General features: G+C 48.3%; 94 protein-coding genes and 2 other RNA genes (2 of these 96 running past the window's edge). 41 read left to right on the top strand and 55 right to left on the bottom strand.

What is annotated here, in order from left to right; all coding sequences use genetic code 11:
• A protein-coding gene (gene ilvA, locus JOY44_RS16040; protein ID WP_171574646.1) for a threonine ammonia-lyase, biosynthetic crosses the window boundary here: on the bottom strand, window positions 1–1298 show its 5' portion. It extends 211 nt beyond the left edge of the window; 1298 of the gene's 1509 nt are visible here — the first part of the coding sequence; its start codon is at window positions 1296–1298; the stop codon falls past the left edge of the window.
• Between the two features lie 73 nt (window positions 1299–1371).
• Here ilvA and JOY44_RS16035 point away from each other — a divergent pair, with 73 nt between their 5' ends.
• Window positions 1372–1590 carry a hypothetical protein gene (locus JOY44_RS16035; protein WP_245404928.1) on the top strand — a complete coding sequence of 73 codons (219 nt, stop codon included), beginning with the start codon at window positions 1372–1374 and terminating at the stop codon, window positions 1588–1590.
• A gap of 40 nt (window positions 1591–1630) precedes the next feature.
• On the opposite strand, the gene JOY44_RS16030 is transcribed toward JOY44_RS16035, so the two are convergent.
• The 5 genes from JOY44_RS16030 to JOY44_RS16010 all read right to left on the bottom strand — a co-directional run bounded on the left by JOY44_RS16030 (window position 1631) and on the right by JOY44_RS16010 (window position 4929).
• The gene (locus tag JOY44_RS16030; RefSeq protein WP_171574645.1) at window positions 1631–2539 is read right to left on the bottom strand and encodes an RluA family pseudouridine synthase; all 909 of its coding nucleotides are present in this window, start codon (window positions 2537–2539) and stop codon (window positions 1631–1633) included.
• A 127-nt stretch (window positions 2540–2666) separates the two neighbouring features.
• Window positions 2667–3275: a DUF6658 family protein gene (locus JOY44_RS16025; protein ID WP_171574644.1), complete on the bottom strand. Its 609-nt coding sequence runs from the start codon at window positions 3273–3275 to the stop codon at window positions 2667–2669.
• Window positions 3276–3439: 164 nt separating this feature from the next.
• A complete protein-coding gene (locus tag JOY44_RS16020; protein ID WP_171574643.1) occupies window positions 3440–3814 on the bottom strand; it encodes a hypothetical protein in 375 nt (124 codons plus the stop codon).
• A gap of 61 nt (window positions 3815–3875) precedes the next feature.
• The gene (locus JOY44_RS16015; protein WP_171574642.1) at window positions 3876–4142 is read right to left on the bottom strand and encodes a hypothetical protein; all 267 of its coding nucleotides are present in this window, start codon (window positions 4140–4142) and stop codon (window positions 3876–3878) included.
• Between the two features lie 346 nt (window positions 4143–4488).
• Window positions 4489–4929 (bottom strand): response regulator, encoded by a 441-nt coding sequence (locus tag JOY44_RS16010; protein ID WP_245404927.1) that lies wholly within the window; start codon window positions 4927–4929, stop codon window positions 4489–4491.
• Between the two features lie 326 nt (window positions 4930–5255).
• Here JOY44_RS16010 and JOY44_RS16005 point away from each other — a divergent pair, with 326 nt between their 5' ends.
• The 5 genes from JOY44_RS16005 to JOY44_RS15985 all read left to right on the top strand — a co-directional run bounded on the left by JOY44_RS16005 (window position 5256) and on the right by JOY44_RS15985 (window position 13464).
• Window positions 5256–5975 carry a response regulator gene (locus JOY44_RS16005; RefSeq protein WP_171574641.1) on the top strand — a complete coding sequence of 240 codons (720 nt, stop codon included), beginning with the start codon at window positions 5256–5258 and terminating at the stop codon, window positions 5973–5975.
• Window positions 5976–6037: 62 nt separating this feature from the next.
• Window positions 6038–7300: a dicarboxylate/amino acid:cation symporter gene (locus JOY44_RS16000; RefSeq protein ID WP_197985486.1), complete on the top strand. Its 1263-nt coding sequence runs from the start codon at window positions 6038–6040 to the stop codon at window positions 7298–7300.
• A 194-nt stretch (window positions 7301–7494) separates the two neighbouring features.
• Window positions 7495–8547 (top strand): L-histidine N(alpha)-methyltransferase, encoded by a 1053-nt coding sequence (egtD, locus tag JOY44_RS15995; RefSeq protein ID WP_197985485.1) that lies wholly within the window; start codon window positions 7495–7497, stop codon window positions 8545–8547.
• A 193-nt stretch (window positions 8548–8740) separates the two neighbouring features.
• Window positions 8741–10087, top strand: a complete 1347-nt coding sequence (locus JOY44_RS15990; RefSeq protein ID WP_171574640.1) for an efflux RND transporter periplasmic adaptor subunit — start codon at window positions 8741–8743, stop codon at window positions 10085–10087.
• 62 nt (window positions 10088–10149) lie between these two features.
• Window positions 10150–13464, top strand: coding sequence for an efflux RND transporter permease subunit (locus JOY44_RS15985; protein ID WP_171574639.1), 3315 nt, complete (start codon window positions 10150–10152; stop codon window positions 13462–13464).
• Here JOY44_RS15985 and JOY44_RS15980 read toward each other — a convergent pair.
• From JOY44_RS15980 to JOY44_RS15955, 6 genes are all read right to left on the bottom strand, one after another.
• A complete protein-coding gene (locus JOY44_RS15980; RefSeq protein WP_171576036.1) occupies window positions 13461–14072 on the bottom strand; it encodes a DUF4126 domain-containing protein in 612 nt (203 codons plus the stop codon). The genes JOY44_RS15985 and JOY44_RS15980 overlap by 4 nt on opposite strands.
• 75 nt (window positions 14073–14147) lie before the next feature.
• Complete coding sequence (msrB, locus tag JOY44_RS15975) at window positions 14148–14663, bottom strand: peptide-methionine (R)-S-oxide reductase MsrB (protein WP_171574638.1); 516 nt, start codon at window positions 14661–14663, stop codon at window positions 14148–14150.
• Between the two features lie 338 nt (window positions 14664–15001).
• Window positions 15002–16822, bottom strand: coding sequence for a hypothetical protein (locus JOY44_RS15970; protein ID WP_171574637.1), 1821 nt, complete (start codon window positions 16820–16822; stop codon window positions 15002–15004).
• A 161-nt stretch (window positions 16823–16983) separates the two neighbouring features.
• The gene (locus JOY44_RS15965) at window positions 16984–18696 is read right to left on the bottom strand and encodes an iron uptake porin (RefSeq protein ID WP_171574636.1); all 1713 of its coding nucleotides are present in this window, start codon (window positions 18694–18696) and stop codon (window positions 16984–16986) included.
• 138 nt (window positions 18697–18834) lie between these two features.
• A complete protein-coding gene (locus JOY44_RS15960; protein ID WP_171574635.1) occupies window positions 18835–21636 on the bottom strand; it encodes an FkbM family methyltransferase in 2802 nt (933 codons plus the stop codon).
• Between the two features lie 157 nt (window positions 21637–21793).
• Window positions 21794–22594: a TetR/AcrR family transcriptional regulator gene (locus tag JOY44_RS15955; RefSeq protein WP_197985484.1), complete on the bottom strand. Its 801-nt coding sequence runs from the start codon at window positions 22592–22594 to the stop codon at window positions 21794–21796.
• Window positions 22595–22646: 52 nt separating this feature from the next.
• Here JOY44_RS15955 and JOY44_RS15950 point away from each other — a divergent pair, with 52 nt between their 5' ends.
• Complete coding sequence (locus JOY44_RS15950) at window positions 22647–23636, top strand: Rieske 2Fe-2S domain-containing protein (protein WP_171574633.1); 990 nt, start codon at window positions 22647–22649, stop codon at window positions 23634–23636.
• A gap of 123 nt (window positions 23637–23759) precedes the next feature.
• A protein-coding gene (locus JOY44_RS15945) for an IS1 family transposase (RefSeq protein WP_171574632.1) occupies window positions 23760–24589 on the top strand; the annotation gives its coding sequence in 2 pieces (ribosomal slippage) (window positions 23760–24101 and window positions 24104–24589; 828 coding nt in all).
• Between the two features lie 62 nt (window positions 24590–24651).
• Here JOY44_RS15945 and JOY44_RS15940 read toward each other — a convergent pair.
• Entirely contained in the window at window positions 24652–25389 is a 738-nt protein-coding gene (locus JOY44_RS15940; protein ID WP_171574631.1) for an HpsJ family protein, read from the bottom strand.
• A gap of 496 nt (window positions 25390–25885) precedes the next feature.
• Between JOY44_RS15940 and JOY44_RS15935 the strand changes: the two genes are divergently transcribed.
• From JOY44_RS15935 to JOY44_RS15905, 7 genes are all read left to right on the top strand, one after another.
• Window positions 25886–27310, top strand: a complete 1425-nt coding sequence (locus JOY44_RS15935) for a PP2C family protein-serine/threonine phosphatase (protein ID WP_171574630.1) — start codon at window positions 25886–25888, stop codon at window positions 27308–27310.
• Window positions 27311–27470: 160 nt separating this feature from the next.
• Window positions 27471–27722 (top strand): hypothetical protein, encoded by a 252-nt coding sequence (locus tag JOY44_RS15930; RefSeq protein WP_171574629.1) that lies wholly within the window; start codon window positions 27471–27473, stop codon window positions 27720–27722.
• A 69-nt stretch (window positions 27723–27791) separates the two neighbouring features.
• Window positions 27792–29225: an argininosuccinate lyase gene (gene argH / locus JOY44_RS15925; protein ID WP_242541792.1), complete on the top strand. Its 1434-nt coding sequence runs from the start codon at window positions 27792–27794 to the stop codon at window positions 29223–29225.
• A 77-nt stretch (window positions 29226–29302) separates the two neighbouring features.
• Window positions 29303–29968, top strand: a complete 666-nt coding sequence (locus tag JOY44_RS15920) for a TVP38/TMEM64 family protein (protein WP_171574628.1) — start codon at window positions 29303–29305, stop codon at window positions 29966–29968.
• Entirely contained in the window at window positions 29949–31493 is a 1545-nt protein-coding gene (locus JOY44_RS15915) for a mercuric reductase (protein WP_171574627.1), read from the top strand. Before JOY44_RS15920 ends, JOY44_RS15915 begins: the two co-directional genes overlap by 20 nt.
• Window positions 31494–31840: 347 nt before the next feature.
• A complete protein-coding gene (locus JOY44_RS15910; protein ID WP_171574626.1) occupies window positions 31841–32443 on the top strand; it encodes a DUF1517 domain-containing protein in 603 nt (200 codons plus the stop codon).
• A 153-nt stretch (window positions 32444–32596) separates the two neighbouring features.
• Window positions 32597–33403: a hypothetical protein gene (locus JOY44_RS15905; RefSeq protein WP_242541791.1), complete on the top strand. Its 807-nt coding sequence runs from the start codon at window positions 32597–32599 to the stop codon at window positions 33401–33403.
• 45 nt (window positions 33404–33448) lie between these two features.
• On the opposite strand, the gene JOY44_RS15900 is transcribed toward JOY44_RS15905, so the two are convergent.
• The 5 genes from JOY44_RS15900 to JOY44_RS15880 all read right to left on the bottom strand — a co-directional run bounded on the left by JOY44_RS15900 (window position 33449) and on the right by JOY44_RS15880 (window position 38511).
• Entirely contained in the window at window positions 33449–33805 is a 357-nt protein-coding gene (locus JOY44_RS15900; RefSeq protein ID WP_203032035.1) for a CU044_2847 family protein, read from the bottom strand.
• A gap of 164 nt (window positions 33806–33969) precedes the next feature.
• Complete coding sequence (locus tag JOY44_RS15895) at window positions 33970–35073, bottom strand: hypothetical protein (protein WP_171574624.1); 1104 nt, start codon at window positions 35071–35073, stop codon at window positions 33970–33972.
• Window positions 35070–36491: a DUF2079 domain-containing protein gene (locus tag JOY44_RS15890; RefSeq protein WP_171574623.1), complete on the bottom strand. Its 1422-nt coding sequence runs from the start codon at window positions 36489–36491 to the stop codon at window positions 35070–35072. The genes JOY44_RS15895 and JOY44_RS15890 overlap by 4 nt, the downstream gene beginning before the upstream one ends.
• A gap of 23 nt (window positions 36492–36514) precedes the next feature.
• Window positions 36515–37939 (bottom strand): DUF2079 domain-containing protein, encoded by a 1425-nt coding sequence (locus JOY44_RS15885; RefSeq protein WP_197985482.1) that lies wholly within the window; start codon window positions 37937–37939, stop codon window positions 36515–36517.
• Entirely contained in the window at window positions 37936–38511 is a 576-nt protein-coding gene (locus JOY44_RS15880) for a DUF2854 domain-containing protein (RefSeq protein WP_171574622.1), read from the bottom strand. The genes JOY44_RS15885 and JOY44_RS15880 overlap by 4 nt, the downstream gene beginning before the upstream one ends.
• Window positions 38512–38616: 105 nt before the next feature.
• Between JOY44_RS15880 and JOY44_RS15875 the strand changes: the two genes are divergently transcribed.
• The 4 genes from JOY44_RS15875 to JOY44_RS15860 all read left to right on the top strand — a co-directional run bounded on the left by JOY44_RS15875 (window position 38617) and on the right by JOY44_RS15860 (window position 46385).
• On the top strand, window positions 38617–38880 hold the full coding sequence (locus JOY44_RS15875) for a hypothetical protein (protein ID WP_171574621.1): 264 nt from the start codon (window positions 38617–38619) through the stop codon (window positions 38878–38880).
• A 153-nt stretch (window positions 38881–39033) separates the two neighbouring features.
• A complete protein-coding gene (locus JOY44_RS15870; RefSeq protein WP_171574620.1) occupies window positions 39034–39222 on the top strand; it encodes a hypothetical protein in 189 nt (62 codons plus the stop codon).
• Between the two features lie 259 nt (window positions 39223–39481).
• On the top strand, window positions 39482–43582 hold the full coding sequence (locus JOY44_RS15865) for a caspase family protein (protein ID WP_171574619.1): 4101 nt from the start codon (window positions 39482–39484) through the stop codon (window positions 43580–43582).
• A gap of 82 nt (window positions 43583–43664) precedes the next feature.
• The gene (locus JOY44_RS15860) at window positions 43665–46385 is read left to right on the top strand and encodes a C1 family peptidase (protein ID WP_171574618.1); all 2721 of its coding nucleotides are present in this window, start codon (window positions 43665–43667) and stop codon (window positions 46383–46385) included.
• 211 nt (window positions 46386–46596) lie between these two features.
• Here JOY44_RS15860 and JOY44_RS15855 read toward each other — a convergent pair whose 3' ends face one another.
• The 3 genes from JOY44_RS15855 to trpS form a co-directional block, all read right to left on the bottom strand.
• On the bottom strand, window positions 46597–47148 hold the full coding sequence (locus tag JOY44_RS15855) for a Dps family protein (protein WP_171574617.1): 552 nt from the start codon (window positions 47146–47148) through the stop codon (window positions 46597–46599).
• A gap of 493 nt (window positions 47149–47641) precedes the next feature.
• Window positions 47642–48547, bottom strand: a complete 906-nt coding sequence (locus tag JOY44_RS15850; RefSeq protein ID WP_171574616.1) for a methylenetetrahydrofolate reductase — start codon at window positions 48545–48547, stop codon at window positions 47642–47644.
• A 154-nt stretch (window positions 48548–48701) separates the two neighbouring features.
• Window positions 48702–49709, bottom strand: coding sequence for a tryptophan--tRNA ligase (trpS, locus tag JOY44_RS15845; protein WP_171574615.1), 1008 nt, complete (start codon window positions 49707–49709; stop codon window positions 48702–48704).
• Window positions 49710–49828: 119 nt separating this feature from the next.
• On the opposite strand from trpS, the gene JOY44_RS15840 reads away from it, so the two are divergent.
• Window positions 49829–49993 carry a hypothetical protein gene (locus JOY44_RS15840; protein ID WP_171574614.1) on the top strand — a complete coding sequence of 55 codons (165 nt, stop codon included), beginning with the start codon at window positions 49829–49831 and terminating at the stop codon, window positions 49991–49993.
• Window positions 49994–49997: 4 nt separating this feature from the next.
• On the opposite strand, the gene JOY44_RS15835 is transcribed toward JOY44_RS15840, so the two are convergent.
• Window positions 49998–50579 (bottom strand): hypothetical protein, encoded by a 582-nt coding sequence (locus JOY44_RS15835; protein ID WP_171574613.1) that lies wholly within the window; start codon window positions 50577–50579, stop codon window positions 49998–50000.
• A 491-nt stretch (window positions 50580–51070) separates the two neighbouring features.
• On the opposite strand from JOY44_RS15835, the gene ppk1 reads away from it, so the two are divergent.
• Window positions 51071–53233 carry a polyphosphate kinase 1 gene (ppk1, locus tag JOY44_RS15830; protein WP_171574612.1) on the top strand — a complete coding sequence of 721 codons (2163 nt, stop codon included), beginning with the start codon at window positions 51071–51073 and terminating at the stop codon, window positions 53231–53233.
• Window positions 53234–53346: 113 nt separating this feature from the next.
• Here ppk1 and JOY44_RS15825 read toward each other — a convergent pair whose 3' ends face one another.
• Window positions 53347–54435 carry a S66 peptidase family protein gene (locus tag JOY44_RS15825; protein ID WP_171574611.1) on the bottom strand — a complete coding sequence of 363 codons (1089 nt, stop codon included), beginning with the start codon at window positions 54433–54435 and terminating at the stop codon, window positions 53347–53349.
• A gap of 10 nt (window positions 54436–54445) precedes the next feature.
• Between JOY44_RS15825 and JOY44_RS15820 the strand changes: the two genes are divergently transcribed.
• Both JOY44_RS15820 and JOY44_RS15815 read left to right on the top strand, forming a co-directional pair.
• Window positions 54446–55060: a DUF1003 domain-containing protein gene (locus JOY44_RS15820; RefSeq protein WP_197985481.1), complete on the top strand. Its 615-nt coding sequence runs from the start codon at window positions 54446–54448 to the stop codon at window positions 55058–55060.
• 148 nt (window positions 55061–55208) lie between these two features.
• Window positions 55209–56687 (top strand): alpha-amylase, encoded by a 1479-nt coding sequence (locus JOY44_RS15815; RefSeq protein ID WP_171574609.1) that lies wholly within the window; start codon window positions 55209–55211, stop codon window positions 56685–56687.
• A gap of 79 nt (window positions 56688–56766) precedes the next feature.
• Here JOY44_RS15815 and JOY44_RS15810 read toward each other — a convergent pair whose 3' ends face one another.
• Complete coding sequence (locus tag JOY44_RS15810; RefSeq protein WP_171574608.1) at window positions 56767–57357, bottom strand: flavodoxin family protein; 591 nt, start codon at window positions 57355–57357, stop codon at window positions 56767–56769.
• A 111-nt stretch (window positions 57358–57468) separates the two neighbouring features.
• Here JOY44_RS15810 and JOY44_RS15805 point away from each other — a divergent pair, with 111 nt between their 5' ends.
• A complete protein-coding gene (locus tag JOY44_RS15805; RefSeq protein WP_171574607.1) occupies window positions 57469–57831 on the top strand; it encodes a winged helix-turn-helix transcriptional regulator in 363 nt (120 codons plus the stop codon).
• A 93-nt stretch (window positions 57832–57924) separates the two neighbouring features.
• Here JOY44_RS15805 and JOY44_RS15800 read toward each other — a convergent pair whose 3' ends face one another.
• From JOY44_RS15800 to JOY44_RS15760, 9 genes are all read right to left on the bottom strand, one after another.
• Window positions 57925–58680, bottom strand: coding sequence for an SDR family NAD(P)-dependent oxidoreductase (locus tag JOY44_RS15800; protein WP_171576033.1), 756 nt, complete (start codon window positions 58678–58680; stop codon window positions 57925–57927).
• Between the two features lie 103 nt (window positions 58681–58783).
• Entirely contained in the window at window positions 58784–59476 is a 693-nt protein-coding gene (locus JOY44_RS15795) for an HpsJ family protein (protein ID WP_171574606.1), read from the bottom strand.
• Window positions 59477–59538: 62 nt separating this feature from the next.
• A complete protein-coding gene (locus JOY44_RS15790; protein ID WP_171574605.1) occupies window positions 59539–60216 on the bottom strand; it encodes a cyanoexosortase A system-associated protein in 678 nt (225 codons plus the stop codon).
• Window positions 60209–61069 carry a cyanoexosortase A gene (gene crtA / locus JOY44_RS15785; RefSeq protein WP_171574604.1) on the bottom strand — a complete coding sequence of 287 codons (861 nt, stop codon included), beginning with the start codon at window positions 61067–61069 and terminating at the stop codon, window positions 60209–60211. Before crtA ends, JOY44_RS15790 begins: the two co-directional genes overlap by 8 nt.
• Window positions 61070–61395: 326 nt before the next feature.
• Window positions 61396–61908, bottom strand: a complete 513-nt coding sequence (ilvN, locus tag JOY44_RS15780; protein ID WP_171574603.1) for an acetolactate synthase small subunit — start codon at window positions 61906–61908, stop codon at window positions 61396–61398.
• Between the two features lie 142 nt (window positions 61909–62050).
• On the bottom strand, window positions 62051–62728 hold the full coding sequence (locus tag JOY44_RS15775; RefSeq protein WP_171574602.1) for a GNAT family N-acetyltransferase: 678 nt from the start codon (window positions 62726–62728) through the stop codon (window positions 62051–62053).
• A 43-nt stretch (window positions 62729–62771) separates the two neighbouring features.
• Window positions 62772–62957 (bottom strand): 30S ribosomal protein S21, encoded by a 186-nt coding sequence (gene rpsU / locus JOY44_RS15770; RefSeq protein WP_171574601.1) that lies wholly within the window; start codon window positions 62955–62957, stop codon window positions 62772–62774.
• 111 nt (window positions 62958–63068) lie between these two features.
• Complete coding sequence (locus JOY44_RS15765; RefSeq protein WP_171574600.1) at window positions 63069–63368, bottom strand: RNA recognition motif domain-containing protein; 300 nt, start codon at window positions 63366–63368, stop codon at window positions 63069–63071.
• Between the two features lie 156 nt (window positions 63369–63524).
• Window positions 63525–64883: an FAD-binding oxidoreductase gene (locus tag JOY44_RS15760; RefSeq protein WP_171574599.1), complete on the bottom strand. Its 1359-nt coding sequence runs from the start codon at window positions 64881–64883 to the stop codon at window positions 63525–63527.
• A 354-nt stretch (window positions 64884–65237) separates the two neighbouring features.
• Here JOY44_RS15760 and JOY44_RS15755 point away from each other — a divergent pair, with 354 nt between their 5' ends.
• Window positions 65238–66563 carry an Nramp family divalent metal transporter gene (locus JOY44_RS15755; protein ID WP_171574598.1) on the top strand — a complete coding sequence of 442 codons (1326 nt, stop codon included), beginning with the start codon at window positions 65238–65240 and terminating at the stop codon, window positions 66561–66563.
• Between the two features lie 68 nt (window positions 66564–66631).
• Here JOY44_RS15755 and fumC read toward each other — a convergent pair whose 3' ends face one another.
• The 3 genes from fumC to JOY44_RS15740 form a co-directional block, all read right to left on the bottom strand.
• Window positions 66632–68050, bottom strand: coding sequence for a class II fumarate hydratase (gene fumC, locus JOY44_RS15750; RefSeq protein WP_171574597.1), 1419 nt, complete (start codon window positions 68048–68050; stop codon window positions 66632–66634).
• A 31-nt stretch (window positions 68051–68081) separates the two neighbouring features.
• Window positions 68082–68597 carry a DUF456 domain-containing protein gene (locus tag JOY44_RS15745; protein ID WP_171574596.1) on the bottom strand — a complete coding sequence of 172 codons (516 nt, stop codon included), beginning with the start codon at window positions 68595–68597 and terminating at the stop codon, window positions 68082–68084.
• Between the two features lie 89 nt (window positions 68598–68686).
• Entirely contained in the window at window positions 68687–69340 is a 654-nt protein-coding gene (locus tag JOY44_RS15740) for a cofactor assembly of complex C subunit B (protein ID WP_171574595.1), read from the bottom strand.
• A gap of 114 nt (window positions 69341–69454) precedes the next feature.
• On the opposite strand from JOY44_RS15740, the gene JOY44_RS15735 reads away from it, so the two are divergent.
• Complete coding sequence (locus tag JOY44_RS15735) at window positions 69455–70765, top strand: D-alanyl-D-alanine carboxypeptidase (protein WP_171576032.1); 1311 nt, start codon at window positions 69455–69457, stop codon at window positions 70763–70765.
• A gap of 9 nt (window positions 70766–70774) precedes the next feature.
• Here JOY44_RS15735 and JOY44_RS15730 read toward each other — a convergent pair whose 3' ends face one another.
• The 3 genes from JOY44_RS15730 to JOY44_RS15720 form a co-directional block, all read right to left on the bottom strand.
• Window positions 70775–73681: a CHAT domain-containing protein gene (locus JOY44_RS15730; protein ID WP_171574594.1), complete on the bottom strand. Its 2907-nt coding sequence runs from the start codon at window positions 73679–73681 to the stop codon at window positions 70775–70777.
• Window positions 73682–73750: 69 nt separating this feature from the next.
• Entirely contained in the window at window positions 73751–75484 is a 1734-nt protein-coding gene (locus JOY44_RS15725; RefSeq protein ID WP_171574593.1) for a ShlB/FhaC/HecB family hemolysin secretion/activation protein, read from the bottom strand.
• A gap of 26 nt (window positions 75485–75510) precedes the next feature.
• Window positions 75511–78156 (bottom strand): filamentous hemagglutinin N-terminal domain-containing protein, encoded by a 2646-nt coding sequence (locus JOY44_RS15720; protein WP_171574592.1) that lies wholly within the window; start codon window positions 78154–78156, stop codon window positions 75511–75513.
• Between the two features lie 192 nt (window positions 78157–78348).
• Between JOY44_RS15720 and JOY44_RS15715 the strand changes: the two genes are divergently transcribed.
• Both JOY44_RS15715 and ssrS read left to right on the top strand, forming a co-directional pair.
• A complete protein-coding gene (locus JOY44_RS15715; RefSeq protein ID WP_171574591.1) occupies window positions 78349–79416 on the top strand; it encodes an LOG family protein in 1068 nt (355 codons plus the stop codon).
• A gap of 133 nt (window positions 79417–79549) precedes the next feature.
• Window positions 79550–79755: non-coding RNA, 6S RNA (gene ssrS / locus JOY44_RS15710), on the top strand.
• A 96-nt stretch (window positions 79756–79851) separates the two neighbouring features.
• On the opposite strand, the gene rnpB is transcribed toward ssrS, so the two are convergent.
• The 5 genes from rnpB to ntcA form a co-directional block, all read right to left on the bottom strand.
• Window positions 79852–80272, bottom strand: an RNA gene (rnpB, locus tag JOY44_RS15705) — RNase P RNA component class A.
• 53 nt (window positions 80273–80325) lie between these two features.
• On the bottom strand, window positions 80326–81039 hold the full coding sequence (locus JOY44_RS15700; RefSeq protein ID WP_171574590.1) for a hypothetical protein: 714 nt from the start codon (window positions 81037–81039) through the stop codon (window positions 80326–80328).
• The gene (gene corA / locus JOY44_RS15695; protein WP_171574589.1) at window positions 81036–82247 is read right to left on the bottom strand and encodes a magnesium/cobalt transporter CorA; all 1212 of its coding nucleotides are present in this window, start codon (window positions 82245–82247) and stop codon (window positions 81036–81038) included. The genes JOY44_RS15700 and corA overlap by 4 nt, the downstream gene beginning before the upstream one ends.
• An 80-nt stretch (window positions 82248–82327) precedes the next feature.
• On the bottom strand, window positions 82328–83695 hold the full coding sequence (locus JOY44_RS15690; protein WP_171574588.1) for a DUF3084 domain-containing protein: 1368 nt from the start codon (window positions 83693–83695) through the stop codon (window positions 82328–82330).
• 155 nt (window positions 83696–83850) lie between these two features.
• Window positions 83851–84522, bottom strand: a complete 672-nt coding sequence (ntcA, locus tag JOY44_RS15685; RefSeq protein ID WP_171574587.1) for a global nitrogen regulator NtcA — start codon at window positions 84520–84522, stop codon at window positions 83851–83853.
• A gap of 377 nt (window positions 84523–84899) precedes the next feature.
• On the opposite strand from ntcA, the gene fabI reads away from it, so the two are divergent.
• The gene (gene fabI, locus JOY44_RS15680) at window positions 84900–85679 is read left to right on the top strand and encodes an enoyl-ACP reductase FabI (protein WP_171574586.1); all 780 of its coding nucleotides are present in this window, start codon (window positions 84900–84902) and stop codon (window positions 85677–85679) included.
• Window positions 85680–85839: 160 nt separating this feature from the next.
• A complete protein-coding gene (pcrA, locus tag JOY44_RS15675; protein ID WP_171574585.1) occupies window positions 85840–88191 on the top strand; it encodes a DNA helicase PcrA in 2352 nt (783 codons plus the stop codon).
• A 3-nt stretch (window positions 88192–88194) separates the two neighbouring features.
• Here pcrA and JOY44_RS15670 read toward each other — a convergent pair whose 3' ends face one another.
• Window positions 88195–89052 carry a CPBP family intramembrane glutamic endopeptidase gene (locus tag JOY44_RS15670; protein ID WP_171574584.1) on the bottom strand — a complete coding sequence of 286 codons (858 nt, stop codon included), beginning with the start codon at window positions 89050–89052 and terminating at the stop codon, window positions 88195–88197.
• Between the two features lie 13 nt (window positions 89053–89065).
• The gene (gene clpS, locus JOY44_RS15665) at window positions 89066–89347 is read right to left on the bottom strand and encodes an ATP-dependent Clp protease adapter ClpS (RefSeq protein WP_171574583.1); all 282 of its coding nucleotides are present in this window, start codon (window positions 89345–89347) and stop codon (window positions 89066–89068) included.
• Window positions 89348–89668: 321 nt separating this feature from the next.
• Here clpS and JOY44_RS15660 point away from each other — a divergent pair, with 321 nt between their 5' ends.
• The 7 genes from JOY44_RS15660 (at window position 89669) to JOY44_RS15630 (ending at window position 96823) form a co-directional block, all read left to right on the top strand.
• The gene (locus JOY44_RS15660; RefSeq protein ID WP_197985477.1) at window positions 89669–89872 is read left to right on the top strand and encodes a DUF751 family protein; all 204 of its coding nucleotides are present in this window, start codon (window positions 89669–89671) and stop codon (window positions 89870–89872) included.
• 52 nt (window positions 89873–89924) lie between these two features.
• Window positions 89925–90440: a 30S ribosome-binding factor RbfA gene (gene rbfA / locus JOY44_RS15655; RefSeq protein ID WP_171574582.1), complete on the top strand. Its 516-nt coding sequence runs from the start codon at window positions 89925–89927 to the stop codon at window positions 90438–90440.
• Between the two features lie 54 nt (window positions 90441–90494).
• The gene (locus JOY44_RS15650; protein ID WP_171574581.1) at window positions 90495–92132 is read left to right on the top strand and encodes a glycoside hydrolase family 3 protein; all 1638 of its coding nucleotides are present in this window, start codon (window positions 90495–90497) and stop codon (window positions 92130–92132) included.
• A gap of 85 nt (window positions 92133–92217) precedes the next feature.
• Entirely contained in the window at window positions 92218–93306 is a 1089-nt protein-coding gene (gene aroC / locus JOY44_RS15645) for a chorismate synthase (protein WP_171574580.1), read from the top strand.
• A gap of 205 nt (window positions 93307–93511) precedes the next feature.
• A complete protein-coding gene (locus JOY44_RS15640) occupies window positions 93512–94543 on the top strand; it encodes an ABC transporter substrate-binding protein (RefSeq protein WP_171574579.1) in 1032 nt (343 codons plus the stop codon).
• Window positions 94540–96288: a sensor histidine kinase gene (locus JOY44_RS15635; RefSeq protein ID WP_197985476.1), complete on the top strand. Its 1749-nt coding sequence runs from the start codon at window positions 94540–94542 to the stop codon at window positions 96286–96288. Before JOY44_RS15640 ends, JOY44_RS15635 begins: the two co-directional genes overlap by 4 nt.
• A gap of 82 nt (window positions 96289–96370) precedes the next feature.
• Window positions 96371–96823, top strand: a complete 453-nt coding sequence (locus tag JOY44_RS15630) for an SH3 domain-containing protein (protein ID WP_171574578.1) — start codon at window positions 96371–96373, stop codon at window positions 96821–96823.
• A 113-nt stretch (window positions 96824–96936) separates the two neighbouring features.
• Here JOY44_RS15630 and trxA read toward each other — a convergent pair whose 3' ends face one another.
• The 3 genes from trxA to ftsH form a co-directional block, all read right to left on the bottom strand.
• Window positions 96937–97260, bottom strand: a complete 324-nt coding sequence (gene trxA / locus JOY44_RS15625; protein ID WP_171574577.1) for a thioredoxin — start codon at window positions 97258–97260, stop codon at window positions 96937–96939.
• A gap of 313 nt (window positions 97261–97573) precedes the next feature.
• A complete protein-coding gene (locus tag JOY44_RS15620; protein WP_171574576.1) occupies window positions 97574–98737 on the bottom strand; it encodes a GuaB3 family IMP dehydrogenase-related protein in 1164 nt (387 codons plus the stop codon).
• Window positions 98738–98886: 149 nt separating this feature from the next.
• Window positions 98887–100794: an ATP-dependent zinc metalloprotease FtsH gene (gene ftsH, locus JOY44_RS15615; protein ID WP_171574575.1), complete on the bottom strand. Its 1908-nt coding sequence runs from the start codon at window positions 100792–100794 to the stop codon at window positions 98887–98889.
• A 259-nt stretch (window positions 100795–101053) separates the two neighbouring features.
• Between ftsH and dnaK the strand changes: the two genes are divergently transcribed.
• Together dnaK and JOY44_RS15605 are read left to right on the top strand one after the other, a co-directional pair.
• Complete coding sequence (dnaK, locus tag JOY44_RS15610) at window positions 101054–102943, top strand: molecular chaperone DnaK (RefSeq protein ID WP_171574574.1); 1890 nt, start codon at window positions 101054–101056, stop codon at window positions 102941–102943.
• Between the two features lie 307 nt (window positions 102944–103250).
• Window positions 103251–104618 (top strand): gluconeogenesis factor YvcK family protein, encoded by a 1368-nt coding sequence (locus tag JOY44_RS15605; protein ID WP_171574573.1) that lies wholly within the window; start codon window positions 103251–103253, stop codon window positions 104616–104618.
• 40 nt (window positions 104619–104658) lie between these two features.
• Here JOY44_RS15605 and JOY44_RS15600 read toward each other — a convergent pair whose 3' ends face one another.
• Entirely contained in the window at window positions 104659–105270 is a 612-nt protein-coding gene (locus JOY44_RS15600) for a hypothetical protein (RefSeq protein WP_171574572.1), read from the bottom strand.
• 248 nt (window positions 105271–105518) lie between these two features.
• On the opposite strand from JOY44_RS15600, the gene tsaE reads away from it, so the two are divergent.
• Window positions 105519–106001: a tRNA (adenosine(37)-N6)-threonylcarbamoyltransferase complex ATPase subunit type 1 TsaE gene (tsaE, locus tag JOY44_RS15595; protein ID WP_171574571.1), complete on the top strand. Its 483-nt coding sequence runs from the start codon at window positions 105519–105521 to the stop codon at window positions 105999–106001.
• A gap of 106 nt (window positions 106002–106107) precedes the next feature.
• Here tsaE and JOY44_RS15590 read toward each other — a convergent pair whose 3' ends face one another.
• On the bottom strand, window positions 106108–107445 hold the full coding sequence (locus JOY44_RS15590; RefSeq protein WP_171574570.1) for a dihydroorotase: 1338 nt from the start codon (window positions 107443–107445) through the stop codon (window positions 106108–106110).
• 53 nt (window positions 107446–107498) lie between these two features.
• Here JOY44_RS15590 and lepB point away from each other — a divergent pair, with 53 nt between their 5' ends.
• Complete coding sequence (gene lepB, locus JOY44_RS15585; protein ID WP_171574569.1) at window positions 107499–108101, top strand: signal peptidase I; 603 nt, start codon at window positions 107499–107501, stop codon at window positions 108099–108101.
• Here the strand turns inward: lepB and JOY44_RS15580 are convergent.
• From JOY44_RS15580 to rpoB, 4 genes are all read right to left on the bottom strand, one after another.
• Entirely contained in the window at window positions 108098–108511 is a 414-nt protein-coding gene (locus JOY44_RS15580; protein WP_171574568.1) for a (2Fe-2S) ferredoxin domain-containing protein, read from the bottom strand. The genes lepB and JOY44_RS15580 overlap by 4 nt on opposite strands.
• A gap of 123 nt (window positions 108512–108634) precedes the next feature.
• On the bottom strand, window positions 108635–112681 hold the full coding sequence (locus JOY44_RS15575; RefSeq protein WP_197985475.1) for a DNA-directed RNA polymerase subunit beta': 4047 nt from the start codon (window positions 112679–112681) through the stop codon (window positions 108635–108637).
• A gap of 64 nt (window positions 112682–112745) precedes the next feature.
• Complete coding sequence (locus JOY44_RS32410) at window positions 112746–114620, bottom strand: DNA-directed RNA polymerase subunit gamma (RefSeq protein WP_171574567.1); 1875 nt, start codon at window positions 114618–114620, stop codon at window positions 112746–112748.
• A 95-nt stretch (window positions 114621–114715) separates the two neighbouring features.
• On the bottom strand, window positions 114716–115343 hold the final stretch of the coding sequence (gene rpoB, locus JOY44_RS15565; protein WP_171574566.1) for a DNA-directed RNA polymerase subunit beta. Its footprint extends 2666 nt past the window's final position; the window shows 628 of its 3294 coding nt (coding positions 2667–3294); its start codon lies beyond the right edge, outside the window — the gene reads right to left on this strand; it ends in the stop codon at window positions 114716–114718.

Below are 115343 nucleotides of genomic sequence, written 5' to 3'. Positions count from 1 at the left end.
CCAGGGCGTTCGGGAAACTCAAATCGATAGAGCAATTCGTTGTGGGCAAGCAGAGAATGTCCGCCGACCATGTGCCGTAGATGCAGTTTGGTGAGTTCATCATCGGTGAGGTCAATAGTTTTGAAGCCACAGCTTTCAAATTTGATCACCATGGCGGCAGCATCAGCACGGTTTTGAATTTTCACGCCCACGAAGATATGTGCTTCTTGCTGATCCGCAATCCGATAGCTAAATTCGGTCAGGTTGCGATCGCCCAAACATTGGCAAAACTGACGCAGACTACCCGGTGCTTCGGGAATGTTAACGGCAAACACCGCCTCTCGACGTTCACCAAATTCTGCCCGTTCTGCTACAAATCGGAGGCGATCGAAGTTCATGTTGGCACCGCAGGCAATGGCAATCAAAGTTTGTCCGCTGATTTGTTCACGCTCGACGTAGGTTTTAGCAGCGGCGATCGCTAGCGCCCCGGCAGGCTCCAAAATCGATCTCGTGTCCTCAAACACATCTTTAATCGCCGCGCAGGTGGCATCCGTATCCACCAGCATCACCTCATCCACATACTGCTGGCATAAACGAAAGGTTTCCGCTCCCACCTCTCGCACTGCGACCCCATCCGCAAACAATCCCACTTGAGACAGGCGCACTCTGTGTCCCGCTTTTAACGATTGAGACATGGCATCCGCATCCACTGGCTCCACACCGATGATTTTGATCTCAGGGCGAATCCGTTTCACGTAAGCAGCGATGCCAGAGATTAACCCACCGCCACCGATCGCCACAAAAATCGCATGAATTGGCTGCTGACACTGGCGCAAAATCTCCATGCCGATCGTGCCTTGCCCAGCAATCACATCCGGGTCATCAAATGGGTGAATAAAGGTCAGCCCCTTCTCTGCCTCTAGTTGCCGTGCATGAGCGTAAGCATCATCGTAGGTATTGCCATGCAGCACCACCTCGCCTCCCCTAGCCCTGACTGCATCAATCTTTACCTGAGGCGTGGTCACTGGCATCACAATCAGCGCTGTCGTACCCAACTGCCGTGCTCCCAACGCCACTCCCTGAGCATGGTTTCCGGCTGAGGCGGCAATTACGCCTTTCGCCAGCACCTCTGGCGGCAACTTCACCATTTTGTTATACGCACCGCGCAGCTTGAATGAAAAGACAGACTGCATATCTTCCCGCTTTAACAACAGTCGATTGTTCAGCCGTCTAGAAAGATTAGGTGCATAATCCAATGCAGTTTCCTGGGCGACATCATAGACACGCGCCGTCAAAATTTGTTGCAGGTAGTCGCACATGGTAATAGTTGAAATGCTGGATGGAAGACAATTTTACGCCACCACTCGCGAGATTCTTTGAAGCTGTGGAAATTTGCCACTCAAACCGGTTAAAAAACTAGATACGATGAGGGCTAAGGGTGAAATTATTGCTTTTGAGATCGCAAATCGCGGTAGTCGTCGGATCGACCAGTCTCAAGTGCTGCCAGGTCTAGCGGTCGCGCTGCTAGAAGAAGCCCTGCACCGCAGTCGGCAAACGAATCATGGCAAAGTCAGCGCTTGGCTACTGTCTCAGCTTCAATCAGCGATGTAGCAGCAAGCATAGCCGAAACGCACCAAATTTTTAATCAGCTTTAATCCAGCTCTGCTGGGGCGGGACAAGTGATGTGGATACAATCCTTAGTTTTAGGATGAATGAAGCGGAGGTGATAAGCATGGAGATGATAGCCACAATCACCGGGCACAGGAAATTGTTCATCCCCATTAATGGACTTTAATAGGGGAATGCCGCCCACAACATAGAGCGGGTCACCTAGTAAAGGAAAGCCAGCAGTAGCGAGATGAATCCGAATTTGGTGAGGTCGCCCCGTCAAAATAGTGACTTCTAGCAGAGTACTGTTGGACTGGCGTTTGAGGACTTGAACTTGACTGTGGGCAGACAAGCCATCCGGTGCGGCCCCATAGATATAGCCCAAAACAGGATGGGGGATTTTTCCAATTGGTTGAGTAATCGTGAACTGATCCGGCATCTCGCCCACTCCAACCAAAGCACGATATACCTTATGAATCTGCCGCTTTCGCAGTTGCTGGCTGAGATGAGCTTTTGCCAAAGGCGATCGCGCCAACAGCATCAATCCCGATGTGCCGCGCCCAAGTCGATGAATTGGCGCAGGCGTATCGTGCGGATATTGCTGGTGTAACTGACCCAGCAGCGTGTGTTCTAAAAAGCCTCCCCCCGGCAGCACAGGCAACCCAGAAGGCTTCGCTATCACCAACAAATCCTCATCTTCATACAGCACTGCAAACTCCAGCGGCACTTCTGGCTCTTCCCACGGTGGACGATGGTAGGCTAACCATTGCTCCGGCTGCAATACGGTCTCTGCCATGCTGGGCTGTTCATCCAGCAGCACTTGCCCCTGTGCAATTCTTTGGTGCCACTCATCCCGGCTAGAGTGACGATAGCGTTGGGTGTAATAGTCTAATACTGTCAATCCAGCATCCGAGCGTTTGATCTGCTCTCGATAAATCCAGCCGTGGTTCATAACTGATGTTTAGACTAAACACGAAAAAAGCGATCTCAAATGTACAAGAGATCGCTCAGTAGATAGTTATTAATGTTTTAAATGCATTACGCCCAAAGTTATGAGACGCGATCGCAAGCCTACCAAACTACATGTTTTTGTTAGGCAAGTCTTTTGAGCCACCCATGATTAGATCTTTGCCTGCACCCTTAGCATTTTGCTTTGCTTGATCAACGACTTTAGGAGCCGCATCGCTTGCCCGGTCTACGTTCTGCTTGATATTGTCAATACCCCGCTCAGTTCCCTTAGCAAAATCTTTTTGTAACTTTTCTGCACTTTTCTGCACTTTTTCAGCCGTTTCCTGTGCCTTGTCTCCTAAAGGATTTTTCTGACGCAGATTATCCACCGCGTCTTGAGGAGAATCGACCCGATTCTTTAGGTTGTTCTGAGCACGTTGGACGTACTTTTTATTTTGCATCTGATTTTTATCAGAATCATACTTAGCATCATCGTTATACTGGTTCATGCCTCCAGCAGGACGCTGTACTGCATCGTACATTTCTTTCTGCATTCCGCCTTGACCCGCATAAGGATTCGGATTGCTAACAGATTTAGTTGCATCAGCGACTTTAGAACTACAAGCAGTGTTAAATACTACCAAAAAGCCAGCTAGCAGTACGATCGCAACTTGCTTCAGTTGAAGTTTCTTTAAGTTAGAAACAATATTTTCTATTAGGTTAGAAATTAAGTTTTTCATACCTCGCTCCATTTAAGTTGTTTAGTGTAACTGAATAGTAGCGGGTTATTAAATTGATTCTCATCCAACCAAAGAGCTAATCTTGTGACCAAAAAGAATCTACATCTCTGCCTTTAGAAGGATCGTTTGAAACCTATAGTCTGCGTCGTATAGCACTACAATTTCTATAATCCTACTAATTCTCGCGTTTCCAGCCCAATCAGCTTTTGTGCGATCGCAAGTCTCGTTTCCAACTTTGCCACACTAAACTCGTTTCGTAAATGCTCCAAGCGTGCCACAGCATGAGATTTTTCAGTGTTAAGCCGATTTATTGCATCGCAGGCAGGGCGATATTCATGATTAGCTTGCAAGATTTCAAACCTGCGCGCTCGTCGCTGATTATCATTCTTTAAATTAGCTTCAAAAGCAGAAATTTTGTCTGCGTTTCCTTCTAATCGAGTAAGGTGTAATCGCATCTCTGCAAGCTGATGCTCCACCTCATTTACTGCTTGAGACGCTTGAGCGATCGCGCTGGGATATTGGCTCAAATTAAGCTTCATCGAAACCTCCAATACAACTCACAGTTCACAACTCAAAACTAACCGTCTAATATTCACCCACCTAGGCAACCAGTTCTGCCAATTGCGGCATCATCCGACTTGGGACTTCCGCCACAGAAGCTAACGGCTTAGGTGCGATCGCCGCTTCTTCTAACACCTTGACTTCAATATTGATTGCAACTAAATAAGAGCCAGCACGTTCGCCCACTGCTCGTGCCACTAAATCTGCCAAAGCAGGATGCTCAGCCGTAATCGGATCTCGAAGAGTGCATCGATCCCATTCGTACTTCGCAGCCGGATCCAAGTTAAGAATGTAGTGCTTAGTCATAAGTAATTGAGTTTTTAGTTCTTATGTACTATTCTAATAGATTAAAAACAGACCTGCAATAATCTTGATCGTGAAATACAGATTGTGATACGTGAAGTACTAAAAGGGTTAGTCAGACACGGTTTGGTGACATCTTAGAAACCTTTGCGGCAGCGATCGCGTAAGATCGTTCACCATGCGACGGTTTTTAATTTGCAACCCTTTGCTTAAACTGACGGTTTCAGTTGCTTGAATGACTTATACCGTCATCTTTCACTTTTTCAAGCAATCTCAACCGGAGCAGTCGCTCAGTTGTATGGTTCGTAAATGTCGAGATCGCACCTAGCAACTCGCCAGTAGCACTTCATCAGGGCATTTCACAGAGCATCCAATATTGGTTTAGGGTTGCCATCAGTTCGGTAAAAGCGTTGAAGGTTACAGGTTTAACCAAATATCCAGCAATGTTAAAGTGATAGGCTTCCGCGCGGTCTTGATCGCGGTTAGAGGTGGTGAGAACAACGACCGGCGTTTTTTTCAGGACTGGATCTGCCCGGAGCGCGTTTAAAAATTCAATGCCGCCCATTTTAGGCATATTCAGATCTAAAAGAATTAATCTGCGATATGCAGGAATAGCGTCACATTGATTAGAGCTACGACGCAACATGGCAAGTGCTTCAATACCATTGGTTGCAATATACAAGGGATTTGAGATGTTGCTCTTCTTAAATGCCCGCCTAACGTTCATCACATCTACTTCGTCATCCTCTACGAGGAGGACATTAATTAACCGCGATTCCTGCATCGACATCGCGCTTCCTATATTGATTGAGTATCACTTGTGCTGCCTCAAAGATTATTTAAGCCTTTCTTAAAAGTTAAGGCACTGAGTTGCCATTTCACATGCAGCGAGGGTGTGATCTTCAGTGGATAAATGCGTATCTAAATGGTGATATTAATGACCCCACCCAATTTTTTCATATCATAGGCGGAGATTATTTGACTAGACTGTTGACCTTTAGAGAGAGGCTCTATGTCTATTGGTGGATGTGATTTGCAGTCAAAGCCTTTATCTAAATAATAGGGATAAACATAACTAATGTTTAAACCTTTGGTCACTCGGTAAGGAATGAGACAATGAGCGAACTTAATGTTGTACTAATCGAAGATCACGATCTAACACGGATTGGATTGCGGACGGCATTAAAGCAGCAAGAAGGGATTTGCATTGTGGGCGAGGCTCCGAATGCTTCTCAAGGTTTGAGAGTGTTGGAAAGTACTCAACCCGATGTGGCGATCGTCGATATCGGGTTACCCGATATGGATGGGATTGAGTTGACGCAAAAGTTTCGGCAATTTCAAGCTACAACGAACAATGACAAAACGAAGATTTTGATTTTGACAATGCACGACAGCGAAGATGCCGTGCTAGCTGCATTCGCGGCGGGTGCCGATTCTTACTGTATGAAGGATGTAAGCATTGACAAGCTGGTAGAAGCGCTACGGGCGACTCATTCGGGCTGTTCGTGGATTGACCCTGCGATCGCAAATGTAGTCTTGCACCAGGTCCGTCAAACTCCATCGAATGGTCATGGCAATCGTCAAGCTAAAACCGTTGCAATTGGCGCAGTTGATCCAGAAATGGAGCAGGTTTTAGAAAGCTATCCGCTGACGGAACGCGAGTTAGAAATTTTGGAACTGATTGTCTCAGGTTGCAGCAATGCAGCGATCGCAGACAAGCTGTACATTACGGTAGGCACGGTTAAAACCCACGTCCGCAATATTTTGAGCAAGCTTTGCGCTGAAGATCGAACGCAGGCAGCCGTTCGAGCACTGAGATCGGGCTTAGTGGCATAAGCGGCAGATAGAAGTAATCAAGTCTGAGATAATAACCTCGCAAAGGACTATCTGCGAGGCGAATGCAAACAACCACCGATCCGCGATCGCCCGACAATCGCTCAATCAGTTTATCTACGCTGATCTTAATGGCGCTGGGTCTGGGTATTTTGTTTGGAATTGGGCTAAACCAGTTCATACCTGCCAGCGTACCTGCGATTGATCGCTATGTTTTAGACCCGATTGGGCGGATATTTCTGCGATTAATTCAGTTTGTCGTTATTCCCATTGTTTTTTCTTCCCTAATTTTGGGGTTGACCCGCATTCAAGACGCGAGTCAGGTGGGACGATATACCCTCAAACTGATGACGAGCTATGCCGTCACCAGCGCGATCGCGGTTGCATTGGGCATGGTAACTTGCAGCATCTTGCAACCTGGCGCTGGAATCACAGGATTATCTTTACCAGTCGCCACGATTCATGAACAAAGCCCATCCCTGCTCGATTGGCTAATTAGTTTAGTGCCCATCAATCCCATAGAAGCGCTCAGCACGGGAAATTTACTGCAAACCATTTTTTCGGCAGCGTTGATCGGCGTAGGCATTCAGCTTGCAGGAGAGAAAGCAACTAGCTTTTTGGCGGTGGTAGAGAGCATTTACGCCATCAGTGAAAAGATTTTATCGATTATTCTGTACACAGCGCCCATTGGCGTTTTTGCGTTGATCAGTTCGATTATCGCGACTCAAGGATTGGCAGTCATTGCCAAGCTATTGATTTACATTTTGGGCTTGCTGTTCACAACATTGCTCATGGCTGGGATATACGTTCTAACATTGGCACTTCTCAAAGCAAAACCCATTCATCTTTTGCAAAGCCTGTTTCCGGCGCTCTCGCTTGCCTTTGGCACCGCCAGTTCTAATGCCGCCCTTCCCATTGCCCTACAAAATGCTCAGGACAGTTACGGATTGCGCCCTGATATTGCCAGTTTTGCCATTCCCCTTGGCACGGCATTAAAGCGAGACGGCGCAGCCATTTTACAGAGTTTCAATGCTTTATTCATTGCGCAGATTTATCACATTCCGATCACTTCAGAGATGCTGTTGGCGATCGCCCTGAGCGCGTTTCTGGTCTCCTTTAGTACTCCGGGTGTACCCGGTGCTGCCATCATCACCATGACTACCGTATTAGCGGCAGCAGGTTTGCCCGTGGAAGGAGTCGCGATCGTCGCTGGAGTTGATCGCCTGACCGATGGCTTCAAAACTGTGATTAATGTGATTGGTAATGTCGCCAACGCGGTGATATTGAGCCATTGGGAAACGCAAAAAGAGGCGAGTGGCGAATCATGAAGGGCGAGGGGGTAAGTCCTTGGGACTGGCTTCGCCAACGCGTAGCGTCTTCACAGGAAGTACAGCAAATGCAAAACTCCTCCCTCTTTTCTCATCCTTTGCTCAGTTGCCTTTCATGCAGTGGTAGCCGTTAATGGCAAAATGGCGAGCAGTGGCATCGCCATTTTTGTTCTGCTGACTGTTGTGGAGGTTACATGTCAAGTTTTAAAACGGGTGGTGATATGTCGTTTCAATCGGTTGCTGAGAAGAGTCCTCCTGAGTGGTCAAGTCGATTGAAGATTGACTATTTGGCAGATTCCAACATTCCTACTGTCGAGGACAGTGGCGCGGATGTTGTGCAAGGATTGAGCCGATCGCCTAAAACACTACCGCCAAAATATTTTTATGATGATCGCGGCTCCCAACTGTTTGAGCAAATTTGTGACCTACCAGAGTATTACCTGACTCGCACAGAAACAGCGATTTTGCAGCAGTATGCAGGCGCGATCGCCCAGCAGACCGGAGCCTGTGAACTGGTGGAATTGGGCAGCGGCAGTTCCACTAAAACCCGATTGTTACTAGAAGCGTATCAAGCGCAAAACTATCCACTCTGCTATCGTCCGATTGATGTTAGCGCAGGAATTTTGGAAAGCAGCGCTCAAAGCCTATTGCAAACCTATTCGCAACTCAAAATTCATGCCTTAGTGGGCACCTATGACCAGGCACTTCAAACCTTATCAGGCGCTTATTTGCCCCAACGGATGGTTTGCTTTCTGGGCAGCAGTTTAGGCAATCTTAGCCCGGAAGAGTGCGATCGCTTTTTTGAGCAGGTAAGACTGGCGCTGCGATCGGGCGGTTACTTTCTGCTCGGCGTTGATTTACACAAATCCACCGCTCAATTGGAGGCAGCCTATGATGATAGCCAAGGCGTTACTGCCGCCTTTAATCTCAACCTACTGCATCACCTCAACCGGCGTTTCGACGGCAATTTTGATGTGTCTCAGTTTGAACATTTCGCTTTCTACAACACCGAGTTGCACCAAATTGAAATGCACCTCCGCAGCCTCAAATCACAAACGATTCATCTGCGAACCCTAAATCTGACGATTGAAATGGCAGCTGGGGAAACCATCCGCAGCGAGATTTCACGCAAGTTTGATCTGGCAACACTTCAACCACAGCTTCACTCGAAAGGCTTACGCCCTTTCAAAATTTGGATGGATGCTAACGCATGGTTTGGGCTGCTGCTCTGCCGCTGTGAGGCATAATCTCTCATTCGGACGAGCTGACAAGGCTTAATATAACGATACAATCCAAATGCTCTTTCCCCTTTTAGCATTCTTTGAAAAGTGCATTGAACCACTTTATGCAGATGAGAGTCTAAAAGGTGAGAGGAGTCTATTCACCAAAATTTAAACCACTCACAGTAAGCTCCTACTTTAGGTTAGAAGGATTTCTGTCATGCCAAAATTTATGGAGCCTATTAATCCAGCAAGCGTTTTGCGATGGAGTGTTTTAGTAGGAGCTTTAACAGTGATCACAGGCTGTGGCATGTTGCCTAAGTCTGAAGCGGAAGCCCAGACTGGACAAAGGCAGGCGGAGAATGGTCCAGCATCGGTGGATGTGGCGATCGCCCGTACCATGCCCCTGCAACAAACTGTGGAATATACCGGCACTACACAGCCCTATCGCCAAGTTTCCTTGCGATCGCAGGTCGAAGGAACAGTGCTGGATCTGGCGGTAGATGTGGGCGATCGAGTCACGCAAGGGCAAACCGTGGGTCAGTTGAATGATGCAGTGCTGGCTGCTGCGGTGGTTGAAGCCGAAGCCGAAGTGGCAGCACGTCAGGCAGATGTGGCTGAGGCAAATGCCGAGGTTAGCACCGCTCAAACCCAAGTTGAAGAACAACGCCTGCGGCTACAACAAACCCGCTCGGATCTGGCACGGCTTGAACTGTTGTTTCGTGAGGGAGCGATCGCCGCACAAGCCGTAGAAACAGCTCGAACGACTGCTGGCACGGCTCAACAAGCGCTGCGATCAACTCAAGCCCAAGTGCGAACTCGTCAGCAAGCGGTTACGGCAATTCAGCGCCGCATTATTGCCCAACAGGCGATTGTGGCGCAAGAGAAAGAGCGACAGTCTCAGACTCAGTTAATTTCACCCGTCACCGGTTCAGTCTTGGAGCGCGTCACAGAACCCGGCAATCTGGCACAACCGGGCAGCGAAATCCTCAAGTTAGGCGATTTTAGTCAGGTTAAAGTGGTGGTTCAAGTATCCGAGCGGGAACTTGGGACTCTTCGCACTGGACAACCCGTTCAAGTCCGTCTTGATGCTTTCCCCAAGAGGGAGATCGTCGGACGCATTGCCCGAATCTCTCCTGCTGCTGACCCCTCCTCCCGCCTAATTCCCATTGAAGTCATCATTCCTAACTCGGATGAAAGCATTGGCAGCGGTTTATTGGCGCGGGTGGACTTTACTCAACGGGCGATCGCCCGTGTCGTCGTGCCTGAAACTGCCCTACAAACTGATAAAGATCGGAGATCGCGCGCCCAATCCTCCGGTGGTGCCCAATCATCTGAGCGTCCGCCTCAAACTAGAGGCAACATCTTCACAATCGCCAAGGGTGAAAAACCTACTGTCTCCGCCCGTTCAGTTACTTTAGGTAAACGCCTAGATGGACAAGTGGAGATCGTCTCCGGCTTAGGAGTCGGTGATCGCTTTGTTTCCCGCAGCAGCAAAGCCCTCAAAGATGGTGATCTTGTAAAACTCAGTAGTATCTCCGAAGGACAGAGAGGGAATAGGGAATAGAACTTTAAAGACTCAAGCTCAAAACTCAAAACTTTTTGCCCCTTCGCCATTCGTAATAAGCCATGAACCCTTCCCCACCGACTGGTTTCAGTATTAGCCGCATTGCAATCCTGCGACACATTGGTACGTTGATGCTGACCCTGGCAGTTATTGTCATGGGCGTTTTCTTTATCACTACGCTCCAAGTTGATTTGTTGCCCTCCATCACCTATCCCCGGATTGGGGTGCGGTTAAATGCTCCAGGCACTTCCCCAGAGGTGGCAGTAGATGAAATTACCAGACCGCTGGAGGAAGCTCTTTCAGCCACCGAAGGCGTGGTACAAGTCTATTCTCAAACTCGCGAAGGACAGGTGAATTTAGATTTATATTTTCAACCGGGTGGCAATATTGACCAGGCATTGAATGATGCAACGGCAGCCTTTAACCGATCGCGCGGACAGTTACCAGAGACGATTGAAGATCCACGCCTGTTTAAAGTTGATCCCTCTCAGCTTCCGGTATACGAACTCGCGCTCACCTCTCCATCCATGGCCCTAGTTGATTTGCGGGTGTTTGCAGATCAAGAGCTATCCCGTGAGTTGGGTGTGATTCCGGGGGTGGCAGTGGTGGATGTGTCTGGGGGCGTTGAAGAAGAAGTACGGGTGATGGTGGATCTCGATCGCCTACAAGCTGTGGGCGTGGGGCTAAACGATGTATTAACCGAGTTGGGCGATCGCAACCAAGATATTTCTGGCGGACGGATTTTGGGCAGCAACTCAGAGCCACTCACGCGGGCGATTGGACGGTTTAAAAGTGCCGCAGAGTTGCGAGATATCTCATTTGAAGTGGGCGGACAGCCTGGAAATGTTGCTCAAGGCTCTGCCCAATCGGGAGCATCGACTACTCCGGCTCCTACCCAACGAGTTTATCTGCGAGATTTCGCGACCGTGATTGACGGTACCAATCAACAGCGGATTTTCGTGGCATTGAATGGGCAACCCGCCGTCAAAATGAGTGTGCAAAAACAACCCGATGCCAACACCATATCCGTGGTTGAAGCAGTCAAACAGCGCATTAAAGAATTGCAGCAGGCAGGCACTATCCCAGCCGACATGACACTGTTGCCCACCCTGGACGAATCGGTATTCATTCAAAATGCCATTTCTAATGTAGTTAGCTCTGGGCTGATTGGCACGGGACTTGCTGCGATCGCGGTTCTCCTGTTTCTAGGGTCCTTCCGTCAAGCCCTGATCATCGTCCTCTCAATTCCCCTAGCAACCCTTGCCGCCATTATTTTGATGGGAATGTTCAAACTGTCACTCAACGTCTTTAGTTTAGGCGGTTTAGCGTTGGGCGTTGGGATTGTCGTAGATAACTCGATCGTCATGCTAGAAAGCATTGCCGAAGGGGTTGGCATGACTCCTGGCAAAGATGCCACTAGCCAACTCAGCCGATCCCAACTGATGACCCAATCCATGCACAGCAGCCAAGAAGTCGAGTCGGCTTTAGTGGCTTCCACGGCTACTAACCTGGTTGCAGTCTTGCCCTTCTTGCTGATTGGCGGCTTTATCGCCCTGCTGTTTAATGAACTGATTCTCACCATTACCTTTTCGGTTGCCGCCTCAATTCTAATTGCTGTCACCGTCGTACCCATGCTAGCCTCGCGATTGTTAGGTATTCGGGCATCTAGTGGACTCAGCAAGTTTTGGCTACTGTATCAGTTCAATCGCCGCTTTGTTGATGCTACTCAAGGATATGGCACTCTCCTAGGATGGACCCTGGCAAAACGCTGGCTGGTAGTCGGGTTAACTGTAGGGATTTTAGGCGGTGGCAGTTGGTTTCTCGCAGGGCAAATCCCCCAAGAAATTTTGCCTCGAATTAATACCGGGCAAGCAAACCTTAACGCCCAATTTCCACCCGGTACACCTCTAGAAACTAGCCGTAAGGTCATGGCATCAGTGGATGAGATTTTGGCAGCACAGCCAGAAACTGAGTATGTGTTCTCCACGATTGGTGGCAGCTTGTTTGGTAGTAATACCAGCGAAAACTCTTTGCGAAGTTCCAGCACAATTACCCTCAAACCGGGTACTGTGGTGGATGATTATGTTGCTAAGGTAACAAAAGAGTTTCGCAAACTTAATTTGGTGGATATTCGGTTGCGGGTCAATCCGGGGCAGGTACGCGGCTTGATTTTGAATAACTCGCCGGTGCGGGGAGCCGATGTGGATGTGGTGCTGCAAAGCGAAAATGAAGAGGCACTAACCCAAGCAGGACGACAAGTGCTGCAAGCGTTGGAACAGGAAGCAACCCTGATCACGGTGCGCCCAGATGCCGACGATCGCCAGCCAGAGATTCAAATTCGCCCTGATCGCGAACGTCTAGCAGACTTAAACCTCAACATTCAAGATATTGGCAGAACCTTAGAAACCGCGATTCAAGGCAGCGTACCCACCCAAATTCAACGGGGTAATCGCTTGGTAGATGTGCGGGTTGAGCTAGACAATGCTCTGATTCAGCAGCCCTCCCAGCTAACTCAACTGCCCATTTTTACGGAAAATAACCGTCAAATTCGCTTGGGCGATGTGGCAACGATTGAAACCGGACGCGCACCGGGCGAAATCCGCCGAATTAATCAGCGGCAAGTCTTTTTGATTGCAGGGAGCTTGAATCAGGGTGCTAGTTTGAGTGCAGCAATTCAACAGGTGCAAACAATTCTGAGCCAACAAGAACTGCCTGAAGGGGTTGGGGTGTTGCCCAGTGCGGCGGCACAAAGCAATCAACAGCTTCAAGCAACATTGCCTATTTTGGGTGGCTTAGCGGCATTTTTGGTATTTGTCGTGATGGCGGTGCAATACAATTCCCTGGTTGACCCGTTGGTAATTATGTTTACCATTCCTTTAGCGTTGGCAGGCGGTATTTTCGGATTGTTCATTACCAAGACCGCGATCGGCGCAACGGTAATTGTGGGAGCGGTGCTGCTGGTGGGGATCGTGGTTAACAACGCCATCATCATGGTGGAACTGGCAAACCAAATTCGCGAGCGCGAAGGCTGTACTCGTCGTGCCGCCATTCTCAAAGCTGCGCCTCAACGTCTGCGCCCGGTGCTGATGACCACCATCACCACTGTTTTGGGTATGTTTCCTCTGGCGCTGGGATTGGGTCAAGGGGGAGAGTTTCTTCAGCCGCTTGGCATTGTGGTCTTTTCTGGCTTGTCTTTGGCAACCCTGTTGACCCTGTTCCTAATTCCCTGCTTCTATGTGATTCTGCACGATCTTTTCGATCAGAATTTCCTGAAGGGACGCGGTAAGAAGACGCGATTGCACGATGACTTTCAACCTGCAACGCCCCAGAAACCTGCGATGCCCCAAGAACCAGTGGTAAGCAAAATAATAGATTAAGCAATTGGAGTGTTGGATTCTGGTAACCGCGATCGCAACTTCAGCAAAAACTGACCCACTTTGTACAGTGCAAAACTAAGAAGTGCAATTACCAAGCCCCCTGCGACTAGGGGCAAAGTGATAGCAAGCAGAGTTAGGGCGATCGCGGCGATCAATTCGATTGTTGACAGGATGGGATTTGTCAGTCCGCCTGTCATTGCGGTAGAGGTGCCCCGCAAAAGATTCATTAATCCTTTGGTTAACGCTGCCGTACCCCCACCTGCAATGATCGCCAAAGTCCACTGCAAAACTGGGCTCAAATCGGAGGACGTATGTCCCACAATGAATGTCCCTAACACGATTGCCAAGGGAGTCGCAATAAAATCTAGGGCGTGATCAAACCAGGGAATGAAGTATCCACCAATTTCTAACGCGCAGGCAAGGGCTAACACAATTAATGCGGGAGAGCTTTCCAGCCAATCAAAGTTGGTTGGCAGGTCAATATGCCCCACCACAGCAGCAAAGCTCAGTACCAAAAATGGCACAAATACTCGAAATCCCACAGCTGCACTAAGGCTGATTCCTAGCAGCAATTCAATGAAGGTATCAAAGCTAATGATGTGATCCAAATGCCCCTCCGGCTCAAACCTATCCACTCTTTCAATATAGCGATCTGGTTGATGACATCGGCGACAAATGCTTCTCTAGACTGAGGTTGGGCTAAAATTCAAGGCGACACCATTCATACAATAGCGATCGCCCGTTGGAGCAGGACCATCATCAAACACATGCCCCAAATGTCCACCGCAACGCCGACAATGAACTTCAACTCGCGTCATCAAAAATGAGGTGTCCGTAGTGGTGGCAGTTGCTCCGGCGATCGGGGCATAAAAACTGGGCCATCCCGTACCACTGTCGAACTTTGTATCTGATTTAAACAGCGGCAAATCACAACCAGCACAGGCAAACACGCCCTGTCGATACTCCTTATCAAGAGGACTAGTGCCTGCCGGCTCGGTGCCATGCTTCCGCAAAACGTAAAATTGCTCTGGGGTTAAAATCTTGCGCCATTCTGTTTCAGTTTTAGTGATTTCAAACTTACCCTTTGAGGCTGTAGAGTTTGCTGATGCAGTCGTCTGTGATGTGCCAAATAGAGAGCGTGACAGCCAAGTTGCACCCAGAAAAGCGGCACCCACCCATAAGAAATTTCGTTTTTTCATAAATTCTGTTTATCTTTTGATTTCGTGAGCAATGATGAACTATTCACAATAGAGATACGCAATAACCAAGCCAATTGGTTTTAAGTTTTTGGGTTTATCATATAGCCACAAAGCTACAAGAGCTTTTGGAACAGAGTTCGTCTAGCACCAGTGTTGATCACTTACTCGACTAGCTAACACTCCATTCGCAGGGCAGCCAATTCGCAAAGCAGCAATCTACTTTCTCAATCGCGGTTTGTCCTATTTCGTAGATTGAGCATTTATCATAAGGCTCTGAATGAAAAAAAGGGCAGCTACAGGCTGCCCTCTAATCTCTTTGGTCAATTTTTCTGAGAGTTTTAAGGTGCGGTCGTGGTACCTGAGCTAGGGGTTGTAACTGCTGGCTCAACCGCTGGCGTTGGCGTTGTAGTGCTTGGAGTTGCCGCAGGCTGTGGAGTTGCCGCAGGCTGTGGAGCTGCTTGATCTGTCGGTGCCACCTCAGGAGAGGACGATTGCACCGTATCCGCAGGAATTTCCCGCAGTCCAGTCATGCCTGGAAAAACACGGCTGGGTAGTCCTACCACTTGATACGCAGCAACAACCTTGCCTTTTTTCTTCAGCTTGCGCCCCTGAACTTCAGTGCGATCGACCAAAAGAATGCGATCGCCCCTCCGCTCTACGACTACCTCAGTTGTTCCTTTTTGCTGATGGACATAGTAAGTCGTATTGCGACCATAGTTCCGATCATCATCATCGTCATCGTCGTCATCATCCCCAGAGTTACCACTACGCTCTACACGCTGACCTCTGCGGTTATCATCATCATCATCATCGTCATCGTCATCGTCGTCCCTCTCGCCGCTGGTTACAGTCAGCAAATTCCGATAGCCAGGGAAGATAGTAATAGAGGAATTATTAAAGACCGTTGTCGTAAAAATAGCCGTGCTGGTGCTACTGGTGCTACTGGTAGTACTGGTGTTACTGGTAGTAGAAGTTGTGCTTCCGGTTGTGGAAGGCGTAATGACCGCAGTCCCAGCCGTTGTCGAGACTCCGACTACTGGGATAACCACAAAACGACTGAAGTTAACATTGTCGCGGCGATCGCTCACTGTAAAAAACGTATCACCCCCACTTTTCCCCTCAAAGCTGCGGCTTCCTTGCTCAAATTTAAACTCCGTATCGCGCCGTGAAGTGCCGGAATAGGTAATCGAGTTGCCACCTGTAAAAGCGACGAAGCCGGGTCCTTCCCCCTTAATTTGATAATTCACTTGACCCGTCAGCGTATTCAAATTCAAGCTATCTTTCTGGACATTAAACGGTCCCGTTAAGGAGATATCTAATGTTCCAGATCCCTCAATCTTAAACTGGGAATTTGAGTTGCCAGTACTCTCAATTTTGAACTCAGTCACATTTCCAGCAAAATCCAAGACTCTGCGCCCCGTTGCCGGATCAATTCCATAAGCTGCCTCATCCACCTGGGCATTCTTACCCTCAAAGTCAAACTTAATCCGTCGCCCTAAAAACACAGGCACTAAGGTTACTTCCGTCGCCGCAGGACGCAACTGCAAATCAGAGGGTAGCCCAATGAAATCGCCCGTCAAGCTAGCTGCAAATGAACCGACTTCCAACAATCCAGCCTTAGAAGTGTAAGCACTACTGGAGGTATTTGATAGCTGAACGTTGACTCCAGGAATGAACACAAGCGGTGCGGTTCCTGTTTGAGTAGGGCTAATCAAAGAACCCGTTCCAAAAGAATTGGGCGCAAAAGCGGTCAGCGTAAAGTTGAGCGCTGTTGGAATATTTTGAAAGAAGACTGGGTTGCCCACTCCAGAAAAGGCAACCCCTGATAATGCCCCTTCTAGGCGACCTTGATCGCCACTATCAGGACGACTATTGCCGTTGGTATCGGTAAAGCGGCTAGCGTTAGGCAGAAAACGTGAAGTTGTTGTAGTGCCGTTTGGGGTAACAATTCGCAGAGTTTGGATCACCGTATCAAATAGCACAGGGGAACCTGTGCGACTTAGGGTGTTTGCATTGCCAGCATTCAGTTGGGTAAAAAAGGCAGCGTCTCCGCTGACTTGTCCACCGGTAATTGGAATATCAGCATGGGCAGAAGCGGCAACGGCAAGGCTGCCAGCCACCATACTTATACAGGTAGCGAATCGAGTAAATTGAATCATCACGTCAAATTTCCTCTTATATCAGTTGGCGAATGAATAGTGAATCGTGGCAATTAAGCGCACACCCATAGGGACAAAAACTTACCAGAGCAGATAGTACAGGTATTTAAGAGTACCCGTAGATTGTTTAGAACTATCTGCTCTGGAAAAAGTTCCCCAATCTAGAATGAAAACGTGGTTCGTAAAACCCCTACGGTAATCGTGTCGTTGTTGGGATTGTTGTTGGGGTTGAAAATGACCAGCACGCCCGGTGTCACACTGATATTGTCATTCACCCGATAACGATAAAATGCTTCTAAATGAGTGGTTCTTCCGGGTTGATCGCCCGGTCCTGCGGCAAACACATTTCCTCGATTCACAAAGTCCGGCACGTTTCTGCCAATTGGCAAATCGCTGCTGGTAATGGCGGGTGGTTGCCCCACGTAGATGCCGCCCAAGTTACCCGGAGCTAACAGATCGGGGAAATTGAGAAATGCCATCCAGTTAAAGGTTTCTACATTTCTAGAGAAACCCTTTAACTCAGAGTTGGTGTACCCAACCCAACCGCCCAGCGTAAACCAGGGTGCCACTCGCCATGAAGCAGTTGCTCCAAGCGCGTTGGTTTGAATGGGAGCGCGTGTAAATGGGTTGAGCGCAGTCGGCAATGCGACCTGATCATCTCCAGTGCCAGTGCCCAAAAAGCCAGAGGGTGAGTAGGAATTGGCATAGTGAAGGGCGATGTCGATGGTGTCAGTTGGGGCGATCGTGAACTGAGCACCCACCGTTGAGCCACCATTTTGCCCACCAAACAAGCCACCATTCGCTGGGTCACTAGGTCGGTTTGCAAAGTAAACCCCTTGCAACGAAAAGCGGCTGCCAATTTGCCAGTCAAAGCCAGCACCTGCGTTGTCACCATTTCCACCACTAGAGCCAAGATTCAAAATAGGATTGCGTTGAGCTAAGAAGGAAATTGGTCCCTGTCCAGCGCTTTCAATGCGGTTCCCACCACGAAACACGTTAATCATGTTCACGCCCTTTGCCCCTGCAATGATGGCAAAGTTGTTGCCAATCAGTTGCCGGAAGGTCAAGTCGCTGAGTTGAACCGCGCTTGCCGAATCTCCCTCATAGCCTAAGAGCGTATTATTGGTCAGAAGTTGGGAAAAACTTCTGCCGCTGCCTGCTTGCAAACCTGTAAACAGCAAACTGCGTTCACTAAAAGCTGTGTAGAGGCTGAGTTGCACATTGCTGATGACATTGATTTGGTCAGAATTATCGTTAAATTGAAATCCTGCCAGTTCAATATCTGGGCTATTTTTTCCCTGAACTCCAAAAATCACTTGCCCCGATAGCTTGGTCGTCGTTGAAAACTGCTGTTTCTCTAGGGTTGCGGTTCGCACTTCTAGAGATTCAGTTCGACCTCGCAGGGCTGCTAGCTCTACAGAAAAGTCTTCCATCATTTTCTTGAGCTTTTCCAGATCTTCCTTCGTTGCAAGGTTCGCTGTTCCAGCCGCGATCAGTTCCTGGATCTTATCGAGACAGGCATTTAAACCCGCCGCAAATTCATAGCGACTCAAGGCACGATTGCCCCGAAAGGTTTTGTCGGGGTAGCCGACGATGCATCCATAACGCTCTACCAAAGATTGCAATGCTTGAAATGCCCAATCGGTGGGCTTGACATCGGTAAGCTGGGATACCGATGTAACCTGATCCAATCCAGTCTCATCGGCTTCTAAGTCATTGGTTGACTCCAAGTTAGATAAGTCGATATCGAGATTGCTGCTTTGGTTGCTCTGAGGTTTACCGATCTGAGCATGGGCGGCACCAGTCATTAAAAACCCCAATACGGCAGATGCCAGCACTGGGGTTACTGTTTTTTTAACAAAAGATTTCTTCATCGGTTTCACTCCTTGTCCACGGCTTTCATAGTTCATGCACCTGAACATACATCTATCCAATCACATCATGGATCTTGCAGGAAAATCTTGAAATAATCTTGACCTATGTGCCAGTTGGTTAGAGAAAAATATTGCAAATCAGACTGGCTCTAGCCCGTTGACTGTGATGTTTTGAGAGCGATGGAAACCCAACATGTTAGCTTGCGCTTTATTGTCGAAAACGTTGCGTGAATTTTGGATGAAGTTATTAGGGTTATAAAGGAGAGGGCGATGCCAGTATAGGTCGTAGCCAAGCGTTCTGAGATAATGAGTAACGGCAACATCTATCAATCCCACTAAATACAGCGCTGGTTGACAGCACTGGAGGGTTTGAGTCGCTCCTTTTAAGACGGGCAGGGTCATGCCTGCTACATCCAATTTCAGTAAGCGGCATTGGGTAATGCCAAAGCTGTCGAGGGTAGCAATTTGCACCTGTTCTTTGGGGGCGCTATTGGTTACAAGAACGGTTTGGGAGGAGGGCTGTTTGGAAATCGCGGTTAGGGGTAAAGAGCCAGCGGTTTCTCCCAAAGCGATTGGGTGGCTGTAGGTGTTGGTAATACTATTGAGCGCCAAGTTTGCACACAGCATTTGAAACGGCATCCGTTCAGGCTCGATCGCAATCACCTTTCCTTGCAAGCCAACTGTTTTGGCAAAAAAGATGGTGTGCGCTCCAATGTCTGTGCCCACTTCTACGACAGTATTGCCAAGGTGCACCAACGATTGAAACAAGTTCACGGCTCCTTCATTCCATTCGCCGTATAAATCGAGCGATCGCCCTACGCCTAAGTCACTGACGTTAAACAACATCATGCCGTGGCGACATTGCTTAATGCGGTTGAAGCCAGTGAGGGAGAGGATGGGAGAAGATGGAGTTCGGGGTTCAGGGTTTGGGGTAACTCCTACCCTGTGGGAAGCAGAAGCTAGGGAGACGCTATGCGAACGGGGTTCGGGATGCGGGGTTTGAGGAAGGACGATTGGGGCAGGGGGCGTGGATGATTGCTGGAGTGGAGACGGTTGGGTCAGTTCTTGATCAAGTGCAGCAGCAACGCGTGTAAATAGCTCGTCCCAAGTGGCAGGTTGGTTTTGGCGGAACAGGCGCATGGTGGGATACCAGGGGTTGTCGTCGCGATCGGTGAGCCAGCGCCAGTCGGCAATGTGGGGCAGCAGTGTCCAGGTGGGCTTGCCCAAGGCTCCGGCGAGGTGGGCGACGGCAGTATCCACGGTGATAACTAGATCGAGCTGGGCGATCGCGGCAGCAGTATCGGCAAAATCGGTGAGTTGGTCTTGTAAATCTTGCAGGCGAGGGGTGTGCAACAGGGCGAGATCGGTCGGTGGCTGTTCTTTTTGCAGACTATAGAGCGCAATTCCGGGCACTTTGAGCAGGGAAATGAAATGACTGAGGGAGCAGGAACGCTTGCTAGAAGTGGAATTGCTGGGGTTGGTTGCCCAAACGATGCCGATTTTCAGGCGGGTATCAGGCGGCACTTCTAGCCGAATTACGGACTGGTCAGACGGTGAGAGGTAAGGCACAGTGGCAGGAATGGTGTCGGTGGTGGTGCCCAAAATGTAGGGCAGTTCCAGCAACGGCGCGTGGGTGTGAATGTCGATGTTGTCTTTGTCGCGATCGACGCAGCGGCTAACACCGGGAACGGTGGCTACTAATCGCAACAGTGGTTTTTGGCAGGCGATGATCACTTCGCCACCACGGGCTGCCACCATCGGCGCATAGCGAGCAAACTGGATGGTATCTCCAAACCCTTGTTCTGCCGTCAGCAAAATCACTTTGCCGTTCAGGTTTTCTCCCGTCCAAAGCGCCTGGGTATAGCGAAGATCGGGACACTGTTTAGTTTTCCAGCGCCAGTGATACTCCTCAAAACCACGTCGAAATTCACCAATTTGCAGCAAAATAATGCCCATGTTCAAGTGAGCATCGGCAAAGTCGGGACGCAAGCGCACAGCATCTTCAAAGCAGGCGATTGCGTCTACAAATCGCGCCAGGTCTACCAGCACACAGCCGTAGGTGTTGCGGGCATCGGCGTTGGTAGGCTGGAGGCGAATGGATTCCTCGCAGTAGGCAATCGCCTCGTTAAATCGACCCAGTTCCCGCATGGCGTTGCCCAAGTTGATATAGGCATTGGCGTAACTGGGATTGAAAGCGATCGCCTGCTGAAAGTGGATCGCTGCATCTTCCAATTTGCCCTGTTGCTTCAGCGCAATGCCTAAATTGTCGTGGGCATTAACATAGCCGGGATAAATAGCGATCGCCTGTTGATAATGCTCAATCGCCTCATCCAGCTTATTTTGTTGATACAGCGCCACCGCCAAACTGTTGTGAGCGCTGGCATGGTTCGGCTCTAGCTGCACCGCTTGGCGATAACAGGCGATCGCCTCTTCTGGCTTGGCTTGGCGATGAAGCGTCATGCCTAAATTGTGGTGAGCATTGGCATAATCAGGCTGCAACACGATCGCCTGTTGATAGAGCACAATGGCTTCCTGATCTTGTTTCTGTTCGTATAGGGCGATCGCCAAATTGTAGTGAGCCTTGGCATTGTTAGGAATAAGCGCTAAAGCCTGCCGATGATGAGCGATCGCCTCTTCAACCCTGTCCAGCTTCAGCAGCACCGATCCCAAGTTGCCATGCGTTTCGGCTGAATTGGGCTGAAGCGTTAGCACTTGCTCGTAGCAATTGATGCTGTCCTGCGATCTCCCTGCTTGATCCGCTAGCAATGCCAACCAAAACAGCGCTTCCACCTGACGCGGATCTTGCTGAATTATTTGGCGATAAACTGCCTCTGCTTCCACCAGATTCCCTGACTGATAGTGCTGCTGCGCCTCTGACAGTTGCACTTCGAGTGCCGTAGAGTTCACTTGGGGAATCTCGTTCGATGCCGTTGATGCCATCACTCATCCAAACTAATAACCATGCTTGAATTTTAGAGTTGAAATCATCACAACGCTAAAAGCCATTTTGATTAAAGCGGATTATGGCGTAGCTTTCCTTCTGGCGATCGCTTTTCCCTCTCAGCAGTGCGTATTCTGCACATTAACCTAGCTTGCCTTATAAATTGAGCGCTCGCCTGGATTCCACAAACTGTTTCCCACAAGCCTTGCAGCGATAGCACTGTTTTCCCCGACGATACCCATTTTTCGATAACTGCTCTGATTGACAATGGGGGCATTTCATTACTTTCATTACATCGTCCGATAGATTATCCCCCACATATGGCTTTAAATATGACACTAGCAACTCTTCAATTTGTTGAGTCAATTGTTGACGCTCTTCCAAGTTAGACGTGCGAAGCGCCGCCAGCGTGACAGCATTGCTACTATGAACACAAACTTCTGCTAGCAATCGACAGTGCGCTTGCTCTAAAGCAGAGTTTCGTTGTATCAAGATATTCGCCAGAAAGTTGATGGCTTCTTGGGTCATACTTTCGTCGATCGCCTGAAAAATCTCGCGTGCTGTGTAAAACTGCACAAATACTACCCGCGATACGGGTTGCTCAAACAGCTTGGCTACACCAGTAGCAAGCGCATGGATCATCTGACGCAGCGGCAACTTGATAATTTCCGGGATGTTTACCTGTGCCCACATGAGTTTGACCCGCTCCACATGGCGTAACTCCATCGCCTTAAAAATCGCGGCTTTATCCGGAAAAAACTGATACAACGATCCGATCGCCGTTCCCGCTTTTGCGGCAATCAAATGAGTGGTTGCTGTTGCATAACCCACCTCGTCAAATACGGCAGCAGCAGCATCCAGAATTTTTTCGACTCTTTCTTTGCCGCGCTGCTGTTTCGGTTGACGGCGCAACGTATTCGACGACTGGAGGCTTGACGAACGTGAATATTCTGTCATATTGTCGTAACACGACGGATTTTTCACAATTCTATATCGAGCGGAGAACACCATGCAGTCTATGCTTCCCGGTGCGCCTTGGTTGTTGGCGCACAAGTCTATGCTGACCGTAAACCAACCCAAAAAAATTTCTCTCTATGCAACTGACTATGTCATGTGGAAAGACGCGACTGGAGCAGTTCATGCGCTACCCAATGCTTGTCCCCATATGGGAGCCATGCTGTCGGAGGGATGGTGTGAACAAAATAATGGCACAAGCGCGATCGTCTGTCCGTTTCATGCCTTGCAGTTTGATGCCGCAGGCTGCACCGTTTTACCCGGATCAAATAAAAAAACCTTGCCCCAATTGCAACCTTTAGATCTGATCATTCAAGGAGATTTCATTTGGTCTTATGGAGGCCATGAACCGAAAATTCCGATTCCTACGGTGCTGAATGAGATCGCAAATAGCTATTACTTTGTGGGGCATATCGGCGATCGCAGCATTGAGACAGATTTGCTGACCATGCTGCTAAATATGCACGATTACAATCATCAAAACGGTACCCATCGGGACTTATTTCGGATCACAAAAGTAGACTTTCATCAGTTCATCGACGAAGGACACCACTCCCATGCATTTTATGACATGCCCACCGCTCCCTACACCTTGGCAGAGAAGCTCAGGAAGCCAGATTTAATGTTGCTGCCCAGCACGATCAAAGCACATCTAGAAAACCATTTTCCGTCCCTAGTAATTTTTCACGGAGAAATGCCCCTAGGTAAGGCGGCACAATGTCATATCTTTGTGCCAGAAGCTGAAAATCGCACCCGAACTTACATCTTGCTCTTTGGTCAGGCTAAGCATCCGGTCTTTAAGCTATTGGGCGGAACTTATCTCAAGTTTGGTCAGGTCGTTGTGGATCAAGACGCAGATATTTTGGGCAAGCTTTACCCGAATACTCCCCAGAAAATCAAGCTTAATAATGAAGTAGGAATGGATTGGGTAAAGCGAAATTTTGACAGTTTTCCTGATGTGATAGCACCGAATCTTTCCAAATAGAGAGGTCAGGTCATAATCATTCAACATAACTGTGTGAAGTACTCGATACGACACCTATTTGATTGTGCGTTAAAGGATTGTGGGCTTGGTAAAGTAGGATCAATTCTTTCCCCTCAAGAAGCTATGGAATGCCGACTTTGTGGTCATCCTAAGTGTCATAAGCATGGCAAGCTGCCCAATGGACACCAACGCTATTTCTGCCCTCACTGCCAGCAAACCTTCTGTGAGAGCTTTGACACGCTGTACTACTGGCGACGAGTGAGTCCGGAACAAGTTCAGCAGGTGCTACAAGCTCATAGTGAGGGCAGCAGCTTACGAGGGATTAGCCGAATTACAGGCTTGGCATACAACACCGTGGTCAGTATTGTTCGGGCATCGAGTGCCAAGGCTCAGCTAATTCATAACGACCAGGTCAAGCAAGTGGCAACCGCAGAGGGGAGTGCGGATGAGATGTGGTCTTTCGTGCAAAAAAACAGAAGCAATGTCTTTCCAATGAATTAGAAGTGGGAGACTGCTGGATAGGTCTGAGTTTAGCGGACTCCAGTGGACTGATTTTAGCGGCACGAGTGGGCAAGCATACAGACGAACTTATTGAGGAATTGGTAATTAGTACACAGGGAAAAACGGCTTGCAAACAGTGGAACAGTGATGACTGGGGAGGCTATGAACGAGTCCTTCCGCCTGAAATTCTGCACTATGTTGGCAAAGACAAAACGCAGCGCTTAGAGCGAACCAACGGCATCGTCCGACAACAAACTGCTCGATGGCACCGCAGGCAAAACAAGTTCGGCAAGCTGTGGGAGCAAACGAAAGTGACAACACGCTTAGTAGTCAGCTATTTCAATTGGATTTGGCGGCATAGTCGATTCAAAACAACTGCGGCTCAACGAGCAAAACTGGCTGAGCAGCCTTGGACCTGGCAGGATGTCGTTACCTACCCCACAATCCTTTAGTGCACTACCACCTATTTTAGTTAAATGAAAACTTTGCATCAGTACCCTTATTTAGTTCACGTCTATAGCATTTGCCGTAGACCACTCCAACCAATAATGATGTAGCCGATCGCCAATAGCAGACTGTTCAGCCCAGTTCTCAGCCCTGAGCGTAGCGCATTACCCTGAGTTTGACTTTCCAACTCTTGTTTGCGCGTTTTAATTTTGCTCAGTTCTTCAGTTTTCTTGGGAGCAATTTCTGCGTCAAATGCTTTGGGATCAGACTTCAGCCGCTTCAGTTGGGTCTGCTGCTGTTTTGCTTGAGCTAACTGAGGATCTTGTAGCTGCCCACTACTAATAAGCTGATCAATTTGGGCTAGCTGAGAATCTAATTGACCTCTAAATTGCTGTATTTGAGCATCAATTTGGCTTTCTGCCTTAGTGGCTTCTTGACCAATCTGCTTCATTTGAGCATCCACTGCGTCACGCGTGCCAACAACATTCCAAGGCACTATCAGTAAAAAGAATAGCCCTAGCAAGCTGGATAAAACGAGAGCGGTTAGTCTGAGCCAAGGTGCAGTCCGGGTTGCATCGCTGCTGTTAGCCTCTAGCCAAAAACCAGTAAACAGCAGCGCTAACCCGATTAGGGGGAAAACTCCGCGATCAACGACTTGAGTTGTAAAGGTGATGACCCACTGGCTATCTTGGAACTTTGCGGTTGAAAGCAGCACAAGATAGTCAATTAGGCTGGTTAAAAGGAGTAAGGCTCCAATTAGTTTAAGAATTAGTGGAGTCCAAGGGGAAGAATTAGTGGCTTTCATAGCTCAGTATCTTGTGTCGGGGTCGTGTAGTAGAGACAAATGGCGATTCCCATAGAGATCCCATGGAAAACTTCGCCAACTTTTTACGAATTGCAGGCTTTGTTGATCAGCAAAAATCTTAGACCGAGCCATAGCTTCCCCATACTAAACCAGATGGGTAAATTGGCATAAATCCTCGTGATTCAGGGGAGCAATGAATAAATGACATGCTCTGGTATGATCTTGTCCCAAATCCAGCATTCATCTTGTAAAGTTGATAGAACTAAATACGAATGGCGATCGTGTCTTCTCCAAAATCCCTGAAAACATATCTAAAAATCACCCACTCATTTTTGATAAACCGGGTTATGCTTACCTGACTTTGACTCCTCAGAGTTTTTGCGAGTGTTGCTAAACCGACCAATCTTTAAGAAATGAATAGAGATTGTTTTAGTTATCCTCCAGAACGATTGCTTGTCCTTCTAAGTTGGCTATCCTTTCGCCAAATGTTGCCCTGATGACCGCTGTGCCTCTTCCTCGACAACCCTCTCAGCCACCCGACTTCACTGGTAGCAATATGCCTCCAGAGGTGACACCTGTGTTTGCGTTAAAAGAGTTAGTAGCACGTCTTAATCGAGAGCAGCATAAAATTCAAGATTTGCTGAGTTCTTTAGGATTTGCGCTACGTAGCTTTAACAATCTCAATCAGTTTTTAGAGCTAATTCCACTGATGGCGAGTCGGGTTACCGATTGTGATGGGGGAGCGCTGTTGCTGTTTAAATCTAATGGACAGGTCCGCTTAGAACGGCTGCACTGCCAAGACAGTCGCTGGAGCAAAGATTTGCGGAAAGCGTTGGAAACCGCCACACGACAGTCACCTGCGTTTGCCCATCGCGGTGATGGAGCGATCGCACCTACACCGCAGGCGATTGCCGATTTGGATCGTCAGGTTAGTTACTACTTAGGAGCAAATGTTCAGCTTTTTGGCACAGCCATTCTAGTTAAGAATGCAGAGCGGGGTCGTTTGTATGTGTTCAGTCGCGATCCCCAATACACGTGGACGGAAACGCGCCAAAAGCTGGTGCGGTTGGTGGCGGATCAAACAGCGGTTGCCATTGAAAACGACGAACTATCGGTTGAGCTTCGCAAAAAAGAACGGCTTGATCGTGAACTAGAAATTGGTGCAGAAATTCAACTGCGACTACTGCCTCGCCACTGTCCCAAAATTTTAGGAGTAGAGCTGGCGGCTCGATGTCTGACGGCTAGCCGAGTTGGCGGCGACTTCTACGACTTCATTCCGGCAAGCTACGACCAAATTCGCTCTAAGCGAGATGGCGGTAGCGAAACCGCAAAATGGAGTGTAGCGATCGGCGACGTTATGGGTAAAGGCGTTCCGGCTGGACTGATTATGACCATGACTCGCGGCATGTTGCGGGCTGAAGTGCTAAATGGTCACTCGCCTGCCCGAATTTTACAACACCTCAACCGGGTCATGTATGCCGATTTAGAGAACTCCAATCGATTCGTCACTCTATTTTATTCGGAGTACGATCCGCAAACGCGAATCTTGTCCTATAGCAATGCCGCCCACAATCCGCCGTTGCTGTGGCACGCTGCGACCAGAACGATCAAACGCTTGGATACTTTGGGAATGCTGATCGGGCTAGATGCTGATACGCACTATCAAGATGCCCAAATTCAGCTCCAGGAAGGCGACACACTGATTTATTACACCGATGGCTTTACAGATGCTGCCAATCAGGGGGGAGAGCGCTTTGATGAAGAAAATCTGACGAAAGCGTTTCAATCAGCATGTGAACGGTGTCAGTCTCCTCAAGAGATTCTGGACCATTTATTTGATAAAGTTCAAGATTTTATTGGGTCTGGCAGTCGCAATGAAGACGATATGACATTGATTGTGATGCGAGTGCAGCCCTTTTGACGATTAGATTTTTTGGTTGGGCGATCGCTAGCCTTGAAATAATAGTTGAGCACAGAAAAACTCTTTGTCAGGGTATTGCGTTTAGATGATTCAATGTTCTAGTACTCTTGCTGTAAGATTATCCTCTTGAGACTGCAAGACTTAGACAGGAGCAAAGAATATGGTGATGCATATGATTCACGATACTGGATCGCTGTTGATTAGCAGCGCTCATTGGGTCGATTCACTTCCGCTGATTTCCTGGCATTTGCCTTCAGATTTTCCAGTTCTAGCTCAGAATCTTAAACCCACTGATTTAAGCAAAGATATTGGCGTTTGGTGGAATAACTTTGTAAAGACAGGACAACTGGCTGCGTTTATCGCGGGGATTGTTTTTGGATACATGGTTAAAACATTTACCAGTTTTGGTTAATCTGTGAACTTTAGATCTTCAGTTGATCAGGTTCAATAGATGAATCACTGAATCTGGATAGTTTTTGCTTTGAATAACCCTGTGCAACACTCTGCTTCTACATCGGCTGATTCTAATCAATCTGGAACTTGGAGCCAACGATTTGAGTCGGCGCTGCATCCCGCGATCGCCCGATTTAATGCCAGCATCGGCTTCGATATTCAACTGATTGAATACGATCTGACCGGTTCCCAAGCCCATGCCAAAATGCTGGCGCATACGGGCATTATCTCGGTGGATGAGGGCGAACAACTAGTCGCTGGACTGGAGCAAATTCGTCAGGAATATCGGACAGGTCAATTTACTCCCGGCATTGAAGCCGAAGACGTGCATTTTGCCGTGGAGCGTCGCCTGACTGAGTTGGTGGGCGATGTGGGCAAGAAGCTCCACACTGCGCGATCGCGCAATGATCAGGTCGGCACTGACACCCGCCTTTATTTGAGATCGCAGATCCAACTAATTCGTGAGAGACTCCGCGAGTTCCAAGCCGTGCTGCTGACCCTAGCAGAGCAAAATGTTGAAACCTTGATCCCTGGCTACACCCATTTGCAGCGCGCGCAGCCGCTCAGTCTTGCCCATCATTTGCTGGCGTACTTTGAAATGGCGCAGCGTGATTGGCAGCGTTTGGGTGAAATTTATCAGCGGGTGAATGTATCGCCTTTAGGATCAGGCGCACTGGCAGGTACAACGTTTCCGATCGATCGCCACTACACCGCTGAGTTGCTCAATTTTGGTGGCGTGTATGCCAACAGCCTGGATGGAGTCAGCGATCGCGACTTTGCGATCGAGTTCCTCTGTGCTTCCAGCATCATCATGGTGCATCTCAGCCGTTTATCTGAAGAAGTGATTTTGTGGGCATCGGAAGAGTTTCGCTTTATCACGCTCAAAGATAGCTGCTCCACGGGTTCCAGCATCATGCCCCAAAAGAAAAACCCGGATGTTCCGGAACTGGTGCGTGGCAAGACCGGGCGTGTTTTTGGGCATTTGCAAGGGCTGCTAGTGCTGATGAAAGGCTTGCCGCTGGCATACAACAAAGATTTGCAGGAAGACAAAGAAGCGCTATTTGATGCGGTGCTGACTGTGCAGTCTTGTCTAGAAGCGATGACAATTTTGCTAAGAGAAGGGATGGAGTTTCGCCGCGATCGCTTGCAAGCTGCCGTTAGTGAAGACTTTTCCAACGCAACGGATGTGGCAGACTATTTAGCAACCAAAGGCGTTCCTTTCCGCGAAGCCTATAACCTGGTGGGCAAGGTAGTCAAAACCTCACTGGAGCAAGGCAAACTACTGAAGGATTTAACTTTAGAGGAATGGCAAGCCCTGCATCCCAAATTTGAAGCGGATATTTACAGTGCGATTGATCCCCGGCAAGTTGTGGCTGCCCGCAATAGTTATGGTGGCACGGGTTTCGACCAAGTTCGTCAAGCCCTCAAATCTGCCCAAGAGCGTATCCTTGATGAAGGCTAAGTTTTTTGAGCACAGGGGTGGAGGATAGGTTGCTCCTTCACTTTTTCACCGTTTGACAAGCCATCACGCCAAGTTCCATGAACCTGATTGAATTGATTCAAACGGCTCTACAGAACTCCCTGGTTTGGGTCAAAGATTTGGGAGCGATCGGCGTGGTGGCTTACATTTTGATCTACAACCTGGCGACCGTGCTGTTTATTCCTGGATCTCTGCTTACTTTGGGCGGTGGTGCAATTTACGGCGTAGTGTGGGGATCGCTTTACGTATTCATTGCCGCAACCCTGGGAGCAACCCTTGCGTTTTTGATCGGTCGCTATCTAGCTCAAGCGTGGGTCAGCAAAAAAATTGCCGGAAACACTACCTTCAACGCTATTTCAGCAGCAGTTGCCAAAGATGGCTTCAAAATTGTGCTGCTGACTCGCCTCTCGCCGATTTTTCCGTTTACCCTGTTGAACTATGCCTTTGGCGTGACCAAAGTTTCCCTAAAGGACTACATACTGGGTTCGATTGGCATGTTGCCAGGAACTATTTTGTATGTTTACTTAGGTTCTTTGGCAGGCAATTTGACTGGGATCGCGGCGAAGCAACCCTTAAGTTCCGAAGCTCAAGCGGCTCAATGGGTGATTCGCATTATTGGTCTGGTTGCCACGATCGCAGTCACGTTCTACCTCACCCGCATTGCCAAAAAAGCCCTGGCTGAAAGTGTCTCAGGAAACCCTGTCAATGTCCCTCCGACCGACTGACTCCCTCATCTCGCCCTTAGATGACTTTAATCAAACCCTAATTGCCCAGGTGCATCCAGTGGATTGGGTGAACCCGATCCCCGCTGAACGCTACGATTTAGTAGTGATTGGAGCTGGAACCGCAGGCTTAGTCGTTGCTGCTGGAGCCGCCGGATTAGGACTAGGCTTAAAAGTGGCGCTGATTGAGAAGCGCTTAATGGGTGGTGATTGCCTCAATGTTGGCTGTGTACCCTCCAAATGCATGATTCGCTCATCGCGGGTGGCTGCCGAACTGCGAAACAGCGGTCGCTTTGGGGTGAAAGTAAATGGGGCAATCGAGGTCGATTTTCCCGCCGTCATGGCACGGCTGCGACAAATTAGAGCCGAGATTAGCCCTAATGACTCCGTCCATCGGATGCAGAAGTTGGGTGTGGATGTGTTTTTAGGACAGGGACACTTTCACACCAGCAACACAATTGAGGTGGATAGCTCAATCCTGCGGTTCAAAAAGGCGGTGATTGCCACTGGCGCACGGGCAAGCCATCCGACTATTCCAGGACTGGCGGAAGCAGGCTTTCTAACCAATGAAACAGTATTTAACCTGACTGATCGCCCCAATCGATTAGCCGTAATTGGCGGTGGACCCATTGGATGTGAACTGGCGCAGACGTTCCAACGTTTAGGAAGTGAGGTTGTGCTGTTCCACAACAGCGATCATCTCCTCAATCGCGAAGATGACGATGCCGCTGCCATCATTCAGCAGGTCTTTGTGGAGGAAGGCATTCAGCTTCAACTCAACTCCCAACTTGAGCGCGTGGAAACAACTGATGCAGGCAAAGTGTTGCACTTTACTCGAAACGGTCAGCCAGAATGCATTACTGTAGATGAAATTTTGATTGGGGCAGGGCGATCGCCTAACGTAGAAGGACTGAATTTAGAACAGGTTGGCGTGAACTACGATCCGCACCAAGGCGTGATCATAAATGACTATCTGCAAACCACCAACCCCAACATCTACGCCGCTGGCGACATTTGCATGAACTGGAAATTTACCCACGCCGCCGATGCCGCCGCCCGTATTGTGATTAAAAATGTCCTCTTTTCTCCCTTTGGTTTGGGGCGCTCAAAGCTCAGCAGTTTGGTCATGCCTTGGAGTACTTACACCTCACCCGAAATTGCTCATGTCGGGCTGTATGAGCAGGAGGCGATCGCCAAAGGACTTGAAGTTGACGTGATTAAAATTCCTTTCGGCACCGTTGATCGGGCGATCGCGGATGGTGAAACAAATGGCTTCGTCAAAATTCTGCACAAGCGCGGTTCCGACGAAATTATGGGCGCAACCATCGTTGCCGCTTACGCTGGAGACTTGATCAGCGAAATCACCCTCGCCATCACTGCCAAAATCGGACTTAGCAAGCTTTCTACGGTTATCCATCCCTATCCCACGCAAGCAGAAGCTATCAAGAAAGCCGCTGATGCCTACCGCCGAACTTTGCTAACGCCCAAGAGCAAAACACTATTGGGGATATTGGCTCGATTAGGATGAGGACGAACACCGAACTCCGAACTCCAAACTCCGAACAGATTACTTCTTTAATCACCCTTTAAGAAAGCCACCGATGCCTACCGCCGCACGCTGCTAACGCCCAAGAGCAAAACACTATTGGGGATATTGGCTCGATTAGGATGAGGACGAACACCGAACTCCGAACTCCAAACTCCGAACAGATTACTTCTTTAATCACCCTTCACCTCCTGCCCCTCGTCTTCCTTATACGGCTATCTCTCCAATAATGGTCTAGTATCTACCTGAAGACTCTTGAAGAGAGTGATTTAAAGTAGAAGTATGGTTTATGAAATGACAGATCTGGTCATACATTGGAGGCAGTAAGGATGGGTTCCTTAGGCGATCGCTTTAACCAAATGACAGGCAAAACACGCTTTGTCGTTTTTCGCCTATTTCTTCACTTGACTGGCAAGGAAGTAGCTCCTTTGCTAGGAGTGCTAAACAGCTCCGCACGTCATGCTATAGACCAAGATGGAGATATTCAGGCTTTTGGTGAAGGGCTGGCGGAAATCTGCCAAAGCCTTCTGCAATACGATGTCTATTGGCAGTCAGTGGCAAACGAAGGGGACGTTTTTTGGGATGAAGGAGAAGCGGGAGACTTTGTTGAGGAACTGTTTACCGACTCTGCCCAGCGCTACCACAGCGGCATAGAGGTAGAAGGCTTAGAGGCATCTGACGACGTTTTATCAGTACCCATTACCCAGAACCTGATTGTGATGTTGACGGTTGCCTACGAAGGTGATGAGCCCGCCTTAGAAACCGATCTTTCTAATATCAGCGCTCTAAAAACTGCTCTGAAAGCATTGACTAATCTACACTATCAAGACCGATTGCGCGCTGTGCAGATTCATTTCTCTCCAGCCCAACTCGGAGATGAGTTGACCTCTGACCAGTTAATCCTCCATTTCCCGGAGTTGATTCCGTTGTAATAAATCAAAGGTGCAGTAGGGCAGTTTGTGAAACGATCCCTACCGAAGTCGCGCAGTTTCACATTTCGCCTGTAACCACACTCTTTTGAATTGCTACTCTACTCCCAATACTTTCCTACTATGAACATACTCCGTCGATTTCTTGTCTATGCAATGGTTTTGAGTTTGACCGTAACGACAATTTCTTGCGGAGGCAGCCCTACTCAGGGTGGATCATCGCCAAACCCCAGCGCTCGGACAGCAAGTGTTGCTCAAAATCGTTTGAGTGATGGGCAATATCCTGTGCAGCAGGCAACCTATAACGATGCCGATGGCGAATACACTGTCATGCTGCTGAATACAAAGCCAGGTGAGTCTTCTGCCTATCGCACCACCGACTTGCAAATGGCTCAACTAACCGGTGAAGAAATCTCAAAGGGACAGAAGAACTACCTAAAATTGGAAAATAAGCAAGCTTCAATGCACGTCGAAAAAGATTTCAAAATTGATTACGTGCATAATGTAACGGAAGAGCAAGCCAATCCACAAACCGGGCAAACAGAACGGGTAGTTGTACGCCAAGAATCTAGTTTTTGGTCGCCCTTTGCAGGTGCGCTAGCAGGTCAGGCGATCGGCAGCTTGCTATTTAGACCTCAATATTACGTTCCGCCGATGTATCAACCTGGCGGGATCAGTGGCTTTGGCGGCTATGGTAGAAACTATAGTCAGGCAGTCAGCGGCTATCAGCAGCGCTATAATACCCCTCCAGCAGCAGTTCGTAATCGCCAAACAGTACGCAGTACCGGAAACTTGAGAACACCAACCACAAGTCAGCGACGGACAACCGGGCGCGATCGTTCCACTGGAGCAGGTTTTGGCACTAATACCCTCCGCCGTAGCAATACTCCAAGCTACCGCCAGCCTTCTAGAACTGGTTTTGGCAGCGGCTCCCGCAGTCGCAGCTTTGGCAGAAGACGGTAACGCTTTAACTACAAGAGTTTAATTCCCTCTCCCAATGGGAGAGGGTTAGGGTGAGGGCGAAGTCGGCGGCACAGCTTTGGGTGGAAAGGTACACTTCACAGAAATTTCCAGGTTGCTTTCGGCTGACCCTTCGGTGATGTAGGGAACACCCGCTTTACCGCCCAGTTTTACGCCAAATTTAAGATTGACTTCCTGCACGTCTGCTACCCCAAAGTCGCGAAAGGCGCTGACGGCTTGGATCGCGCATGTACGAATCATTAAGCGAGTTCGATTCATCTGGTCGATCACGTCTTCCACAGGTCCATAGCGCTCATACTCGTCGTTGGTGGGCGGCTCTTTCGGTGTGGCAGTCGTATTGTACACCTGGCCATCCACCTCAAATGCCAAATACTCTTCTTCCATAGGTTCCTTTTGCCAGTGAATCATGTCTGCAAAGACGCGAAATCCTACTTCTAATTGGAGATCTGTCTAAACTCCATGATGTCATGCATCCGAGGCTTTACGGTCTATCTCTTTATCCTGAAGATCAAGAGCAGAGATAAAGAAGGCAGAAATTAAGTAAATGGTCAATAAGACCATCTGCCAAGTGCATAGCTCCAAGTCACTGAGTAGTTTAGGACAATCATCAGCGTCAAAGAAATAATCTTGAACCAGGTGGGGAACTGGGATAGGCGATCGCCCAAAACAAACCAAACAGAAAATAACACCGCACCGTAGCGAAACGTATTAATCAACTCACCCCCCGAAAGAATAACTCCCAAAGATAAGGCAGTGTAAAGAGCAAGGGGACGAGACACCCGCCACAGCAACACGGTTCCGCCAATCAAAAGTCCATAAACGGCATGATGAAGGAGGGAACCTAACTTTGTATTTTGCCAAGGGTTACCAAACCACAACGTTTGTAGCATCGAGAACCAAGATGTAGCGTGGCTCCAGTTTGACCGCGCCTGTATCGATTGCCAAGGATTGCCCGTTTGCCAATATTGATACAGAGGAAATAGCAGCATAATTGCGATCCCACCTAAGCAAATCAAAATGAAATGGCGTACTTGATCCCTGCGATCGCGTGGGTGGGTAGCAACAATTAGCGCGACGCAAAGAAGAACAAAAAATCCCTGGTTGCGGGTTAGCCCCGCCAGTCCAGCTAAGATCGTTGCCACTCTCGGTTTTTGGAAAACTGCAGCAGCAAATGCAAGATAAGACAGCAGAAGAAACAGAGATTCGGTATGGTGCGAGTGAAAAATGAACGACCCTGGCGAATACAAAAACAGCAACCAACCCCAATAAGTCTTGGGCAGTAGACCCGCTTGGATTGCTTCAGAATTTTTTTGTGAAGATTGCAAGCAAACCACTACTGCCAGCCACCCCAAAAAAATTAACGACGACAGCAGTGTGCCTACAACCTGGGGCACTGCCAACAATCCCGTTACCAATGCCCACCATCGAACCAGCAGTGGATAGAGCGGGAAAAAAGCCCAATTTGGACCCTGATAGCCTTGGGTTGCAATGATGCTGTAATGCTCTGCATCCCAATGGTTTAATAGCGTTAGCCAGGATATACCTTGTGTATGAGAGATCGCCAACCAAATCAACCCCTGTTGCAACCAAACCGCGATCGCTAAACCTGGGTAAAGAAAAGTGCGCTTTGCAATCCAGTTAGACCCAATCATTTCACTCCACAACTATTTTGGAACAGAAAAACATCATCTTGCTGAAAACTAAGTTGAAAACAAGGATTTTTCTTTGCCTGATTCACTAAATCTAAAACAATTTCAGGAGTGCTTAATCCTCCAGGATGACGCTGATTCAACAGCAAATAGTAGTAGTTTTCTAACCTCACATCTGTCGTCTTGCTGACGACATTGATCGTGGAACGATGGCTCAAATGGGGCGTCAGAGCAGCTGGAGCTAAAACAGAGTTTTCAGTAGTGACATGGGCGATCGCGCTGCGGGTTGCCTGCCAGGTACTCAGCTTACTCAGGTAGCGAGTGCCAAATAAATGCCACTGTCCCAGCGCCATAAACGCCACCAGCGACCACAGCACAATGGTTTTGGGGCGCTGAATCCAAGTGTCGTCTGCTGCTAAAGAAGCAATCACCACTAGCAGCATAAATGGCAGAATGGGCAGGGAATATTGATGCACTAAGTTTTTTTGTACTTCCTTTTCAGACAGCAGATTCATCGCTAATTGCGGAACTGCCGCCACCAAAGGCGCGAAATGGCGTGGAGCCAATCCCCAGGCCAGGGGAACGCACAGAATCACTAGATAACCGAGGTTACTGAAAGTCATCACTCGCCGCAAAACCACATCTGGTTTAAGCACTAAATTTAAGGCGATTTCGGGAATGGAGTTGCCCAATTCAGCATAGAGCGCTAATCCCAACACGCCAGCAGTCTGAAAATACGGCAAAATCACATGAGTTGCTAAATAAAACCAGACTAACCCCGCGACAAAAGCGATCGCGCCATACAGGGGTCTTTTCTCAAACACAATCAGCCACACGCCCATTGCCGCGACAGTTAACGCTAGGGCATCTCGACAACCCAGCGCAACCACAATGCAGATTACAAAGCCCAACAGGAGATCGGCGCGTGCCAGCCAAACGGCTGTCAGGATCAACGGCAAAGCAATCACTTCAGGATGAAAGTCAAACAAATTCAGGTTAAAGATCAGGGGATAGAGCAAGTAGGCGGTAGCGATCGCCAATGCCTGCTGTTCCCTTAATCCTGCTTGCTTTGCCAGATGGTAAGTTGGCAAAACTCCTAGCGCTAGAGAAAGAGCCTGCACTGCAAACAACCAATGCACATTCGGGTAGAGCCAGTACAAGCCTGCCAGAGGATAAAAGATCCAGGCGGCATGGTCGCCCAGAATATGTACCCCAATGATGGAAGAAATGGGTGGCAATCCTCGACTCAGTAAATAGAGCGGTTGATCAAAAATGCCTAAATCCCAGGCATTGGAATGAAATAATCCATGTCGCAGCGTGCTGCTTGCCAAAAAAATCGCCGCGCTGACTATGAGCAGCCCTAGCAGCGATCTCGTTGGCACAAAAGTTTTCAAATGGTTTTTTACAGTCAAATTACCCATAAGTTCCTTCAGTATGGGCTCTTTCAGCGAGTAAATAAGTACACGCCATCTTGTTCCACTAAAGGCTTAAACCGAGCATCGCGCTGGAGCCGATCAACTAAGCCCTGCTGAAGGCTGGGAGTGCTTGCCCAACCGGGATGGCGCACATTCAGCAGCACTTCATCAAACTGCCCTAAGTCAATGGATTCTGTGCCTGCGATCGCCAACTTAACCATTGGGCGATGGGTTAGATGAGGTGCTATGAATGCTGTGGTCAAAAGGCGGCTTTGGGGCTGAACGTAAGTGATAGCGCTCCGGGTTGCCTGCCAGGTATCTAAGGAGTTAAGGTAGCGATCGCCAAAATAGCCAAACTTTGCTAGCGCCAAAAAGCCAATTAACGAACAAAGAAAAATTCCCCGCTGACTTTGTACCAACCCTCTTCCATCTGCAAGTGCCGCAATGATTGCCACCATCAGAAACGGTAGCGCTGGCAGAGAATACTGATGCAACAAATCCTTTTGGGTTTCCAGCGTGCTAAGCAGATTCAGCAGTAGGGTGGGAACAATCGCGATTAGCGGTGCCAGATGGCGCAGCGATAAACCCCAAATAACAGGTAAAAATATTAGGCAAAGATATTGCAGATTGGGCAGGGTGAATAGAGCGGATAAAACCAAATTGGGTTTTAAGAATAAATTCAGGACAATTTCCCCGACCGAACTGCCCAGATAGTCAAATCGGGCAACCGAGATCACACCACCTGGCGGGAAGGAAGGAATGAGGATCTGTGTGGCAAACAGAAACCAGCCGCCGCCTAGTATCAGCGCGATCGCGCCACACTTCAGCCTCTTCTCAAAGAGCCACAGCCAAAAACCCATGGCAAACACCGTCAGCGATAGGGCATCGCGACAGCCCAAAATCAGGATTAGGCACAAAACAAACCAGCCAATTTGATTGCGCCTTGCCGCCAAAATAGAGGTCAAAACCAGCGGCAGAGCAATCACCTCTGGATGAAAATCAAATAGATTCAGGTTAAAAATTAATGGATGCAGCAAATAAGCCGCCGTGATTGCGGTTGACTGACCGTTTTTTAGTCCAGCCTGACGCGCTAAATGGTAAGTAGGCAAAGCACCGATCGCCAGCGCGATCGCTTGAATCGCTAACAACCAAAACACCGAAGGATAAATTTTGTACGGGAGCGCCACAAAGTACATAATCCAATCCGCGTGTCCGCCTAAAAAGTGATAGCCCCAAAAGGAAATCACAGGCGGCAACCACTGGCTCAGCAGATAGGCTAGCTGATCAAAATAGCCAAGATCATAAGCCGTGGAGTGAAACAATCCATGCCGAATGCTACTGCACAGAAATAAAATCACTGTACTCACTACAATCATTCCAGCCAGCATGTGGCTATCTGCCGACTGAAGCCAGCGAAGCAGCGGTAACTTTGGACGTTGTAGGGTTTTGCTCATGCCGCCACAGGAGCTTCGCTGATTTGAGGAGTGGAAATTAAAGCGACCTCCACCAATTCATCATCGAGGGCATTTACTTCTACTCGAACGCCAGGACCAAAAAAGCTCGTCAGTTTTTGTTCTTTATCTTTCCAGGCTTGGGCAGGGAAAAACGGTGACTCAAATTGCAGCACCAGCGTGTAGGCTCCGTCAGTTTCCTCTTCCCGAATATTCTGCAACATGGGACATTCTTCATCAGTAGGGCTGAGCTTCAATGCTTTGAGGGAGGTATCCAGATGAGCACGTTGCCCATAGCGAAACCGGGTCACATCTTTACGGATCTGGGTTTGAGTGGCAGTGGCTTGGCGATCGCGCAGTGCCACGATTGATTCAGAGGTCGGCTGAGAGTATGGAGCAGGTTCTAGCTCAGAAGCTTTCAGCGCCAAGCCACCCAGCAAAATAGGAATTCCATAGAAAAAACCCACCAAATTGAGGGTGGCATTATCGAGAATAAAGTAGGCAACAAAGCCGAGGATGGTTAGAATGCCACCGACCACTAACCCCACCATTCCCAAGGAAATTTGACGTAGCATAGAATTACAATCAGTCGCGCTATAAATCACTTGTCAGCTTTTATTATCCCTGACTCCTGAACCGCATCACCGTCGATTGGTGAATCAAGTTTTACGGATTGAACTATGACAACGGCTAAAGATGATCATCGGCAGACTTCTAAAGAACGGATTTTAATGGAGCAAATCAATTCCCTCAAGCGGGAAGATGAAATGTTGCAGAATATTTTAGCGGTGGATGTTTGGGCGATCGCAAAAACAATGGATGAATTTCATCCCGGCTTTTGGGCTGCATTTATGAAAAATCGCGAACAAGCCCTCAAGCGATTTATGGATGAAGTCATTAAAGCTAAACCTGTGGATGTAAAACGTCCCCCATTTTTGCGCTAGCCCAAATGTCGTTGGCGAATGGCGAGGTTGAATGCAGAACTTAAAATTCACGACTCACAACTTTCCTCCACATTTCGCACTGCCTAATTCCTGCGCCTACCGTAAAATTAAGTTTGCATAACCAGTCGATATTCAAGAGGCAAAGAAACGTTCATGTTAGATCCGCAAGCGATGCGAGAGCAAATTACTCAGATTGAGGGCAAACGTGAGTTTTTAGTAAAACTCTTGGAACAGCCCAACTTAGGCACCTTAAGAATTGATGTGAATCAAGCGATAGAGGAAATGGATGACTTGATTGATGAGTTTAAGCGTACTTTCCCTTATGACGCTATGGGGAATTAATTTCACCCCTCGCACAGTTCTCATACGCCTAAAGTACAGCCCTCTCCCCAAAGGAGAGGGAGTAAGTCTTTCAGATCATTCTTCCTAGGGAAAAGAATTGAGGACGACTGTATACTTTCACGCTTATATCTTGATTTAGCACCGCCCAAATTAGTTACCCATTACGTCAATTTAGAAAAGTTTCATTAATTTTCTTGGCGTGCGGAAAAAGCCTGTGCCTGAATGAGGTTAATCCTAACCTTATCGTCGCTTCTACCCAATGGCTCAGCGCTACGCCCTTATCATTGGTATCTCCAGCTATCATCGCTCCGTAGGAAACTTAACTAAACCCGCCACGGATGCTCAAGCCGTTGCCCAGTGCTTGCGGCACCACGGCGGTTTTGAAGTCACGCTACATACCGAAACCCTGACTCTAGAAGCTTTGCGGCAAGCGCTGAAGCGGTTTTTGCTAGATCAGGCGAAGGGCAACGATGCGCTAATTTATTTCACTGGACACGGTATTTTGTCAGAAAGCACCACGGGATACCGAGAAACCTTTCTGGCAGCGTCTGATACTGAAATCATCCGGCAGGCTGGAAAGCCAATGGAGCCGCTTTACATCTTGCCCTTTGGCGAATTGAATAGCCTGATTCAACAATCCAATCTCAGCAGTTTGGTGTTGCTGCTGGATTGTTGTCACAGTGGCGATATGCTGGAGCGCGATCCGGTGGAACGGGCGTTATCTGCGTTTAATTCCACTCAGCGTAACTACTGTTTCATTACCGCTTGCCGCAGCTTTGAAGAATCTCGCGCTAAACGCAGCGAGCAGCACAGCCTGTTTACGGGTGCACTGCTGGAAGCTCTGGCTGCCCCCAGCCGCCCTGAAGATGGGTCAACCATTACCAGCGGGCTGCTGTTTTATCGCCTATCCCAAAGCCTAAAGGGATCGGGTCAGGAAGCGCTACATTTGGGCTGGGGCAATGATATTGCGATCGCCACCTATCCTCCCGTCAAATCAGCCGACTCCGCACCAAAACTCAATCTGCATAATCCTTATATTGGTCTGGCATCCTTTGATGCCGCTACAGCCCAGTACTTTCATGGTCGCGAACAGTCAGTACGGGCATTGCAGGCACGATTACTCAATTGTCGAGTGCTGACCGTTTTTGGTCCGTCTGGCTGCGGTAAGTCTTCGTTGATTAAGGCGGGATTGCTGCCAGCACTTCAGTGTGACCCAATTTTTGACGGTAGCACTTGGGAAGCAAAAGTCATTACTCCCACGGCACAGCCATTGACTGTTTTGCGTGACTTGTTGAATCAGCCGCCCAAACCATTCGTTTTATTTATTGACCAATTTGAGGAACTGTTTACCCTTTGTGAAGATGAAGCCGAACAGCGGGATTTCATTCGCCTAATCGGAGAGTCGGTGAGTCGGATGGATCACCTGAAGCGCTTGATTATTGCAATTCGAGGCGACTTTTTGGATCGTTGTGCCAAAATTCCTGAATCGGCGGCGTTGATCAACCGAGAGAACGAATTGACGACCTATATGGTCACCCATCTGTCGAATAGCGAAATGGCAGCGGCGATCGAGCGTCCAGCGGCACAACACGAGGTCACGTTTCAAGTGGGGCTGGTGCCTCAAATGATTGCGGATGTTGGAAATGAACCCGGTGCTTTGCCGCTGTTGCAATATGCCCTAACCAAACTCTGGGAAGTTTGCATCAAACCCGATATGGCTGTGCTAACTGAAGCAGGCTATACCCAAATTGGCGGCGTACAGGGTGCTTTGCAGCAACGCGCTGATCAGCTTTACCGCAACCTGCATCCCGACGATCAAGCCTTTGTGCAGCAATTGCTAATAGAACTGGTACAACTGGGCGAAGGGCAAGAAGTGACTCGCCGCAAAGCAAGCTGGGAAAAGCTGCGGGAGACGCGATCGCCTGCCCAACTGAGCCGCATTATTGAACAGCTAACCAAGGAACGGCTGATTGTTACCGACGAAAAAACCGTTGAAGTTGCCCACGAAGCGCTGCTGTCGCAATGGTCGTTACTCAAAAACTGGATCGATGAAAACCGCGAAAACATCCGCCTTAGCCGCCATCTGGAAAGCGATTGCCACGAATGGCAGGAGAAAAATCAATCAGAGGATTACTTACTCTCTACTGGTCGCCTTGCCGCAATCCAGGAATGGGTGGAAAAGGCGCAGCCAAAACTCACCCATACAGAAACCGACTTTTTGAATCAGAGTATTGAGAAACGCGATCGCGATCGTCAATCAGAAATTCGGTTGTATCGGAGAGTGGCGATCGGAGGCGTTGCCGCTGCTCTCTGTATTACTGCTGTTGCGACGCTTGCTGGAATGCAATGGCGCATTGCTGATAAAGGTCAGATCGAAGCCCTGGCAACCTCTTCTAAAGCCACATTTAACCTTAACCGCAACTCCTTCGATGCCTTGATTGAAGCCCTCCAAGCAGCGGAACTGCTGCAACAATCCACCTGGTTTAAGAATGACCCTGAACTCCAAACCAAAGTGATGGAATCACTTGCTCAAGCAACTTACTGGGTGCGAGAAAAAAATCGGCTTGAGGGACACAACAACTATGTTTACGGTATTGCTTTCAGCCCTGATGGACAGTTGATTGCCACTGCTGGTTATGACAAGGTGGCTAAATTGTGGAGTGTTGATGGCAAAGAGTTATTGACATTGCAGGGACACGAACAAGGGGTGACTGACGTTAGCTTCAGCCCCGACGGAAAATTAATTGCTACCGCTAGTGAGGACAAGACCGCAAAGCTATGGAGTCGAGATGGCAAGAATCAAGCAACATTGAAGGGACATACAGGTTCAATCTGGAGTGTTAGTTTCAGCACAGATGGTAAGTTGATTGCTACTGCTAGTGGAGACAAAACAGTCAAGCTATGGTCATCAACTGGACAAGATAGAGGAATTGTTTTAAAAGGGCACGATGGAGTAGTCTATAAAGCTGTTTTCGATGCTGATGGCACGATCGCCACTGCTAGCGAGGACAAAACCGCCCGACTTTGGGATCAAAACGGCAAACTGATTCGGGTCTATAAAGGACACACAGGAACGGTCTATAGTGTTCGATTTATTGACCAGCAAACGATCGCCACCGCTAGTGCGGACAAGACGGCAATTCTCTGGAATCGACAAACAGGCAAACCCATTCACGTTTTGAAAGGGCACACTGATGGGGTGCGAGATATTGCCCTCAGCAAAAACAGTCAGTTAATTGCGACTGCTGGCGACGATGATGTAGTCAAGCTTTGGAGTCGAGATGGGATTTTGCTAGAAACACTTCAAGGGCACAACTCTAGAGTCCAGAGTGTCAATTTCAGCCCAGATGGCAAATTTTTAGCATCAGTAAGCAACGACAAAACAGCTAGATTGTGGCAGATTCAACCCCCGATCCGACTCCTCGGTAAATTCGATTCTCCAGTTTATCAAGTTAGCATTAGCCAAGATGGTAAAACCTTCACTGCCTTGTCCCAAGATGGAGCTAAAGTTTGGAGCCGAAACGGAGAATCGTTAGCATCTTGGCAAGACAACCTACCAATTTATGCAGTTAGTCTCAGCCCAGACGGCAAAATAGTCGCGACGGGCAGCGGCAAGCAAATTAAACTTTGGAACTCCAATGGTCAACTTCGTCAGGTTCTTGGCAAGCATGATGGGCTTGTTCTGAATACCAGTTTTAGCAAAGATGGTCAGGTTATCGCTACAACGGGTGTAGACGCTATCGTCAAATTTTGGAGTCGAGACGGAAAGCCTTTAGCCGCATTAAAGGCTCATGACCAACCCATCTATAAAGTTCAATTCAGTCCTGATGGAGAGGTTTTTGCTACTGCCAGCTTAGGCGGTAGCGTCAAACTTTGGAACCGCGAAAGGAAGCTATTACACACATTAGAAGGACACAAAGCCGCAGTTTATGATGTCAGCTTCAGTCCAAATGGACAGATTTTAGCCACTGCTAGCGAGGACAATACAGTTAAGGTGTGGAGCCGAGAAGGAAAGTTATTACATACTTTGCAGGGGCATCAAGCAGGAGTTGGAGGAGTTAGCTTCAGTCCTGACGGTAAAATTGCGACTGGCAGTGACGATCGCACGGTCAAGCTTTGGACTAAAGATGGCAAATTGCTCACAACTCTGGTGGGTCATCGTGAACCTGTCAACTCAGCCAGGTTTAGTCCCGATGGCAAAGCATTAATCACAGCAAGCTCAGATGGGACTGTGCTGTTGTGGGATGTAAATGACCTTACTTTAGAAGGGCTAATTCAGCGAGGATGCAATTGGATGCATGATCACATAAACAGCAATCAAAAATCACTCAAACAGGTCTGCCGGAGCTTTAGGAAATAATCATCTGATAGTAACGAGTGATATAAAACTCAGGTTCAATTTCAAGCCAACTTGACCAATAGAAAAGTAAGGACTAAAGATCATGAGCAATAACTCAGAGCAAAAAAATATAGATTGGAAGAAGAAAGGCTTAGGTTGGATACCAGACTATCCAGATTTGAAGGATTATCGTTTAGCCTCTAAAGATATCTACGCTGAAGAAGGCAGGCTGAAAAAGGCTGACTCTATAGAAGATATTGAAACTTTGGCAGACACACTTGGTAAACTTGTTGGTTTGCTAGTGGAAGCCGTTGAAGAAAAAGGACATAGATCGTCACAATCTCCAAAGTCTCAAGCGCTTAAAGCCGCAAATGAAACCCTTAAACGATTCAACAAAGATATTTTTGGCGATGTCGCCTTTTTAAGCGTAAGTTCCTATATTAAATTTAGCAAAGGAGCCAAATTCACAACGCCGTTTGCCAATGAAAGAGATTTTATCTATGAAAGCGATTTCGACAAACGAATTTTTGAGCTAAAAAGTTGTCTTTATTTCCTTTTTCAAACCGTTATTCGTCAAAAGCATCTTTATAATGATGAGCAAGAAGAATTAAGTAAGAAGTATGGAGGCAGTGATAGTGAGTCAACCAAGTTAATTGAATCAGTAAAGGTTGCAAGTCTAGAAAATAAGCTACTGCAAAGACCAGGCGACACTCTGAGTTGGTTAAGAAGTAAAGCTTTTGATAAATTTGAAGATAATAAGGACGGTGAAAAGCGTCAAAACAGTAAGGATTTTACTGTGGATTTAGTGATCCTATTTCAATTTTGTGCGGAGATTGCTGTTGATGGTGTTGTTGGACTTGAAACCTATACGACTTTGGATAAGTATCTTAGGGTTTTCTCGGAAAAGAATAATTTTGAGAAAGACAAGCATTCACAAGAAGTAAAAAGATTTATAGGTCGTTACATCTATGCATTGAGAATAGATTCTGAGAATCAGAGCCAAAAAAGCAAGCCGTCTCAAGAGTTACAAGAGAAAAAGATAACAGAGGAAGGGGGAAAGCAAGTAGCATTTTTAGTTGAATATCCTCAAGACTATCAGCCGAATTCGATTATTAGGCTTGTTCCCGTCCCCCCGCCAATGTCTAACGAGGTTTTTGATGTCATCCTTGCCAAGATAAAGAGCTGGGTCGGGGAACAACTTAATGAGAAGGATTCAGATATTAAGGATTCAGATATTTTTGAAAAAGCTTATTTGGAGGGATTAGGGGCTAAAGAGAATTCAAGCATTTTTGAGGAGATTTTCAAGGGGTTTGGTGAACCTAACCAAAAACTGGTTAATAAGCTGGTTGAGGAGTTTTTTCAACCTAAAGCGAGTGAATTAGGGGGAGAAATGCAGGAAGAAGAGATAAACATCGCTCCATTCATTCGAGTATTTCAAGATGAATTTTCTGTAATTGAGCCTATTTTCTCCTGTGTTCTGAAATTACTTTACCCATTGGCAGGTTTTCGCAATCAAAAACTGAAGGACGTAATTGGGAACGGACTTGATAAGTTTAAAGCGATCGTTAAAAGGAAAAATCCAAACTCACGAGAGGAGATGCTACCTGGAGCATTAGATCGCGAGACAGCCATTAATGCAGTTTGGGCTGTAGACCAGTGGATTACATCTGAGGTCATCCCCAAGATAAGAGAGGCAAAAGACAAAACGCGGTCAGTAGAAGAAATTTTTGATAAAAAGAGGACTTTATGCTTCTACTTTTTCATGAGAAAACTTGTTAAGTTGTTTTATCCCGAAATAGACAGCAAATATAAGGATGCGCCTAACATTTTTGATAAACAGGAAGCCTTTGAAATTTGCAGACCTATAAGTGCCAGTTTGGGAATCGGAGATCAGCCTAAACCTGACAAGCATGACAATGACCAGGACTTTTTTAGAGTTCCCAAATTACAGATGCCTTTGAGTAGTAGCCTGATTGACAGATATATAAGCCCGGATAAACGTTCAAGTGAACCGAAAAAGCCTCCTAAGCTGTTTCTCTTTCTACCTGGAGTTGTTGATCTTAGCCTGTGGTGTTCTGCCATTGAGGATCAAGGTGCACTTAACTCCTGTACTGCTTTTGCTGGAATTGCCTTGCTGGAATATTTTATGAATAGAAGTTCGGGCAAGTATACAGATGTCTCGCCGCTGTTTCTGTATAAAGCCACTCGTGACTTAATGAATCTGACTGGAGATGTCGGGGCATCAGTGCGAGAAATGATGAAAGCAATGGCACTGTTTGGTGTGCCGCCCGAACAACATTGGTCGTATGACGAAACGAAAGTGGATGATGAACCGCCCCAATTTTGCTACTCCTACGCTCAAAACTATCAAGCGCTAAAATACTTTCGGCTTGATTATGCTGGCATCTCTAAAGAGGTTTTGCTATTTCAAATAAAAGCCGTGATTGCGGCGGGTTTCCCCTGTGTATTTGGACTGACAATGTATACTTCTGCTTACGAAGCTACAAACATTGAGCAAGGAATCATCCCCTTTCCACATCATGAAAGAGACCGAGTGGTTGGTGGACATGCGGTAGTCGCGATCGGCTACGATAACTATAAGGTGATTCAACGCCTTGATCGCCAAGAACCCTCTACTGGCGCAATTCTAATTCGGAATTCCTTTGGTGCCGATTGGGGGCAGGATGGTTACGGTTGGTTGCCTTATGATTATGTGCTGGCTGGACTGACCGCAGACTGGTGGTCGCTACTGAAATCTGAGTGGTTCAATGAGAGCTTTTGGCAGGGAGGCGGTTCAGGAGAGACTATTTGGGGTCCAAAATGAAAATAGCTGACGACTGAATACCTGTCTATAAGCTCAATAGGTAATCCGTACGATCTCCTCTTTCAAATCCTGAAGTTGCTATTGCCCAGTAGCACCTTGAAGAATCAAGCCACGATCGCATTCCTAATTTCAAACACCGGGCGATCTGTAAATGAATTGGAAGTGCGATCGCGTTTTTTCTAATTAGAAGCGCGATCGCTGTTGGTGGAAATTAATTATTGGTAACGACGTAAGCGAAGGTTAGACTATCTTTAGCCAAAAAATGCGCTAGATGAAAAGCTCGATCTTCCGTTTCCAACAAAATTTGTTCATACAGTAACCGAGTCGCGCGATCGCCCAAACTTTCTGCCTGTCCGGCTTGCCGACGTAGCAAATTAATCACCGCTTGTTCCGCTTGCAAATCGTGCTCCACCATTGGACGGCAAGCATACTCACCATCTGGTTCTGGCGTGAAGCAGCACAACTCGGCAAGCTTAGCAAAACTAGCAACCGGAACGCCCCCTAAACCATTTAAGCGTTCGCCAATTTTATGAACGTAGCCTTGCACCTGTCCATAGCTTTCGGCAAAGAACTCGTGAAGGGAATAAAACTCAGCGCCTTCAACGACGAAATGATGCTTTTGATATTGCAGATAAAGCGCTTGAAAACTTGCTAATGCAAGATTCATCCCTTCAATAATCGGCGTTGTCACCGAATGCTCAAATAATATCGGATTATCAACAACCTGGTCAAAAGCACGGATAGGAGTTTGAATTTCAGACATTTTTTCTTCCTTGAGTGTATCTAGCGTTTTCAATAACGAGCAGTATTGATAATGTATCACGCTAAAATCAGTCGTCAACGGAAAGCTTTTGACTTATCTAGAAAGCTTGTCAATAGGAGAGTCAAATCTGCGATCGATGCCTGATTGAAAACGCTAAAACCTTCATCCACAAGCACATACAAATAAACTCAGACATTTAGATGAAAAGTACTAAATCACTAAGTTTCTCACTTAAAAAGTGGCTCACTTGGAAAAGGATAGGAGTTTATCAAAGAGATAGTCTTCGACTAAGTTTTTATCCAAAAGAACAAAACGATTTACGACGATGATTTATTTCGCATGGGGGTAGACAACAAGCTGCGTTATGCAAAGTTGAGCACAGATTATTGCAAATATGCCTGTTGTATAGAGCGATCGCTGATCTACACAACAGGCAGATGTACCTTTAATATTTGTGCAAGGTGCAGAGTGCTTTTCTATTAGTCCCTGCCCCTTACTCCAACGGTGCAATGCCCGCCAAATCAAGAATTTGTGGAATCAAATCTTCTCGCTTGACTGCCATCATGTGAACGCCTTGACAGAGTTCCCGCGCTAGCCGCACCTGTTCAGCAGCAATGACCACGCCTTCGTGGAGGGGGTCGGCAGCGGCACCTAAGCGATCGATGATCTCGTCAGGAATGTGCACACCAGGAACACAGCGGTTAATAAACTGGGCATTCTTAGCTGATTTGAGCAGAAAAATGCCTGCCAAAACTGGCTTATTGGAACCGACAGCCACTTGGGTCATGAACTTTTCGAGGCGATCGAAATCGGAGATTAACTGGCTCTGAAAAAACTGCGCCCCTGCCGCAAGCTTGCGTTCAAATCGGCGCTGTAGCCCTGACCAACTGCCACACTGAGGATCGACCGCAGCACCAACCAATAAGCTCGTCGCGCCGTCGGGCAGCGGCTTATCGTTAAAATCTAGTCCCTCATTGAGCTTATGGATAAGATTGAGTAAGCGAACCGATTCTAATTCAAACACAGGGCGAGCAGTGGGATGGTCACCTGCTTTTACTGGGTCACCTGTGAGCGCCAAGATGGTGTGAATGCCCAATGCGTGAGCGCCCATCAAATCAGCTTGCAGCCCAATCGCATTGCGATCGCGACAGGCAACCTGGCAAATTGCCTCCACGCCATGCTGCTGCAAAATCACCGATGCCGCTAGCGACGACATTCGCAGCACTGCCCGACTGCCATCGGTCACATTCACCCCATGCACACGACCTTTCAGCAGTTGAGCCATAGACAGCATGTGCGTCGGGTCGCCTCCTTTGGGTGGGGTAACCTCTGCCGTAATCAGAAACTCACCGGACTGAATTGCCTGATGAAAAGATGAAAGAGAAGATGAACTAAGCATTGATGTAATACGGTAAGGCGTTGCAACAGCGATCGCTTTCTATCAGCGTAGCTGTTAGTTTACACAGCATAAGTAGCAGCAGAGAATTCTTATTGGAATTGCTAACGAATGCAAAAAACATCAATTTGCTGAGTCATTGCAGACATAACTTTGATCAAAGCGGTAGGGAAAAACCAAGGGCTTGTTTAGTTTTGAGCAGAGTTTGATTGGCGATCGCGCTGGCTTTTTCTTTGCCATCGTGCAGCACCGATTCCAAGTAACCTTGATCGTTGATAATCTCATGGTACTTATCTTGGATGGGTTTGAGGTGCGAGATCGCAGTTTCCGTCAGCAGCGGTTTGAACTGTCCCCAGCCCATCTCCGCACATTCTGCCGCCACATCCTCCTTTGATTTACCCGACATCAACTGATAGAGCGTCAGCAAATTGTTGCACTCTGGACGCTCTAGATCACCAAATACCAGACCCTTCACCGGATCAGTCTTGCACTTTTTGATCTTGGTTTGAATCACATCCGATGAATCGAGCAGGTTGATTCTGCTAAGGTCTGAAGGATCAGATTTAGACATTTTTTTAGTACCATCGGTCAAGCTCATCACTCGCGCACCCTGTGCCAAAATTAGCGGGGCAGGCGATTTGAGGACGGGCTGACCCTGACCAAACTGATGATTGAAGCGATCGACAATATCGCGGGTCAACTCAATATGCTGCTTTTGGTCTTCACCCACAGGCACTTTATCTGCGTCGTACAGCAAAATGTCTGCTGCCATCAACACCGGATAGTCCAACAAGCCCACGCCGACATTCTGCCCCTGCTTCACAGCTTTTTCTTTGAACTGAATCATGTCTTGCAGCCAGTTCAGCGGGGTAATGCAGTTCAACAACCATGCCAGTTCACTGTGAGCAGAGACATGGGATTGAACAAAAATTGTGGAGTGTTGCAAATCAATGCCACAGGCAAGATAGAGCGCGGCAATATTCAACGTGTCAGCTGCTAAGGTTTTGGGGTTGTGAGGCGCAGTGATGGCGTGCAAATCAACCACACAGAAAAAATTGTCGTACTGGCTTTGCCCTTCAACCCAGTTCCGAATAGCTCCTAAATAGTTACCCAAGTGAAGATTGCCCGTTGGCTGAACCCCGGAAAGAACACGCTGTTTCGTCATGACGCTGGTCAGTAAATGTGCTTTGTAAGAAGCCTGATTGAGGTGATATGCCAAGAAAGACCAAGTGAAATGTTGCTGACACCACTTAGCCTAAGTGAATAAGTTAGCCTACTTCAATTATGTCGCACCCGAATACTCAAGCGCAGGCCATAGTGCTGCAAGATTATCTGCGATCGCACAAAGACTCGCATAGTCATCGGGCGATCGCGCTTTCACCTTGGCAGATAGTTATTTTGAGTTGCACCAAGCCTAGTTGTATTGAGTGCAACCTGACCAGTCGCTGAATTTTTAAGCGGATGGTTTCTTACGGGATTGTGTAGAAGCAGGCTTCTTCGCTGAAGCAGTATTAGATTTCGTTGAGGACTGTTTTACCGTTGATTCATCATCGGCTTTAGTTTTTGCTGCCGACGCTTTTTTCGCTTGGGGTGCTTTTTCACCCGTCTCCGACTCAGTTTTTTTAGCCTCACTCATCGATTCTTTAGCCGATGTTTCCGCTAGCTTAGAAGGCTGAGCTTCTAGTTCTGCACCTGCTGATTCGACTGCCTGATTTTTCCGTCCTCGACGAGTTCCAACTTTAGCAGCGGCTTCCTTTTCTTTGTTGGCGCGGCGCTTGCCTGAGGGCACATAATTTTTGAGGGTAAACGCACTAATTTTGATGCCTTTTTCGGTCAACATTTCTGCCAACTCAAAATAGGTATAGCCTCTAGAAAGCGCTGCTCTTAGAGGTTCACGTAGCTGATCGATCGCCTCTCTCAAAGACAAATCTTCTTTGGGTTTTTCAGGCAACGATTGCAAAAAAGCGCTTGTGTTTCCAATAGATGCTTGCTTAACTGCTACTGTCTTCGATCGTTTCTCAGCTACTTCTACCATTGTTGATGCCTAATTTTTAAGATTGGATTTCAATAATTGTATGCCCTTACTTCACAACTGTTGCAACAGCATTTCCAATTATTATCAAAATTGCATCAATGCGCATGATGACGGGTGAGAAATAAGATGTTTTCATTATTATTGAGCGAGAAGCCAACAGCGATTAGCGGGTCGCTATTAGCCAAAAGACTGGTTTCTAATTTTTTGAGATTTCTTTCTATTCGCACTCAAAATCAAGCTCCCCAATGATTTTTCTGAATGCTCTTGTCTGCTTGTTTTTCTATTCACAAGTTGAGGAGTTGAAGATTGCTAGCGTTTCTGTAGATTGCTGCATGAACGATTCGTGAAACGTTAGCGAAGCTTTTCACAGAACTCCCTATGGGAATCGTAAGCGCTCACCTGGTTGCGTTGTGCCGATAATGTGTCCGATTGAACTTTCCCTTTTTCCTTTATTTTGGGACTATCTTTAGCATCTATGCAAAAAAGAAATCATGTCCACGGCAAAAGAGACGGCATCTGAGACGGCTTTATCCGATTCTCAAAATTACTTTAGCCAAGAGCTAAGTTGGTTAAAGTTTAATGACCGGGTTCTCCAAGAAGCCCTCGATCCTCGCACCCCGCTGTTAGAACGGTTGAAGTTTTTAGCCATTTTCAGCTCAAATTTGGATGAGTTTTTTATGGTGCGAATTTCTGGTTTAATCGGTCAGGTCAATGCAGAAGTCAATCCACTTTCGCCAGATGGACGCAGCCCTCGACAGCAGTTGGACGCGATTACCGATCGCTTACGCCCCTCTGTGACACAGCAGCATCAGTTATTTGAACGCGAGTTGCGTCCCTTGCTAGCCGAAAAGGGAGTGTGCTTGATCAATTACATCGACCTCAGCAAAGACCAACGATTTTACCTACAGCGCTATTTTGAAGAAGGCGTTTTTCCCATCCTGACACCACTGGCGATCGACCCCAGCCATCCGTTCCCTCACATGTCAAACCTGAGTTTGAACTTGGCGGTCAGTGTCAAAGATCCAGAGAGTGGAAAAGAGAACTTTGCTCGTGTGAAAGTGCCCAACAGTTTGCCACGCTTCATCGTTTTGCCAGAGGAGTTGCGTCAACATGCAGGCAAATCGTGTGTGTGGGTCGGCATTCCATTAGAGCAACTGATTGCCCACAATTTAGAAATGCTGTTTCCAGGCATGGCAATCCAAGAGTTTGGGTTCTTTCGCATTACCCGTGATGCCGATTTAGAAGTCCAAGAATACGAAGCCGATGATTTGCTGGTGGCGATCGAACAGGAGTTGCGCACTCATCGCTTGGGTGGATCGGCTGTGCGGCTAGAAGTGCAAAAGGAGATGCCTGACTCTCTCAGAAAGCCTCTGGTGGAAGAGTTGGGCTTAACCAACAACAATGTCTATGAAATAGAAGGGTTGCTCAACTTGAAGGATTTGTTTGCCTTCATGGGATTGCCTTTACCAGCGTTGAAAGATGCTCCTTGGACGGCGGTGATTCCGGCTCGATTGAAGGCTGTGAATGAGTATGAAACAGAGTCAGCCTTTCAAAACAAGGACACTGTAGTTGATATCTTCTCGGTGATTCGAGAAGGTGATTTGCTGGTGCATCATCCCTATGAGTCATTCACTGCGTCGGTGCAGCGGTTTATTAGTCAAGCGGCTTATGATCCGCAGGTGCTGGCGATTAAGATGACGCTGTATCGCACTTCGGGAGATTCACCCATTGTGCGATCGCTGATTACCGCTGCTGAAAACGGCAAGCAGGTAGCAGTGCTAGTGGAACTAAAAGCCCGATTTGATGAAGCGAACAACATCACTTGGGCACGTAGTTTAGAAGGGGCGGGAGTAAATGTTGTGTATGGCGTAGCAGGGCTAAAAACCCACACTAAAATCGCCTTAGTCATTCGCCAAGAAGCAGGAAAACTGAAACGTTACGCCCACATTGGCACTGGAAACTACAATCCAAAAACGGCTGGACTTTATACCGATTTAGGATTACTGACCTGTTGCGAAGAACTGGGAGCCGATTTGACCGATCTAGCAAATTACTTAACGGGATATTCTCGCCAAACTGCGTACCGCAAACTGTTAGTGGCACCCGTAAACCTGCGCGATCGCATGAATGAGCTCATTCAACGAGAAACCAAAAATGCCCGCAGTGACAAACCTGCCCGGATTATTGCCAAAATGAATGCGTTGACTGATGTAGAGATTATCAAGAAACTCTACGAAGCCTCTCAAGCCGGAGTGGAAATTGATTTGATTGTGCGGGGGATGTGCTGCCTGCGTCCCGGCTTAAAAGGCATCAGTGAAACGATTCGGGTCGTCAGCATTGTTGGACGCTATCTAGAACATTCCCGGATTTTCTACTTTCATAATGAGGGTGCAGAAACAGAAGAAATATATATTGGCAGTGCAGATTGGATGACGCGCAACTTGGATCGCCGGGTTGAAGCCGTTACTCCAATTGAAAATCTCAAACTAAAAGATGAATTGAAAAATATTTTGGATGTTTTGCTAGCAGACAATCTCCAAGCGTGGGATCTGCATAGCAATGGAGACTATATCCAGCGTCAACCAGCCAAAGGCGAAGCAGCACGCTGCGCCCAAAAGATCTTTATGGAACGGGCATCAAAAGCCGCAAAATAGGCAGACGAAAAGGGAAGTGGCTCGGGCGATTTAAGGGTTTTGAGTTTTGAGTTTTGGGTTTTGAGTTGATATCTTTCTTTGCACTCCGCACTCCGCCTCTGCACTCCGCACTCTCAACTTGCGCGAACGGCGTTTTCATTGACCGTTAGGGTTTTAGCAGTAGCATCCAGCGTGGCGATCGCCCCAATCGGCAGCACGGCATTCTCGCGCACATGCCCAAACATCAGGTTATACAGGGTGGGTTTTTTCAGTGGCTCAAAGCGATCTCGCAGCACATTCTCCAGGCTGATGGTTTGCGGAAACGAGGCTTGGTATTCCTTGGGGTAACAATCCACAAACCGACCCAGGGCTATTCCGGCGGCGGCTTGCAGCTTTCCGGCTAGCCACAGTTGGGTCAACATGCGATCGATGCGATAAGGTTCCTCACCAATTTCTTCTAAAAACAAAATCTTACCCGTTGTATCAGGTTCAAACGGCGTGCCAATCAGGTTTGTAATCAGGGTGAGATTGCCGCCTACCAGTTGCCCTGTGGCTCGTCCTGGAAAGATGGTAATGAGGCGGTTGGTGCGTTCAATCGTGCCCGCTACCGAATTGGGTGGTTTCGCCACTTCACCGATCGCCCCAGTAGACATCATTGCGCGGCGAAAGTGTTCCATGGCGTAATCGCCCACACCTGTGAGTCCTGAAGAACCATGGAAGGTAACCAGTCCGGTTTTGCGGTTGATGCCGACTAGCAGCGCTGTAATGTCGCTGTGACCCACAATTACTTTGGGCGATCGCCGAATTTGCTCATAATCCAGCAGCGGCAAAATCCGGCTACAACCATAGCCACCCGAAAAGGTGACAATGCCGCGAACATCAGCCCGCCGAAACATCTCATTCACATCGGCGGCGCGTTGGGCATCGGTTCCTGCCAAATAGCCATTTTGGGCGGTAATATTGCGACCCAACACCACCTTAAAGCCATATTGCTCCATGGTTTCCTTGGCGATCGCAATCTCCTCTGGCTCGTAGGCATTGCTAGCAGGCGCGACCATGCCCACTGTATCTCCGGGTCGCAGTATGGGCGGCTTCAGCACGGAGAGTCCAGCAGTAGCATCATCAGGCATCGCAGCCGACAGGGCACCTGCAGCAATTCCTCCTGTGGTCACTTGTAAAAATTGACGACGGGAAGGACGATGACGAAACAAATCTAAAGTCATGAAAGGCTGTATGAATCATTCACCTAATCCTAAGACGAGACCAAAGAAAATTCTCACAGCACCTTTACCTGCTCCCGTCACCAAAAACATTGAAGCGATCCTCGCGATGCATAACCAGGAAGTTCGAGATCTGACTGCTCATCAACGAGTCATAGAAGCGATCGCCAAATTCTTTGGACAACCTGCATTCTTGTATGTTCTAGTCGCAGGGTTTGCGATTTGGATTACGGGCAGCCTTTTCAACCCAATCTTACCGTTCACTTTTCCTCCATTTCATTGGTCAGATCATGGTTTAGATGCGGCGGCTTTGTTGATCTCTACAGGAGTTTTAATTGAGCAGAGCCGAGAAGAAAATTTTGCAGAACAACGGACTCAGCTAATGCTGCAACTCAATCTACTATCGGAACAAAAGATTGCAAAGATCATTGCCATGCTGGAAGAACTTCGTACGGATCTCCCTGATGTGCGCGATCGCCACGATCCAGAAGCGACCATCATGCAAGAAGCAGCTGATCCAATCGCTGTCTTAAATGCGCTTCAAGAAAGTTTACAAAAAGAACTTGCTGAAGATGAGATAGCTGAGAAAACGGCCGAGCGATCGCCAAACGAAAACTTAGTATCCTAGCTTCCATTCTGAGCCACCGCTATACAGCATCTACCATTGGGTCGATGTTGTTATAGTCACTCGACAGATGTTCTGTTTCTTTTTTCTCATTTAAGATTACAAAGATATACAATTCAAACAATTTCTATCCTTAGTGAGGGCTGCGCTCGTGTCTGAGACAAACGGTGTGATGATGCAATATTTCCATTGGTATAGTCCAGGAGATGGAACCCTTTGGAATCAATTAGCAGAATCGGCTGAGGATTTAGCAAAAGCTGGAGTAACTTCTGTATGGTTACCCCCTGCTTATAAGGGCACAGGCGGCGGCATGGATGTGGGCTATGGAGTCTATGACTTGTTCGATCTGGGTGAGTTTGACCAAAAAGGCTCGGTCCGAACCAAATACGGCACTAAGGAAGAGTATCTCAATGCTATTAAGGCCGCTCAAAAAGTTGGGATTCGAGTGTATGCCGATGTTGTGCTGAATCACAAGTTAGGAGCCGATGCCGAAGAAGAAGCAGAAGCAACTCCCCTGGATACTGAAAATCGACATGAAGCAATCGGTGAATATCAAAAAATCAAAGCCTGGACTCATTTCACTTTTCCGGGTCGTGCAGGCAAATATTCAACGATGGAGTGGCACTGGTGGCATTTTGACGCGACCGACTACAACGCATATAACGGTGGTGAAAACGCTGTTTACCTACTCAAAGACAAAGAATTTGACAGCAACGTTGACTCAGAAAAAGGTAACTTCGACTATCTCATGGGTTGCGATCTGGATATGGATAATCCAGAAGTGGTAGGCGAGTTGAAATATTGGGGCGAGTGGTATGTAGACACCACGGGTGTAGATGGCTTCCGATTTGATGCTGTGAAACACGTTTCCGCTGAGTTTTTCCGGGAGTGGATGGATCATGTCAGTCACTATGCCAAGCGAGATCTCTTTGCTGTCGGTGAATACTGGTCTTATGACGTGGAAGCACTCCACAACTTCATCGAAACAACCGATGGCAAAGTGACGCTGTTTGATGCGCCTTTACACTACAATTTCCACGTTGCTAGCCAAGCGGGTAACGGCTATGATATGCGCCAAATTTTTGATAATACGTTGGTGAAGGATCAGCCGACTCTGGCGGTGACCTTAGTAGACAACCATGACTCTCAACCGCTGCAATCCCTGGAATCGGTAGTAGAACCCTGGTTCAAGCCGATCGCTTATGCTTTGATTCTGCTACGACGAGAAGGCTACCCTTGTGTGTTTTATCCTGACTACTACGGCGCTCAGTACAAAGACACGGGTAATGATGGCAATGAGCATGAAGTCTGGCTAGATAAACATCAATTCTTGCTAGATAAGCTGCTTCAGGCCCGACAAACCTACGCCTATGGCGAACAGTATGATTACTTTGACCATGCCAACACCATCGGCTGGACACGGCTAGGCGATGAAGATCATCCGGGCGGTCTGGCAGTAGTGGTCAGCAATGGTGATGAGGGCAGCAAGCATATGGAAGTGGGGCAGCCTGATCGCACTTATATTGACTTGACCGAGCATATTGATGAACCTGTAACAACGGATGAAAAAGGATGGGCGGAGTTTCGCTGTCCGGCTGGTTCTGTGTCAGTTTGGATTCCTCAAGCATAAAAACATCTAAGTTAAAAACCGCCTGTAGAGACGCAGAGTTTTGCGTCTCTACTTTTTAGGATCTTTTGGGAGGTGGCTTTTAGTGCCCATGCCAGCGCTGGGCTGCGATCGCAATCCGTTGACCATAATGCACAGCCGTTAGGCGATCGCCCGGCTCAATGGTAGCAGGCGCTCCACTCATATTAGGAGCGCTTTGTCCCATCACACCTAAAGAGGAACCCAAGCGGTTAACATTATCACCTTGATCCACTGAACCACTGGGCATCTCGCCTGTGCTGACCCACATCATGCTGTGCTGTGCGGCATTGATAGCTAGGTAAAGTAACGTTCCTTGCTTATCGCCGCTGAGAGAACCGGAATGGGTGAATCCACCTGCAATCTTGTCCTTCCACTGTTGGGCAAACCAGGCAGAACTGGCAGCATCTACAAACGCTTTAAACTGGGCTGCAACTCCACCCATGTAAGTTGGCGACCCAAACACGATCGCGTCTGCCTGAGCCAATTGTTCCAAAACCTGATCGTCTTTCCAGCGTCCATGGGTGATTTGTTCGCCAACAATACGGAATAATTGAACGCTCTCAGTCACCTTACTCGCACCTTCTGCGATCGCTTCAGCCATAAGATGGGTATGCCCGGAACCTGAAAAATAGACTACTGCGACGCTTGCCATAAAAACCTCGTGGAGCCTTGAGTTGGTAAACACCTCGATATTAAAAGGGCTACTTACTAAAGTAAAGTAGGTACTTTATAGTAACTATTAGGCACTTCTTAGTAACCAGTCATGGCTCATTCTTCTCAAGGTACTCATCCTTGCCCCGTCAGTCGATTGATGGCAGTCTTGTCCGGTCCCTGGACGATGTATATTTTGTGGGTATTATCGACTCAAGGGGCAACCCGATTTGGAGCTTTAAGGCGATTAGTGGAAGGGATTTCTACAAAAGTCCTAACAGAACGTCTCCGCTTGTTGGAGCAGGAAGGGATTCTGTATCGGCATTATGAACCAACCGTACCGCCTCAAGTTACCTATGGTTTGACAGCGCGAGGGCTAGAGTTATGCAGCGTACTGGATCAGCTAAACGTTCTAGCAGAAAGTTGGTATAGCACTCCGTCCAAACTGCCGCAGATGACAGGCGGAGCGACGTAACAAGCAAATCTTCATGTGAATCAGCGGAACTGCGTATCTGGGTCCGGTGCCAAGGAACAGTTTTCTGGGCAATGGCAACTTTTGAACGTTGGTTTACCAGGGCAAGCGATCGCCATTCCACGAAAAAAATTCGCCGCTGTCATTTTCTTGCAAGCCATCCATGACGGTCAGTAACTGCTGTACGGTGCGCTTAACTGAGAACAGCTTTTCGGGTGGCACATTGCGTTGAAACGGACGCGACAGCTCGGTGTCTGTAGTGCCGGGATGCAAGTTCACGACGATTGCCCGTGGGCAGGTGCGTTTATACTCAATCGCCACATTTCGCATGAACATATTCAGTGCCGCCTTAGACGCTCGATAGCCATACCAGCCGCCTAACTGGTTATCGCCAATGCTGCCAACCTTGGCAGAAATTGTTGCCAATAGCGCGCGATCGCGGTGTTTTAATAAGGGTTGAATGTGCTTTGCCAGCAGCACTGCACCAATGCTGTTTACCTGAAAATAATGCAGCAGTTGGTCAGCATTCAATTGACGCAGGCTTTTTTCAGGTTGCATAGTGCCGTCGTGCAGCACTCCAACGCAGTTGATTACATGGTGCAACGCTGATGTTTCTGCTTGGATTTTTTGCACCACTGCGGCAATTTGCGCTTCATCCATAATGTCTAGCGCTAGGCAATGCAGCCGTGGATCGTCGATCTGCAACAGCTCAGAATCCACGTTGCGATAGGTGGCATAGAGGCAATTCACGCGATCGCCTTCTAATAGCTGGCGCACAAATCCTAGCCCAATGCCTTGCCCTGCTCCAACCACCAATGCAATTTGCTGAGATTCTGATGCTTCCTGGTTCACAACTTCAAACTCATCCTGATTAAAAAATAAGAGGACTGGCAGCGCCAATCCCCTTCATAAGCTAACGTGCATTATCTCCGACTTTGGACCTTGCACTTCCTATTTATCTTGCCCAGCGGCTACTCTTCCAAAGATAGATGAACAACACTCCTGAAATAATGGCTCCAAGAGTCCATTTCACGGCATTTCGCGTCAACCCTCTAAATTGCCCAACTTGCTGTTGCACTTGGGCGGGAATTTGAGCGCGCATTGTTTTGATTCGCCCTTCAATTTGAGTCTTAACCGCATCGGGCTTACTCGGATCAACAGGTGCCCCCATGGCGCTTAACTGAGTTGCTATTTTTCTAATGTCCTCTGGGCTGCTGCTTTTGAGTTGGTCTTCTACTTTTTGGAGCTGAGCAAGCTGGGCTGTTTCAAACTCTTTCGCTTTTGCGTTTACTTGGCTTTTCAGACCAAAAGTTTGCAACAGCAGAGGCGGAATCATTAGAAAATAGGCGATCGCCAACAACAAGCACAGCCAGGATAGAAAGCGAAGCGCTAACTTTTCGGGCGACTTTCGTCCATAGAACTCACCAAAAAATACCAACGCAAACCCCAACAGCGGCACAACGACACGCTCGACAAACTGCCCGATCAGGTTAATTCCAAACCGAGGATCGCTAGGGTTTGCGATCGCAAACGAATGAACAATATCGACCAACGCAAACAAAAGCAATCCATACCCAACCCAACGCAATCGATAAACGGAAAGATTTTCGCTTGTATCACCACTTCCATCACCACTTGATATCGCCATCGCTTAGCTTCTCCCACTAAATGTCAAATTCATCAAAAGCAATCAAAAAAACTTTATAGCACCTAAGACGGTGGATAGTTTGCTTGCCACCATTGATGCCATGAAAGCCATGCAGTTTCCAACGTTTTGTAAGCCGCTTCTTCTGAAGCTTCAGGCGCAGTGTTGGTTTGCACCGGAGTAGATAACAACGTCCATAAACAACGCCGATCAATGAGTGATTCCTTGCCCAAAACCCACGGTAAAATCCGGTCGGGTTTCAAATCGTAAGTGTAGCGGCTTTGGGTAAACTGCTGCTCTGTCACGGTGCTTTGACCACGCGGATTAACACATGCCGTCAAGTAAGCTTGTCCTTTATCAGACAGCACTCCGTAAAAGCCAGTTTCTGGCTGATACTTAATTTTGAGATTAGCATTTGCCGTACGTACAGAACTGTAAACAAATAGATAGCGGCTGACATTGCCATCGCTGGTCATGTAATGTACGTCAGCTTTTAGAGTTTTGTTGTCCTGCTGAAAACGATAGCTTCGTCCAAATCGAGAATCATCGCTTGGTTTCAGTTCAGAGTTATCCACTAATTGCCATCCTGATAGTGGCACTGCCTGTGACAGCGTGTTGACTGCTTGAGCAGATGCCTTGTCCACTTTTGGCAATGTCAATAATCTTCCTAAAACTAACAATGTTCCCCCCGCTGTGATTGCCAGCAGAGAAATACGTATCGGTTGCCAGGTTGAATTAAGCATTTCCTTGCGGTCCTGAGTCTGGTTTTTGGTTAGGGGTACGCAAGAAGAAGAACCAGCAGAAAGATCCAAAGACGAGAACAGCGATCGCCGAAAAGATTAGAGAACCCTGTCCTTCGTGCCAATAGTCAAATGCGTTTTTGTCACCCGCATTATTGAGAATCGCCATCAATGCGACCCGCAAAGCATTCACCACAAAACCGATGACCACTGCTGACACTACGCACAAAACTTTTTGAACGTGCGATCGCAAAGGAAACATCAGCAAAAACAAGACCGAAATGCTCAGCAATTGGAGAATGCTTTGAATGCCAGAACATGCGCCATACACCTCCACGCGGCTTGATGGCATTAGCAAGAAGACTCCTTGCAGCCGCACTGGAAAGCCGGAGTACCACAACACAAAGGATGCTGCCTTTGCCGTTATTTCTGATAAATCGATCGCTTCCAGTGTGAGTCGTAGCAAGGGATACGCAGCTAGCAGACCAAAGATAATAAATTCTCTCCAATACTGCTTCAGCCCTTTAAATCCTGAAGCCAACAATCCAGTGCCCAATCCTGCTACCAACGGCAGCGCCCAAGCAGAGGCAGATGAATCGGGCGATGATCCAACTCTGGTTAACATTCCAATGACAATTAAGGCTCCAAGCACACTTGCAGTCAAGTTGCTTTCAAGGTTTAAAGTTTGGTAGCGATCCCAAATGAGTGAGCCTGCCGCAATCCAAAACAACAGACAAGTTGCAAAAAGTTCTGAATTATCTATCCGACTGAGCAACGTCAGGTGAATCGCAGCCAGTGCTGCAACAAGTGCCAAAAGCCAATACTTCGGCTCCTTTAGAGTTTGTGACAAGTCCATAGTGATCAACTCAGCAACGTTAGATTTCCGACAGGGGCTTAGTAGCTTATTAGAAAGAGTTCCCCTGAGAATCAAGGCGATCCCCTTTTAGGAAATATCTTATTCAAAGGTTAGCTCACATGTAAAAAGGCAGCTAATTCTATTAGACCTCTTACGAAAGTAATTTGGATTAAGGTAAAAGGCTTTGAGAACTCACCCCCCATTTACGATGCAATACGAACAAGCGACAGTTTGGGACTCACCGCTCGACCTTTGAACTGCTGAGATTGCTTGATAGGTTAATGAGTTGCTCAGTTGACCCCTCATTCATACCTTTTCCAACATCCTTAAGACTCCAATGACTTCAAAAATTCGGTATTCACACCCGACTCTCGCGTCAGAGACACTTTGCCAGTCCGAGCAATTTCTCGCAGCCCAAACTTGCTTAGCACCTGCACGATCGCCACCATTTTGCCCGGATCGCCCACTACTTCTAACGTCAAAGAATCTTCGGCAACATCCACTACCCGCGCCCGAAAAATTTGCGCCAGTTCCAGAACCTCAGAGCGGTTAGCGCTGCTGGCATTCACCTTCATCAGCATCAGTTCCCGCTCCACGCAGGGTACTTCAGTAATATCTTGCACTTTAAGCACATTGATCAGCTTGTAGAGTTGCTTGGTCAATTGTTCAATAATTTGATCGTCTCCAGGAACAACCATCGTGATTCGAGAGATGCCCATTTGCTCTGCAGGACCCACTGCCAAGCTTTCAATATTAAACCCGCGCCGCGCAAATAAACCCGCTATTCGGGTCAAAACGCCTGCTTCGTCTTCAACTAAAACGGATAATGTGTGTTTCATGACGGTATGCTGCCCATCTCAACAAAAGATGGTGAGATTTTAGAGTCTATGTAAAACTTGTGTGATTGATGCAGACCTAAACTCAGAGTTTTAGATCGATACTCACAGCTAGCCTTTCATCTTATCGTGGAGTGTTAGAGATTCATGCGCTAGTTTGTGAGCAGCTCATAATTTCCCAGGGAACGCCACCTAATTTGCGATCGCGCTCAAAGTCTTTGAAGTGAGCTTTTAGGGGTTGAGAAAGTTGCTTCCAAGGAATATCTACAAATCCCAGGCGCGTATAAAACTGACACATCTGAGGCTTGCAAACCAGATAAGTTGGCTGCTCTGTCTGATGAATCATTTGCTGCACCAGCCGCGATGCGAGCAGTTGTTGTCGCCAAGGGGGACTGACATACAAATGATAGAGAACGCAAAAGTTACCATAGCAAGCGAGTGCTGCACAGCCAACGGGTGCCCCTTCGCATTCAACAACCTGATACAAAGACCAGTTCAATAAAGGCTCCGTAGGAATTAGAACCAAGTACAGAATTACAGTGAAAGCCTGGGCGATCGCCCAAAGCAGGGTGCAAAACAGAAGCAACATCAAAACGGATTGTAAGGGCAGCGATCGCGTATGAATCAAGAGCCACCGTTGCAATGTTGCAAAGAGTCCTAGAAAGCCTGTTTTAACTAGGTGATAAGCAACAATGCGCAGATCGAAGCCAAGCGCTTCAGACTGCACCAACTTTAAAGTGAACCGTTGAAGCATCCACCGATCGCTTTTGTGAGCAGGTCGCAACAAGCAATGAGTTGGCAAAGGCAAAAAAACCTCAGACATCAGCTATTTGCATCATCCTGGCTGCATAATCACCAATAAGGAATTACGTAAAACGGCGAAACTGTTTTCTTCGACGGGCGATCGCTTTACGCTTTTCTTTTTCGATTGGTGTTTCAAAATGGCGATTCTTCCGCATATCTTGAAAGATGCCTGCTTTTGCTACCTGGCGCTTAAATCGACGGAGTGCTGACTCAAGCCCTTCGTTTTCGCCCACAACTACCTGAGTCATGCAACTACCTTTTTAGAGTGAAAATAGTTTAGAACCATTAAACGAGAACGATCTCAAAACTCAAATCTCTAAATTAGAGAAATTGCTTTGAGTCTGACAATAATTACTCAATTAGTATCGGCGATCGCGACCACTAAAGCTATCTCCCCCACCTGAGGGACGACGATCTTCACGTGGCTTTGCCTTGTTTACCTTTAATGCGCGCCCCATCCACTCTGCCCCGTCTAACGCTTCAATCACTGCCGTTTCCTCAGCGTCAGAAGACATCTCTACGAACGCAAAGCCGCGCATACGACCCGTTTCGCGATCTTTGGGTAACTGCACACTTACAACCTTCCCATGATCCGAAAAGGTTTCTTTAATGTTCTCTTCGGTGACTTGAAAGGACAAATTGCCAACGTAAACAGACATAGAGAGTCTCCGATTAACGGGAAAAATAAAGAGTTAAATTTTGGGGACTATCCATCCGTAAAAGCGAAACAAGCTAGCCCAAAAATAAATCGCCGCACGGATGAGCATACCATAAGATCCAAGCGAGACATATCTTTTGAACCGTAGAGAACCTGACTAGCTAAGCCTTTCTAGCCATGCTTTCATCTTGCCGGGATTGAGCAACCCAAATGGATCAACCCTTTCCTTAAAGCGCAAATGCTGAATATCAACCGTTTTTCTGCCGCCTTCTTCCAGAATATAGGTATGAGGATTGAAGATGAAAGCACCAACCGATTCGTGGTGGTCCATGATGTCCTGGAGGCGATCGCGCGTGGTGTAGCGCACCACCTGCAAGCCAACCGGACGAATCGATCCACCCACTCGAATAAATTCTAGGTGCATCATCACTTCATCGCCATAGTGCCGATACAACTGATCAAGTACTTTGAGTTCTTGATCATCAGGAAACAGAGTTTGCAGGTAGGTTAGAGTCGGGTCAACGCTACGCGCGTGGAGCGTTGTATGGTTCCAGGAATATTCCACTAACGTGATTCCTTTACTGGCTTCCTGAGCCGATTTTTGATAGCAAACTTCGCCACCGAATTCTTTTACCAGTTCCGCAAACGGCTCCAGGCTACACTCTGCAACCAATACCATTGCCACATGGCTACCCGAAGGAATGCTGCCCTTCAATGCGGCAAAGTAAGTCGGCAATGGATTTGCACAGATGCAGACCATTTTTTTAATGATGCCATCACTGTTACCTAATGCCTGACCAAATCGGGCGCTGGTCATAAAATCGTCAAAGGCAACGATCGCCTCTGCCCAAGCGTAAGCAGGCGCTAAAGGTATCTCCAGTTCGGTGATGATGCCATTGGTTCCCCAAGCGTGCGCCACTTTGTATACATCATCGCCGCGCAGTTCCACAACTTTTGGTTCATCTTCCATGGTCACAACGCGCAACGCCAACAGATTGCCGCGATCGCGCAATTGTCCATAGGTCACTGACCCAACGCCGCCACTGCCGCCACCAATAAAACCGCCAATACTTGCCTTGCGATAGGTAGAAGGGAACATGCGAATTTCCCAACCGCTTTCCCGCGTTTGCTTATCGATCGCCGAAAGCTTTGCTCCTGGCTCCACACAGGCAATCCCCGGCTTCACCCATTTGACCTGCTGCATTCCAGACACATCCAGAATCACGCCGCCCTCTAGTGGCACACACTGCCCATAGTTTCCGGTGCCTGAACCCCGCACCGTCAGCGGAATTTTGTGCTTAACGCAGGCTTTTGCCACCCGCAGCACCTCTGCCTCACTAGTAACTTTGACAACAACATCGCCGCGCTTATCACTCAGCGCCTCTTGAAGGAGCGGGCTGTAGGTGTAGTAATCCTGAGACAGCTTGCTGACTTGAGCCACATCTGTAACGATCTCTAACCCCGCCAACTCAGCCATCAAACTTTTCAGGTCATATTGGATTGCGGCAAACGTCATCGCAGATTCTCGGCTTTTGAATACAAATTCAGTCCGAGTATCCTAACATCCTCTATCGCTAAAAACGTTACGTAGATTGCAGATTGACACTAATCTTTCTCTACTTTTGTGCAGATGGCAGGCAAGTTGATTATTTGTAGAATCCGATGACATCCACACTGATTGACCATCAACAAGTGAACACAGGCGCGGTATCTGAGCTGTAGCAAGATTAATGCATGAACAATTTTGTACATAAACAATCCTTTGCAAATTGCTATAGTAAATTGAATTATGAAAGAATTATGAAAGCAGTTTTTTGATTTGCCAGTCTTAGCAAGGTAAACCGCGAACAGAGTATCAAAGGAATAGGTGATGACGATTTCTGAACAGCGCCCAAGTCTACCAGAGGTACATCGCAGCATATCAATTCCCAATGGCAAGGGGTTTTGGCGTAAGTTGCTGGCGTATGCCGGTCCTGGCTATCTGGTTTCTGTGGGTTATATGGACCCTGGAAACTGGGCAACAGACATTGCAGGAGGATCACGATTTGGCTACACGCTGTTGAGCGTCATTTTGCTATCCAACCTGATGGCAATTTTGCTGCAATCTCTGTGTGTCCGGCTAGGAGTGGCAACAGGAATGGACTTGGCACAAGCCTGTCGAGATTATTTCAGCCCACGAGTTAGCTTTGTGCTGTGGGTATTGTGCGAGATTGCGATCGCAGCATGTGACCTAGCTGAACTGTTGGGTAGCGCGATCGCATTGCAATTATTGTTCGGGATTCCACTAGCTTGGGGCGTCTGCATCATGGCGGTGGATGTCATTATGCTGCTGTTCTTACAAGGAAAAGGATTTCGATACATTGAAGCCTTGGTGATTACGCTAGTTGCTACGATCGCCGGCTGTTTCACGGCTGAAATTATTTTTTCCCGCCCTGAGGTTACTGGCGTATTGGGAGGTCTTGTTCCTAACCCTGAAATTATCCAGAATCCAGAAATGCTCTATCTTGCAGTTGGGATTTTGGGTGCAACCGTGATGCCGCACAACCTCTATTTACATTCTTCTATTGTGCAAACTCGCGCCTGGGAAATGATTCCACAGAAAAAGTGGGAAGCGATCAAGTTCGGCACGATTGATTCCACCATTGCGTTGTCGCTAGCCCTATTCATCAACTCAGCAATTTTGATTGTTGCGGCTGCAACGTTTCACTTCTCTGGCTATCAAGAAGTCGCTGAAATTCAAGATGCTTATAAGCTGTTATCGCCACTCTTGGGTGTAGGTGCTGCTAGTGTAGTTTTTGGATTTGCATTGCTGGCCTCTGGGCAAAGCTCAACTCTCACTGCAACGCTGGCGGGGCAAATCGTGATGGAAGGATTTTTGCACCTGCGGTTTGCTCCTTGGTTACGGAGATTGGCAACTCGATTGCTTGCGGTGGTTCCGGCTCTGATTACCATTCTCTTTTTTGGAGAACAAAGTACGGGTAAGTTGCTGGTTTTTAGCCAAGTGATATTGAGCTTGCAACTCTCTTTTGCCGTGATTCCGCTGGTGATGTTTACTAGCGATCGCCGCTTGATGGGTGAGTTCGTCAATCCCCGCTGGCTAAAAGTTTCGGCTGGAGCCGTCGCAACCATCATTGTTTGCTTAAATGGGTGGTTGCTTTTGCAAACACTCTGGGGCTGGATAAATGGAGCTGGATAAATCTGAGCTAGGAGAGGTCGGTGGCGATCGCATCTCCACACATACCTGAAGCCGACTCACAAGCAAATTTATCCCGGCTGAGTCATCTCGGCTGGTTTTACCCATTGATCAAACTCGTCACCTGTGACAAATCCCAGTTGCAGCGCGGCTTCCCGCAGGCTAATGGCTTCTCGATAAGCGAGGAGCGAGATTTTTGCGGCTCTTTCGTAGCCAATGTGGGGATTTAATGCCGTCACCAGCATAAGGGAATTGTTTAGATGATCTTGGATACGCGAATGATTGGGTTCAATACCGATCGCGCAGTGGTCATTAAACGAGCGGCAGCCATCTGCCAAAAGCTGAATCGATTCCAGCACATTGTGCAGCATCACAGGCTTATACACGTTCAACTGAAAGTTACCTTGAGAACCCGCAAACGCGACAGCGTGATCATTGCCAAACACCTGTACCGCCACCATGGTTAGCGCTTCGCACTGAGTCGGATTAATTTTTCCCGGCATAATCGAGGAACCCGGCTCATTTTCAGGAATTTTGATTTCGCCAATGCCTGCCCGTGGTCCAGAGGCATACCAGCGGACATCGTTAGCAATTTTCATTACGACTCCTGCCAAGGTTCTCAGGGCAGCACTGACGTTGACCATGGCATCGTGGGCAGAGAGCGCGGCGAACTTGTTGGGGGCAGAGATAAACGGTTTGCCCGTTTCGATCGCGATTTTTTGAGCAGCAAGATCGCCAAACTGAGGATGGGCGTTAATGCCTGTACCCACCGCCGTTCCACCAATCGCCAGCTCACACACGCCCGGAATCGTTCGCTGAATCGTAGCGATCGCGTCATCTAGTTGTGCGACCCAGCTTGAAATCGCCTGTCCTAGCGTAATCGGTGTGGCATCTTGCAAATGGGTTCGTCCTACCATAACGATGGCTTGGTAAGCTTCAGCCTTAGCTGCTAGCGTATCTCGCAGAGTTGTAACAGCAGGGGTTAAGACTGCTTCTAGTTGTTCCACTGTGGCAATATGCATCGCAGTCGGAAACGTATCATTCGACGACTGGCAGCGGTTGACATCATCATTGGGATGGACGGGGTGTTTGGAGCCAATCACGCCCCCCGCAAGCTGAATCGCTCGATTGGCGATGACTTCGTTCGCATTCATGTTGGACTGAGTTCCCGACCCTGTTTGAAACACCACCAAAGGGAATTCCTCATCCCATTGCCCAGCAATCACTTCATCGGCGGCACGGATAATGAGTCCCATCGTTTCAGTTGGCAATAATCCCAGTTCACCATTGGCGATCGCCGCCGCTTTTTTCAAAATGCCCAAGGCTCGAATGACGGATCGCCCCCACTGAAACCGCCCCACTCCAATCGCAAAATGGTGCAGCGATCGCTCCGTTTGGGCACCCCACAGCCGCTCTGCCGGAACCGACACCATCCCCAAACTATCGCTCTCTTGCCTGGTCTGATTCTGATTCACTTCACTCAAACTCATCTGACTCTGCTTCCCTTTTTCCGCTTCCCTTTTATTTATACGGCCACGTTGTAATCAAAAATACCGCCACCGTTGCGATCGCTAATACTCCCTGAATCAAATTGCCCACCAGTGAACCCACCACGATTCCAAGGGCAGCTTTGAAAGAGACCATCCAATTTTTGCAGTACAGATACTCCCCTACGACTGCACCGATGGCTGAACCCAAGATGATGCCCAGAAAAGGACCGAAAGGACCGCCAATTGGCAACGTGGGCAAAAATCCAAGTAGACCGAACACTAGCCCAACTACCGATCCAATTTGTCCCCATTTACTCGCGCCTGCCTGCTTTGCACCGAGATATCCTGCCAAAAAATCAATGCCAATTCCTAGCACTAACACGAGGACTGCCACGATCAGGGCAGTTGTACCGCTAGTGAAATTGGTAGCAAACGCCCAAATGAATGCTGAGATCGCAATCAAGCTAATGCCGGGAAGCGCTGGAACCACAGCACCAATGATGCCGACAACCATCACAAAAACAAGAATCCAATAGAGAGTAAGCATGGGAAGTAGAGGGTTAGGGTTTAGGGGAATACGCAATACAAGGTGCGATAGGCAAAGGACAGAGTGATATATTCTCTACCTATCATTCGCTATTCGCCAATCTTCATTTGGCTGATTGTGTAGGCTAGTTTATCTGCGATCGCGCCAATCCACTGTTCATCTTGGCGAGTATAGCTGCGGGGAGCGTTGGCACCCAAGATTAGTACGCCTTTCTCCCCCATCGGCTGACAGATTACGCCTTGAGTATTTTCTGGTAAGTAATCAAACTCAATTTTGCCGGGATAGACAGCTAGTGCCACCAAGTAAACAGGCTGATGTTTATCTAAAACGCGCTGGAGAATGACTCCATGTTTGACAACGGCTTGCTCAGGCAAAATGCCGCGTCGCAGCAAAATTTCGCCGTCGTGCCAGACTAAGAGCGATCGCGTCACAGTATTGGTTAGCAGGAGATGGGATGCCCACGCAAGCTCTGTTTGAAGCGCTTCTGGCAATGTGCGATCGAGGGCAAAAGTTTCAGTACCCACTAATTCCACACTGTCTGGCAACCGGGGTTGAACTTGTTGCCAAATGAGTCCAGTCAAGATCAGAACAGCGCAGGCAATGATCCCCACCACATCAGACCGCGCTTGAGCCGGAGTTAAACTGACGGTCAGCAACCGGTTGACTAGCAAGAGGGTTCCTGCCAAGCCTCCTACTGCAAATGGAATCAGCCTCAATATCGAATTTGGATCAGATTTTGCCATTCCACACTGTTTTGCTATTCCACACCCTAAAAAGGCGCTATATTCAAAAGCTTTAATATACTGTTGCCATCTACTTTAGCAAGTTCAGTTGCAACCGTTGAGGGGGAGATAACCGTGTTTGACGTGTTCAGTTCTGCTTTGGTTTCGGTGTGGCTGTCAACGTCAGGAATGCCGCAGTCACTTAATTCTGCCGTGGATGTGCTACAAAACACTCCTTGGCTAGTGAATGCTGCCAATGCGGATACTACGACCGATGCACTATTACAGCAATATTTGCAAGGATTGGCCGACAACGGCTTATCGATTCCAGCTCAGGGTGTATGGCTGCAAGCTGGGCCGATGGTACTGTCTAGCAATCAAGGGTCTACGCCTCTACCCGCCGCATCGCTCACAAAGATTCCCACCACTCTCGTTGCTTTGAATACTTGGGGCGCTGATCATCGCTTTGAAACGGTGATTAGCACGACAGGGCAAGTGCAGCAGGGAGTAGTAAATGGCGACTTGATCATTCAGGGTGGCGGCGATCCGCTATTTGTTTGGGAACAGGCTTTTGCCGTGGGGAATGCGTTGAATAAACTGGGGATCGCCAAGGTCACAGGCAATCTAGTGATTGTGGGCAACTTTCAAATGAATTTTGAGGTGATGCCAGATAAGGCAGGCGAACTATTGAAGCAAGCGTTGAATGCCAACACCTGGTCTGAAGATGCGATCGCTCAGTACCAAAGTCTGCCGACCGGTACGCCACGCCCTCAACTGAATATTGCTGGAGCCGTGCGAGTCGTCTCAGCAAGTGCTTTGCCGCCCACTCAAGAGGTGCTCCGTCATCAGTCTTTGCCACTGGCGCAAATTTTGAAGCTGATGAATGTATACAGCAATAACGTGATCGCCCAAACATTGGCAGATTTAGCGGGGGGTGCGCCAATGGTTGCTCAAAAAGCAGCGGCACTGTCGGGCGCTTCTGCTCAAGAAATTTTGTTGGCAAATGGATCTGGTTTGGGCGTGGAAAACCGAATCTCTCCGCGAGCGGTGTGTGCCATGCTATCTGCGGTGCAGCGCTATTCATTCGCCCAAAATTTGACGATCGCGGATTTGTTCCCTATCGCAGGTAGGGATCAGGGCACCATTGAAGAGCGCCCTATCCCTGGGGGAGCAGTCGTCAAAACAGGAACGCTAAGTGATGTCAGTGGGTTAGCGGGAGTCATACCCACTCGCGATCGCGGCTTGATTTGGTTTGTGATCATGAACCGGGGTAGCGATTTGGACGGCTTACGCGCTCAGCAAGATCGACTTCTGCAAGGCTTAACCCAGCAGTGGGGATCGGTGGCGGCGGTGCCAATCGCGATCGCCCCCCGTCGCCCGATTGATCCAGCCAGTGCATTGTCGAATCTCAGCGATCGGAATGAAGCGCTGCTAACTCCCCAGTAGAGGAACCGTTTACAGCCAGTTACCGATGAGGATGTAAGGTGCCCAAAATTCGGGGGCGCGAAAAGCGTAACTCTCTGGATTTTTGAATAGAGCAACTTGCGCCCGTCGGAGCGCTTCTGCTTTGGTAATCGACTCCTTTGGATTACTGAGCTGCTGATAAAAATTCGCCATCAGTACCGAAGTGGATTCATCACTCACATTGGTCAACGATGCCAGAGTACTGCGCGCTCCAGAGCGAACCGCAAATCCGGCTAAACCTAAAGTGGCACGATTGTCATTTTTGGCAGTTTGACAGGCACTGAGCACCAGTAGCTCGATCGCTTCTGGTCGAGTGGCATCGCGGCTACGCAGCAAAGTGTCAAACTGAGTGACGTTAATCGGTCCATCGGCTGCCAAGATAAAAGTATCTTTGGCGTTAGAGCTAAATTGACCATGAGTTGCCAGATGCACCACATTAAACGGCACCGCATTAATGTTTCCTTCCAGGGTTTCGCGAGTGAAGTTTTGCTCTAGAAGGGCGTTGGTGAAGAAGCCTAATTTTGTAATGGATGCGATTTCTGTCTGCACAAAAGGCAGTTTTGAAAATCCAAAAGATGTAGGAGGATCGCTCAATCCGGCAGCAAGGACTCTAAGTGGCTCTCGCTTGATTGGTTTTGGGTCGAGAAGCTGCAAGCCGGGGCTAAGGGCAATACTGTAGCGCTCGACGAGGTATTGATGCCCATCCCATAAAGCCGCTATGGGCACTTGACGCAACCGATCATCCAGCACAAAAACCAGAGTTTCTACTATTGCTCGATCTTCGGATTTGGCGATCACCTTGGTGTTGGTCGTTTCGGCTAGGGCGATCGCAGATTGAATATCTTGCTCCATCGGCTGGATCAGCCAGTCATACACTTTGCAGGTGGCAGTTTGAAAGGGTTGAAGTTGACTTAGACCGCCGTTTAATGTGTTAGCAATCTGATCCATCGTGCTATCAAAATCTTTTATAGACGTGGTGATAGGCGGATAGCGTTTAAGAGGCTGATTTGGGATTTTGGCAATAACCTGTAGCTTCACCTCCGATGTCAACGGATTTCGCAGCACGATTGGGTAAACGATCGTCGTGGTGGGGTTTTTCTGATCCACCACTTCATCCAGCAAGACCCGTTGACCTTCTAGGCAAGCTTCTCGAAAGAAATTATCCAGCTCTGCCAGCTGGAGCGATTCAATCTGTTGGCGAGCTTTTTCTAAATTTTCGGCGCTGGGTTTCGCTTCCGATAGCAGCAGGTCTACCGATTGGCGATAGATTGGCTCCACGCTGTCTCGAAAGTTGAATTGCACATCGGCGTTGGCAGAGACGAGATCGCCCCGCAGCGATCGCAGATTCGCGATTGCGCTATCGTAGGCAGCGATCGCATCTTTTACATCGCCCTTCTGTTTGAGCAAACGCCCCAATTGCCAATGCCAGCGATAGGCAATATCCCCGGTGTTGGTTGCTTGGGCTAACAGAAGCGCTTTTTGAGTCACGTCCTTTGCATAACCCAATTGCCGAGTGTGTTCGGCTGGGTTTGTGGTTGCTAGTTGAGCCGCCGCTTTTTCATAGACTGTACCCAAGGTGCCTAAACTGTAGGATTCAGCCCGTTTGTCGCCCAAGCGGCGAGATTGCTGGATGGCTTGTTGGAGGGTACTTTGCAACAGGGGAGATAGAGCAAGGGTAGATGAAGGGCGGCTGACAAGCGATAAAGACGAATTTTCAGCTAGGGCTGTTTGGGTGGCAAAGTTGAGCAGGGTTTGAGCGAAGTTAATCCGGGCATAGATTGTGGCACGGCTGTCTGGCAATTGATCCAGTTGGGCAGGCAGTTGCGCGAGGAGTTGTGGGATACGATTCGTGAAACGTTCGCGAATCGTATCCGTAGCTCTTGCTTCCCGCAGGGTAGGAGAATCACTTTGGGAATCGTCCGATTGGCGGGTCGATTGGCTGCTAACCAGTAAACTCAGTTGGTTCAGTTGGGCTTGAATCCGCAGCAGTGGTATGGTCGAAATGCTTGCGGCGCTCTCATAATAGGCGATCGCATCCGTTGGATATTGCGGAGCATCCTTTTGGGCACGGGCAGTATTGCCCAAACTCAGCAAAGCGGCTGCAATCTGATTAGGCTCATTCATCGCTTTAGCAACTTGCAAGCTTTCCTCTAAGACGGTGCGCGACTGATCTAGATTGCTACCCACTTGCAACGCCTCTCCCAAATTTCTTAAGGCGATCGCTTTTTGGCGCGAGTTGGGCTGGGTTTGCAGCATTGAGTTGAGGCTGTTGAGTTGATCCAGGCTGCGTCGATAAAACCCCAGAGACCGCAATGCCTGGGATTGATTGAGCCGTGATTGAACAATTCCTTCAGTGTTATTGACTTTCTGAAACATCGATTCTGCTTGTTGCCAGGTTGCCAGGGCTTGATCCACCTTGCCGATGTTGAGTTGCAGCCGCCCCTGTACTTCGAGTGCCTGAGCCAGCACAGCCATCCCTGGAGGAGTATGACTCACGGGTTGGAGTAAGCTCAGGCTGGCTGCGATCGCCGAGGTAGCAGGCTCCCATGCGCCAAGCTGCTGATGCACCAAGGAAAGATTGGCTAAAGCGGCAGCTTGCTGCAACGAGTTGCCCTGCGATTGGTAGAGCTTCACTGCTTGATCCAGTTCATCCACTGCCTGCTGATATTGCCCTGCCTCAAAGAGCGCTTTTCCTTGCTGATCCGCTTCAGCCTGAGCGATCGCGTTCAATGCAGAGGTCGCCGGAATTTTTGCCATCACAGGCGCTAATCCAGAAGAAAGGGCAGCACAGAAGAGGGCGATCGTCGCTGCCAATGCCGTTAAGAGCAGCGCTTTGAAGCAGGAATTGAGCCATTTCTTCAGCCGATTGCGGCGACCAAATCTCTTCCAAGTTTTCATAGGTTTCCTAACTTTTAACGCTCAACTCCCAACTCCAACGCCCAACTCCTAAACCCCTTTCTTCTTTCCTTAAAACAAGGTGTAAACCACCGAGAAGTAAATTCCTTTTTCTTGCAGGGTTTCTTTTTGGGAATTCACTTGCACTAGAGGAAACCCAAAGTCCATGCGGGCGGTAAAGTTGTTGCTCACTTGCAGCCGTAGCCCAAATCCAGCAGACACTAAAGCGCTGGGTTCGGGATTGGGGGATTCTCCGTTGTTCCATCCTTGCCCATAATCGACAAAGGGAGTGAGTTGCAGCAATGCCTGCTGTTTGGGCAAGCGCAGGATGGGAATTCGTACTTCGGCCGATCCAAAGGCTCCGTTATCCGTCAGCAGTAGGTCTTGGCGATACCCGCGGACGCTCAGTTGTCCACCCACACCAAATTGCTCGATTGGCAACAGGGGGCGATCGCCAAACTGCAAATCGCCGCGCACAATCAGGAGCGTTTCGGGAGCCAGCAACCGCACCAACTGCGCCTGCCCTCTCCAGGTAAAAAATCGGGTATCCGGTGGTTCCACATTCACGGTGGAACCCAATGCACTCACGCCAACATTAAACTGCGATCGCAGAGCAAACACCGATTGGCTGCTGCGCTTGGTGTACTCCTGAAAAAAGCGCACGACTGATTCTGTCGTCCGTCCGTCGGTATCGGCACCTGGACTGGGGAACGGAATATCACCCAACAACTGAGTGCGAGTGCTGCGACGACCCAGCGTTAGCCCTAGTGCCAGTTCTTGAGTTGGGGTTTGGATCAGTGGATGACGGGCAGTCAGTTCTAAATAGTTTGATTCAGAATGAATGTCCAGGATATTAAATGGAGCTTCAACCACATCGCTGCTAGAAAATCCGCCGCTGACGCTAATGGTTGTGTTGTAGGGGCTAACGGGAAGCGTATAGCTCAAGTCTATCGAATTGCTGCCATCAGTTTTCGTAAATGCAAGGCTGAGCGTATCTCCATAACCCAGCAGATTTTGTTCTAAGCCCGATGCTTGCCCCCGAATGCTACCCACGCTGGGCACCCGTGCATTATCTACCGTAAAAGTTGCCGAGGCAGATTTTGCCTCCGTCACTTTGATTTCTAGCAAGCTGGTGCCGGGGCGAGATCCCGCCGATAGTTCTGCGGAGATATTGGCGATCAGCGGATTCAATTGCAGCAGTTGCAGCGCTTCTAAAAGGCGATCGCGGTTCAAGGGCGCTTGGGTCGCAATTCCAATTCGGCTGGCAACATACCCCGGCTCCAACTTCGTGGTGCCCGTGACCCGAATATCTTCTAAACTGCCTTCCACCACCCGAATTTCTACCATGCCACTTTGCAGCTTTTGAGGCGGGATATACGCCCCGGAGGTCAAGTAGCCACGGCTAGTATAAAGATTTGTGATGGCTGATCGAGCTTGAAACAACTCCGTTAGGGAAATGGTCCGTCCTGTGGCTGGAATTGCCCCAATGGATTGAGTAATGGCTTCGGTCAGCTCCTTGTCAGAAAAAACCGTGCTGCCAACGACCACAAACTTTGTCACCTGAATAGCTTGAGGAGAATCCACTGGAAGCTGATCAGGCGAAGAAGGCGTGCCTGGAGAAGGAGGCAACAGTTGATCGGGCGACGGGATTGGCTCAATTCGAGGAATCGGCAGCGGATCTAAAGAAGGCGGCTGATTTCCGCGCGGATCGACGGTAGGCAGTTGAGCGATCGCAATGGGACAGAATGATATAGACACTAGCAAACCGAGCAAACCAAAGGGAGCATTCAATCGCTTGATATTCACAACTTCTGATCATCTCCTCACATGGACTAAGGCGTAGGGCAAGTTCCCGGCAAAAGCCAGGGAATCAGCGGTTCAGTAGATTTTGCCTGAGCAACGAGAACCACGTTACCATCAGAATCCAATTCCCAACCCTGTGCCTCAACAATTTCAAATGATGACTTGCGGTTTTGTGGCACGGGCAAATCAGGTTTAGGGCGAGTAAAAGTGGACTGCTCCGCTCGAGGACTATCTTCGCTAGTAGGCGCGTCCACAGAATTTTCTAGGTCAGGCTCCGCTAATCCTGCCCGACTCGCGGTTTCTGTTACAGTCTCCTGCAAAGCTGAAGTTTGTTCGTTTGCCCGGTTCCGCTCTGGCACCACCACCCAGTTAGCTGCCACGGTTTCATCGGTCAAAGTTTCCACGGGGCTATTGGGCAATCCGCCACGCCCAGTACTAATCAACCGACCTAAGGACAGCTTTCCTCTAGAATCACAGCCCTCAGCAATCAGGTTGGTGACATCCGTTAGGCGACCCGTCAATGCAACTGTGCCCCGATCAAGGTCAATATCTAAGATGCTCAGATCCACTGTGCCGCTCAATCCAAACCGGGAGCTAGCATCAATGTCGTTGGTCGCCGTCACATCGGCTCGTCGGGCAATATCAGTCAGCTTGTATGCCCGGATAGAAATGCTGCCGCCATCGCCCGTAAATGCGTTGGCTCGGATGTTGCTATTGCCAATGGGTTTGCCAGAGACGATAAATGCGCGATTGCCGCCAAACGTAAACGTGTTGCCTGTGATGAAAACGTTGCCGCCATTACCACCGGCTTGAGCCGTGCCAGCTTCAGTGGAAATGTTGCTGTTGTTATTGAGAATTAAAACTCCCACTTCTAATTCAATATTGCCCCCTTGCCCAGAGTTGGTAATGGCTGAAATTTGAGCGCTCCGATCCAAATAGACTCCAAGACCCGTAATAAAAATGTCTCCGGCAGGTCCACTGCCGGCATTATCAACGCTAATTTTTGCGCCGTTTACAAGTTCAAGGACTTTCGCCCCAATCACAATGCCGCCTGCCGCATTGGAAACTCCCGGTTCCACCGTGCTGAAAATGCCGCTGCTGTTGCCGTCAATCGTGAGGAGATCGCTGGCAACAGCCAAAATCAATCCCGCATCTCCATTGCCTAAGGTTGAAGTTGTTAGAGCGGATGAACCATCAATCAAAATGGAGTTGGCTGCTATGATTACCCCACCTGCGCTGCCGTTTGCCGTGTCGTAAACAATACTGCCGATCGCGCTGCCATTGGTAATCGTGATGCTATCTTGAGCCACTGCCAGTATCGCCCCCGCGTTGCCATTTCCTGCAGTGCTGGCGTTTAGCACCGAGCCATTTGCCAGCAAAATCGACCCCGCATCAATAAACACTGACCCCACAATGGGCTTACCCGCTTTTCCCAGCACCGCATCAAACACATTGCCAGCAAAATCGTTGGTGCCAAACTTGCCACTGCCGCCCTCATCGATCACACTAAAAAGTCCCGATCCATTCAGGATAGAAACCGTGCCCGGTGCCTGCAAAAAGACGACTCCACCCTCGCCAACCCCTCCTGAGCGCACAATGCTTTGCAAAGTGGATTGATTATTGAGCTCAATCGAGTCTGAGGCTATTAAGTAGATATCCCCGGCATTTCCGGCTCCAGCGGTTTCTGCAAACAGTCGGCTGCCATTCGTGACGGTAATCGTTTTTGCTTGAATGGAAATATCTCCACTGGCAGTATCTCTGGCACTGGTATTAATAATTCCGTCATTGATTAACACTTCACCCTGAGCGACAGCACTGGGAAGTTGAAAGCTAAAGCCAGAATTGCTTGAATTTAAGCCGATGGTTCCAGCCCCAGCAATTGAGGCAATTTCAACCCGGCCGCCCCGTGCTAGCAGTCGTCCTCCATTCATGGTTACGTCGCCACCCAGCAGCAACAGGCGCTGATCAGCAAATACGCCCAGTTGGCTACCATTGACAGCGATCGCGCCTGGTCGTGTTTGAGCTACCAAAAAACCACTAGGATCACCCACCAGCGTCAGCAAGCTGTCTGCTCCACCAGGAGTTCGAGCATTAAACTGACGAGTGGGATCATTGCCCCAGATCAAAGCATCCGTAGTGGTGGCAACAAAGCTACCCCGACCATTCGCCCCGCCAACATCCAGCGCCGCATTTGGACCAAACACAATTCCCTGTGGGTTAATCAGAAACAAGTTGACGTTGATGCTTTGGGTCTGAATTAAACCATCAATGATCGAGGCATTGCCCCCCGTCACCCGTGCCAAAATGTTGCGAATATTTGCCCCACTTTGAAAAACAGCCGACTCACTACTGCCCAAGTTGAAGCGGCTAAAACTATGGAACAGGTTAGTACCAGAAAGATCCATTCGCCCTAAAGCTTCCTGAATCAGGTAAGCGTTGGGGTATTGCGTGGGCAAGCCTGGTAGATTGGGGTTGTCGAGGGTGCCGTTGGGAGTGATGGGAACGGCTGTCGCAGGAGCGCCCAAAGTGCCGTCGGTGACAATATTTTGGGCAGCCGCAGGACAGACTTCTCTTAAGAAAACACTGCCTTGACCCACTAGAAAGCTTCCAACGATCGCAACTCCTGTTGCAAGCGATCGCAGCAATCCCCGTCTGTCACTATAGATTGCAGCCATCGTTCCTGATGATAAACAGCTATTTACGTTGCAATGTGAGCTAGTTAAAGAATCGCACGGTTTAATAATCTGGACAAAAAATTTTCTTTGTTAGTGCAAGGAGTTTAGCCTACTGGACAATTGGACTGAATGCGATCGTGGGTTAAGGCAAAAATCTAGATACAATAAAATGCTGCCAGTAGAGGGGAATGCATGACCACGTCTCCGTCGTTTGATGCCTCTGAATCACTCCGAACTAGTCTAAATCAACTGCTTGACCAACTTCCGCAGAACAAACACGGGGAACTAATTCAGTTGGCGTTAACAACCCTGGTACGAATGACTGAGGGAGAAATTGATCGCCTTGACTGGAAAATTCTGAATGCCTCCTTACAAGATATGGAGCGAGCATTTAAGGTGCTTTATCCCTATCGCCACGTTCGCAAAATCTCTATTTTTGGCTCTGCCCGCATTCCATCCGGCACGCCGGAATATCAAATGGCAGCAGACTTTGCCCGTCGTGTCACTGATCTAGGATTTATGGTCATTACAGGCGCGGGACCTGGAATTATGCAGGCAGGTAATGAAGGAGCCGGACGAGACCAATCGATTGGGCTAAGTATTCAGCTTCCTTTTGAGAAAGGGTCTAACCCTTTCATTGAAGGCGATCCTAAGCTTGTTCCCTTTAAATACTTCTTTACTCGAAAACTGTTTTTTCTCCGAGAAAGTGATGCCCTCGCTCTCTTTCCTGGCGGCTTTGGCACCCTAGACGAAGCATTTGAATGCCTCACCCTTTGCCAAACAGGTAAATCACTGCCCATTCCCCTCGTGTTGATCGATCGCCCCGGTGGTGGCTACTGGCACGACTGGGTAGAGTATGTGCAAAAACAACTGCTCAAGCGTGGCTTAGTCAGTGCCGATGATTTCAGTCTATTTACCATTACCGACCAGCTAGATGAAGCTTGCGATATCATCACCCGCTTTTATAGTGCCTTCCATTCCTGCCGCTACATTGGCAATCGCTTGGTCATGCGCCTCAACATCGAAATTTCTGATGAAGCTGTAGACCATCTCAACCACAACTTCAGCGACATTTTGGTAAAAGGACAGATCGAAAAAAGCCACGCCCTTCCTCAAGAAGCTCAAGATATGTCCATTGGCAAATCTCGGCTTTTGCTGCACTTCAATCAACGCGATTTAGGACGGCTCTATCAAATGATTAACGAAATTAACCGTCTTGGCTGTGCGGATGAGGAAACGCCTCGCCCAGAACGGAAGTAAAAGGGACAAAACAGGAGGAAGCAGGGAATAGATAAGCATGTCTTCCATGCTGAGTTCTCAACTCCTACCCGCTGCCTCCGAATCCTCTTCTTCTGACTCGCCACAGGCGTAGATACCCGCTAGAATGATCAAAGGTTTACTACGGCGTTGGTGACTACCAATAATGTTTTATGATCTATGCCTTCTGAATACGGGAACTTACAAAGTCTGGCGGCAGTAGACCGGGCATGTAACCAGAAATGGGCATGTAATCCCGGAAACTTAAAGCACAGGCAGTTGGTACCCACCTGGTCTCGCACCAGGTCAAAAACTGAGGTAAGACGGCGTTGCGGTAAACTCATTAGCTTTTGAGTGCCTCTGTTCATATTGAACAGGGGCATTTTTGATTTTATGAGCTGGATTTTTTGAGCTAATTTTATTAGGCTAAGAGGTTAAGGAAAGAGCAGGACATAAGCCGGGTTCTGTTCACCTTAAAAAGGGGACGGTTATCTGTCTAAGGCGGCTGTTGCCAAACGCCTCTAGCGGACTCGCAAAGACGCATTGCATCCCTGCCGGAGCGGGGAAAAGACCAACCTTCGCTCCTACTGCCTTGCATCCAACCGGGGTTTACCTAGCCAGCACTTCTCAATGCTGCTGGTGCGCTCTTACCGCACCCTTGCACCCTTACCTGTGAAAAGAATAGCGTGAGGTTAGAAAGCCTTAGCCTCTAGCCCCTAGCCCCTGTTCCATCGGCGGTATATTTCTGTGGCACTATCCTCACGATCGCTCGCACTGGGCGTTACCCAGCAAGTTTGGTCTTTCGGAAGCCCGGACTTTCCTCGAACTGCAAGCAGCTCGCAACCATCTCGCCTACTCTTTCCAAACCCAGTGTAGTTGAAGAGGCTGGAGATTAGGGATTGGAGAAAGATTCTAATCTTTGGGGTTCCATGGTAATCCAGCTTGCCAGGGCAATTTTTTCAAAATGAACTTGCAGCGTAGTTGGATGCGATTGCCCTCTCCACTGTAGGTAGAGCCAATCAATCGCAGCGCCAGATCTAGGCTAAACTCCAACGGGTCTATCCTGCTGACGAATCGGGCGTATTTTTTTTGGGGAGGCTCATCTTTACTTTTTTTAAGCGCTTCAAAGTTTAGCAGCGGTTTACTCACTTCCATTTCCAGCGCGACCGCAGAATCTTTGTCGCTCGGCTCTTTCCGTTTCAAAACGTCTTCTGCGGTAATGATTTCTTTTAAGGTTGCACCAGGAGGAACAGTACTAAAAACCTGGTTTTGAAACAGATCTAAAGTGGTGCCAGGAACAAGACGAGTCACGCGGCGCGATCGCCCTTGCAAATCGGTTGTGGCGCAATAGTCCCAATCAATGCAGATAGAGTGGGTCTGGGATTTATTGGTCACCTTGACCCCAAACTGTTTGAGCTTGTCATCTTTACCAAACTCGTAGCGCTTCTCAAAATCAAACCCAACGCCTACGACATCCTGAAGATTTTGATTGTTTAACTGCTGATTCAGGGTTTCAGCATCCAAAGAAACCGTATATTCATCATTAAAACTGCTCACAATCTTGGACAATGCCCAAGCGATGAAAACTAAATAAATCACCAAAATAATAGAATCAATGGGTCTCATCGAGAATTGCCTGACCCTCCATGTTTTTTGTCAGCCACACTAGCGGCAGACTTCGCGAGTGACATATTATCAAACCAACCGCGTCGCCAAAACAGAGCCACCATTGCGATCGCAGTAGCTACCATCACCGCCAAACAGATTGGATAGCCCCAATAGGCGTTTAACTCTGGCATATTGTATGGCGATTTTTCAGTATTAAAGTTCATGCCATAAACTCCAGCAATGAACGTCAACGGGATAAAGATAGAAGACGTAATCGTCAATACTTTCATCACTTCATTCATCTTGTTGCTAACGGATGACAGATAAATATCCATCAAGCTAGAAGCCAGTTCTCGATAGGTTTCTACCATATCTAACACCTGGATCGCGTGGTCGTAGCAGTCACGCAAGTAAACGCGCACATCATTGCTAATCAAGTCACTACCATCTCGAATCAAGGCATTAATGGCATCGCGCTGAGGCCAAATTGCCCGACGCAATGTTAGTAGATCACGTTTAAGATCATGAATCTTTTGCAGGGTTTGACGATTAGGATTCGCCACGACCTCATCTTCTAGTTCTTCAAGCTGTTCACCATAAATCTCTAGGACTGGGAAGAACCCATCGATAATGGAATCGAGCAGAGCATAGGTCAGATAATCAACACCATTACAGCGAATTGAGCCTTTGCCGGTGCGAATGCGCTCTCGGATTGGACCAAAGCTATCGTAGCGGGGTTCTTCTTGAACCGTTAGCAAGTAGTGCCTGCCAAGGATAAAACTGACCTGCTCACTTTCAAACGATTCCTCATCATCTCGCAGGGTTACCATACGAGCGATAATCAACAGTTGCTCTGAATGTTCTTCCACTTTAGGGCGCTGAGGCACGTTGACCACGTCCTCCAACACCAGCGGGTGTAGCTTAAAAACCTTTCCCAATCGCTGCATGATATCTTCATTTCCAAACCCTTTCACATCCACCCAAGAGATTGATTCTGTATCGAGATAGGGGGCAATTTCTTCGGGTGTCTCTAGTTCGCAGCGAACAGCTTCCTCTTTACAATAATCAATTAAGACGATAACGGGTGGGGGCGATTTGGGGTCAATATCAAGTGTGCCTGGACTCTCGCCGGGGGTGTGATAGTGATAGTCAATGTAGGAGTTCTCGTCCTCAAGGTCGGGAGGAACTGTTTGGATCACGGGGTGGCGCACGCGATGGTCTACCATGCAAAGAAACCTCTAACCAATTTTCAAGAAGGACGATCGCCAGGAGTTAATGATTGCAGTTTACTGTAGCTGTTGCAGAGTTATTGAGATCGCAATAACTCCTTGCCATTCTGCACCGCAACCAAATTTACCTTTAGAGGACCGGCTGTAAATGTAGTTTCCGTGGCAATCGTTCGTAGCTCTATCGTTTCGTTATAGCCTTGCAGCTTTTCGATAAATGCAAGCAGATCTTGCACACGTCCATCGCCAATTTGCACCGTATCCGTCAAAATTCCCAAACGCCGCGCCCGGAATCCTGCCGCTGTCACTAAGAGATTAATTCGCTGCTGAATTTGAACCTCACTCAGGGTCGCTGGATTAAGGGACGTGGCAGCAATCAGATCATCTTCTCGAAAAACAACCTGGTTGCGAGCAGCTTCTGCAAAAACCTGAACTAAGTTCTCTCCAGTTAGATAATTGGCAGCCGCAGAAATGCGCACCACGTAATCTTGACCATTGCTCACTTGCTTGATCAGTTGATCCACTTCGGCTTGTGTAATTTGAATAATTTGCCCCTGCGGTTTTGTGCCGGGTCGCACAAGCTGAGTTGCGGCTCGATTCGCTTCTCGCAAAAGTTGATCGATCGCGGTTTGAGTAGAGCGCGGGTCAAGAATCCGAACCACCGCCGAAGAAAGTACCTGCCCTCGCTGAATTGCTACGTTACCCCGGCGCAATCCCTCCGCTTCTCGATCCAACTTGCCAATTTCTTGCACCAAAAGATCTTGCTGAGCTTCTAGCTGTTTCAATCGCCCTTCTCGCTCATTGATAACCGCGTTTTTTGCGTTAATTTCCTCTTCCGCCACTGCCACAACTCGACTACGTTCTGCTTGCAGTTGGCTAATATTTGAGCGAAATTGCAATACTTGCTCAGATATGGTGGCGAGCTGACTACGGTTTTGTTGAAGTTGACTACGGTTTTGTTCGAGGGTGCGTTGGATTGCAACGCGATCGCTCATGGCGCGGTTGCGCTCGGCGATCGCACTTTTTAAGGAACCGCCAATCGTTGCAATCTGTTTTTGAGTATTAGTCAGTTGCTTTTGGGCAGCAATTTCTTGGGCTTTTGCCCGGTTTAATTCCGCTTCAGTGCGTTTCTTTTGAGCTTGAGCGGTTTCTAGCTGACTTTTTGCACCCTTGAGGTCAGCCCGTGCCCATCTCAGCTTGCGTTGAATAGTGCCTAACTCAAATACTCCAGTGCGCAAGGGACCGCTGGTTGCAAACAAAATTCCCAATGTAGAGGCGGCAACTACGATCCCGGTCAAAATGGTAATCAAGGTCGCCGTGCGACGAGGGCGCAAATTAAACAGGCTGAGGCGAGCTTTACCGACTTTTGTACCAATGCGATCGCCCACCGTCGCAATCACACCACCAATCACCAAAATTGCAACTATCAGGATCAGCCCTGTAGACATCGCTGCTCCAAACCAAAACGCCCTAACCTTTGCAATGCAAACAGGGGTAACTTCATCTATAGCCTACCCCATGAATCTTTTATGGTGACTTGCCGCTAACAGGTAATTTGTGAGGGCAAAACTCTTATTTTTAATGAATCCCTAGCCTCAGACCATTAAGTAAACTGCTGACTTAAGGTTACAGGATTATGAACAGTGATTTTTTTCTTATGAATTGAAATCATATTGTCTTGCCGCAAGTCGCCTAAAAGCCGAGTGACGGTCACGCGCGTCGATCCTATCGCTTCAGCGATCGCTTGATGAGAGAGCTTCAGATCGATCGTAATTCCTTCCTTACTTGGCGTGCCAAAATCTCGGCAAAGAATCAACAAAAAGCTGACTAATCGAGAACCCATATCTCGATGTGCCAACGTTTCAATCATCATTTCGGTCTGCAAAATTCGTGAAGACAAGCCTTGCAGCAAAATCATCGATAGATCAGGGTTATCTTTTAGAGCCTTTTCTACCTGCTCAATGGGCACCGAAAGCAACTCCACAGGCGTAAATGCCACCGCATGATAAAAGCGATCGGAACGGTGCCCTGTAATCAGCGATAGCACCCCAAACACACTATTTTCTCTCAATAGTGCGACTGTGATTTCTTCTCCAGCTTCATATACTCTAGAAAGCTTGACTGCTCCCTTAACTAGAAAGTAAACGCGCTCAGCAGGATCGCCTGGAAAGAAAATCGTTTTTCCCCGCTCAAACGACTCAACAACGGGTGGAAACACCCCACTTCCCATCTGACGAAATACCGATGCCAGTGGTTTATCTTGCGTCACAACCATATTCCCCTGCTCGGAGTCCTTATTACGCTACGCATACTCGTCAATAAAACTGTTGAATGCCAACGATTCAACTTTGTAACTTAGAACACTTAAACGTACTCCCGAAGGTTTTTTTGTACCCTCTGTTACAAAGCGGGGCGATAGCACCCCCATGAAAAGGGCTGAAGTCAGTCATCTCAAGGTTTCTTCAATGCCCAAAAGGTATATTGATTAACAGTATGTTAACCGCAGCTCAGCAAATTGAACAAAATTCATTGTGAAAAGACTTGCTGAGTGAAGTTTCAACTATCGCTTAAGAACCTTTGAACTAGTTCACTTGCTATCTTTATATCTTATATTTCAGTATCCTCATAGTTGCCCTCAAAGTATTGATCGCCATGCTGGATTTGACTGGAAAAAACGCCCTTGTTACCGGAATTGCCAATAACCGCTCGATCGCCTGGGGCATTGCCCAACAGCTGCACAAAGCCGGAGCGAACATCGGTATTTCCTATTTGCCTGATGAAAAAGGGAAGATGGAAAAAAAGGTGGCTGAGCTAGTAGAACCGCTCAATCCCAGTGTGTTTGTTCCACTCAACGTTCAAGACGATGCTCAAATTCAATCCGCTTTTGCAACAGTAGGCGAAAAGTGGGGCAGGATTGATATTTTGATTCATTGTCTAGCGTTTGCGAACCGAGATGACTTAACCGGGGGCTTTGTGGAAACCTCTCGCTCAGGTTTTGCCACAGCCCTCGATATCAGCACCTACTCCCTGGTCAAACTTTGTGGTGCGGCAAAACCATTGATGACTCAAGGTGGCAGTATTGTCACGCTTACCTATTTAGGCGGAGTCCGAGTGATCCCCAATTACAACGTTATGGGCATTGCCAAAGCAGGTTTGGAAATGAGCGTCCGGTACTTGGCGGCAGAATTGGGTCCTCAAAATATTCGGGTGAATGGCATTTCCGCTGGACCTATTCGCACCCTAGCATCCTCGGCTGTAGGTGGCATTTTGGACATGATTCATCATGTGGAAGCAGTCGCACCCTTACGCCGCACAGTCACCCAAACAGAAGTGGGAAACACCGCAGCCTTCTTGTGCAGCGATCTGTCAAGCGGCATGACGGGACAAATTCTCTATGTCGATGCTGGCTACGAAATTTTGGGCATGGCTTAGGTCAAAGCTCCGGGTTTACACCACCATTCATTTGTTAAACCCGGATGAATAAAAGGCGATCGCGTCCAGCAAACCCCAGTAAACCCTAGTCAAACTCCACAGGATTCAGCAAGATGCGATAACCTTATTTAGAAACCGCACCTTCCACAAAATAGCCTCCATGAGCCAGACCCTCGATATCAGCCACCTCAATTCCTCTCAGCGTCGGGCCGTAGAACATTACTGCGGACCGCTGTTAGTAGTAGCAGGAGCGGGTTCTGGCAAAACGCGGGCACTTACCTACCGCATTGCGAACCTGGTTTTAAACCATCGAGTCGATCCCGAAAATATTTTGGCGGTCACCTTCACCAACAAAGCCGCACGGGAAATGAAGGAGCGGATCGAAAAGCTATTTGCTGATCAAAAAGCCCGCATCGATTTTGGCAAACCATTAGATGCGCTCTCTCCGGGTGAACAAATCCGGCTGAAATCTCATGTCTACAAAACGATTACCAAAGAGCTTTGGATTGGTACGTTCCATGCTCTTTGTGCCCGAATTTTACGCCTTGATATTGAAAAATATCAAGATAGCAGTGGGCGCAAATGGACGCGCAACTTTTCCATTTTTGACGAGTCGGATGCTCAAAGTTTAGTTAAGGAAATCGTCACTCAAAAACTCAACTTGGACGACAAAAAATTTGATCCGAAATCGGTTCGCTATGCCATCAGCAACGCTAAAAATAAGAGCCTTTCGCCCCAAGACTTAGAAAAAGATCAGTCCAATTTTCGCGGACGGGTGATTGCGAATGTTTACAACATGTATCAAGACACGTTGTCGGCAAATAACGCGCTGGATTTTGACGATCTGATTCTTACGCCAGTCCACCTATTGAAACAAAATGAGCAAGTTCGCGCGTATTGGCACAAGCGTTTTCGCCATGTTCTGGTCGATGAATACCAAGATACCAATCGAACGCAGTACGATCTAATTAGTCTGCTTGTAACTAATGGCGCGAACTCTAACGCCTTTAAAGATTGGGACTATCGCTCCGTGTTTGTGGTAGGCGATGCGGATCAATCTATTTATTCGTTTCGGGCAGCAGATTTCACAATTTTGATGGGTTTTCAGGACGATTTTGGCGATCGCTTGCACGACGATGACACCCGCACGATGGTCAAGCTAGAGGAAAACTACCGCTCCACGCGAAACATCTTAGAAGTCGCCAATCAACTGATCGATAACAACACTGAGCGCATTGATAAGGTCCTAAAGCCGACGCGCGGTGAGGGTGAACCGATCTTTTTGTATCGAGCCGATGACGAAACCTCAGAAGCAGAATTTGTCAGCAATCAAATTCGTCAGTTAGAAACAAAGCACCCCGAACTGCACTATGGCAAATTTGCCATTTTGTATCGCACCAATGCCCAATCGCGAGCAATGGAAGACTCGCTGGTAAGGTTGCAAATTCCTTATAAAGTTGTAGGCGGCTTGCGCTTCTATGATCGCAAAGAAGTGAAGGACGTGCTGGGCTACCTGAGAGCGATCGCGAACCCCTTTGATACGATTAGCTTGCTGCGCGTGATCAACACTCCTCGGCGCGGCATCGGCAAAACCACCATCGATTCTTTGGTCAAAGCCTCCCAAGAATTGAGCGTGCCACTCTGGGAAATTTTGTCAGACGAAACCTCGGTCAAATCTTTAGCAGGTCGGTCTTCCAAAGGGGTGCTTCAGTTTGCTCAGATTATTCAAAAATGGCGACATGAACTGGATTCTTGTTCCGCCAGCGAAATTGCTCAGGGCGTACTCGAAGACTCTGGCTATGTAGAAGACCTGAAAACACAGGGAACCGACGAAGCGACTGATCGCCTAGAAAACGTACAGGAGCTTTATAACGCTGTTCTGCAATTTGAGGAAAACAACGACGATCCAAGCTTGCTTGGTTTTCTAGCAAGCGCATCGTTAGCGTCTGACCTGGATAATTTAGGTGAAGAAGATCAAAAAGTCTCCTTGATGACGTTGCATTCCTCAAAAGGACTGGAATTTCCAGTTGTGTTTTTAATCGGTCTAGAGCAAGGTTTGTTTCCTAACTACCGTTCGATGGAAGATCCGGCTGCCTTAGAAGAAGAACGGCGGCTCTGTTATGTGGGGATCACCCGCGCCCAAGAGCGACTGTTTATTTCCTATGCACGAGAACGCCGATTGTATGGCACCCGTGAACCTGCTAGCCCATCGCTATTTCTGGCGGAGTTGCCCAGAGAATTGCTCAATTCCAATGTTGCAGCAGCGATTCCTAGTAAATGGACGAAGCCGATTTCTGAAATTCGTCGGAATAAAAGCGAATCACGCAATATGCCTAATAGCCATGCCAATGATTGGAGCGTGGGCGATCGCCTGATTCATAAAGCCTTTGGCCAAGGGGAAGTGACCCGCATCTTTGGTGCAGGCAATAAGATTTGCTTGGCGGTAAAGTTTCCGGGCTTAGGACAAAAGATTATTGATCCTAAAATGACCCCAATTCAGCGAGAAGATTAGGATTCACCACTTTGAACCCGCTAGTCGGCGCTGAGCATAGTGACGCATAGCGATCGCTAAGCCAACCAGAAACAGAAAACCCATTAATCCCACTAAAGGATTGCGATTAATGCCCGTAACCCAGACAGGCACGCGATCGGTGTATTGGATAAGCTTACCCACTTCGAGTAAGTAGTTACCGAAGACAAGTCCTGCGTGAAGCCCCATCGGCAATCCTAGTCTTCCCCGCAGCCTTTTGAACCCTCTGTAGTCTTTTCCCGACGGTTCATAGCTTGCCCGTTTTGTCCAAACGAGAGCGATTCCTAAGCACAGTAGAGATGGAAACGCCAATAGGTTGAAATGGATGACAGCAAACGCGATCGCGTTGATCCAAAGACATCCTAAAGGCGTATAGTCACGCTGGAGTTCATCAAATAGCCAGCCGCGAAATAGCAACTCTTCTGCAAAAGCGATCGCCACCGACACTAATAATCCTTCCAGCAAAATCTTTGGGAAAATAGCAGTGGGCGACTGCCACTCTACAAACCCAAACAGTGTTTCCACTCCAAACAACAGCAATAAACTGAAGAAACCAATGCCTAAGCCGGTAATTAGCTCTAAGCCAATACGTGGGGTAAACTCCAGTCCATACTGCCAAAAAACGCGAGGTTCTCGGTGAATTTGTTTTCCCCAAATTCTGACCAACCCAATAAATTCTAGATACAGAACCGTGATCGATAGGATGCTGGCAAGATTTTTATCCGCAACGAGCCAATATCCGGCGATCGCAAACGGTGCCCATAGGAGCAGCAAAACGCCCACAAAAATAGCCACCCGTGCAGGTGCAGGATAGCGGCTGATTTGAGATAAGAAGACCTTCAATCCAACATCCTGTTTATTCGTCTGGTTCGATTGTGCTGATTAAACCATGCATCTTTAAGGTTTCACAGTAAAACTCAGCATGTTCTTGCTCACAAGTAATGACCAAGGCTAGTCCGTTGGTATGAGCTTCCATCATAATATCGACGGCTTGGGGCTGCGTCAGGTTTGGAACGGTAGTTATTAAAACCTGTACAACGTGTTCCATGGAGTTGAAATCATCATTGTGAAGCAAAACCCGGTAGCGAGGGGCAAGCTTACGCACTGTTGAAGACTTTGCAATAGTTTCGACCGCCACGACTTTAATCCTTTGTACTAACTATCCAGATCAACCAAAAGTTATTAAGCTGAAATACTTTATTTAAAGCACCTTACGGAGCCACAATTTAGACTCATTGATATAAGGTTTACATTGCTTAATCCTATTTATAACACTCAACTTAAATGGGATTACCTCCTCAGCCCAAGTTTAGCCATACAAATCTAAGAAGATTTCCACTTGATTCATCTTCATCCTTACTAATAGCCGCTGATTATAGGTCGCTTGTCCTAAAATCTTAGAAAGATACGCGCATTGAATTGCATTGACCGTTCATTAATCACTTCGCATAGCAGGATTATGGAGAACTTTTGGAATACCGTCTCTAAATACCCAGTTTTTGTTGCTGGAACAATTCTTGGTGTGTTTTTGAATGCTGTGAAGCCGCTAGCACCGTTGCTCAAAAATCCTGTTACAGCGATCGCGCTGGTCGGTGTAGCCGTTGGCGGTTTTGCCTTTCTTGTCTTTACCCTGCGCGCCATGCTGGGGTTGCAGCAGTTTTAAGACTAACCGCATTTTTGGCTTCATAGGCATCATTGAAAGGGAGAATTAAACAATGGCTACAGATCGACGGGTTGCCCGTGTTTCAGAACTGATTCGACGGGAGGTCAGCCAAATGCTGATGATGGATATCAAAGACGATCGCGTTGGTGCTGGCATGGTCAGCGTTACCGATGTGACCGTTGCCGGAGATCTACAGCACGCCAAGATTTTTGTCAGCATTTACGGTGACTCAGCAGCGAAGGCTGAGACAATGGAAGGGTTGAAGGCTGCTACAAGTTTCGTTCGCGGCGAATTGGGACGACGCATTCGCCTCCGTCGGACTCCAGAAGTCGTCTTTCTAGAAGATATTGGTTTAGAGCGGGGCGATCGCGTTCTCACACTGCTCAATCAACTCAGCCAAGAACGATCACCCGACGCTATCGAAGGGAGCGAAGCGGCTCCCCTGGCTACTACAACTAATATTCAAAGCGACTTAGATAACGACGATGAGGAAGACGAATTTGAGGACGAAGAAGATGAATTTGAGGGAGATGAATTTGAGGACAGCCAGCCACCCGTGAAATTATAGAAGCACATTGCTTTTGCTGTCTATTTCCTGTTTCCTTCTGTCTTTTTCCGCCTTATGCAGTCTTTCCTTCCTCACCTCGACTCGCTTTCTCTGGCTGCCCAAGTGGCTCAAATGGTCGTGGTTCGCGCCTCTGGCCACTTGTTTGATCATCAAATTCGATATCCTGCTTGGGAACCAACTGCAAAAATCCTGGAATCTTGGATTACTGATTTGGGCGTGGGTGGCGTGATTTTGCTGGGAGGGAGTGCGGCAGAAGTAGCGCTGCGAACTCAACAGTTGCAAGATTGGGCGCAGGTTCCTCTATTAATCGCGGCTGATGTAGAAGAAGGGGTCGGGCAACGGTTTGCTGGAGCGACTTGGTTTCCGCCCCCGATGGCGATCGCGGCAGTTTATCAACACAATCCCGATCTGGCAAAACATTACGCTGAGCAGATGGCAGCCATCACCGCTCAGGAAGCCCAAGCGATCGGACTGAATTGGGTGCTGGCTCCGCTGGTGGATGTCAACAATAATCCTGACAACCCTGTGATTAACGTGCGGGCATTTGGCGAAACGCCGGAAACGGTGAGTGAACTAGCAACAGCGTTTATTCGAGGCGCAAAACCTTACCCAGTGCTGACGGTTGCCAAACATTTTCCCGGTCATGGCGACACGACGGTCGATTCTCACTTAAAGCTTCCCGTGATTCCCCACGATTTGGATCGCTTGCAGCAAATCGAACTGCCGCCATTTCAAGCCGCGATCTCGGCGGGTGTCGATTCGGTCATGAGCGCCCACTTGCAAATTCCAGCCCTCGATCCGACCTATCCTGCGACGCTGTCTTACAAAATTTTGACTCAAGAGTTACGCCACAAACTTGGGTTTGAGGGATTGATTGTCACCGATGCGCTGGTGATGGGCGCGATCGCCGATGGCTATGGTGCCAACGAAGCCGCTGTGCTTGCCGTAGAAGCGGGAGCCGATATTTTGCTGATGCCCGTTGACCCAGAGGGTGCAATTGAGGCAGTGTGCAGCGCGGTGGACGCAGGGCGAATTACCCCTGAGCAAATTCGTGATTCTGTAGAGCGGATTTGGACGGCAAAACAAAAGGCGTGCGCGCCTCCCTTGAAAGAAACGACTTCCCATGCCTGGGAGTCAATCCAGCCGATCGTGCAACCAAAAGAGTTAACGGCGCAGTTGGCGCAACCCACTGCGATCGCGTTAGTTGACTCAATTTTGCAAGACTCGCTACGAGTTCATACCCCATGTTTATCGCGCTTGGCGAATCAACTCTTTCAGGGCAGTCGAAATTTAATTATCCTAGACGATGCCTTAGAGTGCGATGTGATTGGAAACTCTACGCCAGCGGTGACCCTTCCTGCCAGCAAAGGATATCAGCTACAACTAATTGATTCCCATACTCCCACCGATGCGCTCAATCGCGCCAGTCTTCACCAGCCGCCGACCCTGCTGCAACTTTTTATTCGAGGCAATCCATTTCGCGGCAGCGCCGGACTCAACCAAACTGCCCAAGGGTGGCTGCAATTTCTACTTGACTCCGAGCAACTGCAAGCCTTGGTCATTTATGGCAGCCCGTATATTCTGGATCAATTTGCGCCAACCTTACCGCCTAACGTTCCTTATGTGTTTAGCTACGGGCAAATGCCCCAAGCTCAGGCGATCGCCCTCGAAGCGCTGTTTTCAGCAGCATAGACATCAGTTGGATAGAAATGGGGCATTCTTTCCGCTACGATAAAACCTCTAAGCGTGATTAAATAAGCGTGATTAAATCGTCAGCATGGGTAATACTTTCGGTCATTTGTTTCGGGTTACGACCTTTGGCGAATCGCATGGCGGCGGTGTGGGCGTTGTGATTGATGGGTGCCCACCGCGTTTAGAAATTTCAACCGAAGAGATTCAGTTTGAACTGGATCGCCGTCGCCCGGGTCAAAGCAAGATCACTACGCCGCGCAAAGAAGCCGATCGCTGCGAAATTCTGTCTGGCATGTTTGAAGGGAAAACCACGGGTACTCCCATATCGATTTTGGTACGCAACCAAGACCAGCGATCACAAGATTACGACGAAATGGCAGTGAAGTATCGCCCTTCTCATGCCGATGCTACCTATGATGCCAAATACGGCATTCGCAACTATCAGGGCGGGGGGCGCTCTTCCGCACGCGAGACAATTGGGCGCGTTGCGGCTGGAGCGATCGCAAAAGCGATTCTTCGCCAAGCCGCTGGAGTAGAGATTATTGGCTACGTCAAGCGGATTAAAGATTTGGAAGGGGCGATCGATTCAGAAACAGTGACTTTGGAGCAAGTGGAAAGCAATATTGTCCGGTGTCCCGATGGCGAGGCAGCAGAGCGCATGATCGAGTTAGTCGAGCGCTTTCGAGATCAGGGCGATTCTTTGGGCGGTGTCGTCGAGTGTGTGGCGCGGCATGTGCCTAAAGGGCTAGGAATGCCAGTTTTTGACAAGCTAGAAGCCGATTTAGCCAAAGCGGTGATGTCTTTACCAGCGACCAAAGGCTTTGAAATTGGCTCAGGCTTTGCGGGGACACTGATGGCTGGCAGCGAACATAACGACGAATTTTATACCGATGATCACGGCAACATTCGCACGGTAACGAATCGCTCTGGCGGTGTGCAGGGCGGTATTTCCAACGGGGAAACGATTCTAATTCGGGTTGCGTTTAAACCCACAGCGACCATTCGCAAAGAACAAAAAACTGTGACGCGAGAGGGAGAAGAAGTGACTTTAGCAGCCAAAGGGCGACATGATCCCTGCGTGTTGCCTCGTGCTGTGCCCATGGTGGAAGCGATGATGGCATTGGTACTTTGTGACCATCTGCTGCGTCAACAGGGGCAATGCGGCGTGCTGTAATTTTGAATGGTTAACAACCCGCAACAACGTTATCTCACAGATCTATCGGGGAACATTGAATATGGCTCTTACAAGCGTCGATTGCACAAAGTTAATTGTGTAATCGACGCTAAGTTAAGGGTCGTTTGACCAAGAGATCATTTTGTCACAAACCACTTAAAGCGTGGATGAGTGTGCAACAGTTGAGCAGTTGCTGGTTTAACCTATGAGCAAACAAGGCAGGAATAAGGGGCAACGGTGGCGATCGCTCAGCGGATTATGTCTGATCGCGTTGATCATGAGCCTGATGGTAAACGCCTGTAGCCTGGGTCAAACGCCTCAACTGAAACCGTTAAAGATTGGCATTACTACATGGCCTGGTTTTGACGTAGTGCGCTATGCCAAGTCAGCCGACCTATTCAAAAAATATGGCTTGGAAGTTGAACTGGTGCAGTTTGAGAATCAGCAAGATTCTGCCCGTGCTGTCCTTCGAGGTCGAGGATCGCTGGATGCCGCCTTTGCATCCTTGTGGGATGTCGTTCAAGTCGATCCTGGCACCGACAAACCAGCCGTTGTTTTGGTAACAAATATTTCGCATGGCGCAGATGGCATCGTCACGCAACCCGGCATTAAGTCAGTTGAAGCCTTACGTGGCAAACGGGTTGGTGCCAAACTGGGCACGGTGAATCATCTGATTTTGCTCGAAGCCCTGAAACTGCATCGCGTTAAGCCAGCAGAGGTGACGATCGAAGATGTTTCCAATGAATCCGCCGTTGAACTAATGGCAAAGGGTAAATTGGACGGTGCGGTAATCTGGGAGCCACTCTTGGGCGACACTGCGAAAAAAATTAAGGGCAACATCGTCTACACGACCAAAGAAATCGACAGTCTCGTGATTGATACTCTGGTGTCACGATCAAGCACCATTACGGCAAAGAAGGCAGAATTTACCCAATTTATCTCCACCTGGCTGGATGTGATGCATGCCGTCGATGTAGAACCCAAAGCCGTTTATGAGCAAGTTGGGCAGCAAATCGGTCAAAGTGGTGCGTCCTTTGGCAGCGACTATGCCGGACTCAAAAAAGGTGACATCCCCTTACAGAAACGAATGTTCCAGTCGCAGGATAGGCTGAAACAGGCGATCGCTCAAATGTCGCAGCTCTTGAAGGATGACCCCCGTGCTGGACGTGCAGCACGCGAAGATATTGAAATTAATGCTGAACCTATAACTACCGCAATCAACGGTTGGAAGCCTTGAAACAGCGATTTCGGTTACGCCAACAAAGTCTCTCAAAACAACTCTTGCTTGGTTTTGGACTCTCACTCACGACGGTTGGACTCACGACTTTGTGGGTCAACTATCGTCTCATTCAAACAGATTTAGCTCAGCAGGTGCATCAACAAGCCCAAACAATCACCCAATCGCTGGAGTTTGCTACCGAGGGGTTGCTGGCGATCGAGAACCGAAGTATTCTGCGGCGAGTGGTGCAAAACTACGCCACCTTACCTGCCGTCGTTGAGGTTGCCATTGTGAGTCCTGATGGTCTGATTTGGGCGCATAGCACACAAGGCACATTGCAGTTCTCTCGCCGGGACAGTAGCCCTTACAAAACCAAGCATCCAGAGTTGACAACAGCCATTGAGCAAGCCTCACTGATAGGTACAGAAATCAGCCAAGAAACGGTTGTGAACAGCAAACCAGCACTGGTACATATTTTGCCCTTTAGCAGCGTGTTGTTTGGCACATCAGGACGCAGGGGCTTGGCAGTCGCGATCGTCGATCTGAAACAGATGCAGTTCGAGGCTGAAAAATCATTTTTCACCTCTACCCTAGTTTTATTAATTGGCGTTGTATGTATTCTCTTGTTCATGGGCATCCTTATCCATCGCACCGTATTGCGCCCACTGAATGCTCTCAACGATGCTGTTACAAGCAGCAAACAGACGGGCGTTTTTACGATGCCTCAAATAGTACTCGCTAGTGAAATTCGGTTTCTGGCAACGACCTTCGACACGGTACTCAAAAAATTACAAACGCATAACCAATTAAAATCGGAGATTACTCAACGCAAGCAAGTCGAAGCGGAATTACGGGAAAGTGAAGCCAGCGAAAAGCAAAAATCCCGCGAGCTGGAACAGACGCTTCAGGAACTTCGGCACACCCAAATGCAGCTTGTACAAAGTGAGAAAATGTCGAGTCTGGGGCAACTTGTGGCGGGTGTTGCACACGAAATCAACAATCCGGTCAATTTTATTCACGGCAATCTGCATCATGCTAGTCAGTACACGCAGGACTTACTTGACTTATTGCGGCTTTACCAAGAGTACAATCCAGCACCTACTGTCGCTATTCAAACTGTTACAGAAGAGATCGACTTGGAGTTTCTGCGAGAGGATTTACCGAAACTTCTTGTTTCGATGCAAGTTGGTGCTGACCGCATTCGCGAAATTGTGAAGTCACTGAGATCGTTCTCGCGGCTTGATGAAGCCGAAGTGAAAGATGTAGATATTCACGAAGGCATCGACAGTACGCTGATGATTCTCCATAATCGGCTGAAGTCAAAGTCTGACTATCCCGCTATTCAGGTCGTGAAAGATTACGGCGACCTACCCAGAATTGAGTGCTATGCTGGGCAACTCAACCAAGTGTTTATGAACATTCTCAGCAATGCGATCGATGCCCTAGATGAGCAGAATCAGCAGCGATCGCCAGCCGAAGTTATGGATCGACCGAGCATCATTAGTCTTCAGACAAGAGTAGTCGGCACGGACAGCGTGGAGATTCAAGTCGCTGATAACGGTCCCGGCATCCCCGAAGCAGTGCAAAAACGCTTGTTCGATCCTTTCTTTACGACTAAAGCTGTAGGCAAAGGAACAGGCATGGGCATGTCTATCAGCCATCAGATCATCACTGAACGACATAAAGGTAAATTGGAGTGCCATTCGTCACCACCCCAGGGCGCAGCTTTTGTGATAAGGATTCCAATTCGCCAAACCTATTAAACGACTATTCGCATCTGTAAAGTTCGGTTAGTAATCACGCGCGATCGCTTAAAATTGCCAGGTCATTGATGAGTACATCAGCATGAATGGGTCAGGGCTTCTTAAAGCATTGAGTGGTTGTTTGGTAGCGATCGCATTAATAGCCGGCGGTGGATTTCTCGCTGCCCAATATTTGATTGCCCAATTTACGACTCCGCCCCCAAAACCGATGTTCGTTAATGACAAACCAACGCCCAAGCCTCAGCCGACAGCGATCGCGACCAAACCCAAGCCGCCACAATCAAAAACAACTCCAAGCGCGACTCCTTCACCTAAACCCAGTGGAGAAGGCTACCAAGCAAGAATTACCCTATCTGAAGGCTTAAATGTGCGATCAAATCCTGCTGTGGATTCTGACCGGGTGGGTGGCATTGACTTTGATGAAGAAGTAACCGTTTTGGAAGAAACTCCAAATCAGGAATGGCAGCGGGTGCGAGTGAAAACTAGCAATGTAGAAGGCTGGATTAAATCAGGCTATACCGAACGGATAAATTGAGCAATGGAAAAGCCCCAAGCGATCGCTTGGGGCTTTTAGGATAAAAAATCATTTCTACAATACTTCGCTGACCTATCACGTCTTCTTTAAGGAAAAAAGTACGTGATAGACCATTAAAGATATTTCTCTAAAGTCGTCGCGAGAGTAGTTTTAGGAACGGCTCCCACAACCATATCTACCCGCTGTCCACCCTTAAAAATCATTAGAGTAGGAATACTGCGAATACCATACTGACTTGCGACAGTTGGGTTCTCATCAGTATTTAACTTAACAACCTTAACTTGTCCCTCGTATTGAGTGGAAATCTCATCTACGATCGGTGCTACCATTCGGCACGGACCACACCAGGGAGCCCAAAAATCAACTAAAACTGGAACTTCGCTTTCAAGAACTTCTTGTTTAAACGTAGAATCCGTAACCTGTGCGGCGGATGACATGCTCAAAAATCCTTGCCTAAACATGTTTTAGATATCCTACCATAGCCAGAAGATACCCTTTTTAAATAGACTCTCGATATGCAAACATAATTGCAAAGACAAACCGCTTAACTGCTGGCTTTTTCCATACTCTTTAAAATAAGGAACCGCCCGAACGATGTTCAGGCGGAGTGTGGTGTGAGGAGTGAACGGAAACTTTCGTCTCCGCTCTCTTTATTGTAAGCGACCCAAATCATTTTTCCAGGGGTTGTGAAAAAGACCGAAGAAGTTTTGAGAATTAAGACTAACTCGACCTGATTCTTTGCTTTAACCTCTATTTTCCCATACCCAACTGCTGTGCTTTTTGATAAACCTTTCCTTCAGTCAACAAGGAAGGAGCAATGACAACCTCAACCTGCTGCATTTCCTTTATATCTTTTGCACCCAGAGTGCCCATACTAGTTTTAAGCGCCCCTAGCAGGTTGTGGGTGCCGTCATCTAACTGAGCAGGTCCCCGCAAGATTTGTTCTAAGGTGCCTGTAGCACCCACTTTAATACGGGTGCCCCGTGGCAGAATGGGGCTTGGAGTTGCCATGCCCCAGTGATAGCCGCGACCGGGGGCTTCTTTTGCTCTGGCAAAGGGTGATCCAATCATTACGCCATCGGCACCACAAGCGATGCACTTACAAATGTCGCCTCCTGTAATTAAACCGCCATCAGCAATAATCGGCACATAGTTGCCAGTATCTCGATGATAATCATCACGCGCCGCTGCACAGTCAGCGATCGCAGTTGCTTGAGGGATACCTACCCCTAGCACTCCGCGTGACGTACAGGCAGCACCCGGTCCAATTCCCACCAATACCGCTGCTGCTCCTGCTTTCATTAGGTTTAGCGCAACTTCATAAGTCACACAGTTACCTAAAATTACAGGAATTGGCATTTCTAGGCAGAAGTTTGCTAGATCCAACGGTGTCACTGACTCTGGCGAGAGATGCGCGGTCGAAACTACGGTTGCTTGAATAAAAAACAGGTCGGCTCCCGCTTTGGCAACTGTTTCACCATATTTTGTTGCTCCAATGGGAGTGGCACTGACGGCGGCAATCCCGCCCTGCTGCTTAATCTCTTGAATTCGCTGGGTAATCAGTTCAACTTTGATAGGTTCTGCATACAACTCCTGCATCAACGCGACAAACTCGTCGTTGCCTACCGATGCAATGCGATCGAGAATGGGATTTGGATCGGCATATCGGGTTTGAATGCCTTCTAGATTCAGCACCCCTAATGCGCCCAATTGAGATAAATGCACTGCCATATCAACATCTATAACCCCATCCATCGCACTAGCAATAATGGGAATTTCTCGGTCAATGCCACCGATCGTCCAGTGAGTGTCTGCTAAAACCGGGTCGAGAGTTCGCAATCCTGGAACGAGTGCGATTTCATCAATACCATATGCTCTGCGGGCAGTCTTGCCCCTGCCAATTTGAATGTCCACGCTCTTTTACCCAAACCTATTTAAGCTAGACTACCAAATTTCTAAGTTGGAGTGTTGCGGAGTGTTTGTTAAAACTAAAAGCGATCGCCCTCAGCATCGATTTCTCAAAATGCTAAGGGCAATCGCTATTTAGCTAAACTGAGGCTGGCTTAAAGTGCTGGCGCAGCAACAGGGAGTTCACGGTAGGCTTCTACAATCTGCCGAAATTCGTCGCCTTCAATCGTTTCTTTGTCGAGTAATACCTCAACTAGCTGATCCACTAAGGAACGATTCTCCCGAATAATCCGACGGGCTTCTTCGTAGCAGTCCAACGCGATCGCTCGCACTTGGCGGTCGATTTGAGTAGAAACTTCCTCAGAATACTCTTGCCGTGGCATCATGCTTCGTCCCAAAAAGACTTCGCCACTTGGGCTTTCCAACGCAACCAAACCCATATCAGACATGCCGTAGCGGGTGACCATTTCTCTAGCTAGCTCAGCAACAGCTTTAATGTCGCCGCTAGCTCCAGCAGTTATTTCTGCTGAACCAAAGACCTCTTCTTCAGAGGCCCGTCCGCCTAAGGCAATGGTGATGCGATCGGTCATCCACGATCGCGTATATAGTCCGCTATCAATCATTTCTTCGTTAAACGATTGTTGAGCAAAGCCCCCTATGCCGCCCGATCGCGGAATAATCGTAACTTTATTTAACGGATCAGAATTCTTCAGCAGAGTCATCAGCAGGGCATGACCAACTTCGTGATAGGCAATCAACCGTTTTTTCTTGCTGTCTAATAAAGGAGTTAGGGTTAACCCAATGGTCACGCGGTCGATCGCGTCGTCCACTTCCAACATGGAGACGGCTTCTTTGTGGCGACGGGCAGTGAGAATGGCGGCTTCATTGAGTAGATTGGCGAGATCTGCACCTGAAAATCCAGGAGTGCGACGGGCGATCGCTTCTAAAGAGATATCTGGCTCCAGCTTTTTATCTCTGGCATGAACTTCTAAAATGCCAAGCCGACCGCCGTAGGTGGGCAAATCTACTGAAATTTGGCGGTCAAAGCGACCGGGTCGGAGCAGTGCCGTATCCAAAACATCGGGGCGATTTGTTGCCGCAATGATGATGATGCCAGTGTTGCCTTCAAATCCATCCATTTCGGTGAGCAACTGGTTTAGGGTCTGTTCCCGCTCATCATTGCCGCCACCGATGCCAGTCCCGCGTTGCCGTCCAACGGCATCAATTTCATCGATAAAGATAATGCAGGGTGCGTTCTCTTTGGCTTTTTTAAACAAATCGCGGACGCGAGAGGCACCCACGCCGACGAACATTTCTACAAACTCAGAGCCAGAGATGCTGAAAAATGGAACTCCGGCTTCTCCCGCGATCGCTTTGGCAAGCAGCGTTTTTCCAGTTCCAGGCGGACCAATCAGCAACACACCCTTTGGAATTCTTGCTCCAACTGCCGTAAACTTTTCTGGCTTTTTCAAAAAGGTAACTACTTCTTGTAGTTCTTCCTTGGCTTCCTCGATCCCCGCCACATCGTCAAACATGACTCCAGTTTTGGCTTCCATCTGAAATCGGGCGCGAGATTTACCAAAGTTGAGCGCCTGACCCGGACCACCCGGCGAATTTGCAGAGCGCCGAATGATTAGCAGCAAGCCACCTAGTAGAAGTAAAAACAAAAGCAAATGAGCTAGCAATCCCATAACGGCGCTGTTATCGGCGGAGGGCTGGATCGCCAAATTCACCTTGTTGTCTCGCGCTCTTTTAATTAGCTCAGGATAATTATCAAACAGAGCAACTTCTTGAGCTGCATCCTTTTTTTCTTGACCTTCAATTTTGACTCTGGCAACCTGCTGAACCGGATCAACTTCAATCTTGGTAACTTTGCCGTTATCAATGTTTACTAACAGGTCGCTGTAGCTCATGGGTTCACGGTTGGAACCGCCACTGGCGATCGCGGGAACTGTTAATGTTAGCCCTTGGGCAACAACCCATAGAGCAGTAATCAACCCTTTTGCAGCCGAATTGCGTAACGGAAGTGGTTTTACCAATGCTTTAGTCCAGAATCCTTTCATACGGATCGCCCTTCTGTTCTCCAGGTTCTTTTTCTAAGGTTGGCTGTCTTCTCTTAACAGCTTTCTCTGAGCAGCTATGGAGCGCGCCTTAGATGTTTAGTTTAGCTTGCTTTCATCCTAGATGACTTGGGTAATCCGTCAGTAGGCGATTCCCGTGTACGGCAATCACCCGTATTAACAGAGGTGCTAGCCGAACCCTTAGTTGAGTCCTTCCTGGATATTGTGGATACATGCGGAAATGGAAAAGAGGTTAAGCGTTATGGCTAAGGTAGTTGGAATCGACTTGGGAACGACAAATTCTTGTGTGGCGGTCATGGAGGGTGGACAGCCTATAGTAATTGCTAACGCAGAAGGTGGACGCACCACGCCATCAGTCGTGGCATATGCAAAAAATGGCGATCGCCTAGTCGGGCAAATTGCCAAACGTCAAGCGGTAATGAACCCTGAAAACACGATTTACTCCGTCAAGCGTTTTATTGGACGGCAGTACAGTGAAGTGAGTCAGGAATCGAAACAGGTTTCCTACAAAGTAGAGCAAGACGGCAGCAGCGTTAAAATTGCTTCTCCTGCTGCAAACAAGAAATTTGCTCCTGAAGAAATCTCGGCGCAAGTGTTGCGGAAATTAGTAGACGATGCCAGCAAGTATTTAGGTGATAAAGTCACCCAAGCGGTCATTACCGTTCCTGCTTACTTTAACGATTCCCAACGTCAGGCAACCAAAGACGCGGGTAAAATTGCTGGAATTGAAGTGCTTCGCATTGTTAATGAACCCACTGCGGCAGCCTTGGCTTACGGCTTAGATAAGAAAAACAACGAAACTATTCTTGTATTTGACTTGGGTGGTGGCACGTTTGACGTATCCCTGCTAGAAGTGGGCGACGGTGTAGTCGAAGTGAAATCTACCAGTGGCGACACTCATTTAGGGGGTGACGACTTTGATAAAAAAATCGTAGATTGGATTGCCGTTGAATTCCAAAAAATGGAAGGCGTTGATTTGCGGAAAGACAAGCAGGCATTGCAACGCCTGACTGAAGCAGCAGAAAAAGCCAAGATTGAGCTTTCTGGTGCAACCCAGGCAGGTATCAATTTGCCTTTCATTACTGCAACTCAAGATGGACCGAAACACATCGATTTAACACTAACTCGCGTCGAGTTTGAGAAACTAGCTGCGGATCTGCTCGATCGCTGCCGGGTTCCCGTGGAGCAAGCCATCCGCGATGCTAAGTTGACGGCTGCTGATATCGACGAGGTGGTGTTAGTTGGCGGCTCCACTCGCATTCCAGCAGTGCAAGCCTTGGTGCAAAAAATTACGGGCAAAGACCCCAACATGACTGTTAACCCTGATGAAGTGGTGGCAGTAGGGGCAGCAGTGCAAGCGGGTGTGCTGTCGGGTGAGGTAACCGACATGCTGCTGCTAGATGTGACTCCTTTATCGTTGGGCGTGGAAACGATGGGCGGTGTGATGACCCGCATCATTCCTCGCAACACGACGGTTCCCACCAAAAAATCGGAGGTCTTCTCCACTGCTGTGGATGGACAGTCCAATGTAGAAATCCATGTGCTTCAAGGTGAGCGAGAAATGTCGAACGACAACAAGAGCTTAGGAACCTTCCGATTGGATGGCATTCCCTCTGCTCCTCGCGGCATTCCTCAAATTGAAGTCACTTTTGACTTGGATGCCAACGGTATTCTGTCCGTTTCTGCCAAAGACAAAGGCACGGGCAAGGTGCAATCCATTCAAATCAGTGGCGCTTCTACCCTGGATAAATCCGAAGTGGAACGCATGGTGGAAGATGCGAAGCGGAACGCAGACAGCGATCGCCAACGTCGTGAACAGGTAGATACCAAAAACAACGCTGAAGCCTTGGTATACCAAGCTGAAAAGCAACTGCAAGACTTGAATGGTCAAGTGCCTGCGGCAGATAAGAGCCGAGTGGAAGAATTGGTCAAAAATCTACGTGAGTCTGTTACCCGTGAAGACTACGACCAGATGAAATCGCTCACTGATGAGTTGCAGCAAGCCTTGATGCAAGTAGGTCAGGCAATCTACGCGAATGCAAACGCTGCTGGTGAAAACGAAGCTACCAGCTCGACTGCAAACACTGACGATGTGGTTGATGCTGACTTTGTGGATAGCAACAGCAAGTAACTGACTTGACAGGGCTGAAGGTTGATTGATTATAAATAATGAGGAATGGGATTACGGTCCTGTTCCTCATTTTTTGTAGGTGATGCAGCTGCTGTAGAGGAATCCGCAAAACGCCTCTACAGGACTTTACACACAAAGCCTAAAGCGTGATTCACAATACGAGACAGGCGATCGCTTAATTTCGGCTCACAAAATCTGAAGATTTGTCACAAAAAGTGTAGGTATTCAAGTGACCGTGCTGCTAAAGTCGAAACCGATTAAAGTATTCTCGACACCTGTTCTCCAGCACTCTTTTTTCTAACCTACAATGACCATTGGCTTACTGAAACAGGCAATCCACGCACTGCGACACGAATCCATCAGCCGAACTCCTGTCCGTGTAAATCGGTGGTTTAAGTGGATGGCACCGGGGCTATATGTCAAACGCTGGCTGTTGCTGAGCGCCGCCGGAGTATCTCTCGCCACCTTGGGAATTGCTATTTCAATGAAGTGGACTCCTGTCTTTCGCACAACCCAGTTTTTTGGGTGGATTTTGCAGCAGACTACCGAAATTATTCCCAGTTATGTCAGTGGACCCTTAGTGGTTGGGGGTGGATTGCTGCTGGTGTGGTGGGGGCAGTCACGCACGTTAGATGCAATCACAGAAGTGTTGATGCCCAACGGTAATGAGGATCTGATTGATGTGCTGCTGGCACATCGTCGCTTAAATCGAGGACCCAAAATTGTAGTGGTTGGCGGCGGCACAGGACTTTCAACGTTGCTGCGAGGGTTAAAGCAGTACAGCGCTAATATCACCGCGATCGTGACGGTGGCGGATGATGGCGGTTCTTCTGGAAGGTTGCGGCGCGAAATTGGCGTGCTGCCACCAGGCGATATTCGAAACTGTTTGGCGGCGTTGGCAGATGAAGAAAAACTAATGACCGAACTGTTTCAGTATCGTTTTCAAGCAGGAGATGGCTTAACTGGGCATAGCTTTGGCAACTTGTTTTTAACGGCAATGAACGAAATCACGGGCGATCTGGAGCAGGCGATCGCTGCCAGTTCTCGCGTTTTGGCCGTTCGGGGAGAGGTGTTGCCAGCCACGCTCAGCGATGTGCGCCTGTGGGCAGATCTGACCGACGGCAGGCGAATTGAGGGAGAATCAAGCATTACCGAAGCTTGTGGCGCGATCGTTCGTGTGGGCTGTACGCCTGAAAATCCACCTGCTTTACCCAAAGCGCTAGTCGCCATTCGGGAAGCGGATTTTATTATTATTGGTCCTGGTAGCTTGTATACCAGCATTATTCCAAATCTGCTAGTACCTGACATTGCCGACGCGATCGCCCGATCTAAAGCGCCCCGTATCTACGTATGCAACATCATGACCCAAGAAGGTGAAACCCAAGGCTACAGCGTTGGCGATCATATCCAAGCGATTGATCGGGCCTGCGGTAAGCCTTTATTTGAAGCGGTCTTAGTCCAAAAACAGATGCCGACCGCTAAAGCTTTGATTCGCTATGCCCAAGAAAACTCTAATCCGGTACCCCTTGATCGCGATGTAGTCAGTCGGCTAGGACGACGGATCGTTCTAGCAAACGTGATCGACGAAGAGGAACATACCGGAGTGGTTCGCCATAACCCCGAAGCGTTGGCTCGTATTTTATTTCGCTGGTTTACAAAGGTTCAAGGCTTGTAATTGCAGTGTGTAGAAACGCGATCGCCAACGCCTCAGGATATTAGCCTTTTTGCTTTATCGTTTTGCGGAGCCAAACTCCTACCCCAACCAGCGTTGCGCCTAAAACAGTGCTGGGTTCAGGGGCAGCGACACTGCTTGGGGAGGCGCTCCAAGAGCCAGAGCCAAAAGAGGGAGCAAGTCCTGTAATGGATTGCACCCAAGAGCCACCCCAACCAGCAGAATTTTGTTCTCCGCCTCGCAGCGAAAACTGTCGGGTGCCAAAGGCTGCATCTCCAAAAAACCAGGTATCAACGATAGCGATGCCAGAGCGACCAATCACTTGCTGCCCAAGATTTTTGGGGTCAGTGGGCTGCCACCAAGTAACACCGGGGCGATCGCTTAAGCTCCACTCTTTTCCTAGCACTGTTGCAGAAAAACTGGTCAAGGCATTGTCTACCTCAAACCCAAACGGAGCAGCAATTGGAATCGTTTGCACAAAGGTTAAAGCTTGATCATCATAGCTAAACTCACCATTTCCAATGGGTTTGCCAGCGTTATCGAAAAAGGACAAACCCCAAGTAAGGATCGCCGCTTGAGCAGGTGTTGCGCTGGTGCCAACGCCCACAACTACACTAAACGCGATCGCGGCGGTTTTCTGATAGATTTTTTGCATCTGCTTTTTCCCTAATTGTCAAAATTGCTAGTAGAGCACCGCTGAGACAACTCACAGAACTGTCAACCTTAGAATTGATGGGCTTAAATCCGGAGAGGCAGATAAGAAACCGTTAGAAATCAGAAGCGATTGAATTTACTCATTAAATTGCGATCGCTCTGGTTAGATGACCTCCAAAGTTTATCTATCTATCGCAATAAATCAAGTGTTCAGGATTCTAATTTGCAATTTTTAATTGGTATATTCCCATGGCTTCCCTGATTGACCCAGTTGACCCAAGTTCGGTTACTTTGAGTAATTTAGACATTCATGCGACTCGTCAGATTGGTAGGCAACTGGGGCAAACTCTGGCAGCAGGAAGTGTGTTGCTATTAGAAGGTGAGTTGGGTAGCGGTAAAACAACCTTGGTTCAAGCCATTGGGGAAGGGCTGAAAATTCTAGAAACAATCGATAGCCCCACGTTTACCCTAATCAATGAGTATATGGGGGGACGATTGCCGCTTTATCACATGGATTTATACCGATTGCAGTCGGATGGTGTCGCCCAGCTTTACCCTGATATGTATTGGGAGGGGCTGGAAGTAGAACCCGGTATTGTAGCGATCGAATGGGCAGAGCGCCTTCCCTATAGACCTGCTAAGTATTTGCTGATTCGATTGTGTGGCGATGACAATCAACGCCAAATTAGCCTAATGCCTGTGGGAAATTTTAAGCTGCCCATGATCGAGTGACAGTGCTGAAGTACGAGGTTTAGAGTGCGGAGTACGAAGTGCGAGGTACGAATTCATTTAACTCCGAACAATTCCGAACTCCAAACCCTGAACCCTGAACCCTGTTTTAACTAAACCGCAATGCTTGACCGCGCATAGATGTATTCAACTTGCCGTGATCAAATACAATTCGCCCACCCACAATCGTCGTCACAGCCCAACCCGTCAGGTTCCACCCTTCAAAGGAACTCCAGCCGCACTTGGTTAGCTGATCTTCCCGTCGCACAGGGCGATAGGTGTTCAAATCCACCAGCACTAAATCGGCATCATAGCCGATTGCAATCAGTCCCTTGTTGGGAATGCGGTATGCCTTTGCTACCGCAGTAGACATCCAGTTTGCCACTTGTGCCACGGTGCAGCGTCCCTGCATTGCCTGGGTCAGCAATAATGCTAAAGATGTTTCCACTCCAGGCATTCCAGAGGGCGAATCGGGATAGGGTTTAGCTTTTTCTTCGAGGGTATGGGGCGCGTGGTCAGTGGCGATAAAGTCAATCACCCCATCTAACAGAGCTTGCCAGAGAATTTGATTGTCGTGGGGCGATCGCAGGGGAGGATTCATTTGTGCCCGTGTGCCAATCGTTTCATAGGCGCTGGTGTTGAGCAACAAATGCTGGGGTGTCACTTCGGCAGTCACCCAGGCAGGCTTTTCTTGCCGCAATAGTTCAGCTTCTTCCGCCGTAGACAGATGCAAAATATGTAAGCGTCGCTGATATTTTTTGGAAAGCTTAAGCGCGAGTTGAGTGGCTTCTAAGGCTGCCTGATTATCCTGAATTTGAGAGTGAATCGCCGGATCGGTGATTCCAGCAAACTGCTGACGGCGATCACGGATTCGCGCTTGATTTTCTGCATGGACCGCAATCAAGCGATCGCCCTTAGAAAAGATTTGATCTAGCAGTGCTTCCTCATCTACTAACAAAGCCCCATGCATAGATCCCATAAAAATTTTAATGCCACAGGCAGGGGTTGCCTCTAGCAAATCAGGCAACATTTCTGCTGTTGCACCAATGAAGAAGCCATAATTCACTAAACATTTTTCTGCCGCGCGGTTTAGCTTGTCATCCAGCGCGGCTTGAGTAGTCGTTAGTGGGCGGGTATTTGGCATCTCTAAAAATGATGTCACGCCTCCTCTAGCACAGGCACAACTCGCGGTAAATAAATCTTCCTTATATTCCAATCCTGGTTCACGAAAGTGCACCTGTGGATCAATCACTCCCGGCAACAAAGTTAGTCCGGTTGCGTCTACTTCCTTAACAGTATGATCAGATGCACTAAAGTCAGTGGCGCTAAGTTCAGCGGCGATCGCCTGGATTATGCCATTCTGAATGTAGACATCTCCCAGCACCAAGCTGCCATCCGGCTGAAGAATAGAGGCATTGTGGATCAGTAAAGGTAAATCTGATGACATGATCTAAGCCGATTTAGAATAGTATTGAACTCTGCGTAACCCTTATCTCTGCGATGACCCAAGTGAACAGTAAAGATTCCAGTGAAAACAATAATAATCCCCAACCGCCCAAGGAGATTATTTGGGTCGAAATTCTTAAGACCTTGGGACTTAGCGCTATTCTGGCATTTGGCATCCGCACGTTTGTAGCTGAAGCTCGATACATTCCTTCTAAGTCGATGGTGCCAACGCTTCAGGTAGACGATCGCTTAATTGTAGATAAGGTTAGCTACCATTTTAAACAACCTCAGCGGGGAGACATTGTAGTATTCATGCCGCCCGATGAAGCCTCTGTTGTCTGTACGGGACCGCGACCTCAGCGTTCTAAAGATGCTTACATTAAGCGTGTGATCGGTTTACCTGGAGAAAAGATAGAAGTGAAGCAGGGGCTAGTTTTTATTAATGACAGTCCCATTAAAGAAACCTATCTTGATGGCGTTCCAGAATATCAATATGGTCCGAGAGTGGTGCCTCCAAACTCGTATTTGGTTTTAGGTGACAACCGTAATAATAGCTGCGACAGCCATTACTGGGGTTTTGTACCTCAGGAGAATATTATTGGTCGCGCGATCGTACGATTTTGGCCAGTGAACCGTATCGGCGAAATTACTCCTTAATCAAGACTTTCATTCGTCAGCGGATGAACCAAAAATGCATACTCTTGAACGATTTGATTGCCAATCAAGTGCTCTTGAATAATCCGCTCAAGCACAGACGGCGTGGCACTGTGATACCAAACTCCATCGGGGTATACGACTAAAATAGGTCCCTGCATACATACTCGTAGGCAATTGGCTTTGGTACGAAATATGCAGCTCGAACGAGCATCTGTTGACTGATCGAGTGTGAGTTCCTTCAGCCGATTTTTCAAATAGTCCCATGCTTCCAAACTGAGATCTTTGGAGCAACATTTTGGTTTCGTTTGGTCAGCACAAATGAATATATGCCGTTGAATGTGATTCAGGCTTAAGGCTTGAATACAGGTTGCAAAAGTATCGGAAAGAGGCAGCTCATTTAGCGCGGTCATAAATCCTCAAGATTTTACGACTGATTTGAAACTAAAAAAGTCATCTGCTGGGTTAATCCATCAGCAGATGACCTGAGTTCAAAATAACGTTGAGAAAAGTAGATGATTTTGAAACCGCGAAGATTAATCTTCTAGATCATCTTCAAAGTCATCATCGGTCTCTTCATCGTCATCAGTCTCTTCAGCAGCAAGTTTGCTGCTAACAGTACTACCACCAATGAATTCATCATCACCGTCATCCAATATTGGTGAGACATAATCAGGTTTGATGTCGCTGATGCCAAACTCTTGCCCACCGAAGAGTGTCCGATCCTCAATATCTAGACCATAAGTGCGAGCTGTGCGATCGTCGAGAACGACATCCTTTAGATCGGCATCATCATCAAACATAGCGATGCCATCGTAGGACAAGTCCGGATCTATACTCCCGACTTCCTCGTAAGCATTAAAGCCAGTTCCGGCAGGAATCAATCGTCCAATGATGACGTTCTCTTTCAAGCCACGCAGCCAGTCAGACTTACCCTCGATCGCAGCTTCCGTCAGGACCCGTGTAGTTTCTTGGAAACTAGCAGCTGAGATGAAGCTATCGGTGTTAAGCGATGCTTTCGTGATTCCCAACAACACGGGAGTATATTCCGCAGGGGCACCACCCGTAATCGACATAGCTTCATTTACCTGTTCTACTTGGTAAAGCTCCACCAATTCACCCGGCAGCATGGTGGTGTCTCCACCGTCATCTACCCGTGCCTTAGAGGTCATCTGACGAACCACCACTTCGATGTGTTTGTCTGAAATATCAACGCCTTGAGATTGATACACGGACTGAACTTCACTCACTAGGAAGGTCTGTACTTCCCGTAAACTACGGAGCGCCGAGTCGTGAACTCCCATCGTTTCACGACTTGCCCGGTACATCACCTCCAACAGCTCATGCGGGTTAGAAGGACCATCGGTTAACCGCTCGCCCGCGGTCACGTGTTGCCCATCGGAAACAATTACGTTTTGTCCAGGGCTAATGGGATACTCACGCAGATTGCCGTCCGATTCAACAACTTTGACTTCAGTTGTTTCATTGTCTTCATAAACCACCTGAGCTGCACCATCTCGTTCAGCCAAAACACAGGCTTCTCTAGGCTTACGCGCTTCTAGAAGTTCCTCAATTCTAGGTAGACCTTGAATGATGTCTCCGGTTTTAGAGCGCTCAAATACCAGAAGCACGAGATGGTCGCCCCGCTGCACCAAATCACCATGATCGATGTGCAACACGGCTCCAGGTGACACCCGATAAGGACGTGCTAAACGCATCGTAATCTGAGATTCACTCACGTGAACCACTAGACCAGATTCCTCTAGGAGAAGATTGGGAGCGACTTTGGTTCCGGCAACTACAAGATCGCCAGCTTTGACCGTAGGCTGCCCTTTTGTATCGAGCGTGATCAAGTCGGCATCTCGGACGACCAAAATTCGACGAATGGCCTCTGCACCCTCACGGATTCCACGTACCTCTCCAGTTTCCTTACACAGAATCTCGGTACGAGCAACCACTGCCCCTGGCTCAATTTGATCTCCATCTTTAACCAATACCCGCGTTTGAGTACTGCCTTGAGTCGGGTCAGCCGAAATATCGCGCCGAATTACTAAGGATTCCAAAATGACAAGTTGCAAACGCAATAAGTCTGGATCGGTTTCATCGGGAAGCAATTCTATATCTGCTGCAAGTTGGGGAGCGTCTTGATCAATTTCTAGTACCAGTTGAATTTTGAGCAGTTCTAATCCTTCTACAGATTTGACCCGCTCTCCATCCTTATAAGGCATCCGTTGAACGGCTCGCAAGCGAATAGAACGCCCCGAATCATCGTTAGAAGATTCTTGACTTGGAACAGAAGGTTCGTCTGGAACTGTGAATTCCATGATGGGACGTACCAGCATGGCTGGACCTTCAGGAGTTTCCACGTACTCAACATATTTGATTTCGTTGAGGGTTAACCCTGGCATTATTTCCTGACCAGGATTTGCTAGAACAGCTTCACGGGTAATGATGTCGTCAGGGTTATCGACCATATGTAAGTCACCCGGTTTGACAACAATTTCCCGCAAAATGTCGTTCTTTTGGGTCACTTCAATCACGCCGTTGCTTTGACAGAAGATGTCTTTAACCACTTCTGTGCCCGCTTCTACATACTGCCCATCTTCTACCATCAACAAGGAAATATCTTTGTTGACTTCGTGGGCTTCTTCAGGAATCCAAATCAGGGTACCGCCCTTCACAACTTCGTAGCCTTGTTTAGCTTTACCGCGTTTGCCAACTTCTACGCCAGAATATTTGATGATGCCACCTGTTTGGGTGCGGTAGCGATCGTCGATCAATTCGGCAACCACTTGACCGTTTGTTACTTTGGTTCCGGGGGTAGCTTTGAGGGAAAAGGTTTGATTATGGTTGGTTTCAATCAGGTAATGATCGCGACCTTGAAAACTTTCCGCCCGAATTTGAGCTTGGTCAAGCAAAACAGAAGCAGTAATAATTTCAACTTCTCGTCCCCCTTTGTTGCCTTCTGGTTCTTGAGGGAGTCGAACAATCCCACCATGTTCTGTAACCAGCTTTGTTTCAGCAATCACTCCGTTGGCTTCGATCGAATCACCGTTTTTGACAACGGGTTCAGCACCAGGTGGCAAGTTGTAGACTTCGCCTGACAAAATCCACAGCAAACCACCCCGTTGAGCAATCCGGGTTGTATTGCCTTGGCGATCTTTTTTCTCCTCTGGAACCAAATCTGCAAATTGAACCTCTCCAGCCATATCAGATGCTACGTCTTTTGCGGCTTTCTCGGTCGTTTTGCGCGATCGCCCAGTGAGGGGAACTTCAGCTAGGATATGTCCAGCTTTTACTTTTTGACCATCTTTTACGAGTAGGGTTGCGCCCTGCAAGATGGAGAAGGCTTGCTGTCCGGCAGGTCCTTCCAAGACTACTTTTGTGTTTGAATCGACTGATTCTACGACGAGAGCATCTTCCCCGTGGCGAGTTCGGAAGGCGCGAGTCCGAAAACGTTTAGGAAACTTGATCGTGCCGTCAAAGTTGGCTCGTTCTTGGCGGGCCATTTCACCGGTAAACACACCACCCGTGTGGAAAGTTCTCATGGTAAGTTGAGTGCCCGGTTCTCCAATCGATTGAGCAGCGATAATGCCGACAGCCTCACCGATGTCTACCATGTGAGCATGGGCAAGACTCCAGCCGTAGCAGTTTTGGCAAACAGAACGGGTGGCATCACAAGTCAGCGGCGATCGCAGCATGACCTCTTCAACGCCAGCATCGGCAATTTGCTCTGCCAGTTCATCTGAAATGGCTTGGTTCCGAGCAATAATGACTTCGCCTGTTTCTGGATGAACAATGTCTCGAGCCGCAACGCGACCCAAAAGACGATTTTTGAGGGGAATGAGGACGCGATCGCCATCAGTCATGCTAGTGAGCGGTATTCCGCGCTGAGTTCCACAGTCGAGTTCTCGAATAATCACATCCTGGGAAACATCGACTAAACGACGAGTCAGATAGCCGGAGTCTGCTGTGCGCAAAGCGGTATCTACTAGCCCTTTGCGGGCACCATAGGATGAAATAATATACTCTGTTACAGTCAGCCCTTCCCGGAAGTTGGTTTTAATCGGCAAGTCAATGATTTCACCTTGCGGATTTGACATAAGACCCCGCATTCCCACCAATTGACGAACTTGGGAAATATTGCCCCGTGCCCCTGAAAACGCCATCATGTAGACGGAGTTAAGCGGGTTATTGGATTTAAAGTTTTTGACAACTTCATCTTTCAATTCTTCATTGGTACCGTTCCACGTATCAATCACCTTTTGGAAACGTTCCACTTCTGTGATTTCGCCGCGAGTATATTTCTCTTCCGTTTCTCGGATGGTTTCTTGAGCCGCATCTAGCAATTTGCGTTTAGTGGGGGGCACCTGCAAATCATCCACACTGATTGATACCCCTGCACGGGTAGCAAACTTAAAGCCCATATCCTTTACCATGTCTGCCATCTGAGCGGTGCGTGCAGTACCGTAGTTCGTGAATGCCCAAGAGATAAGCTTCGTCAGCTCTTTCTTGTTAATAACTTGATTCCGAAAGAGGGGTTGTTCTTTGCGCTCTGCCATGTTTAAGTCCGCCTGTGCCATGAACAAAAGATGATTTGAAAGTTACGGGTAGGGGGTGGCGCGAGCGCCACCCCCTAAAGTCTGTTTAGACTGCTAAGGCATCATGAATAGTCTTGTTGAAGATAATGCGCCCCGGAGTGGTGCGAACATATTGGGAAAGTAAGTTACCTTCTGCATCAATTCGCATACGGCGGTGTTTGTAGAGCTTAGTTACAACACCATCGGGAGACGTGGTTTCTTCCAAAACCTCGTTGTCAGGTTCGCCACTGTCAACTTCTCCATCAAAGCGAACCCAAACATAGGCATGAATCGCCACTTGTTTTTGGTCATAGGCAATGATGGCCTCTTCCATGTTGTAGAAGTAGCGATCGTCCCCACCTTGAGCCGCAGGATTTTCGGCAGTCAGGTAATAGCAACCCAACACCATATCTTGGCTGGGGGTGATAATTGGACGACCTGTTGCAGGCGACAAAATATTGTTAGATGCCAACATCAATAATCGCGCTTCGGCTTGAGCCTCAATCGATAGAGGCACGTGGACGGCCATTTGGTCACCATCAAAATCCGCGTTGAATGCTGGACATACCAATGGATGCAGTTGGATTGCCCGACCCTCTACCAAAACGGGTTCAAAAGCTTGAATCCCCAAGCGGTGAAGCGTGGGTGCCCGATTCAACATTACCGGGTGCCCTTCGATCACATCTTCCAAAACATCCCACACGGTTGGATCGTTGCGCTGGATTAGTTTTTTGGCAGCTTTGATGTTATTGACTAACCCTTGTCTAATCAACCGATGAATGACGAATGGCTGAAACAATTCGATCGCCATCTCTCTAGGCAATCCGCACTGATGAATCTTTAACTTCGGACCCACCACAATGACGGAACGACCAGAATAGTCCACCCGCTTACCCAGCAAATTCTGCCGGAAACGACCCTGCTTCCCTTCAATAATGTCTGAAAGGGATTTGAGGGGACGATTATTAGCCCCAACGACTGTGCGACCGCGCCGCCCATTATCAATGAGCGCATCGACTGCCTCTTGCAACATCCGCTTTTCATTACGGACAATGATTTCAGGTGCCAGGATTTCTTGCAAACGCGCCAGTCGGTTGTTGCGGTTAATCACCCGTCGATACAGGTCATTTAAGTCCGACGTGGCAAATCGCCCGCCATCCAACTGCACCATCGGACGCAAATCAGGCGGAATGACGGGAATCACCGTCAACACCATCCAATCTGTTTGGGAGCCAGTAGCAATAAAGTTATCAATCACCCGGAGGCGCTTGATTAGCTTCGCCCGTTTTTGCCCTTTAGAATTGGAGATTTCCTCTCGAAGTTTTTCAGCTTCTTCTTCTAAATTGATGTCTTGTAACAATCGTTGGAGAGCTTCCGCACCAATGCCAACTTCAACACCCGTCAACTGCGAATCTTCGCTATATAGCTGATCCTCAATTTCGATCCATTGATCTTCAGTCAAGAGTTGCTTATAGGACAGATTTTCGGCATTGCCGGGATTCAGCACCACATAGGCATTAAAGTAAACAATTTGCTCCACATCTCGCAGCGGCATATCGAGCAGAATTGCCATGTAGCTAGGAATACCCTTCAAGTACCAAACGTGTGCGACAGGAGCCGCTAGCTTGATGTAGCCCATGCGATGACGACGAACGCGCGATTCGGTGACTTCTACGCCACAACGTTCACACACAATGCCGCGATGGCGCACTCGTTTGTATTTGCCACAGTGACATTCCCAGTCTTTTGCCGGACCAAAAATCCGCTCACAAAACAACCCATCCATTTCTGGCTTGAGCGTCCGATAGTTAATCGTTTCTGGCTTCGTTACTTCACCGACGGCTTGACCATTGGGTAGAGTACGTTCTCCCCATTGTCGAATCCGTTCTGGAGATGCCAGACCAATTTTTACGTAGTCAAACCGCTGCTCTAGCTTCGGCATCGTGCGTTATTCCTCATCAAGATCAGGTTATGGCAAAAAATGTCAGGAGTGGAGATGAGGTAGAGACGCGATCGCGTCTCTACCTCGTTCCGCAATTACTGGTCGCTATCGTCCATTTCATCCCTAGAAATGGATTCGTAAGTAGGTCGAGAAGGCGCTCGTCGGGTGCTTACATCTGCCATCAAATCCACCTCTGAGTCACGGCTGGTGCCATCTTCGCGAGTATCTAACTTATGCACTGCCACATCTAAACAGAGAGATTGAAGCTCACGCATCAACACCTTGAAAGACTCTGGAGTACCCGGTCGCGGGATAGCTTTTCCTTTGACAATCGCATTGAGCGCTTCGTTTCGTCCCTGCATATCATCTGACTTCACAGTCAGCAGTTCTTGCAGGATATAAGCTGCTCCAAACGCTTCCAACGCCCACACCTCCATCTCTCCAAACCGCTGACCGCCTTGTTGCGCCTTACCACCCAAGGGTTGCTGCGTTACCAAAGAGTATGGTCCAGTAGAACGAGCGTGAATCTTGTCATCCACCAGGTGAACGAGCTTCAGCATATAGGCAACGCCAATCGTGACCGCCCGATCAAAGGGTTCTCCGGTACGACCATCATAAGTTTGGATTTTGCCAGGATCTTGAGGATTGAATACCCAGTCTTTCTCCTGATGCTCTGCTCCTTCCTGTAGCTTGGAATGAACCGTCTCACGAGACTTTTCTTCC

It is taken from the genome of Leptolyngbya sp. Cla-17 (assembly GCF_016807185.1).
Classification (GTDB): Bacteria; Cyanobacteriota; Cyanobacteriia; order Leptolyngbyales; family Leptolyngbyaceae; genus ULC077BIN1.
The sequence above is the reverse complement of the archived record's forward strand: the minus strand, read 5'-3'. Positions and strand labels throughout refer to the sequence as shown.

Bases quoted from the DNA above. Each gene is read 5' to 3' on its own strand.
- JOY44_RS15820 (WP_197985481.1), top strand. From the start codon at position 54,446: ATGAATCATTCACCTAATCCTAAGACGAGACCAAAGAAAATTCTCACA.
- msrB (WP_171574638.1), bottom strand. From the start codon at position 14,663: ATGAAAAAACGAAATTTCTTATGGGTGGGTGCCGCTTTTCTGGGTGCA.
- JOY44_RS16025 (WP_171574644.1), bottom strand. From the start codon at position 3,275: ATGAAAAACTTAATTTCTAACCTAATAGAAAATATTGTTTCTAACTTA.
- fabI (WP_171574586.1), top strand. From the start codon at position 84,900: ATGCTGGATTTGACTGGAAAAAACGCCCTTGTTACCGGAATTGCCAAT.
- JOY44_RS15855 (WP_171574617.1), bottom strand. From the start codon at position 47,148: ATGTCTGAAATTCAAACTCCTATCCGTGCTTTTGACCAGGTTGTTGAT.
- JOY44_RS15795 (WP_171574606.1), bottom strand. From the start codon at position 59,476: ATGGCGATATCAAGTGGTGATGGAAGTGGTGATACAAGCGAAAATCTT.
- JOY44_RS16005 (WP_171574641.1), top strand. From the start codon at position 5,256: ATGAGCGAACTTAATGTTGTACTAATCGAAGATCACGATCTAACACGG.
- JOY44_RS15775 (WP_171574602.1), bottom strand. From the start codon at position 62,728: ATGTCTGAGGTTTTTTTGCCTTTGCCAACTCATTGCTTGTTGCGACCT.
- JOY44_RS15790 (WP_171574605.1), bottom strand. From the start codon at position 60,216: ATGCTTAATTCAACCTGGCAACCGATACGTATTTCTCTGCTGGCAATC.
- JOY44_RS15865 (WP_171574619.1), top strand. From the start codon at position 39,482: ATGGCTCAGCGCTACGCCCTTATCATTGGTATCTCCAGCTATCATCGC.
- JOY44_RS15910 (WP_171574626.1), top strand. From the start codon at position 31,841: ATGGGTTCCTTAGGCGATCGCTTTAACCAAATGACAGGCAAAACACGC.
- JOY44_RS32410 (WP_171574567.1), bottom strand. From the start codon at position 114,620: ATGCCGAAGCTAGAGCAGCGGTTTGACTACGTAAAAATTGGTCTGGCA.
- JOY44_RS15905 (WP_242541791.1), top strand. From the start codon at position 32,597: ATGGTTTTGAGTTTGACCGTAACGACAATTTCTTGCGGAGGCAGCCCT.
- JOY44_RS15600 (WP_171574572.1), bottom strand. From the start codon at position 105,270: ATGCAAAAAATCTATCAGAAAACCGCCGCGATCGCGTTTAGTGTAGTT.
- crtA (WP_171574604.1), bottom strand. From the start codon at position 61,069: ATGGACTTGTCACAAACTCTAAAGGAGCCGAAGTATTGGCTTTTGGCA.
- pcrA (WP_171574585.1), top strand. From the start codon at position 85,840: ATGAGCCAGACCCTCGATATCAGCCACCTCAATTCCTCTCAGCGTCGG.
- dnaK (WP_171574574.1), top strand. From the start codon at position 101,054: ATGGCTAAGGTAGTTGGAATCGACTTGGGAACGACAAATTCTTGTGTG.
- JOY44_RS15965 (WP_171574636.1), bottom strand. From the start codon at position 18,696: ATGAAGAAATCTTTTGTTAAAAAAACAGTAACCCCAGTGCTGGCATCT.
- JOY44_RS15690 (WP_171574588.1), bottom strand. From the start codon at position 83,695: ATGTCTACAGGGCTGATCCTGATAGTTGCAATTTTGGTGATTGGTGGT.
- JOY44_RS15835 (WP_171574613.1), bottom strand. From the start codon at position 50,579: ATGGTAGAAGTAGCTGAGAAACGATCGAAGACAGTAGCAGTTAAGCAA.
- ntcA (WP_171574587.1), bottom strand. From the start codon at position 84,522: ATGGTTGTGACGCAAGATAAACCACTGGCATCGGTATTTCGTCAGATG.
- JOY44_RS15850 (WP_171574616.1), bottom strand. From the start codon at position 48,547: ATGCTTAGTTCATCTTCTCTTTCATCTTTTCATCAGGCAATTCAGTCC.
- JOY44_RS15765 (WP_171574600.1), bottom strand. From the start codon at position 63,368: ATGTCTGTTTACGTTGGCAATTTGTCCTTTCAAGTCACCGAAGAGAAC.
- tsaE (WP_171574571.1), top strand. From the start codon at position 105,519: ATGGCTTCCCTGATTGACCCAGTTGACCCAAGTTCGGTTACTTTGAGT.
- JOY44_RS15755 (WP_171574598.1), top strand. From the start codon at position 65,238: ATGACGATTTCTGAACAGCGCCCAAGTCTACCAGAGGTACATCGCAGC.
- JOY44_RS15720 (WP_171574592.1), bottom strand. From the start codon at position 78,156: ATGGCTGCAATCTATAGTGACAGACGGGGATTGCTGCGATCGCTTGCA.
- ilvN (WP_171574603.1), bottom strand. From the start codon at position 61,908: ATGAAACACACATTATCCGTTTTAGTTGAAGACGAAGCAGGCGTTTTG.
- JOY44_RS15985 (WP_171574639.1), top strand. From the start codon at position 10,150: ATGAACCCTTCCCCACCGACTGGTTTCAGTATTAGCCGCATTGCAATC.
- JOY44_RS15740 (WP_171574595.1), bottom strand. From the start codon at position 69,340: ATGGCAAAATCTGATCCAAATTCGATATTGAGGCTGATTCCATTTGCA.
- JOY44_RS15745 (WP_171574596.1), bottom strand. From the start codon at position 68,597: ATGCTTACTCTCTATTGGATTCTTGTTTTTGTGATGGTTGTCGGCATC.
- JOY44_RS16030 (WP_171574645.1), bottom strand. From the start codon at position 2,539: ATGAACCACGGCTGGATTTATCGAGAGCAGATCAAACGCTCGGATGCT.
- JOY44_RS15825 (WP_171574611.1), bottom strand. From the start codon at position 54,435: ATGACTTTAGATTTGTTTCGTCATCGTCCTTCCCGTCGTCAATTTTTA.
- JOY44_RS15970 (WP_171574637.1), bottom strand. From the start codon at position 16,822: ATGATTCAATTTACTCGATTCGCTACCTGTATAAGTATGGTGGCTGGC.
- lepB (WP_171574569.1), top strand. From the start codon at position 107,499: ATGACCCAAGTGAACAGTAAAGATTCCAGTGAAAACAATAATAATCCC.
- JOY44_RS15875 (WP_171574621.1), top strand. From the start codon at position 38,617: ATGACAACGGCTAAAGATGATCATCGGCAGACTTCTAAAGAACGGATT.
- JOY44_RS15590 (WP_171574570.1), bottom strand. From the start codon at position 107,445: ATGTCATCAGATTTACCTTTACTGATCCACAATGCCTCTATTCTTCAG.
- JOY44_RS15700 (WP_171574590.1), bottom strand. From the start codon at position 81,039: ATGAGACCCATTGATTCTATTATTTTGGTGATTTATTTAGTTTTCATC.
- JOY44_RS16020 (WP_171574643.1), bottom strand. From the start codon at position 3,814: ATGAAGCTTAATTTGAGCCAATATCCCAGCGCGATCGCTCAAGCGTCT.
- JOY44_RS15940 (WP_171574631.1), bottom strand. From the start codon at position 25,389: ATGAAAGCCACTAATTCTTCCCCTTGGACTCCACTAATTCTTAAACTA.
- JOY44_RS15960 (WP_171574635.1), bottom strand. From the start codon at position 21,636: ATGGCATCAACGGCATCGAACGAGATTCCCCAAGTGAACTCTACGGCA.
- egtD (WP_197985485.1), top strand. From the start codon at position 7,495: ATGTCAAGTTTTAAAACGGGTGGTGATATGTCGTTTCAATCGGTTGCT.
- JOY44_RS15885 (WP_197985482.1), bottom strand. From the start codon at position 37,939: ATGAGCAAAACCCTACAACGTCCAAAGTTACCGCTGCTTCGCTGGCTT.
- rbfA (WP_171574582.1), top strand. From the start codon at position 89,925: ATGGCTACAGATCGACGGGTTGCCCGTGTTTCAGAACTGATTCGACGG.
- aroC (WP_171574580.1), top strand. From the start codon at position 92,218: ATGGGTAATACTTTCGGTCATTTGTTTCGGGTTACGACCTTTGGCGAA.
- JOY44_RS15860 (WP_171574618.1), top strand. From the start codon at position 43,665: ATGAGCAATAACTCAGAGCAAAAAAATATAGATTGGAAGAAGAAAGGC.
- trxA (WP_171574577.1), bottom strand. From the start codon at position 97,260: ATGTCATCCGCCGCACAGGTTACGGATTCTACGTTTAAACAAGAAGTT.
- JOY44_RS15810 (WP_171574608.1), bottom strand. From the start codon at position 57,357: ATGGCAAGCGTCGCAGTAGTCTATTTTTCAGGTTCCGGGCATACCCAT.
- trpS (WP_171574615.1), bottom strand. From the start codon at position 49,709: ATGACGAAACAGCGTGTTCTTTCCGGGGTTCAGCCAACGGGCAATCTT.
- rpsU (WP_171574601.1), bottom strand. From the start codon at position 62,957: ATGACTCAGGTAGTTGTGGGCGAAAACGAAGGGCTTGAGTCAGCACTC.
- JOY44_RS15895 (WP_171574624.1), bottom strand. From the start codon at position 35,073: ATGATTGGGTCTAACTGGATTGCAAAGCGCACTTTTCTTTACCCAGGT.
- JOY44_RS16000 (WP_197985486.1), top strand. From the start codon at position 6,038: ATGCAAACAACCACCGATCCGCGATCGCCCGACAATCGCTCAATCAGT.
- JOY44_RS15805 (WP_171574607.1), top strand. From the start codon at position 57,469: ATGGCTCATTCTTCTCAAGGTACTCATCCTTGCCCCGTCAGTCGATTG.
- JOY44_RS15990 (WP_171574640.1), top strand. From the start codon at position 8,741: ATGCCAAAATTTATGGAGCCTATTAATCCAGCAAGCGTTTTGCGATGG.
- JOY44_RS15930 (WP_171574629.1), top strand. From the start codon at position 27,471: ATGGTGATGCATATGATTCACGATACTGGATCGCTGTTGATTAGCAGC.
- JOY44_RS15935 (WP_171574630.1), top strand. From the start codon at position 25,886: ATGACCGCTGTGCCTCTTCCTCGACAACCCTCTCAGCCACCCGACTTC.
- JOY44_RS15640 (WP_171574579.1), top strand. From the start codon at position 93,512: ATGAGCAAACAAGGCAGGAATAAGGGGCAACGGTGGCGATCGCTCAGC.
- ppk1 (WP_171574612.1), top strand. From the start codon at position 51,071: ATGTCCACGGCAAAAGAGACGGCATCTGAGACGGCTTTATCCGATTCT.
- JOY44_RS15870 (WP_171574620.1), top strand. From the start codon at position 39,034: ATGTTAGATCCGCAAGCGATGCGAGAGCAAATTACTCAGATTGAGGGC.
- JOY44_RS15630 (WP_171574578.1), top strand. From the start codon at position 96,371: ATGAATGGGTCAGGGCTTCTTAAAGCATTGAGTGGTTGTTTGGTAGCG.
- JOY44_RS15915 (WP_171574627.1), top strand. From the start codon at position 29,949: ATGTCCCTCCGACCGACTGACTCCCTCATCTCGCCCTTAGATGACTTT.
- JOY44_RS15660 (WP_197985477.1), top strand. From the start codon at position 89,669: ATGGAGAACTTTTGGAATACCGTCTCTAAATACCCAGTTTTTGTTGCT.
- JOY44_RS15760 (WP_171574599.1), bottom strand. From the start codon at position 64,883: ATGACGTTTGCCGCAATCCAATATGACCTGAAAAGTTTGATGGCTGAG.
- JOY44_RS15880 (WP_171574622.1), bottom strand. From the start codon at position 38,511: ATGCTACGTCAAATTTCCTTGGGAATGGTGGGGTTAGTGGTCGGTGGC.
- JOY44_RS15730 (WP_171574594.1), bottom strand. From the start codon at position 73,681: ATGAAAACTTGGAAGAGATTTGGTCGCCGCAATCGGCTGAAGAAATGG.
- JOY44_RS15890 (WP_171574623.1), bottom strand. From the start codon at position 36,491: ATGGGTAATTTGACTGTAAAAAACCATTTGAAAACTTTTGTGCCAACG.
- JOY44_RS16010 (WP_245404927.1), bottom strand. From the start codon at position 4,929: ATGTCGATGCAGGAATCGCGGTTAATTAATGTCCTCCTCGTAGAGGAT.
- fumC (WP_171574597.1), bottom strand. From the start codon at position 68,050: ATGAGTTTGAGTGAAGTGAATCAGAATCAGACCAGGCAAGAGAGCGAT.
- JOY44_RS15900 (WP_203032035.1), bottom strand. From the start codon at position 33,805: ATGGAAGAAGAGTATTTGGCATTTGAGGTGGATGGCCAGGTGTACAAT.
- JOY44_RS15605 (WP_171574573.1), top strand. From the start codon at position 103,251: ATGACCATTGGCTTACTGAAACAGGCAATCCACGCACTGCGACACGAA.
- JOY44_RS15715 (WP_171574591.1), top strand. From the start codon at position 78,349: ATGACCACGTCTCCGTCGTTTGATGCCTCTGAATCACTCCGAACTAGT.
- ftsH (WP_171574575.1), bottom strand. From the start codon at position 100,794: ATGAAAGGATTCTGGACTAAAGCATTGGTAAAACCACTTCCGTTACGC.
- JOY44_RS15575 (WP_197985475.1), bottom strand. From the start codon at position 112,681: ATGGCACAGGCGGACTTAAACATGGCAGAGCGCAAAGAACAACCCCTC.
- JOY44_RS15955 (WP_197985484.1), bottom strand. From the start codon at position 22,594: ATGACAGAATATTCACGTTCGTCAAGCCTCCAGTCGTCGAATACGTTG.
- corA (WP_171574589.1), bottom strand. From the start codon at position 82,247: ATGGTAGACCATCGCGTGCGCCACCCCGTGATCCAAACAGTTCCTCCC.
- JOY44_RS15840 (WP_171574614.1), top strand. From the start codon at position 49,829: ATGTCGCACCCGAATACTCAAGCGCAGGCCATAGTGCTGCAAGATTAT.
- JOY44_RS15950 (WP_171574633.1), top strand. From the start codon at position 22,647: ATGCAGTCTATGCTTCCCGGTGCGCCTTGGTTGTTGGCGCACAAGTCT.
- JOY44_RS15650 (WP_171574581.1), top strand. From the start codon at position 90,495: ATGCAGTCTTTCCTTCCTCACCTCGACTCGCTTTCTCTGGCTGCCCAA.
- JOY44_RS16015 (WP_171574642.1), bottom strand. From the start codon at position 4,142: ATGACTAAGCACTACATTCTTAACTTGGATCCGGCTGCGAAGTACGAA.
- JOY44_RS15920 (WP_171574628.1), top strand. From the start codon at position 29,303: ATGAACCTGATTGAATTGATTCAAACGGCTCTACAGAACTCCCTGGTT.
- JOY44_RS15580 (WP_171574568.1), bottom strand. From the start codon at position 108,511: ATGACCGCGCTAAATGAGCTGCCTCTTTCCGATACTTTTGCAACCTGT.